Raw genomic sequence first — 115,343 nt, 5'->3', positions numbered from 1 at the left:
CGAGATCCACGTCAGCATCTGAAGGAGCACCGTGTCCGGGCATTCCAAGTGGGCAACGACCAAGCACAAGAAGGCCGTCATCGACAGCCGTCGCGCCAAGTCGTTCGCCAAGCTCATCAAGAACATCGAGGTCGCGGCCAAGCAGGGTGGGGCCGACATGTCGGGCAACCCGACGCTGGTCGATGCCGTGCAGAAGGCCAAGAAGACCTCGGTCCCCAACGACAACATCGATCGTGCCGTCAAGCGTGGTGCAGGTCTCAGCGGTGAGAGCGTCGACTACCAGACGATCATGTACGAGGGCTACGGCCCGAACGGAGTCGCTCTGCTGATCGAGTGCCTCACCGACAACAAGAACCGAGCTGCCGCCAACGTGCGCACGGTGATGTCGCGCAACGGTGGCACCATGGCCGACCCCGGCAGTGTCGCCTACAACTTCAGCCGCAAGGGCGTCATCGCCGTCATGAAGACCGACGACCTCACCGAGGACGACGTCCTCGCGGCCGTCCTCGACGCCGGTGCCGAAGAAGTCACCGGCCGTGGTGAGGGCTTCGAGATCGTCACCGAGGCGTCCGACCTCGTCCCGGCACGCTCGGCCCTGCAAGACGCCGGCATCGATTACGACTCGGCCGACATCGAGTTCGTCCCGGGGGTCAAGATCGAGGTCGACCTCGAGACGGCTCGCAAGGTGTTCCGGCTCATCGACGCGCTCGACGACGACGACGACGTCCAGAACGTCTACGCGAACCACGACGTCCCCGCCGACGTGCAGGCCGCACTCGACGACGAGGACTAGGTCGTCGGGGTGACGCTCCGGGTGCTCGGCATCGATCCCGGGCTCACCCGCTGCGGGGTGGGTGTCGTCGAGGTCGACGCCCACCGTCGGGCGACCCTCGTGGACGTGCAGGTCATCCGCACCGCTCCTGACCTCGCCCTCGAACAGCGTCTCCTCGTCCTCGGTCGCGGCCTCGAGGCGCTCATCGACGAACACCGGCCGGACGCCATGGCGATCGAGCGGGTCTTCGCCCAGCAGAACGTCCGCAGCGTCATGGGGGTGGCTCAGGTGAGTGGTCTCGCCCTGCGTGCGGCGGCCGAGCGCGAGATCCCCGTCACGCTGCACACGCCGTCCGAGGTCAAGGCGGCCGTGACCGGCTACGGAGCGGCCGACAAGAAACAGGTCGGCACGATGGTCGCCCGGTTGCTGGGCCTCTCGGAGGCACCGAGGCCGGCGGACGCCGCGGACGCTCTGGCCCTGGCCATCTGCCATGCCTGGCGAGGGGCGCCCGTCGCGGCCCGCGCCTCCTCGGGTTCGCTCACGCCGGCCCAGCTAGCGTGGCGCGACGCCGAGAAGTCGGTGCGCACTCCTAGGCTGGGGGCATGATCTCGAGCGTCCGCGGTACCGTCCTGTCCGCGTCCGGAACGACGATCGTGGTCGAGGTCGGCGGTGTGGGCCTCCGGGTGTCGGTCACCCCACAGCTCGCGTTGACGGTCCGGGTGGGCGAGCAGGCGCTCGTGCACACGGCGTTGATCGTCCGAGAAGACGACCTCTCGCTCTTCGGGTTCGCCGACCGTGAAGAACTCGAGGTGTTCGATCTTCTCCGCAGCGTGACGGGCGTCGGACCGAAATCGGCCCAGGGCGTGCTCTCGACGCTCACTCCACACCAGGTCGCGACCGCAGTGGCCGACGACGACGACGCGGCGTTCCGCCGCGTGTCGGGCATCGGGCCCAAGACGGCGAAGCTGATCGTCCTGTCGTTGGCCGGAAAACTCGACGTGGCACCCAGCGCGCCGACGGTCACGGCCGCGTCCACGACCGCCGCCGACGTGCTCGTCGCGCTGGTCGGACTCGGATGGTCCGAGCGCGAGGCCCAAGCCGCGATCGACGCCGTCGCGATCGAGCGGGGTGACGCCGTCGCGGTGGCCGTGCCGCAGCTGCTCCGCGCGGCGCTCGGTCACCTGGGGCCGCAGAAGTCCGCCGGGGCCCGCGCGTGAGCGACGACGACCTGACCCGTCCGACCCTCGAGTCCGAGGCCGAGTTGGCCTTCGAGGGGGCGCTGCGGCCCACCTCGCTCGGTGAGTTCGTCGGGCAGACCAAGGTCCGGGGCCAGCTCGAGCTGCTGCTCAAGGCCGCGACGATGCAGGGCCGCACCCCCGACCACATCCTCCTCGCGGGCCCGCCCGGGCTCGGCAAGACGACTCTCGCCATGATCGTGGCCCACGAGGGGGCCAGGCCGCTACGCATGTCGTCTGGCCCGGCGATCCAGCACGCGGGTGACCTCGCTGCCGTCCTCTCCGCGCTCGTACCGGGCGAGGTCCTCTTCATCGACGAGATCCACCGCATGGCACGGCCGGCCGAAGAGATGCTGTACCTCGCGATGGAGGACTACCGCATCGACATCATGGTGGGCAAGGGCGCGGGCGCGACCAGCATCCCCCTCGAGTTGTCGCCCTTCACCCTCGTGGGCGCCACCACCCGCAGCGGCCTGCTCCCCAACCCCCTGCGCGACCGATTCGGATTCACGGCACACCTCGAGTTCTACGACGAGGCCGAACTGACCGAGGTCCTCCGCCGGGCCGCATCGCTTCTCGGCATCGTCATCGACGGCGCCGCCCTGGCCGAGATCGCCGGTCGCTGCCGGGGCACGCCCCGCATCGCGAACCGTCTCCTGAGGCGGGTGCGCGACTACGCACTCGTCCACGGGCGCGACGCCGACCTGGCGACCGTACGTGAGGCGCTCGACCTCTACGACGTCGATTCGCTGGGGCTCGACCGGCTCGACCGCGAGGTGGTCCAGACCGTGCTCACCCGTTTCGGCGGCGGACCCGTCGGTCTCAACACACTGGCGGTCTCGGTGGGCGAAGAAGCTGACACCATCGAGTCCGTCGTGGAGCCGTTCCTGGTCCGCGTCGGCCTGCTCACCCGCACGCCCCGGGGGCGCATCGCGACACCCGAGGCCTGGCGACACTTCGGTCTGGTGCACGCTTCAGGGGCGCTGTTCGGCGATGACCTATAATTCCTGCAGGTCCGAGGCCGTCGTTCGCTGAAGCGAGTCCCGCTCGGCCCACACCCCCGATAGCGAAAGGGAGTTCCGCATGGATCCCGCAACCCTCATCATGGTCCTCCTCCTGGTGGTCCTCGTCGTCTTCATGTTCCGCAACAAGAAGAAGCGCGACCGTCAGCAGGCCGAACTGCAGAACAAGCTGGTGCCCGGCGTCGAGGTCATGTTGTCGTTCGGCGTCTACGGAACCGTCGTCTCCATCGACGACGAGAACAACGTGGCGGAGGTCGAGGTCTCACCCGGCACGGTCCTCAAGGTGCACCGTCAGACCCTCGGTCGCGTCGTCGAACCGGTCATCGACGAGACGGTCGCCGACGACGCCGACTCGCTGACCGACACCACCGTCGAGCACGACCGTGTCATCGACGACGCACCCGGGTTCGGTGAGCGCGCCACGTCCGCACCGGTCGACTCGACCGTCGCCAAGGACTCCGACAACAAGGCCTGACCTGACGACCGCCCCGACCGCCCAGAGCGGTCGGGCCCGATCCACGGCGCGCGCTCCGGGTGAGCGCGCGCTCCCATGAGAAAGCAGAGTTCCTCCGTGGCACGCTCGACGCCGGTGAAGAAAGCAATACGATCCCTGACCTGGTTGTTGGTCATCATCGCCGGCCTCACGGCCCTGAACGGCACGGCCACGTTCCTCAACGACTCGGGTCGTGACGGCTGGTGGAACGGCGCCAGCTGGGTACCCGAACTCGCCCTCGACCTTCAGGGCGGGACGCAGATCACCCTCGCGGCTCAGCTCCAGAGCGGTGAGTCCGTGTCGTCGCAGCAGCTCGACCAGGCCGTCACGATCATCCGGCAGCGCATCGACTCGGCCGGCGTCTCGGAATCCGAGATCACCAAGCAGGGCACGCAGAACATCGTCGTCTCCATCCCGGGGCGGCCCGACAACGCGACCCTCGAGCGCATCGAGGCGTCAGCCAAGCTGACTTTCCGCCCGGTGCTCTACACCGAGGCCGTGTCGAACGCGGCTGTCGGAGGAGAAGGCGACGACGCCACGGCCAGCCCGAGCGCCACGCCCTACACTCCCAACCCCGACCTCGAGAGCACGCCCACGGCCTCGCCGACGAATGCATCCGACCTGGCCTGGATCACCCCCCAGCTGGCCGACCTTTACCAGAACTACGACTGCGCAGCCGAGAACGACCTCGCCACGGCTCGTGACGACGAGCCGCTCGTGACCTGCTCCACCGACGGTACGGCCAAGTACATCCTCGGTCCGGTCGAGGTGCAGGGCTCCGACATCAGCGACGCCACGAACGGCCTCGCGGCCGACTCGCAGGGCAACTCGACGAACACCTGGGCCGTCAACCTGGAATTCGACGGCCAGGGCACCGACCGGTTCGCCGAGGTCACCTCGCGCCTCGTCTCGTTGCAGGCCCCGCAGAACCAGTTCGCCGTGACCCTCGACAACCAGGTCATCACGGCGCCGTCCGCCAACGCCGCCATCACCGACGGCCGGGCCCAGATCACGGGCCAGTTCACGCAGGACTCCTCGAAGACCCTCGCCGACCAGCTCAAGTTCGGCGCGCTCCCCTTGAGCTTCTCCGTCCAGAGCAACGAGACGATCACTGCGACGCTGGGCCAGACCCAGTTGGTGAGCGGTCTGATCGCCGGGCTCATCGGTCTGATCCTCGTCGTGATCTACTCGCTCATCCAGTACCGGGCTCTGGCGTTCGTCACGGTCCTGTCGCTCGTCATCGCCGCCGTGCTCACCTACCTCGTCATCGCCATCCTGTCGTGGCGCGAGGGGTACCGCCTCTCGCTCGCGGGGGTGACGGGTCTGATCGTGGCCATCGGCATCACGGCTGACTCGTTCATCGTGTACTTCGAACGCATCCGGGACGAACTCCGCGACGGCCGCATCCTCGAGAGCGCCGTCGAATCGGGATGGAAACGCGCCATCCGCACCATCGTCGCCTCCGACACCGTCAACTTCCTCGCGGCCATCACGCTGTTCATCCTCGCGGTGGGAAACGTCAAGGGTTTCGCGCTCACCCTGGGTATCACCACGGTGATCGACCTCATCGTCGTCTCGCTGTTCACACATCCGATGCTGCAATTGATCGCTCGGACACGGTTCTTCGGCGAGGGGCACTCGTTCAGCGGGCTCGATCCGCGTGCCCTCGGCGCCGTCTATCGGGGACGTGCGCAGTTCCGCACCCCGGCCGTCGCCGACCGCAAGGGAGCCGGTGGCCGCGAGGCCGTCAAGCGTCAGACCATCGCCGAGCGCAAAGCCGCCGAGAAGAACACCGAGCGCGTCGACACGTCGACCGCCGGTGAAGGGAAGAAGGACTCCTGATGGCCAGTTTCTCGAAATTCGGCAACGACCTCTACACGGGTGCCCGGTCGTACGACATCGTCGGTCACCGCCGCCGCTGGTACTGGATCGCGGCCCTCGTCATCCTCATCTCGGTCACCGTCCCGTTCCTGCGCGGGGGATTCCACTTCGGTATCGAGTTCACCGGTGGCTCGGAGTTCCAGGTCGCGCAGCCCGCCGAACTCGACCAGGACATCGCCTCGGCGACCGTCGACGAGGTGGTACCGGGGTCGAACCCCCGGGTCACCCAGGTGGGTACCGACACGATCCGCGTGCAGACCTCGCAGCTCGAGGCCGCCCAGACGAACGACGTGGCAGCAGCCTTGGCCACGGCGTACGACGTCCCGGACGACCGTGTCACCTCGTCCTTCATCGGTGCCTCGTGGGGCGCCGACATCACGAGCCAGGCCATCAAGGGGCTCGTGATCTTCCTGATCCTCGCCGCGATCGGCATGACGCTGTACTTCCGCACCTGGAAGATGTCCCTGGCGGCGATGGCCGCCCTGCTGCACGACCTCGTGCTGACCGCGGGCATCTACGGCATCGTCGGCTTCGAGGTCACCCCGGCCGCGGTCATCGGCTTCCTGACGATCCTGGGCTACTCGCTCTACGACACGGTGGTGGTGTTCGACAAAATCCGTGAGAACACGGCCGACGACGGCGAGGGTTCGCGACGCACCTTCGGGCAGTCCGTGAACCTGGCGGTCAACCAGACGCTCGTGAGGTCGATCAACACGTCCGTGGTGGCGCTGCTCCCCGTCGCGGCCATCCTCTTCATCGGCGCGTTCGTCCTGGGAGCCGGCACGCTCCGAGACATCTCGCTGGCACTCTTCATCGGCATCCTGGTCGGCACCTATTCGACGATCTTCATCGCTTCGCCGCTGTACGCCACCCTCCGACTCCGTGAGCCCGACATCGCGAAACGCGACGCCCGGAAGCTCGAGGCGCAGAAGACCGAGCCGCTCACCGTCGACGAGACCGTGGGCGCATGATCGGGGGCGCCCCTCGACCCGAGGTGACCGCGGGCGAGGCCGCCGAGGCCCTCGCGGCCGGCACGTTCGTCCTCGACGTCCGTGAGCGCCACGAATGGGACGAGGCGCACGCACCCGGTGCGACGCTCGTCCCGCTCTCCGAGCTGAACGACCGGCTCGACGAAGTGCCCACCGACCGACCCGTCCTCGTCGTCTGTCATTCCGGCATGCGCTCGGCCCGGGCCACGGACGCCCTCCGCGGCATCGGTGTCGACGCACGGAACGTCGTCGGCGGGATGCTCGCCTGGCGCGACGCCGATGGTCCGGTCGTGTCGGGCGGCGACGCCGCTCGGCCGTCTGCCGACTGATCGCCGACGGGTACCCTTGAGCACACGGAGTCCCCGTCCGACCGCGATGGTCGCCGGGGACACTCCGACCCGAGAGAACGAGGTGCTGCCGTGACCGAGATCACCACACGGAACAACTCCGCACCGTCCGAGACACCCGGCGGTCAGAACACGGCTTCGTTGCGGACGCTCTTACCTCGGCTCTTCTCACGCAGCCAACCGGCGGGCGCCGTCGACCGGTTGATCAAGACCGTCCGCATGCACCACCCGAAGGCCGACATCGTCATCATCGAGCGTGCCTACTCGGTGGCGGAGAAAGCCCACACGGGCCAGCTCCGCAAGAGCGGCGAGCCCTACATCACGCACCCGGTCGCCGTGGCGCAGATCCTCGCCGACCTTGGCATCGGTTCGAAGACCATCGCGGCCGCTCTCCTGCACGACACCGTCGAAGACACCGAGTACACGTTGGCCATGCTGCAGCGGGACTTCGGTGACGAGATCGCCATGCTCGTCGACGGAGTCACGAAGCTCGACAAGCTGAAGTACGGCGACAGCGCGCAGGCCGAGACCGTCCGCAAGATGGTCGTCGCCATGTCGAAGGACATCCGGGTGCTCGTCATCAAGTTGGCGGACCGACTGCACAACGCCCGTACCTGGGGCTTCGTCGAGTCGGCGTCGGCGACCCGCAAGGCCACCGAGACCCTCGAGATCTACGCGCCCCTCGCCCATCGCCTCGGAATCCAGACGATCAAGTGGGAGCTCGAGGACCTCTCGTTCGCCGTGCTCCACCCCAAGCTCTACGTCGAGATCGACAACTTGGTCAAACAGCGAACGCCGCAGCGCGAGCAATTCGTCCAGAACGTCATCAACGCCGTCAAGTCCGACCTGAAGTCGACGAAGATCCGCGGCGACGTCATGGGCCGCCCCAAGCAGTACTACTCCATCTACCAGAAGATGATCGTCCGCGGGCGAGAGTTCGACGAGATCTACGATCTCGTCGGCATCCGAATCCTGGTCAACTCGTTGCGCGACTGCTATGCCGTGCTCGGGTCGATCCACGCGCGGTGGAACCCCATCCCGGGCCGCTTCAAGGACTACATCGCCACGCCCAAGTTCAACCTGTACCAGTCCCTGCACACGACCGTCATCGGGCCCAAGGGACGACCCGTCGAGATCCAGATCCGAACTCACGAGATGCACCAGCGTGCCGAGTTCGGCGTGGCCGCCCATTGGAAATACAAGCAGCGCATGAACGGCGGGCGCGACGACCAAGGCGGTGCCAAGACCGAGACCGACATGGCCTGGCTCGCGCACATCTCGGACTGGCAGGCCGAGACCGCCGACCCCAGCGAGTTCCTCGACAGCCTCCGTTTCGAGATCGGCGCCAAGGAGGTCTACGTCTTCACCCCCCAGGGCAAGGTCATCGGCCTGCCGTCGGGCGCGACTCCGGTCGACTTCGCCTACGCCGTGCACACGGAGGTCGGTCACCGAACGATGGGTGCCAAGGTCAACGGGCGGCTCGTGCCTCTCGAGAGCGTCCTGTCGAGTGGGGACGTCATCGAGGTCTTCACCTCGAAGAACCCCGATTCGGGCCCGAGCCAGGACTGGCTCGCCTTCGTCAAGAGCCCTCGCGCCCGGAACAAGATCCGTCAGTGGTTCACGAAAGAGCGCCGCGACGAGGCCATGGAACAGGGCAAGGACGCCATCGCCCGAGCCATGCGCAAGCAGAATCTGCCCCTGCAGAAGTTGATGACGCAGGACAGCATCGCCGAGGTCGCCGCGACGATGCGGTACGACGACGTGTCGAGCCTCTACGCCGCCGTCGGCGAAGGACACATCTCGACCCAATCGGTCATCGAGAAGATCTTGGCCGCGGTCCACACGCAGACCGAGGTCGACGAGGGCGAGTTCGAGTTCCCCAGCCAGGGACGCGCTCGGCCGCTGCGCAACAGTGACTCGGGCGTGCTCGTCCGCGGAGCGCCCGACATCCTCGTGAAGCTCGCCAAGTGCTGCACCCCGGTGCCTGGTGACCAGATCGTCGGATTCGTCACCCGGGGCCAGGGTGTCAGCGTGCATCAAGCCAACTGCCACAACGTGCAAGGGCTCTTGAAAGAGCCCGAGCGGATGATCGAGGTGGACTGGGCTCCGTCCTCCAAGAGCGTCTTCATGGTGCAGATCCAGATCGAGGCACTCGACCGCAGTGGACTGCTGTCCGACGTCACCCGTGTGCTCTCGGAGCATCACGTGAACATCCTCTCGGCGACGGTGTCGACCTCGACCGAGCGGCTGGCACTCAGCCGTTTCGTCTTCGAGATGGGTGACACCACACATCTCGACCGCGTCCTGAACGCAGTCCGGCGCATCGACGCGGTGTACGACGTCTACCGTGTCAGCGCCGGCTGACCCGGCATCACCGCCCGATGGGCCTCGCGTGCGTCCGTGTCCCGGCCTTCGTCACTGACGAGTTCCGAACCGTCAGGTGCGCATGCCCGGGCGAGGCGGTCGAGCGTTCGGTCGCGATGGGGGAGCCGACCGCGTCGATCGAGAACGGCGACCGCCTCGGTGGTCGTGACGCGTTGGTGTGACGCGACGTCCCGGGCGGCCGTCGCGTCCTGAGGCGCCCAATCCTCGCGTCGGGCGAGATCGACCAGGGTGCGTGCCGGCGTCGTGACGGCGGCCCCGCCTACCGAGACGATCTCGTCGTGGTCGATGACGACCTGTCGGACCACGGATCCACGACCTCGATGCTTCACCCTGGCCGGCGACACGACCAGTCCGGAGTGGGGGAGTGGTGCGGGCCCTCGTGCACCCCACACCCACGCCGCCGTCCGTTCGGCGGCCACGACTCCTGCGCCGAGGGCGAGACCCGCCGCGACCGCTCGACCGACGTGGTCGTCGATCTCGGCGACGCTTCGCCACGCGTCGCCGCATGCGTAGACCTGACCGTCCAGGGCGGCCGCCCGCAGTTCGGCCTCGGGAAGGTCGTCGGGGGTCAGAACCGTCGGGAGTCGTTCGGGCACGTTCCCAGCCTGGCCGACCGAGGGGCCGACGACGAACCGCCCGACACTCCCTGTGGAGAATCGGACGGTTCGTGATGTCGGTGAGCCGGTGGCCCGGGACGGTCAACCCAGGGCGTCGAGCCAGACCTTCCGAGCGTCGAGGGCTTCTTGCGCCTCTTTGACCCGACGTGCGTCGCCACTCGCCTCGGCCGTCGCGAGCTCGTCCTCGAGCTTGCTGATGGCGTCGTGCAGCTGGCTGGCGAGTCCCTGCGACCGCGCCTGACGTTCGGGGTTGTTCTTCTCCCAGAACTGCTCGTCGAGTTCACGAACGTGCGACTCGACCTTGCGGAGACGGTCTTCGACGACCCGGACCTGCTCACGAGGGACACGTCCGATCTCGTCCCAGCGCAGCTGGACCGAGGTCAGGGCCTCACGTGCGGGCACCCGGTCGGTGACGGTCAGTATCTTCTCGGCCTCGGTGAGGAGCTCGAGCTTGCGTTCGAGATTGCCCTCGTATTCGGCGGCATCCTGGGCCACGACCTCGGACTTGGCGGCGTACAAGACGTCACCGGCCCGCTTGAACTTCGCCCAGAGGGCGTCGTCATACTTCTTGCCGGCGCGTCCGGCGCGCTTCCAGTCCTCGAGCAGTCCCCGGTAGGCGGGGATGCCGTCGACACCCTTCGGTGCGAGGGCCTCGGCCGACTCGACGAGGGACTGCTTGCGCTGACGGGCGTCACGGTGCGTGGCGTCGAGCTCGGCGTAGAAGGCCTTGCGGTGTTGGTCGATCGTCGTGCGCGCGGCACGGAAGCGCTTCCAGAGGTCGTTGCCCTCGCCCTTGGGGATGCGCGGACCGTCCTGCTGGTGTTTCTGCCAGCGGGCAAAGATGTCATCGATGGTGGCCGTCACCTGCTTCCACTGCACGCGGGCCGGATCCTGAGCCGCGAGCGACTCGGCTTCGACGACGAGGGCGGTGCGGTAGGCGACGGCCTCGGTCAGGGCCTTCTGCGCCTCGGCGCTCTGCTGTTGCGTGAGCTCGTCCACCGTGGAGTCGAGAGCCGACACGCGAGCACGCAGCGCCCCGAGGTCGCCGACCGCGCTCGGTTCGACGAGCTGCTCGCGGAGGTGCGTGACGGTCTTGACGACGTCGCCGGCCGAAGCACCGCGCTTGATGCGCTGCTCGAGCAACGTCACCTGCCCGGCGAGTTCGATGAACTTGCGCTCGTAGTACGCGAGAGCCTCGGCAGGCGTCGCATCGGGGTAATGCCCCACGGCGCGCTCATCATCGGCCTCGCGGACGTAGACCGTGCCGTCGTCGTCGACGCGGCCCCAGGGTGCCTGATCGTCAGTAGCCACTTTTATCCCTTGCTGAAAGTGCTCGTCGCGGAACCAGGACGGGCCACCGCGATGGGTGCCCAGCCTATTGCACGGCGGGCCCGGACGGACTACTCGATGGTGGCGCCCGTGATCGTGGTCGCCACCACGGGGGCGCCGTCGGTCTCGCTCGAGCCGGGTGTCAGGCCCGCGTCGGTGATCTCGGCCTCGAGCTGGTCGAGTCCACTCGTGACGTGGCCGACGACCGTGTACCCGCCGGTCGAGCCGTCCAGGGTGGTGTCGCCGTACGTGATGAAGAACTGCGTCGACTGCGAGTACGGGTCGGTGCTGCGAGCCATGGCGATCGTGCCGGTCGGGTAGACGCCGTCGGCGGGGACGTTCTCGAGCGGCCCGAAGGTGAAGCCGGCGTCGCCCGTGCCGTCTCCGTTGGCGGAACCGCACTGGATGAACTTCGCCGTCTCGGCATCGCTCATCCGGTGGCAGGTCGTGCCCGTGTAGAAGCCCTTCTGCACGAGGTCGATGACGACACTCGCCGCCTGCGGCGCCTTGGCGCCGTCCAGTTCGATCCCGAGGTCGACACCGTCGTTCAGCGTCAGCTGACCGGTCCAGGCTCGTCCCTCGGCGATCGAGTCGCTGGGGACGTCACCGACGTTCTCGCCTGCGGCGGGCGTCGAGGAGGCGCTGGGCACGTCCGAGGGAGCGGCCGAGGGGGCACCGGGCCCGCTCGTCGACCAGTAGACCTGGGCCACGGCTGCGAGGCCGACCACGACCACGACTGCGGTCACGGCCAGGACGTTGTCGCGGCGGCGACGGGCGACCTGCGTGGCGTGCACCTGCTGTCGAGCGGTGTACCTGCGGAGCCGGTCTCGGTTCTCACGGTCCGGGTTCTTGCTCGGTGCCACGGGTCCTCCAGCTCGGTGATGTCCAGCCTGCACTGTATCGGAGGGCCGGTCTAGCATGGGTCATCATGAGCCCGCTCCCGCAGAGCTCGACCCCTCTCGCGGTCCGCATGCGCCCCACCACCCTCGACGAGGTCGCCGGCCAGCGGCACCTCCTCCGGCCCGGCTCGCCGCTCGTCACGTTGGCGGCCGAGACCGGCGCCGACCAAGGGGCCGTCTCGGTGATCCTCTGGGGCCCTCCGGGCACGGGAAAGACCACCCTCGCCCAGGCCATCGCCCGGAGCTCGGGCCGGCAGTTCATCGAACTGTCCGCTGTCACCGCGGGCGTCAAGGACGTCCGACAGGTCATGGAGAAGGCCCTGTCGAACCGCGACCTCTACGGCACGACGACGGTGCTCTTCCTCGACGAGATCCACCGCTTCACCAAGGCGCAGCAGGACGCCCTGCTGCCGGGCGTCGAGAACGGCTGGGTCATCCTCATCGCCGCCACGACCGAGAACCCCTCGTTCTCGGTCATCACGCCGTTGCTGTCCCGCTCGCTCCTGCTGACGCTCGAACAGCTCAGCGACGACGACCTGGCCCAGCTGGTTCAGCGAGCGGTCGTCGACCCCCGTGGTCTCGACGAGTCGGTCCGGCTCGACGACGAGGCCTTGGCCACCATCGTCCGGTTGGCCTCGGGCGACGCACGTCGTGCGCTCACGGCACTCGAGGCGTCCGCCCACTCGGCGTGGGCCACGAAGCTCGAGGCGGACGCGGTGCCGACCGCCTCGGCGGCCGACGCGTCCGACGCCGACTTCGACCCCGACGCCGAGTACGGCGAGAGCGATCCCGACGACGACCGCCCCACGATCACGTCCGAGATCGTCGCCCAGTCGGTCGACCGGGCCCTGCTCCGGTACGACCGCAACGGCGACGAACACTACGACGTCATCAGCGCCTTCATCAAGTCGATCCGGGGGTCCGACGTCGACGCCGCGCTCCACTACCTCGCCCGCATGATCGAGGCGGGCGAGGATCCCCGCTTCATCTGCCGTCGCATCATCGTGTCGGCCGGCGAGGACATCGGCATGGCCGATCCGAACGCGCTGACCGTCGCGGTCTCGGCCGCGACCGCCGTGCAGATGATCGGCATGCCCGAGGGGCGAATTCCCATGGCCGAGGCCGTCGTCTACCTGGCGACCGCACCGAAGTCGAACCGGTCCTACTCGGCTCTCGACGCCGCCATCGCCGACGTCCGGGCAGGCAAGGCCGGTCGCGTGCCCAAGCACCTCCGAGACGCCCACTATCCCGGGGCCAGACGCCTCGGCCACGGGAAGGGCTATCGCTACGCCCATGACTCCGAGTTCGCAGTGGTCGAGCAGCAGTACCTTCCCGACGAGCTCGTCGGCCACGAGTACTACGCACCCACCGCCAACGGCAACGAGCGGGACGTCACGGCCCGCCTCGAGAAGCTGCGCCGCATCATCCGAGGGCACTGACGACCCGCTCGTGCTCCTGCTCGCTTCGGCGCCCGGCCTCCTGTATGCTCGCGTGGTTGCCTGTTCTCGGGCGTCGACGCGCGGCTGCTGACGACGACCCGATCAAGGTGCGACGACCTGTAGCCGGTCGCCACCGCGGCACTCACCCCTCTTGTTACGCCGCCCGGCGCTCGCGCGCTGGGGCGGTCCCTGACGAACCACCGACAAGAAAAAAGGAACAAGTGTCCACGAAGTCACGTACCCGTAGCAAGACCCGTCTCTCGCGTGCCCTCGGCATCGCGTTGACCCCGAAGGCCGCTCGTTACCTCGAGAAGCGTCCCTACGCTCCTGGCGAGCACGGCCGCACCAAGCGCAAGACCGACAGCGACTACGCCGTCCGTCTTCGTGAGAAGCAGCGCCTGCGTGCCCAGTACGGCATCCGCGAGGCCCAGCTCAAGATCGTCTTCAACGAGGCCCGCAAGGCCTCGGGCCTGACCGGTGAGAACCTGGTCGAGCTCCTCGAGACCCGTCTCGACGCCCTCGTCCTGCGTGCCGGCTTCGCCCGCACGACGGCCCAGGCCCGTCAGATGGTCGTGCACCGTCACATCCTCGTCGACGGCAAGCTCGTCGACCGCCCCTCGTTCCGCGTCAAGCCGGGTCAAATGATCCACGTCAAAGAGCGCAGCGAGAAGACCGAGCCCTTCCAGGTCGCCGCGGCCGGCGGTCACGTCGACCTGCTGCCCAAGGTGCCCGGCTACCTCGAGGTCGAGATCGACAAGCTGCAGGCCCGCCTCGTGCGCCGCCCGAAGCGCGTCGAGGTCCCGGTGACCTGCGAGGTCCAGCTCGTCGTCGAGTACTACGCCGCGCGCTAGAACTCGTCACCCCGTCAGGAGCGGGCCACGGTCGTGGCCCGCTCCTTTCGCGTTCCCGGGGCCGGGTAAGCTGATGTGTCGTCGCGCTCGCACGTCGCGGCACCAGCCCCAAGAGGAGTCCCCGTGAAGAGCCTGTTCCTGCTCGCCGTCGGTGTCGTCGGCGGCTTCGCCGTCGCCCACCAGTTCAACAAGACACCCCGGGGTCAGCAGTTCTTCGGCGGCCTCGACGGCAACGTGAAGTCGTTCCGCGCCGCCGTGGTCGACGGCTACAAGGCCCGCGAGGCCGAACTGCGCACCGACCGCGACGAGTCCTGAGCGCCCGCCCGCGCCTCCTCGTCCTGACACACGACCAACCCACCCTCGGGAGAACCATGCAGACCGCCGAAATCCGCCGCCGTTGGCTCGACTACTTCGGCGATCGGGGCCACACCGTCGTCCCGTCCGCGTCCCTGGTCAGCGACGACCCGAGCCTCCTCTTCACGGTCGCGGGCATGGTCCCGTTCATCCCCTACCTCACCGGGCTCGTCCCGACGCCGTACCCGCGAGCCACGAGCGTCCAGAAGTGCATCCGCACCAACGACATCGAAGAGGTCGGCAAGACGCCGCGACACGGCACGTTCTTCCAGATGAACGGGAACTTCTCCTTCGGTGACTACTTCAAAGAAGAAGCGATCGGCTACGCCTGGGAGCTCCTCACCTCGAGCGAGGCCGACGGCGGCCTGGCGTTCTCGCCCGACGACCTGTGGGTGACCGTCTACGAAGAGGACGACGAGGCCATCGCCCTCTGGAAGAAGGTGGCCGGACTGCCCGACGAGCGCATCCAGCGCCTCGGCAAGGACTCCAACTACTGGCACACGGGCCAGCCGGGGCCGGCCGGGCCGTGCTCCGAGATCTTCTTCGACCGCGGCCCCGCCTACGGTGCCGACGGGGGTCCGGCGACGGACGACGACCGGTACGTCGAGATCTGGAACCTCGTGTTCATGCAGTACCAGATCGAGAACGTGCGCTCGAAGGTCGATTTCGACATCGTGCGCGAACTGCCGAACAAGAACATCGACACCGGCATGGGCCTCGAGCGCGTGGCCTTCCTGAAACAGGGCGTCGACAACATGTACGAGATCGACCAGGTGCGCCCGGTCCTCGACAAGGCCGCCGAGCTGTCCGGGCGGCGCTACGGCGCGGTCCACGACGACGACGTCCGCATGCGGGTCATCGCCGACCACGTCCGCAGCTCGCTCATGCTGATGTCCGACGGGGTCCGCCCGTCGAACGAGGGCCGCGGCTACATCCTCCGCCGCCTCCTACGACGCACGGTCCGCTCGATGCGCCTGCTCGGCGTCGACGGCCCTACCTTCCCCGCGCTCTTCCCCGAGTCTCGCGATGCGATGAAGGCCGCCTACCCCGAGGTCGAGACCGACTACGAGCGCATCTCGCGCCTGGCCTACGCCGAGGAGGAGACCTTCCTGCGCACCCTGGCCGCCGGCACGAACATCCTCGACATAGCCGTCGACGACACCAAGCAGCGCGCCTCGGCGGGCACGACCCCGCAGCTGCAGGGCGACACGGCGTTCCTCCTGCACGACACCTTCGGGTTCCCCATCGACCTCACGCTCGAGATCGCCGAAGAGAGCGGCCTGACGGTCGACCGTGAGGCGTTCGATCGGCTGATGTCCGAGCAGCGTGCCCGCGCGAAGGCCGACGCCAAGTCGCGCAAGGTGGCCTTGGCCGATCTGAGCGTCTACAGCGCGTTCCGCGCCCAGGGCGAGACGGTCTTCACCGGCTACGACGAGCTCGACACCGAGACCCGCGTGCTGGGCCTGATCGTCGACGGGGCCGACGTCGACCGGGCCGTGGCAGGCGACATCGCCGAGGTGATCCTCGCCGAGACCTCTCTGTACGCCGAGTCCGGCGGCCAGGAGGCCGACTCGGGCCGCATCGTCGGCGCGGGCTTCGACCTCGAGGTCCTCGACGTGCAGAAGCCGGTCAAAGGTCTGATCAGCCACCGCGTCCAGGTCGCCTCCGGCGAGGTGGGAGTCGGCGACGCCGCGACCAGCGTGGTCGACCCCGCATACCGCCGGGGCGCTACGCAGGCACACTCCGCGACGCACCTGATCCACGCCGCCCTCCGAGAGGTGCTCGGCCCGGAGGCGCACCAGGCCGGGTCCTACAACAAGGCCGGCTACATGCGGCTCGACTTCAACTGGAACCAGGCGCTGAGCGCCCAGACACGCTCCGAGATCGAAGAGATCGCCAACAACGCGATCCGCGACGACCTGCAGGTCGTCACCCGCGAGATGCCCCTTGACGACGCCCGCGCCCTGGGTGCGATGGCGCTGTTCGGTGAGAAGTACGGCGAGACCGTCCGCATGGTCGACATCGGTGGTCCGTGGTCGCGCGAACTCTGCGCGGGCACCCACGTCTCGACCAGCTCGCAGGTCGGCCTCATCAACCTCGTCAGCGAGACCTCGGTGGGGTCGACCAACCGCCGCGTCGAGTCGCTCGTCGGCATGGACGCGTTCCGCGACTTCGCTGCCGAGCGTGCCCTCGTGTCCCAACTGACCTCGTCACTCAAGACCCCGCGTGATCAGCTGGCCGACCGCATCGGTGATCTCGTCACGAGCCTGCGCACGGCAGAGAAGAAGATCGCCGAGTTCGAGTCCGCCCGCCTCGCCACGCGAGTCCCGGCGTTGGCCGAGACGGCGACCTCCGTCGGGGCCCTCACGGTCGTCGCCGAATCGGTCGGGTCGCTCGGTTCGACCGACGACCTGCGGTCACTCGCCCTGTCGGTGCGCGAACGCCTCGGTGCGTCCAGCACGTCGGTCGTCGCCTTGGCAGCCGACGTCGCGGGCAAGCCCGCCGTGATCGTGGCCACCACCGACGGTGCCCGCCAAGCCGGCGTCAAGGCCGGGCGTCTCGCCAAGGGCGCCGCCTCGGTTCTCGGCGGCGGCGGCGGCGGCAAGGACGACCTCGCTCAGGGCGGTGGGTCCGACGTCTCGGCGATCCCCACGGCACTGGCCGGCATCGTCGCCGAGCTCGGGGCCTGAGCATCGCGATGCGTCGCGGCGTACGGATCGGCATCGACGTGGGCAAGGCCCGGGTCGGCGTCGCCCGCACCGATCCCGACGGCCTGATCGCCACTCCGGTCGAGACGCTGGCGCGTTCCGCCGACGGCGTGGCCGACATCGGCGCGGTCCGCGACCTGGTCGCCGAGCTCGACGCGCTCGAGGTGATCGTCGGTCTGCCCATCGCCCTCTCCGGTCGCGACACGGCGTCGACGCAGGACGCACGGGACTTCGCCGCGGCGATCGCGCAAGCCGTGACGGTGCCCGTCCGTCTCGTCGACGAACGCCTCTCGACGGTCAGCGCCCAGGGTGCCCTCCGAGCCTCCGGTCGCAAGGGCAGGAGTCAACGGTCCGTGATCGACCAAGTAGCCGCTGTTATCATCGTCCAGCACGCGCTCGACCTCGAACGCTCGAGCGGTCAGCCGCCCGGGCGGACGGTTGACGCGACCCGAGAGACGGGCGGCGACGTCGCCGCACCCGCCACCGACGAAAGACAGTGATTCGTGGCCGACGAACCCGACTGGGACGACATCTTCAGGTCCCAACCCCAGAACGACCGCCCTGGCGACACGGCCGGAGGTCGCCGAGGCGACTCGGGCGACGGTGAGTCGGGTCGCGGTGACGGGACGCCGCTCCGGCGGAGCACGCATCGAGAGGCTCCTGCGCTCTCCCGGCGCGAGCAGCGCGAGCGCGAGAGACAGGCCGATCCCGTCGTCGTCACGCCATCCGACGATGAGGACGAGCGCTCCCGGCGACGCGCGACTCGGGAACCACGCGAACGTCGGTCCAAGAAAGGCCCGATCGTCCTCGCGACGATCCTCGTGCTCGTCCTCGCCGGAGGCACCGCCGGCGTCGCCGCCGCCTGGGGGCAGGTGCAACCCCTGATCGCCAAGTTCACGGGTGATGACGAACCGGCCGACTACGCCGGCAGCGGCAACGGCACGCCCGTCGAGTTCGCCATCGTCTCCGGCCAGGTCGGCTCCGACATCGCCCAGAACCTCGCCGACGCCGGAGTCACACAGAGCTACGAGTCGGCCTACTCGGTCCTGTTGTCCAACCCGTCGATGACCTTCCAGCCGGGCACGTATACCCTGCAGCAGCAGATGAGTGCCCAGTCGGCCCTCGACGCGCTGCAGGACAGCGCCAACCGCATCACCAACAAGGTCGTCATCCCCGAGGGAACCGCAGCGGCGGACGTCTACGAACTGCTCGCCACCGCGACGTCGATCCCGATCGCCGACGTCCAGGCCGCCGCCGCGGACCACACGTCGTTCGGTCTGCCCGCCGAAGCGACGAGCCTCGAGGGATGGCTCTTCCCGGCGACGTACGAGCTCGACCCGGGCAAGACGGCGCACGACTACCTGCAAGACATGGTCACCACCATGACCGAGCACCTGCAGTCCGCGGGTGCGCAGCCCGCCGACTACCAGAAGACCATCGTCTTCGCGTCGCTCATCCAGAAAGAAGCCGGTCTCGCAGACGATTACCCCAAGGTCGCTCGGGTCTTCCAGAACCGTCTCGACCAGGGCATGCTGCTGCAATCGGATGCCACGGTCGCCTACGGGACGGGCAACACCCACCGGGTCACGACGACCGACGAAGAGCGCGGCGACGCGAACAACGCCTACAACACCTACGTCCACGAGGGTCTCCCGGTGGGGCCGATCTCCAACCCGGGCGACCTCGCCCTCAACGCGGCCCTCAAACCGGCCGACGGCACGTGGCTGTACTTCGTCACGGTGAACCTCGACACCGGCGAGACGGCTTTCTCGACCACGTTCGCCGAACACCAGGCCGCGGTGAAGCAATGGCAGGCCTGGATGCGCGAGCACCCCGAATACCAATAGAGCGGTCGGTCCGGGGGACCACCGCGCAGGGCCTTTCAGAGGGGTCGGCCGGCCGTCACACGGTCGGTCGACCCCTCTGCCTGTGGGAGGATCGACACCATGCTTCGTTGGTTGACCGCTGGAGAATCTCACGGGCCCGAGCTCGTCGCCGTCCTCGAGGGATTGCCGGCCGGCGTGCCGGTGTCGCTCGACGCGATCCGCACCGACCTCGCCCGCCGCAAACTGGGCTACGGCCGGGGTTCGCGCATGAAGTTCGAGCAGGACGAGCTGAACATCTCGGGTGGCGTGCGTCACGGCCTCACGATGGGCAGCCCCGTCGCCTTGCGCATCGGCAACACCGAGTGGCCGAAATGGGTCGAGGTCATGAACCCCGAGCCGGTCGAGGTGAGCGACGCCTCACGGGGCCGAAGCGCCCCGCTCACCCGGCCACGGCCCGGCCATGCCGACCTCGTCGGAATGCAGAAGTACGACGTGGACGAGGCCCGTCCGATCCTCGAGCGTGCCAGTGCTCGCGAGACGGCGGCACGAGTGGCACTCGGAGCCGTCGCGCGGTCCTTCCTCGCCGAGCTCGGCATCGAGCTCGTCAGCCACACCCTGGCCATCGGCCCCGTGCGCGTCCCCGAGGGCACCCCCGTGCCGGTCCCGTCCGACGTCGATCGTCTCGACGACGATCCCTTGCGCTGCTTCGACGAGAAGACGAGTCGACTCATGGTCGACGAGGTCGAGTCCGCCAAGAAAGACGGCGACACCCTCGGCGGCGTGGTCGAAGTGCTCGCCTACGGCGTGCCGCCCGGGCTCGGCTCGCACGTGCACTGGGACCGCCGTCTCGACTCGCAGCTGGCCGCGGCGTTGATGGGCATCCAGGCGATCAAGGGCGTCGAGGTCGGAGACGGTTTCGAGACCACCCGCAGACGTGGCTCCGTCGCCCATGACGAACTGCACCGTTCCGGCGGGGTCATCTCGCGTGACACCGACCGCGCCGGGGGTACCGAAGGGGGCATGAGCACGGGCACCGTGCTTCGCGTCCGCGCCGGCATGAAACCCATCGCCACCGTGCCCCGGGCCCTCGCCACCATCGACGTCGCGACCGGAGAAGAGAGCAAGGCGCACCACCAACGATCCGACGTCTGCGCGGTCCCGGCCGCCGGTGTCGTCGCGGAGTCGATGGTCGCCCTCGTCCTCGCCAACTCGGTGCTCGAGAAGTTCGGGGGCGACTCGCTGCGCGAGACCGCCCGCAACCTCCGCGGCTACCTCGACGCCATCCCCGAGAACCTGCGGACTCAGCCGGCGTCCGGCACCGAGTGACGACCGCGCGACCCATCGTCCTGATCGGGCCGATGGGAGCAGGCAAGACGAGCATCGGCAAGAAGCTCTCGCGACGACTCGACGTCCCGTTCGTCGACAGCGACCGCCTCGTCGTCCGGCGACACGGGCCGATCGCCGATCTGTTCGAGAACCACGGTGAAGCGCACTTCCGCCACGTCGAGCACGACGCGGTGGTCGAGGCCTTGGCCGTCAACGGGGTGGTGTCGCTGGGCGGGGGAGCCGTCCTCGACCACCGCACCCGCGCCTCCTTGACCGGGCTCCCGGTCATCCTGCTGACCGTCTCGGCCGAAGCCGTCGAATCGAGGCTGGCCGGCAGCGCCCGCCCCCTGCTGCAGCGCGGTGGCATCGAGTCCTGGCGCACCATCGCGGCCGAGCGCGATCCCGTCTACCGGGCGCTCGCGTCCGTCGTGTTCGACACGTCCCACCGGCCCGTCTCGACAGTCGTCGACGACATCGAGACCTGGCTCGACTCCGAGAGAGGCACCGCATGACCGACGAGACCGACACCACGACCATCCACGTCGGGGGAAACGCCCCCTACGACGTCCTCGTCGGCCGGGGCCTCACCAGTCGCCTGCCGGGCGTGCTGCACCCGCAGACCAAGAAGGTGCTCATCGTCCACTCGCCCACCCTGGGCCGCAAGGCCGGCGCGGTGCGTGACGCCCTGGTCGATGCGGGCTACGAGGCCCTGATCGCCGAGGTGCCCGACGCCGAGGACGCCAAGCGCATCGAGGTCGCCGCTTTCTGCTGGCAGGTGCTCGGACAGGCCGACTTCACTCGCACGGACGCCGTCATCGGCCTCGGCGGCGGGGCCATCACCGACCTCGCCGGCTTCGTCGCGGGCACCTGGCTCCGGGGCGTCCCCCTGGTCCAGATGCCGACGAGCGTGCTGGGGCTCGTCGACGCGAGCGTCGGCGGCAAGACCGGTGTGAACACGGCCGAGGGCAAGAACCTGGTCGGTGTCTTCCACCCGCCCGTCGCGGTCTTGGCCGACCTCGACCACCTCGACACCCTGTCCAAGAACGAGATCCTCGCCGGGTTCGCCGAGGTCGTCAAGGTCGGCTTCATCGCCGAGCCAGAGATCCTCGACATCGTCGAGGCCGACGTCGACCGGGCGACCGACCCGGCGACACCCGAGTTCCGACGGGTCGTCGAACTGGCGATCGGCCTCAAGGCCCGCGTCGTCGGCGAGGACCTCACCGAACAAGGACTGCGCGAGATCCTCAACTACGGTCACACGCTCGGCCACGCCGTCGAGCACGCCGAGCGCTACCAGTGGCGCCACGGGGCAGCGGTCTCGGTGGGCATGGTGTTCGCCGCCGAACTGGCGCGCCTGACCGGCCGGTTGTCCGACGAGGCGGTGGACCGTCATCGTCGAATCCTCGAATCGCTGACCCTGCCCGTGTCGTACCCCCTCGGCCGCTGGAACACCCTGCTGGCGACGATGCAGCGTGACAAGAAGGCTCGGGCGGGCCTCCTCCGGTTCATCGTGCTCGACGAGATCGGACGGCCGACCGTGCTGCAGGGCCCGGACCAGAGCCTGCTCTTCGCGGCCTACCAAGAGATCGGCTCCTAGCCCTTCGGGCCCTCAGGGCGTCCGCTACACTCGACGATGGCCGATTCCGGCCGATCTCCCACCACCTCGAACGGATCATCCGCGCATGGCGACTACCAACGACATCAAGAACGGTGCCGTCCTCAACCTCGACGGCCAACTCTGGAACGTCATCGAGTTCCAGCACGTCAAGCCGGGCAAGGGTGGCGCGTTCGTCCGCACGAAGATGAAGAACGTGATGTCGGGCAAGGTCGTCGACAAGACGTTCAACGCCGGCACCAAGATCGACTTCGCCAACGTCGACCGTCGTGAGTACACCTACCTCTACGCCGAGGCCGACGGCTACGTCTTCATGGACACCAGCGACTACGACCAGATCAACGTGCCCGCCACGATCGTCGGCGACGCGAAGAACTTCATGCTCGAGAACCAGAACGTGCAGATGGCCCTGCACGACGGCGACCCGCTCTACATCGAGCTGCCGGCGTCGGTGATCCTCGAGGTCACGTACACCGAGCCGGGCCTGCAGGGCGACCGCTCGACCGGCGGCACGAAGCCCGCCACCGTCGAGACCGGCTACGAGATCCAGGTCCCGCTGTTCCTCGAGACCGGCACCAAGGTCAAGGTCGACACGCGCGACGGCGGCTACCTCGGCCGCGTCAACGACTAGTCGGTGAGCGCACGCACCAAGGCGCGCAAGCGCGCCCTCGACGTCCTGTACGTCGCCGACATCCGTCAGATCACGATGACCGACGCCCTCGTCGCCGAGACCCAGCGTGCCCTCGACCAGCCCGAACGCGGCTCGAGCTGGGGATACGCCCGCGACATCGTGCAGGGGGTCATCGACCACCGCGACGAGATCGACGAACTGATCGAGACGTACTCGCAGGGTTGGACCCTCGCCCGCATGCCCACCCTCGATCGCGGCATCATCCGCATCGGCATCTGGGAGCTCCGCCACAACGACGAGATCCCCGACGCCGTGGCCATCAGCGAGGCCGTCGAGCTGGCGCAGACCCTCAGCACCGACGACTCGGCCTCGTTCGTCAACGGCCTGCTCGGCCGCATCGCGACCGCCGGCTGATCGTCGCGGGTCGACTCATCGGTCACGTCACGACGCGATAGGCTCGAACCACCCACACCGACATCCTTTAAGTTCCGTCCCGAGAGGCGGGGAAGGAGGTCCGATTGAGCACCCGTACCGTGCTGAGTCAGGCTGACATCGCGCGTGCCCTCACGCGCATATCGCACGAGATCCTCGAGTCCAACAAGGGTGCCGACGGCCTCGTCGTCCTGGGCATCCCGACGCGGGGCGTCGTCCTCGCCGAGCGCCTGGCCGCTTCCCTGTCGTCCATCGCGGGCGGTCCCGTACCCGTCGGTTCGGTCGACGTGACCATGTACCGCGACGACCTCCGCCGTCAGCCCACCCGGTCGCCCCGTCCCACCTCCGTCCCGTCCGGCGGCATCGACGGCAAGACCGTCGTCCTGGTCGACGACGTCCTCTACTCGGGCCGGACCATCCGCGCAGCGCTCGACGCGCTCAGTTCGCTCGGACGCCCCCGGGCCGTCCGCCTCGCCGTGCTCGTCGACCGGGGCCACCGCGAGTTGCCCATCCGCGCCGACTTCGTGGGCAAGAACCTGCCCACCTCGGCCGTCGAGCGCATCTTCGTCCGACTGCACGGCGTCGACGACGACGAGCTCGTCGCGATCGACGACGGGGCGGTCGAAGGAGGCGCGCGCGGCCATGCGGCCCCCGTCACCATCCCGGGGGCGGACCGATGAGGCACCTGCTCAGCACGGCCGACCTCTCGCGAGACGACGCGATCCGCGTGCTCGACGTGGCCGAGGACATGGCCGACGTCGCCACCCGCGAGGTGCGCAAGCTCCCGACGCTGCGCGGCATCACGGTCGTCAACCTCTTCTACGAGGACAGCACGCGCACCCGGATCTCGTTCGAGGCCGCGGCCAAACGCCTCAGCGCCGACGTCATCAACTTCGCGGCCAAGGGGTCGAGCGTCTCGAAGGGGGAGTCCCTCAAAGACACGGCCCAGACGCTCGCCGCCATGGGGGCCGACGGCATCGTGATCCGTCACCCGTCGAGCGGTGCCCCTCGCGTGCTCGCCGACAGCGGCTGGGTGGACGCCGGCATCGTCAACGCCGGCGACGGGACCCACGAGCACCCCACGCAGGCGTTGCTCGACGCGTTCACGATCCGCCGCCGCGTCCACGGGGCAGCGAGCCGAGGACGCGACCTCGACGGGGTCGAGGTGATGATCGTGGGCGACATCCTGCATTCGCGGGTCGCCCGCTCCAACGCGTGGCTGCTCAGGACGCTCGGTGCCCACGTGACGGTGGTCGCGCCTCCCACGCTCGTCCCGGTCGACGTCAGCCGGTTCGGGGTAGCCGTCCGCTACGACCTCGATCTCGCCCTCGCCGAGGTGCGTCCCGACGTCGTCATGATGCTGCGCATCCAGCAGGAGCGCATGAACGACGCGTTCTTCCCGAATCCGCGAGAGTACGCCCGGTCGTGGGGTCTGGGCGCCTCGCGTTTCCGGTCGCTGCCGCAGTCGACCATCGTCATGCACCCCGGCCCGATGAACCGTGGGCTCGAGATCAGCGACGAGGCGGCCGACTCGCCGCGGTCGACGGTCCGCGAGCAGGTCACGAACGGCGTGGCCGTCCGCATGGCCGTGCTCTACCTCACCCTCGCCGGCGACCGAGAGGACGCATCGTGACCATCACCCATCTCATCCGAGGCGCCGAGACCGCCGACGGCAGCAGGACGGACGTCCTCGTCCGCGACGGAGTCGTCGTCGAGCTCGGCACCGGCCTGACCGCCGCGGGCGCGACGGTCACCGACGCGGACGGGCTGCTGCTGCTGCCCGGGCTCGTCGACCTGCACACGCACCTGCGCGAGCCCGGGGGCGAGGGCAGCGAGACCGTCCTGACGGGCTCGCGCGCCGCGGCCGCCGGGGGCTACACCGCCGTCAACGCCATGGCCAACTCCTCGCCCGTGGCCGACACCGCGGGGGTCGTCGAACAGGTGCAGGCGCTGGGGGAGCGCGCCGGCTTCGTGACCGTCCGCCCGATCGGTGCCGTCAGCCGAGGCCTGGAGGGCACCCACCTCTCCGAGATCGGCGCCATGGCCCACTCGAGGGCCGCCGTCCGGGTCTTCTCCGACGACGGATCCTGCGTCGCCGACCCGCTGCTGATGCGCCGGGCCCTCGAGTACATCAAAGGATTCGGGGGAGTCCTCGCCCAGCACGCGCAAGAGCCCCGGCTGACCGAAGGCGCACAGATGAACGAGGGCGCGCTCTCGGCCGAGCTCGGCCTGGGCGGCTGGCCGGCGGTCGCCGAAGAGGCGATCATCGCCCGTGACGTGCTGCTCGCCGACCACGTCGGCGCCCGACTGCACGTGTGCCACGTGTCGACGGCGGGCAGCGTCGAGGTGATCCGCTGGGCCAAGTCGCGCGGCATCGAGGTCACGGCCGAGGTGACGCCGCACCACCTCCTGTTGACCGAAGACCTGGTCTCGGGCTACGACTCGCGCTACAAGGTGAATCCCCCACTCCGTCGCTCCGAAGACGTCGAGGCGTTGCGTGCCGCCCTGGCCGACGGCACGATCGACGTCGTCGCCACGGACCACGCCCCGCACACCTCCGAGGCGAAATGCTGCGAGTGGGACGCCGCCGCGAACGGCATGGTCGGTCTCGAATCGGCCCTGTCGGTCGTGCACCACACCATGGTCGACACGGGGCTGATCGGCTGGGCCGACGTGGCCCGCGTGATGTCGATCACCCCGGCCGCCATCGGCCAGGTGGCCGGGCACGGGCGTCCCCTCGCCCTAGGCGAGCCCGCCGAGCTCACGCTCTACGATCGAGGGGTGACCCGCACGTTCTCGACCGAGCACCTCGCGGGGAAGAGCCGCAACTCGCCCTACCTCGGACGCGTCCTGCCCGGTCAGGTGCGGGCGACCTTCCACCACGGCTACGCGACCGTGGTCGACGGCCACGTCGTCGACAGCGAGGTCGTCGCCCATGCCGCCCGGCTCGTCGACACCGCCGCCGCCGCCCTCGCGGCCGCCGAGGGGACGACCGCCCGATGAGCCAGTGGATCATCGCCGCGCTCATCCTCGTCGGCGTCGGACTGTTGATCGGGTCGATGGCCCGGTCCTGGCGGGCCCGCGGTCGCCGTCAGTCCGACATCCCGGCCCCCGACCGTGCGCCGGACGACCTGTCCGAGCCGATCGTGGCGGTCGACGCGTTCTACGTGGCGACGTCACGAGGCGGCGACCCGCTCGACCGCGTCGTGGTCCACGGCCTCGGGTTCCGCGCCCGGGCGATCGTGTCCGTCCACGCCGAGGGCGTGCGCCTCGAGATCGCAGGCGAACCGGCCCTGCTGATCCGCGCCTCCTCGTTGCGTGGCGTCGACCGCGCGACCTGGACCATCGACCGCGTCGTCGAGCGAGACGGCCTCGTCCTCGTCGGCTGGCGCCTCGGCGACGTCGACCTCGACACCTACCTGCGCATCACCGACGACCCGGCACCCGTCGTCGCCGCGATCCGCCCCCTCGTCCCCACGGCCCCCGGGGCCGGCACCACCAAGGAGAAGACCATTGACTGACGCCTCCACCACCGACAGGGCCGTGCTGGTCCTCGCCGACGGCACCCGGTACTCGGGTCGCGCCTACGGCGCCGTCGGACGCACACTCGGCGAGGTCGTCTTCGCGACCGGCATGACCGGCTACCAGGAGACCCTGACCGACCCCTCGTACGCCGGGCAGATCGTCGTCATGACCGCGCCGCACATCGGCAACACGGGCGTGAACGACACCGATCCCGAGTCGCGCCGCATCTGGGTCGCCGGCTACGTCGTGCGTGATGCCAGCCGCGTGGTCTCGAACCACCGGGCACAGGGCAGCCTCGACGTCCAGCTGGTCGCCGACGGCATCGTCGGCATCCGCGGAATCGACACCCGCGCCGTCACGCGCCGTCTACGCGAGGTCGGCTCGATGAAGGGTGGGGTATTCAGCGGGCCGGACGCCGGGCTCGACCCCGACGAGCAGCTCGCCCTCGTGACCGCCGGGGCCGACATGCGCGGCCTCAACCTCTCGAGCCAGGTGTCCACGGTCGAGCCATACGTGCTGCAAGCCGAGGGCGACCGCATCGGCTCCGTCGCCGTGCTCGACCTGGGTGTCAAGACCTCGACCCTGCGGTACCTCGCGCAGCGCGGCTTCGAGGTGCACGTGCTGCCGCAGTCGACGACCCTCGACGAGCTCCGCGCCCTCGCCCCCGACGCGCTCTTCTACTCGAACGGTCCGGGCGACCCGGCGGCCAGCGACTCGCAGGTCGAACTGCTGCAGGGCGCCCTGCGCGACGGTCTGCCGTACTTCGGCATCTGCTTCGGCAACCAGCTGTTCGGTCGGGCACTGGGCTTCGGCACGTACAAGCTGCCCTTCGGCCACCGCGGCATCAACCAGCCGGTGCTCGACAAGACCACGAACAAGGTCGAGATCACCAGCCAGAACCACGGCTTCGCGGTCGACGCGCCCATCGACGGCGTGCTCGACTCACCGGCCGGGTTCGGCCGGGTGGAGGTCAGCCACTACAGCCTGAACGACCAGGTCGTCGAGGGCCTCCGCGCACTCGACATCCCGGCGTTCTCCGTGCAGTACCACCCCGAGGCCGCCGCGGGCCCGCACGACAGCAACCACCTCTTCGACCGCTTCCGCGAGGCGGTCGTCGCCCGCACGAACGGCCAGGCCGTCGACTTCGGCTCCGACATCGAAAGCAGCAACTGATGCCCAAGCGTGACGACATCAACTCCGTCCTCGTGATCGGCTCCGGGCCGATCGTCATCGGCCAGGCGGCCGAGTTCGACTACTCGGGCACCCAGGCCTGCCGCGTGCTGCGCGAAGAGGGCGTCCGGGTCATCCTCGTGAACCCGAACCCGGCCACCATCATGACCGACCCCGACTTCGCCGACGCCACGTACATCGAGCCCATCACCTCCGAGGTGCTCGAGGCGATCATCGTCAAGGAGCGTCCCGACGCGATCCTGCCCACCCTCGGCGGGCAGACGGCCCTCAACGCCGCCATCGCCCTCGATGAGGAAGGCATCCTCGCCAAGCACGGCGTCGAACTGATCGGCGCCAAGGTCGAGGCCATCCAGAAGGGCGAGGACCGCCAGCTCTTCAAGAAGCTCGTGCTCGAGTCCGGTGCCGACGTCGCCAAGTCCTACATCGCCACGACGGTCGACCAAGCCGTCGAGTACGCCGAGGATCTCGGGTACCCCTTGGTCATCCGCCCCTCGTTCACCATGGGCGGGCTCGGGTCGGGCTTCGCGTATACCCGAGACGAACTCGTCCGCATGGTCACCGACGGCCTGCACCAGAGCCCCACCACCGAGGTCCTGCTCGAAGAGAGCATCCTCGGTTGGAAGGAGTACGAGCTCGAGATGATGCGCGACACGGCCGACAACACGGTCGTGGTCTGCTCGATCGAGAACGTCGACCCGGTCGGCGTCCATACCGGCGACTCCATCACCGTCGCGCCCGCGCTCACCCTGACCGACCGCGAGTACCAGAACCTGCGCGACATCAGCATCGACATCATCCGTCGCGTCGGTGTCGACACCGGAGGCTGCAACATCCAGTTCGCAGTGGACCCGGCGGACGGCCGCGTCATCGTCATCGAGATGAACCCCCGCGTGTCGCGCTCCAGCGCACTCGCGTCCAAGGCGACCGGCTTCCCGATCGCCAAGATCGCGGCGAAGCTGGCCCTCGGGTACCGTCTCGACGAGATCCCCAACGACATCACGAAGGTGACCCCCGCCTCCTTCGAACCGACGCTCGACTACGTCGTCGTCAAGGTGCCCCGGTTCGCGTTCGAGAAGTTCCCGGCGGCGGACACGACGCTCACCACGACGATGAAGAGCGTCGGAGAGGCGATGGCCCTCGGCCGCAACTTCACCCAGGCGCTGCAGAAGTCGCTCCGGTCGCTCGAGAAGCGCGGGTCGAGCTTCCACTGGCAGGGCGAACCCGGAGACCAGGAGGCGCTGCTCGCGTTGTCGGCGACGCCCACCGACGGTCGCATCGTCACCGTCCAGCAGGCCCTGCGGGCCGGCGCCACCGCCGAGCAGGTCTTCGACGCCACGAAGATCGATCCTTGGTTCGTCGACCAGATCGTGCTGATCAACGAGGTCGCCGAGCAGGTCGCCTCGGCCGCCGAGCTCGACGCCGAAACCCTCGTGCTGGCGAAGGACCACGGGTTCAGCGACGACCAGATCGGCCAGTTGCGCGGCCTCTCCGAGCAGCAGGTGCGCGATCATCGCCACGCGCTCGACGTGCGCCCCGTCTTCAAGACCGTCGACACCTGCGCGGGGGAGTTCCCCGCCCTGACGCCTTACCACTACTCGAGCTACGACACCGAGACCGAGGTCGTGGCCAGCGGCCGCCGCAAGGTGATCATCCTCGGCTCGGGGCCGAACCGCATCGGTCAGGGCGTCGAGTTCGACTACTCGTGCGTGCACGCCAGCTTCGCCCTGAGCGACGCAGGGTTCGAGACGATCATGATCAACTGCAACCCCGAGACCGTCTCGACCGACTACGACACGAGCGATCGGCTGTACTTCGAGCCGCTCACCCTCGAGGACGTCCTCGAGGTCATCCACGCCGAGAGCGCCAGTGGTGAACTCGTCGGCGTCGTCGTGCAGCTCGGCGGCCAGACGGCTCTCGGCCTGTCGAAGGGGCTCGAGGCCGCCGGTGTGCCGATCCTCGGCACGACACCCGACGCGATCGACTCTGCCGAAGAACGAGGCCTGTTCCAAGGCATCCTCGACGCGGCCGGCCTTCTCGCACCGCGCAACGGTACGGCGACCGACTACGACAGCGCGGTCGCGGTCGCCGAAGAGATCGGCTACCCGGTACTGGTCCGACCGTCGTACGTCCTCGGCGGGCGCGGTATGGAGATCGTCTACGACAGCCCCTCGCTCGCCGACTACTTCGAACGGGTCGCGGATCAGGCCATCATCGGCCCCGATGCGCCCTTGCTGGTGGACCGCTTCTTGGACGACGCCGTCGAGATCGACGTCGACGCGCTCTACGACGGGACCGAGCTGTACGTCGGAGGCATCATGGAGCACATCGAGGAGGCCGGCATCCACTCCGGCGACTCGAGTTGCACCCTGCCGCCCGTCACGCTCGGGAAGGGTGAGATCGATCGTGTCCGCGACGCGACCCTCGCCATCGCGAAGGGCATCGGCGTGTCCGGTCTGCTCAACGTGCAGTTCGCGATCGCAGCAGGCGTCCTGTACGTCATCGAGGCGAACCCCCGGGCGAGCCGCACGGTGCCGTTCGTGTCGAAGGCGCTCGGTATCCCGCTGGCCAAGGCCGCCTCGCTGATCATGGTCGGTCACAGCGTGCGCGATCTGGTCGAGAGCGGCCTGCTGCCCCGGCAGGACGGCTCGGACGTCCCCCTCGACTCGCCGATCTCGGTGAAGGAGGCCGTGCTGCCCTTCAAACGGTTCCGTACGAAAGAGGGCCAGGTCGTCGACAGCGTCCTCAGCCCCGAGATGCGCTCGACCGGTGAGGTCATGGGCATCGACCGCGACTTCCCCCGAGCCTTCGCGAAGAGCCAGACGGCCGCCTACGGCGGACTCCCGACCTCGGGGACCGTCTTCGTCAGCGTCGCCGACCGCGACAAGCGGGCGATCGTGTTGCCGGTGCTGCGGCTCCAGCAACTCGGATTCCGCATCCTGGCGACAGAGGGGACGGCCACCGTCCTCGTGCGCAACGGCATCCACGCCGACACCGTCGACAAGTTCAGCGCCGGGGGCCACTCGGTCGTCGACCTGATCAACGCCGACGAGGTCGACATCGTGATCAACACCCCGAGCGGGTCGAGCGCTCGGGCCGACGGCTACGAGATCCGCGCGGCGACGGTCGCCGCTGACAAGGCGCTCTTCACGACGATCGCCCAGCTCGGCGCGGCGGTCGCCTCGATCGAGGCCGTGCAGAGCGACCTCGAAGTGACGAGCCTGCAGGACTACGGTCTCGCCCGGGCGGCCCGACGGTGACCTCGTCGTTCGGGGACCGGCTCGCTGCGGCGTTCGCCGCGACCGGACCCCTCTGCGTCGGCATCGATCCCCATCCCCACCTCCTCGACCTGTGGGGCCTCCCGGTCGACGCCTCGGGTGTGCGCGAGTTCGGCCTGCGCGTCGTCGACGGCCTGGTCGGCTCGGCGACGATCGTCAAACCGCAGGTCGCGTTCTTCGAGCGCTGGGGCTCGGCGGGATTCGCGGCCCTCGAGGACGTCCTCGAGGCCGGACGCGAGCGGGGCCTGCTACAGATCGGCGACGCGAAACGGGGCGACATCGGCTCAACGATGGACGGCTACGGCGACGCCTGGTTCGACGGTTCGTCGCCGTTGCGGGTCGACGCCCTGACCGTCTCTCCCTATCTCGGCTTCGACTCCATGGGCGGCCTGGTGACACGGGCACGGGCCGTCGGCGCCGGCGTCTTCGTGCTCGCCGCGACGTCCAACGCCGAGGCGCTGGCGACCCAGACGGCCGTGCGGACCGACGTCCACGGCGCGGAGGGCACCGTCGCGAGCGGTATCGTCGATGACGTGCTCCATGACAACCAGACGGCGGGCGACGCCTCGTTCGGCAGCGTCGGCCTCGTGCTCGGCGCGACCGTCGACCTCGACGACTACGGCATCGACGCCGCGCGGCTCACGACGACACCGGTACTCGCCCCGGGGTTCGGCCACCAGGGCGCGACGTACACCGACCTGCCCCGACTCTTCGGCCCCGCCGCCGGAGCGGTGCTGGTCTCTGCCTCCCGTGCCCTCCTCTCGGCGGGTCCGGCAGGCTTCGCCGACGCGGTCCGTCGTGATGCCGACGAGGTGCGTTCGTGCCTCGTCTGACCCCGCCTCCCGTCGACCGAGCCGCGGCGGCCCGAGCCGCCGTGGCGGCGCGACGTGGTCGCGCCGCCGTCAAGAACGCCGTCGCTGCGCGGACCCGCAGTGCACTCGACGTCGCCGAGGCCGCATGGGCCGGCGAACCCACGAGCCCCGAGGGGTCACTGAGGGTTCGCGAACTGCTCACGAGCATCCCGGGTATCGGGCCGACCCGCGTGGCACGGATCATGACCGAGCTCGGCATCGCCGAGTCCAAGCGGGTCGGCGGGCTCGGCGTCAGGCAACGTCGCCTCCTCGGCGACTGGCTGGCCGCGCGCGAGGCCAAGGGGCGGCTCCGATCCCGACTCGTCGTCCTGGCGGGCCCCACGGCCGTGGGCAAGGGCACCGTCTCGACCTACATCCGCGAGAACTACCCCGACGTGCACCTCAGCGTGTCGGCGACGACCCGTGCCCCACGGCCCGGCGAGGTCGACGGGGTCCACTACTACTTCGTGGACGACGCGGAGTTCGACCGGATGATCCGCGACCGCGAACTGCTCGAGTACGCCACGGTGCACAACTCGTACCGCTACGGCACGCCCCGCCCCCCGTTGGACGCCGCATTGAACGAGGGCCGCAGCGTGCTGCTCGAGATCGACCTGCAGGGAGCCCGACTCGTCCGGGCCGCGATGCCCGAGGCCGTACTGGTCTTCCTGCTGCCCCCGACCTGGGACGAACTGGTCCGTCGGCTCATCGGTCGGGGCACCGAGGACGCCACCGAACAGCAGCGGCGACTCGAGACCGCGAAGGTCGAACTGGCCGCCCAGGACGAGTTCGACGCGCGTGTCGTGAACCACGACGTGGCCGAAGCGGCCCGTGAGGTCGTAGAATTGATGACTGCGCCCGAACCGGGTCGCACCCGCGCGTGACCCGCGCCCCGATCTTGGTGCCCACGCTCGTCCCGAGCGGTGTAGGCACCGACCCCCATCGACACGAGGAGCAACCAATGGCCGACAAGAACCAGGGCATCATCGATCCCCCCATCGACGAGCTGCTGTCGAAGGTCGAGTCGAAGTACGCGCTCGTCATCTTCGCCTCCAAGCGCGCCCGCCAGATCAACGACTACTACGCCGACCTGCACGAGGGCAGCCTGTTCGACAACGTGGGCCCCCTCGTCGACAGCTCGATCGACGACAAGCCCCTCTCGGTCGCCATGCACGAGATCAACGAGGACAAGCTCGAGGTGAAGCCGCTCGCGACTCCTGCCGAGTAGCGAGGCGACACGACCAGCCCCTCTGACGGTGGTCGGTCATATCATCTGACGAGGCCCCCGGGAGTCCATCCCGCGGGGCCTCATCGCGTCCGCACCCCCGAACGACACCCAGAGGAACACCGTGACCCTGACCGACACGACGAGCGACACCGCCACGACGCCACCGACCTCCCTGCGATTGTTCACGTCCGAGTCGGTCACCGAGGGCCACCCCGACAAGATCTGCGACCAGATCTCGGACGGCATCCTCGACGCGCTGCTCGCCGTCGACCCCGCCAGTCGCGTCGCGGTCGAGACGATGGTCACGACGGGTCTCGTCCACGTCGCGGGCGAGGTCACCACCAAGGGCTACGTCGACATCCCCACGATCGTGCGCGACCTCATCGTCGGTATCGGGTACGACTCGTCGGCGGTGAGCTTCGACGGCCGCACGTGCGGTGTCGAGGTGTCGATCGGGTCGCAGTCTCCCGACATCGCCCAGGGCGTCGACACGGCACTCGAGGCGCGCGGAGGCGACGACGACCTGCTGAACCGACAGGGCGCGGGCGACCAGGGCATCATGTTCGGCTATGCCACCAACGAGACTCCCCAGTACATGCCGCTCCCCGTCTGGCTCGCGCACCGCCTGGCCGAGCGCCTGGCGGCCGTGCGCAAGTCGGGCACCCTCGACTACCTGCGACCCGACGGCAAGACGCAGGTGACGGTCGGCTACGACGGAGTCGTGCCCAAAACGGTCGACACCGTCGTCCTGTCCACGCAGCACTCGCCCGCCGTCTCGAGCGAGCAGCTCGAGTCCGACGTCATCGAGCACGTCATCCGACCCATCCTCGACGAGGCGGGCCTGTCGTCCACCCACACCCGGTTCATCATCAACCCGACGGGCCGATTCGAGATCGGTGGGCCCCAGGGTGACGCCGGTCTGACCGGCCGAAAGATCATCGTCGACACCTACGGCGGCGCGAGCCGTCACGGTGGGGGCGCGTTCTCGGGCAAGGACCCCTCGAAGGTCGACCGCTCCGCCGCGTACGCCATGCGCTGGGTGGCCAAGAACGCCGTCGCCGCCGGGCTCGCCGACCGACTCGAACTCCAGGTCGCCTACGCCATCGGGCGGGCCGCGCCCGTCGGCCTCTACGTCGAGACCTTCGGCACGGGGCACGTCGGCGACGACGCCATCACAGCCGCCATCGAAACGGTGTTCGACCTCCGCCCGGCGGCCATCATCCGCGACCTCGACCTCCTCCGACCGATCTACTCGGCGACGTCGACCTACGGCCACTTCGGTCGTGATCTGCCCGACTTCACCTGGGAGGCGCTCGACCGCGTCGACGCCCTCCGGGCCGCCGCCGGGCTCTGACCGTGCCGGCGGTCGCCGACACGCCCGTCGGGGGCGGCCCGCGCGTCGTCCGGGTGATGGTCGAGTCACCCCTGCCGCAGCTGGACCGGTTGTTCGACTACGCGGTGCCCGAGCGACTGCGCGAGCAGATCACACCCGGAATCCGCGTCAGGGTGCCCCTCCGTTCGGCCGGGCGCATCGCCGACGGGTTCGTCGTCGAGACGGCCTCGTCGTCCGAGCACGGCGGCGACCTGAGCGAGATCGACGACGTCGTGTCGACCGTGTCCGTCCTGGCGCCCGAGGTGTGGAGACTCGCCCGGGCCCTGGCCGACCGGGCCGGCGGGTCGGCCAGCGACGTCGTCCGATTGGCCGTGCCTCCGCGCCAGGTCCGGGTCGAGAAGGCACACCTGGCGGGCGCCGAGAACGCGTCCCCTCGGCACCCGGAGGTCGTCGACCCGTCCACGTCACCGACGGACGTCGACCCGAGCGTCGAGGACCACGGGCCCGTGCCGGTCGTCGTGGGCTACCGGTCCACCGACCTCGCCGGGCTCGTGGCGGCTCGGGGTCGGGCGGCGGTCGATGCCGTCCCACTGCTCGTCGAGCTGCCGGACGGATCGTGGGTCGGGCACTGGGCACTGACAGCCGCACAGCTCGCCGCCGTCTCGCTGGCGGCCGGTGACAACGCCGTCGTCGCCGTCCCCGACTACCGCGACGAAGAACACGTGCTCCAGGCCCTCGCGGCCGTCCTCCCGCCCGACCGCGTCGTGCGGCTCGACTCCCGGCAGTCCAACGCCGACCGCTATCGGGCGCTGCTCCGCGCCCGGGGCGACGAGCCCGTGGTCGTCGTCGGCAACCGGTCCGTCCTCCTCGCGCCGTCGACACGCCTCGGCGTCATCGTGGTGTTCGACGACGGCGACCCGTCTTTCAGCGAACCCCTCGCGCCCTACGTGCACGCCCGCGACACCGCGCTGCTCCGGCAGACCCAGCAAGAGAGCGCGCTCGTCTTCCTCGGGCACTCCCGCAGCACCGACGTGCAGCGCCTCGTCGAGATCGGCTTCCTCGCCGAGGTCCGTCCCGATCCCCGCTACCAGCCCAGAGTCGTGCCCACCGTCCGGCAGGCCGCCTCCGACGGCTTCGCCGCTCAGGCCCGCATCCCGTCCTCGGCCTACGCCGAGGCCCGGGCGGCCGTCGAGCACGGGCCGGTGCTGATCCAGGTCGCCTCGCCGGGCTACTCGCCCCGGTTGGCATGCGTCGACTGTGGCGACACGGCGCGGTGCCTCCGCTGCAACGGACCGCTCCAGCAGCGCGAGCGAGGCGCGACCCCGTCGTGCGCCTGGTGCGGCGCCCTCGCCGTCTCGTGGCACTGCCGCACCTGCGAAGGCACCCGCATGCGTGCCGTCGGCACGGGCGCGTCGCGGACGGCCGACGAGCTCGGCAAGGCGTTCCCCGGCGTCCGGATCATCGTGTCGGACGGTGCCCGGGCTCTGACCCACGTCGACGATGCCCCGGCGATCGTCGTCGCGACTCGCGGTGCGGAGCCGGTCGCGCCCGGTGGCTACCGGGCGGTCCTGCTGCTCGACGGCGAACGCATGCTCGCCAGAGAGAGCCTCCGCGTCGCCGAGGACTGCCTGCGCTGGTGGGCGAACGCCACGGCACTCGCGGCACGGCGCGCGCCGGTCGTCCTGGTGGGCGTGGGCGGGGCGATCGCTTCCGCCCTCGCCACGTGGGAGCTCGCCCGCTTCGTCTCCGCCGAGCTCGCCGACCGTCGCGTCCTGCGCTTCCCGCCGGCCGTCCGCGTGGCCACCGTGACCGGCGCGGTCGAGACCGTCGCGCGCGCACTCGACGACCTCCCCGACGAGGTCCGCACCGAGACCCTCGGCCCGGTCGACGTCGATCCGGCGGGGGTGAGGGCCATCGTCCGTTTCGACTACGCGCGCGGTCATGACGTGGCCCTCGCCCTGCGCTCGCAGGTCATCCGAGCGGCGACCGACCGTCGCAAGGCCCTCGGTCAGAAGCGGGCACGGGCCGTCCCTACACTCAGAGTGCGGTTCGACGACGTCGAGCCGTTCGCCGACTGAACCACCAGGAACCCCATGCGCCTCGTCTTCGCCGGCAGCCCAGCAGCTGCCGTCCCCTCGCTCACCGCCCTGGCCGACGGCCCGCACGAGGTCGTCGCCGTGCTGACCCGCGACGACACCCCCCAGGGGCGGAAGCGCGTCCTCACCCCCACACCGGTCGCGGTCGAGGCCGACCGCCTCGGCCTCCGCGTCGTCAAGGCCCGGCGCATCACGCCCGAGGTCACGGCCGAGCTCTCGACGCTCGAGGCCGACCTCGGCGTCGTCGTCGCCTACGGGGCCCTGTTGCGTGAGCCCCTGCTCGGGGCGCCCCGGCTCGGCTGGATCAACCTGCACTTCTCCCTGCTTCCCGCCTGGCGTGGTGCGGCACCCGTTCAGCGATCGCTCATGGCGGGCGACGCCGTGACGGGCGCGGCGGTGTTCCAGCTCGTCCCCGAGCTCGACGCCGGTGACGTCTACGGCACCCTCGAGCGTCCCCTCGACGGCACCGAGACCGCCGGGTCACTCCTCGCCGAGCTGGCGCAGACCGGGTCCGCCCTACTGGTCGACGTCGTCGCCCGCCTCGCCGACGGCACGGCCGTGCCGAGACCCCAGACCGGCGAGGTCACGCTCGCCCCCAAGCTGACCCTCGCCGACGGGGTTCTCGACGCCTCCCGATCGGCGGCCGAGCTGATCAGCCGTTTCCGCGGCGTGACGCCCGAACCCGGTGCCCGCGTCGACCTCGACGGCGTCGGCCTCAAGATCACGGAGGCGCGGGTGACGTCGGGGGACGAGGCGCCTCTCGAGGCCGGTCGCCTCGAGTCCCGCGGCCGCCGTCTGCTGTTGGGCACGGCTTCCTCGCCGGTCGAGCTCGTCCGGGTGCAACCGGCCGGCAAGAAGGAGATGCCTGCAGCCGACTGGTGGCGAGGGCTGCCCGCCGGCGTGGACCGTCGCGTGACCGTACCCACCTCTGCCGCCCCGGCCGACACCGCCGCAGACCCCGCCATCGACACGAAGAGCACCTCATGAGCCGAGTCCAACCCGCCCGCCAGGTCGCCCTCGACGTCCTCCGGGCCGTCGAGCACGACGACGCGTACGCGAACCTGCTGCTCCCGCAACGCATCGTCCGGGCCCGCCTCGGGGCCCAGGACGCAGGGCTCGCGACCGAACTGACCTACGGCACCCTGCGCCTCCGGGGGTACTACGACCGCGTCATCTCGCTGGCCGCCCGCCGGGGGACCGACGCGATCGACCCCGCGCTCCTCGACGTCCTGCGACTCGGCGCGCACCAATTGCTCTCCACGCGGGTGGCGGTCCATGCCGCCGTCGACGAGAGCGTCGAGCTCGCGCGTCAGGTGGGCAGCCGCTCGGGCACGGGTTTCGTGAACGGCGTGCTCCGCACCATCTCGAGGTCGACGCCCGACGAGTGGCGCGATCGCGTCCTGGCCGGCACGACCGGCGACGACGACCGTCTGGCGGCCGAATGGTCGCACCCCGCCTGGGTGGTGCGGGCGTTCCGCCGCTCGTTGGCCGCCGAGGGCCGAGAGGACGAGCTCGTCGATCTGCTGTCGGCCGACAACGATGCCCCCAAGGTCAGCCTCGTAGCCCTTCCCGGGCTCGCCGAGGTCTCCGAGCTCGGGGCCCCGAGCGGGCGCCTCTCGCCCCTCGCCGCGACCAGCGGCGGGGGTGATCCGGCCCAGCAGACGGCCGTCCGTGAGGGTCGCGCCCGCGTTCAGGACGAGGGGTCGCAGCTCGCGGCGCTGCTGCTCAGCCGTCACCGGCCCGCCCAGGCCGGAGAACGCTGGCTCGACATGTGCGCGGGCCCGGGCGGGAAGGCCGCCCTGCTGGGTGCCGAAGCCGCCCGGGTCGGTGCCCACCTCGTCGCCAACGAACTCGTCCCGGCCCGAGCGGGCCTCGTCCGGCAGGCCCTCGAGGCCGTTCCCGGCGACGTCGAGGTGCTCGAAGGGGATGCCACCAGGTTCGGGGCGGAGCAGCCCGAAGGCTTCGACCGCATCCTCCTCGACGCGCCCTGCACCGGTCTCGGCGCGCTGCGACGGCGGCCGGAGGCCCGGTGGCGCAAGCAGCCGGCCGACGTCGGACAGCTGACGGCCCTGCAGTCACGCCTGTTCGCCAGCGCGTTGGACGCGTTGGCGCCCGGGGGAGTCCTCGCCTACGTGACCTGCTCGCCCCACACGGCCGAGACCCGTGGCATCGTCGAGACGGGGCTCCGAGGCCGTGGTGACGACTTCGTCCTGCTCGACGCCACGGCCGGCGTCGACGGCATCGCCGGTCGGCCCGTCGACCTCGCGTCGGCGCCGTTCGTCCAGCTCTGGCCCCACCGCCACGGGACGGACGCCATGTTCGTCGCCCTGATCGAGAAACGCGCCGGACGGTAGGCTCGTCCCGTGTCGATCCGCATCAGCCCCAGCATCCTCTCGGCCGACTTCGCCAACCTCGAACGTGACCTTCAGCGCATCGCCGACGCCGACCTCGTGCACGTCGACGTCATGGACGGCCACTTCGTGCCCAACCTCACGCTCGGCCTGCCCGTCGTGCAGCGTCTCGGCGAGGTCAGCCCGGTGCCGCTCGACCTGCACCTCATGATCGACGACGCCGATCGTTGGGCGCCCCGCTACGCCGAGACGGGTGCCTTCTCGGTGACCTTCTCGGCCGAGGCCGCGGCCGACCCCGTCTCGACGGCGCGCGCCATCCGCAGCAACGGTGCCCGCGCCTCCGTCGCCGTCAAGCCCGGCACCGACCTCGAGCCCTACCTGCAGACCCTCGACGCGTACGACATGATCCTCGTCATGACCGTCGAGCCGGGGTTCGGCGGGCAGTCCTTCATGCCCGAGACGATGGCGAAGCTGGCCCGAGCCCGTGACGCCGTGCGCGCCTCCGGACTCGACGTCTGGCTCGAGGTCGACGGCGGCATCACGACCGAGACCATCGTCACCGCCGTCGAGAACGGTGCCGACACCGTCGTCGCCGGGTCCGCCGTGTACAGCGGGTCGCCCGTCGACAACATCGCTGCACTCCGGGCGGCCGCCGCGACGGTAGCCTTGACGTCGTGAAATCCTTCGACGACCTGTACCTCGAGCTCAGCGACAAGGCCCGCGACCGGCCCGACGGGTCGGGCACCGTGGCCGAGCTCGACGCCGGCATGCACCAGATCGGCAAGAAGATCGTCGAAGAGGCCGCCGAGGTCTGGATGGCCGCCGAGTACGAGGGCGACGTCGCGACCGCCGAAGAGATCTCCCAGCTCATTTACCACGTGCAGGTCATGATGATCGCCAAGGGCATCACCCCGGCCGACGTCTACCGACATCTCTGAGTCGGCCTCCGTCACTCCCGTTCGTCACGCCGCCCACGCGGCGCCCCAGCAGACAGAGAAACCCATGCTCCGCGTCGCAGTGCCCAACAAGGGCTCGCTCAGCGAGACCGCCTCCGCCATGCTCGCCGAAGCCGGCTACACCGGTCGTCGAGACCCCAAGACCCTCCACGTCGAAGACCCTCGCAACGGCGTCGAGTTCTTCTACCTCCGCCCGCGCGACATCGCCACGTACGTCGGATCGGGCGCCCTCGACGTCGGTATCACGGGCCGAGACCTGCTGCTCGACTCGCACTCGCCGGCCCATGAGGTCGCGCCCCTCGACTTCGGCGGTTCGACCTTCCGCTTCGCGGGCCCTCCCGGTCGCTTCGCCGATCTGCGACAGCTGCAGGGCACCCGGGTCGCGACGAGCTACGCGGGGCTCGTCGGCTCGTTCCTCGAGAGCCACGGAGTGACCGCGACCCTCGTACCCCTCGACGGTGCCGTCGAGAGCGCCGTCCAACTGGGTGTCGCCGACGCCGTCGCCGACGTCGTGTCGACGGGCGCCACCCTGCGCGCCGCCGGGCTCGAGATCTTCGGGCCGGTCATCCTCGAGTCCACCGCCGTCCTCATCTCCTCCGACGCCGAGGTCGACGGTCTCGCCGTCCTCCACCGGCGCCTGCAGGGCGTCCTCGTCGCCCGTCAGTACGTCCTGATGGACTACGACGTCCCCGTCGACAGGCTCGACGCCGCCACGGCCGTCGCCGGCGGTATGGAATCACCCACCGTGTCGCCGCTGCACGATCGCGACTGGGCCGCGGTCCGGGTCATGGTCCCGCGGGCCGACACGAACCAGGTGATGGACGCCCTCTACGACCTCGGCGCCCGGGCCATCCTGGTCAGCCCGATCCACGCCGCGAGGCTGTAGCCGTGCCCGCCGACGACGCGACCGCCGTCGCCCCGTCCCTCGCCGTCCGGGTCATCCCGTGCCTCGACGTGGCCGCCGGTCGCGTGGTGAAGGGCGTCAACTTCCTCGACCTGCGTGACGCGGGCGACCCGGTCGAACTGGCCCGCACCTACTACGAGCAAGGTGCGGACGAGATCACCTTCCTCGACGTGACGGCCACGGTCGACGAACGGTCGACCACCTACGACGTCGTCCGAGCCACGGCCGAGCAGGTCTTCATCCCGCTGACCGTCGGCGGCGGTGTGCGCAGCACCGACGACGTCGCTCGCCTGCAGGCGGCCGGGGCCGACAAGATCGGCGTCAACAGCGCGGCCATCGCCCGACCCGACCTCATCGGCGAGATCGCCGACCGCTTCGGAGCCCAGGCGGTCGTTCTCTCGCTCGACGTCAAGCGGTCGACCGTGACCGCGTCGGGCTTCGTCGTCACGACCCACGGCGGCCGCACCGAGACGACCCTGGACGCCCTCGACTGGGCTCGTGAGGCCGTCGAACGCGGGGCGGGCGAACTGCTCGTCAACTCGATCGACGCCGACGGCACCAAACAGGGCTTCGACCTCGAACTCGTCCGCGCCATGCGTGAGCTCAGTCGTGTCCCGGTCGTCGCGTCCGGAGGCGCGGGTCGGCTCGAGCACTTCGCCCCCGCCATCGAAGCGGGCGCCGACGCCGTGCTCGCGGCGTCGGTCTTCCACAACGGCGAACTCACCGTCGGCCAGGTCAAGGACGAGCTGGCGCGGTCAGGAGCCGTCGTCCGCTGAGGTGGCCGGTCACCCTCCACCGAGAACGCAGACCACCACCCGACACCGCACCGCACCGCACCGCACCGCACCGAGGAGCACATCATGACCGACCAGCTGACGCGCGAGACGGTCGAGCCCGTCGTCTCCCGTGCCCGGTTCGACGCGTCGGGCCTGCTGCCCGCCATCATCCAGCAAGAGGGCACGAAGGACGTGCTCATGATGGGCTGGATGGACGCCGAGGCGCTCCGTCGCACGCTCACCGAGGGACGCGTCACGTTCTGGTCCCGCTCCCGGCAGGAGTACTGGCGGAAGGGCGACTCGTCCGGTCACGCGCAGTTCGTCCGCGCCGCCGCCCTCGACTGCGACGACGACGTGCTACTGGTCACGGTCGAGCAGATCGGCGCGGCCTGCCACACGGGTTCCCACTCGTGTTTCGAGGTCGACCCGCTCGAACCGGCCACCGCCTCCTCGTCCGGGTCTTCCGGTTCCGACGGCCCGACCGGAGGTCCCCGTGCCTGACGCTCCTGTCCGCACCTCCACGACCCGGGCCCAGTTCGACGAGCGGCTGGCCGGCCACCGCGTCGTGCCCGTCGTCCGCGACCTGTTCGCCGACGGCGAGACCCCGGTCGGCGTGTACCGCAAGCTCGCCGACGGCAGGCCCGGCAGCTTCCTCCTCGAATCGGCGGCTCAGGGCGGCATCTGGTCACGGTGGTCGTTCGTCGGCGTCTCGTCCTTCGGCGTGCTCACGACGGACGGCGGCGAGGCCCGTTGGATCGACTACGGCATCGACCGCGGGCGGGCCCTGGGCGACGCCACGGGTCGCCCTCTCGAGGTGCTCTCCGCCCTGCACCACCGATGGGCCACCCCGCGCATCGACGGGATGCCGCCCCTCACCGGCGGGCTCGTCGGTTTCATCGGCTGGGAGGCCGTCCGCGAGCTCGAGCACCTGCCCGACGTACCACCGGCCGAGTTCACCGTGCCCTCGCAGGCCCTCAGCTTCGTCTCCGAACTCGTGGCCCTCGACCACCGGACCGGTGCCGTCCTGCTCGTCGCGACCGCGCTGAACGACGGCACCGACGCGCCCGACGATCTCTGGTCCGACGCACAGTCCCGCCTCGACGACCTGCAGTCCCGGCTCGCCGCCCCGAGCGAGGCGTTCCTGTCCGACGTCGACCTGACGATCGAGGCGACGCCCACCCGACGCTCCAGCGACGCCGAGTACGCGCACGCGATCGATCGGTCGAAACAGTTCATCCACGACGGCGACGTCTTCCAGGTCGTGATCTCCCAGCGTTTCGACCACGAGGTCACGGCCGAACCCCTCGACGTCTACCGGGTGCTGCGGACGCTCAACCCGAGTCCCTACATGTATCTCGTGACACTGGACGACGTCCAGGGTCGGCCCTACACGATCGTCGGCTCCTCACCCGAAGCGTTGGTCAAGGTCGACGGACGCCGTGCCTACACGCATCCCATCGCGGGTTCGAAGCCTCGAGGCGCCTCGCCCGACGAGGACCAGCGCTACGCCGACGAGCTCGCGGCGGACGAGAAAGAGCGCGCGGAGCACCTCATGCTGGTCGACCTGGCCCGCAACGACCTGCTCAAGGTGTGCACGCCCGGCACCGTCGAGGTCACCGAGTTCATGCAGGTCGAACGGTTCAGCCACATCATGCACCTCGTGTCGAGCGTCGAGGGCGACCTCGCCCCCGGCAGGGACGCCATCGACGCCTTCCGGGCCACGTTCCCGGCCGGCACGCTGTCGGGTGCCCCCAAGCCCCGGGCCCTCGAGATCATCGACGAGCTCGAACCGGCCCAGCGCGGCGTCTACGGGGGAGTGGTCGGCTACTTCGACTTCGCCGGTTCGGCCGACGTCGCGATCGCGATCCGCACGGTCCTGTTGCAGGACGGCGTGGCCCGTGTCCAGGCAGGCGCAGGACTCGTCGCCGACAGCGACCCCGTCGCCGAGAACCAGGAGGCGCGCAACAAGGCCGCGGCCCCCTTGCGCGCCGTCGCGGTCGCCAACGCCATGACACGGCTTCGCTGATGACGGCTCGACGCCTGAAGCTCACGACGATCCTGTCAGGCATCGTGTTCGCAGGCCTGGCCCTGCTGTCCTGGACCCAGGACTGGTTCCACGTCGTCGTGGCGTCGCCCCAGGGCGGTGACCTGCCGCTCGACGTCGCCGGCGACGTCGCAGGAGCACCCTTGTCCGCCCTGTCGCTGGCCAGCCTCGCGCTCTTCGGCGCACTCACGATCGCCGGTCGCGTGTTCCGGGTGGTCCTGGGGGCGCTGCAGGTGGCGCTCGGAGCCAGCGTGGTCGTGACGACGGCGACGGCCCTGGCCGACCCCGTACGCGCGTCGGGCAGCGCCGTGACCACGGCCACGGGCGTCGACGGCACCGACTCGATCCGCGGCATCGTCTCGTCGGTCGAGCCGACGGCCTGGCCCTGGCTCGGGCTCGCCGCCGGCGTGCTCGCCGCGCTGCTCGGGATCACCACCGTGCTCCTCTCGGGTGCCTGGCCGCAGGCCACACGCAAGTACTCCGCGACGCGCCTCGTCGTGGCGGACCCGACTGCCGACCCGGCCGCCGCCTGGGACGCCCTCTCGGGCGGGGAGGACCCGACCGACGCCCCCTCGCGCCGCGACGAGGGCGGGTCGGGCCCCACCGAGCAGGACCGCACCGGGTAGACTCGGCCCTCGAACCGACCAGATCCAAGGAGCACTGTGAGCACGAACACGACGAGCACCCCCTCCGGTGGCGACGCGCCCCTGAAGAACGCCCCGGCGAAGGTCGACTCCGGCTCGAAGGGCCACGACACCGAGACGGCCGACGACCTGGGCCACGGCAACTCGCCCGCGGCCTGGACGGCTGTCGTCATCATGCTGGTCGGCTTCGCCATCGGCACCCTGGCCTTCTTCCTCGACGTGCCCTGGATCGTCTGGGCGTCCGCGGGCCTCGTGGTCGTCGGACTCGTCGTAGGTCTCGTGCTCAAGAAGGCCGGCTACGGCGTCGGCGGTCACCGCTACGTGCCGAAGGCCCACAACTAGGTGCTCGACGACCTGTACGCGGGTGCCGTGGCCGACGCCGCGGCACGCCGCGAGTCCCTTCCGTTCGCCGCCGTCGAGGCGGCGGCGCTTTCTCGTGAGCCCGCCCTCGACGCTCGGGCCGCCCTCGCTCCGGCCGACCGGGTCAAGGTCATCGCCGAGGTGAAGCGCGCGAGTCCGTCACGGGGTCATCTCTCGACCATCGCCGACCCGGCGTCGTTGGCCCGCTCCTACGCGACCGGTGGCGCCAGCGCGATCAGCGTCCTCACCGAGGGGCGCAAGTTCAAGGGCTCCCTCGCCGACCTCGAGGCGGTGCGCGCTGCCGTCGACGTGCCCGTCCTCCGCAAGGACTTCATCGCGGACGCCTATCAGGTCTTCGAAGCCCGGGCGGCCGGCGCAGACCTCGTCCTCCTGATCGTGGCAGGCCTCGAGCAGCCTCGCCTCGTCGAGCTGCACGACCTCGCACGACAGCTCGGCATGACGGCCCTGATCGAGGCGCACTCGGCCGACGAGGTGTCCCGAGGGCTCGACGCAGGTGCGACGGTCCTCGGCGTCAACGCACGCGACCTGACGACCTTCGAACTCGACCGGGACCTGTTCGGCCGACTGTCCGACTCGATCCCGGCGGGCGTCACCCGTGTCGCCGAGTCGGCCGTCTCGTCTCCTGACGACGTCGCGCACTACCGTCGCTCGGGTGCCGACGTCGTGCTCGTGGGCGAAGCCCTCGTGACGCACGGCGACCCCGCCGACGCCATCACCCGCTTCCTGGAGGTCTGAACCATGGCACTACGCGACGAGACGGGCCCGTATTTCGGCTCGTTCGGTGGGCGCTTCGTGCCCGAATCCCTCGTGGCCGCTCTCGACGAGCTGGACGCGGCCTACAAGGCCGCCGCCGTCGATCCCGAGTTCGCCGCAGAGTTGACGGCTCTGCACGCCACCTACACGGGGCGGCCCTCGATCATCACCGAGGTACCGCGATTCGCTCGGCACGCCGGTGGCGCCCGGATCATCCTGAAGCGCGAAGACCTCAACCACACGGGGTCTCACAAGATCAACAACGTGCTCGGGCAGGCCCTGTTGGCTCGGAAGCTCGGCAAGACCCGCCTGATCGCCGAGACCGGCGCCGGTCAGCACGGCGTCGCCACGGCCACCGCTGCAGCCCTCTTCGGCATGGAGTGCGTCGTCTACATGGGCCAGGTCGACACCGAGCGCCAGGCGCTCAACGTCGCACGGATGCGCCTGCTCGGGGCCGAGGTCGTCTCGGTCACGACGGGCTCCCGCACACTGAAGGACGCGATCAACGACGCCATGCGCGATTGGGTCGCCAGCGTCGACACCACGCACTACGTGTTGGGCACCGTCGCCGGGCCGCACCCGTTCCCGGCCATGGTTCGCGACTTCCACAAGATCATCGGTGAAGAAGCTCGCCGACAGGTCCTGGACCTGACCGGTGCACTACCGGATGCCGTCACCGCCTGTGTCGGCGGGGGGTCGAACGCGATGGGCATCTTCCACGCTTTCCTCGACGACCCCTCCGTCCGCTTGTTCGGCTTCGAGGCCGGCGGCGACGGCGTCGAGACTGGCCGTCACGCGGCCTCCATCACGCTCGGCCGCATCGGCAACCTCCAAGGAACCAAGTCCTACCTCATGCAAGACGAGGACGGTCAGACCCTCGAGAGCCACTCGATCTCGGCCGGCCTGGACTACCCGAGCGTCGGCCCCGAGCACGCCTGGCTGTCCGAGTCCGGGCGGGCCGAGTACCAGCCGATCACCGACGACGAGGCGATGCAGGCTTTCCGTCTCCTGTCGCAGACCGAGGGCATCATGCCGGCGATCGAGTCCGCCCACGCCCTCGCGGGCACCATCAAGCTCGGCCTCGAGCACCCCGACTGGACGATTTTGGTCTCGCTCAGCGGCCGTGGCGACAAGGACGTCGCGACCGCCAGCCGGTACTTCGGCGTCCTCGACGAGAAGGCGCAGCAGCTGTGAGCGCGGCGAGTCCCGGTGGCGTGAGCAAGGTGGGTGGGGCCATCCGCGCCCGCCGCGACGCCGGGAGCGGCGCCGTGGTGGGATACCTGCCCGTCGGGTTCCCCGACCTCGACACGAGCATCGAGGCGGCGGTGGCGATGGCGGAGAACGGCATCGACGTCATCGAGCTCGGCATCCCGTATTCCGACCCGGTCATGGACGGCCCGGTGATCCAGGCCGCCACGCAACGATCGCTCGCCGAGGGGTTCCGTGTCCGCGACGTCTTCACGGCGATCCGCGAGATCACGGCCCGTGTGGACGCACCCGTCATTCCCATGACCTATTGGAACCCCGTGGAGCAGTACGGTGTGCAGCGTTTCGCCGACGACCTCGCGGCCGCGGGCGGAGCCGGCCTCATCACGCCCGACCTGATCCCCGACGAAGCCGGCGCATGGATGGCCGCCGCCGAGGCCGCCGACCTCGACCGGGTCTTCCTCGCGGCTCCGTCGTCGAGCGATTCGCGCCTCCGACAGGCCGTCGCCAGCAGTCGAGGATTCGTCTACACCGTCTCGACGATGGGCATCACGGGTGCCCGTTCCGACGTCGACTCGGCCGCGAGCACACTGGTGGCGCGATTGCGTGGAGTCGGCGTGGAGAACGCGTGCGTCGGGCTCGGCATCTCGACGGCCCGACAGGTCCGCGAGGTGCTCGAGTACGCCGACGGGGCCATCATCGGTTCGGCCTTCGTGCGTGCCCTCGCCGACGGAGGGGTCGATCGCCTCGCCGAGGTGTCCGCCGATCTCTCGTCCGGCGCGGCGCCGTCCGCCTCCTGACCCCCTCCGGTCCGACGCCCTCGCGCTAGAGTCGTCACCCGTCGGGTGACCGACGCCCCGAACCTCTCCGAAAGGCATCCCGCCCGTGTTCGTTCCCCTGAGCATCCCGAGCCCGTCGGCCGCCTGGCAGTACCTCGACGTCACCGCCTGGTTGAACTCGACCTTCGGGGCCTCGCTGCCCGGCTCACTGCGCATCCACGCCTATGCCATCTGCATCCTCGTCGGCATCATCGCCGCCGTCATCCTCACGAACCACCGCCTGAACCGTCAGGGGGCGGAGAAGGGCATCGTCATCGACGTGGCCATCTGGGCCGTCGTCTTCGGAATCGCCGGAGGCCGGTTCTTCCACGTGGTGACGCACCCGGGCGACTACTTCGCGGGGCAGGAGTGGTGGCGAGCCTTCGCCGTCTGGGAAGGCGGGCTGGCAATCTACGGCGCACTGCTCTTCGGTGCCGTCGGCGTCTGGCTCGGCTGCCGCTTCACCGGCCTGCGGTTCACGGTGTTCGCCGACGCCCTCGCCCCGGGCCTGCTCGTCGCGCAGGCCTTCGGACGCCTCGGCAACTGGTTCAACCACGAACTCTTCGGCATGCCCACCGACCTGCCCTGGGGCCTCGAGATCGAGTCGACGAACGCCGCCTTCCCCACCGGCCTGCCCGAGGGCACGCTCTTCCACCCGACATTCCTCTACGAGATCGTCTGGATGCTGGCCGGGGTCGCGATCTTGTTGCTCCTCGAGAAGAAGATCCCGATGCAGTGGGGCAGGTCGCTGGCCTTCTACCTTGTCTGGTACGGCATCGGGCGCGCTTGGTTCGAGTCCATCCGCACCGACCCCAGCCTGCTGTTCTTCGGCATCCGCACGAACGTCTGGATGAGCGTCTTCGCCGTCGTCCTCGGCATCGTGATCTTCGTCGTCGCTTCGCGTCGTCACACCGGCACCGTCCCCGGGCCCTACGTGCCCGGTCGCGCACCGAGCGAGCGAGCGTCTGTTGTAGACTCCGATGACACGTACACGGAGAACGACGAACCCGAGTTGGTCACCGTTGGCGCATCGGACGACAAGACCGATCGCTCACCGCGTCCCTAGGTCGTCCACTCCACGACGACCGCAGGCCCGGCGCCCCATCGATGTGGCGCCCGATCCTCTCCACCCCATCCCGGTGCGAATGATCCGCCCGCGACACGGTTCTGTGCACGCACCTGCGCCTCGTAAGATCGAGCGCAGTCGGCGCTTCCCACCGGCGTGTACGCTCACGGTCGCCACGAGCCGACCTCTCCCGCCGAGTCGGGGCCATCCACAGACCCCGGCCCCGTCAGGCACCTCGGGTCGACGTCGTCCCGCCCCCTGTCGGATCTCTTCGTGAGGACGGATTCCATGGCTCTCACGCCAGCACACCAGCAGTTCAGCACGGTTCCCGAGGCCAACGGCCTCTACGACCCGCGCAACGAGAAGGACGCCTGTGGCCTCGCCATGGTGGCGACCCTCCGCGGAACGCCTGGCCACGACATCGTGGACACCGCCCTCCGGGCCCTCCGTAACCTCGAGCACCGAGGTGCCGTCGGATCCGACGCCGGGACGGGTGACGGCGCGGGCATCCTCTGCCAGGTGCCCGACGAGTTCCTCCGCCACGAAGTCGACTTCGATCTGCCACCGGCAGGCCAGTACGCGGTGGGCATCGCCTACCTGCCCCTCGACGAACAGGAGCGCTCCGAGCTCAAGACGGGCATCGAGCGCATCGCCGATCTCGAGCACCTCGACGTTCTCGGCTGGCGTGAGGTCCCCGTGCGACCCGAAGAACTGGGCACGCTCGCGCGCAACGCCATGCCCGCCTTCGAGCAGCTCTTCGTCGCCAGCAGACACCACGACGCCGACGGGGTCCCGCTCGCCGGTGTCGCGCTGGACCGCCAGGCCTTCCGGTTGCGTAAGCGTGCAGAGCGCAAGCTCTCGGCCTATTTCACGTCGCTGGGCAGCAGGACCATGGTCTACAAGGGCATGGTCACGACGTTGCAGCTGGAGCCGTTCTACCCCGACCTGAGTGACGAACGCTTCGCGTCGAAGCTCGCCATCGTGCACTCGAGGTACTCGACGAACACGTTCCCGTCGTGGCCGCTGGCACAGCCCTTCCGCATGATCGCGCACAACGGCGAGATCAACACCGTCCGGGGCAACCGCAACTGGATGCGCGCCCGCCAGTCCCAGCTCGAGAACGAGCTGATCGGCGACCTCAAGCCCATCCTCCCGATCGTCAGCCCAGGGGCGAGTGACTCGGCGTCCTTCGACGAAGTCGTCGAGTTGCTCAGCCTGACCGGCCGGTCCCTGCCGCACGCGGTCATGATGATGGTGCCTGAGGCCTGGGAGAACCAGGTCGACATCGACCCCACCCTGCGCGACTTCTACGAGTACCACTCCATGCTCATGGAGGCGTGGGACGGCCCGGCGGCCATCACGTTCACCGACGGGACGCACGTCGGTGCCACCCTCGATCGGAACGGCCTTCGCCCTGGTCGCTACCTCGTCACCGACGACGGCCTCGTGGTCCTCGCGAGCGAGATCGGCGTCATCGACGTCGACCCTGCCAAGGTGGTCCGCAAGGGTCGCCTCCGCCCCGGCAAGATGTTCCTGGTCGACACCGAGGCCGGGCGCATCATCGAGGACGACGAGATCAAGCGCGACCTCGCCACGGCCGCGCCCTACGGCGACTGGCTCGCCGAGGGGCGCATCCACCTCTCCGAGCTGCCCGAGCGGGAGCACATCGTGCACACCCCCGCCTCGGTCACCCGTCGTCAGCGCACCTTCGGCTACACCGAGGAAGAGGTCCGCATCCTGCTGACCCCGATGGCGAAGACGGGCGCGGAGCCCTTGGGAGCCATGGGGAGCGACACGCCGATCGCCGTCCTGTCCGAGCGGCCGCGCCTCCTGTTCGACTACTTCACCCAACAATTCGCGCAGGTGACGAACCCACCGCTCGACTCCATCCGCGAGTCGGTCGTCACGTCGCTCAAGCTGGGTCTCGGGCCTGAGCGGAACCTGCTCGCCGCGACACCCGAGCACGCTCGGCAGGTGATCCTCGACTTCCCGGTCATCGACAACGACGAGCTCGCCAAGATCCAGCACATCGACCCGAGTCCCGGGTCCCGGGTGACGTCGACCATCCGTGGTCTCTACCGTGCCGACAAGGGCCCGCGGGCTCTCGAGAAGCGCATCGCCGCGATGTGCAACGAGGTCGACGACGCCATCGAGGCGGGCGCCGAGTTCATCGTCCTCTCCGACCGTGACTCGAACGCCGACTTCGCACCCGTGCCATCGCTGCTCATGATCGCCGCGGTGCACCACCACCTCATCCGTACCGAGAATCGCATGAAGGTCGGCCTGATCGTCGAGGCCGGCGACGTGCGCGAGGTCCATCACGTGGCCACCCTGATCGGCTACGGCGCTTCCGCGGTCAACCCCTACCTCGCGATGGAGACCTGCGAGAACCTGGTGCGTGCCGGCATGATCACCGGGCTCACGCCCGAGGACGCCGTGCACAACCTCATCAAGGCACTCGGCAAGGGCGTGCTCAAGATCATGTCCAAGATGGGTATCTCGACGGTGTCGAGCTACGCCGCGGCCCAGGCGTTCGAGGCCGTGGGCCTCAGCCAGGAGTTCGTCGACACCTACTTCACCGGCACGTCGTCGGTGCTCGGTGGTGTCGGGATCGACGTCGTCGCGGCCGAGAACATGCAGCGTCACACGAGCGCGTACCCCAGCGACGGATCCGTCATCGCCCATGAGCGGCTGGCCACGGGCGGCGAGTACCAGTGGCGACGCGAGGGCCCCCGTCACCTCTTCAACCCCGACACCGTGTTCCGGCTCCAACACGCCACGCGCACCCGTCGGTACGACATCTTCCGCGAGTACACCAAGCTCGTCGACGACCAGGCCGAGCAGCTGATGACGCTCCGCGGGCTGTTCCGGCTCAAGCACGGGGTCCGGCCCGCCGTCCCCCTCGACGAGGTCGAGCCCATCGAGTCGATCGTGAAGCGGTTCTCGACGGGGGCGATGAGCTACGGCTCGATCTCGCAAGAGGCCCACGAGACCCTCGCCATCGCGATGAACCGCCTCGGTGGGAAGTCCAACACCGGCGAAGGCGGAGAAGACGTCGACCGGCTGCTCGACCCCGAGCGCCGCAGCGCCGTGAAGCAGGTGGCCTCCGGCCGCTTCGGTGTGACGAGCATGTACCTCACCCACGCCACCGACATCCAGCTCAAGATGGCCCAGGGAGCCAAGCCCGGCGAGGGCGGACAACTGCCTCCGACGAAGGTCTACCCCTGGGTGGCGCGCACTCGTCACGCGACCGCGGGCGTGGGTCTCATCTCACCGCCCCCGCACCACGACATCTACTCGATCGAGGACCTGAAACAGCTCATCTTCGACGTGAAGCGCGCCAACCCCAAGGCCCGTGTGCACGTCAAGCTCGTGAGCCAGTCCGGCATCGGGGCGGTGGCCGCCGGGGTCACCAAGGCCCTGGCCGACGTCGTGCTGGTCTCCGGCCATGACGGCGGCACGGGTGCCAGCCCCCTCAACTCCCTGAAGCACGCAGGTACGCCCTGGGAGATCGGCCTCGCCGAGACCCAGCAGACGCTGATGCTGAACGGCATGCGCGACCGGGTCGTCGTCCAGGTCGATGGTCAGATGAAGACCGGTCGTGACGTCCTCATCGCCGCGTTGCTCGGTGGCGAGGAGTTCGGTTTCGCGACGGCGCCGCTGATCGTCGAGGGATGCATCATGATGCGGGTCTGCCACCTCGACACCTGCCCGGTCGGCGTCGCTACGCAGAACCCCGAACTCCGTGCCCGCTTCTCGGGCAAGCCCGAGTTCGTCGTCAACTTCTTCGAGTTCCTGGCGCAGGAAGTACGCGAGTACCTCGCGGCCCTGGGATTCCGCAGTCTCGACGAGGCCATCGGCCGGACCGACGTCCTCGACGTCGACCGCGCCGTCGACCACTGGAAGGCCTCGGGCCTCGATCTGGCCCCGGTGCTCGTCGGACCGACCTTCGCCGACGACGAGCCCCGCCGCAATCACACCGCCCAGGACCACGGCCTCGACCAGCACTTCGACGTCCAACTGATCGAGCGCAGCGCCGATGTGCTCGAGAACGGCGGTCACGTCGAGATCACTCTGCCGATCCGCAACACGGAGCGCGCGGTGGGCACCATGCTCGGTCATGAGGTCACCCTTCGGCACGGCGAGCACGGCCTGCCCGACGGCAGCATCGAGGTGAACCTCAGCGGTTCGGCCGGGCAGTCGCTCGGCGCTTTTCTGCCGGCCGGCATCACCCTGCGACTCGAAGGAGACAGCAACGACTACGTGGGGAAGGGCCTCTCGGGCGGCAACGTCGTCGTGCGCCCGCCGCGTGGCAGTGCCTTCGCGGCCGAGGAGAACGTCATCGCAGGCAACGTCATCGGCTACGGCGCCACCCAGGGCAGCATGTTCCTGCGCGGAATCGTGGGGGAGCGGTTCCTGGTCCGCAACTCGGGGGCCAGCGCGGTCGCCGAGGGCGTCGGCGACCACGCGCTCGAGTACATGACGGGCGGCCTCGCCGTCATCCTGGGCGACACCGGCCGGAATCTCGGTGCGGGCATGTCGGGCGGGACGGCCTACGTGCACCGTCTGAAACCCGAACGGGTGAACGCCGAGGCCCTCGCCTCGGGTGAGCTCGAGCTCCACCCGCTCGGCAGCGCCGACGTCGAGATCCTGACCGACCTGCTCCGGCGTCACCTGGCCGAGACCGGGTCACCCGTGGCGCAACGCATGCTCGACGACCTGGACGCCACGGTGACGGAGTTCGTCAAGGTGCTGCCCCGCGACTACGCCGCCGTCCTCGCCACCCGGCAGACGGCCGTCGACGAGGGTCTCGACCCCGATGGCGACGAAGCATGGAAGAGAATCCTGGAGGTGACCGGTGGCTGACCCCAAAGGCTTCCTGAAGACGCAGTCGCGCGAGCTGCCCAAGCGTCGACCCGTGTCTGTGCGGCTCATGGACTGGAAAGAGGTCTACGAGCAACAGGAGAGCGGAGCGCTGCGCCGCCAGGCCGGCCGCTGCATGGACTGCGGCGTGCCGTTCTGCCATCAGGGCTGCCCGCTCGGCAACCTGATCCCCGAGTGGAACGACCTGATGTGGCGCGGTGAGGGCCGTCAGGCCATCGAGCGCTTGCACGCGACCAACAACTTCCCCGAGTTCACGGGTCGTCTCTGCCCCGCGCCGTGTGAGTCCTCCTGCGTGCTCGGCATCAACCAGCCGCCGGTGACCATCAAGCAGGTCGAGGTCTCGATCATCGACCAGGCGTTCGCCAACGGCTGGGTCACCCCGCACCCGCCCGAGCGCCTGACCGGCAAGACCGTCGCGGTGGTCGGTTCGGGCCCCGCCGGGCTCGCGGCCGCCCAGCAGCTCACCCGTGCGGGCCACACCGTCGCCGTGTACGAGCGCGAGGACCGCATCGGCGGCCTCCTGCGCTACGGCATCCCCGACTTCAAGATGGAGAAGAAGCAGCTCGAGCAACGCATCGCCCAGATGCAGGCCGAGGGTACGCGCTTCCGTGCCCGGGTCGAGATCGGTCGCGACATCGCGTGGGACGACCTGCGGGCCCGCTACGACGCCGTCGTCGTCGCGACGGGTGCCACGGTGCCCCGCGACCTGCCGATCCCTGGACGCGACCTGTCCGGCATCCACTTCGCCATGGACTACCTCGTCCAGCAGAACAAGGTGGGAGCAGGCGACACGGTCGCCGACCAGATCACGGCCGAGGGCAAGCACGTCGTCGTCCTGGGTGGCGGCGACACGGGTGCGGACTGCATCGGCACCGCGCACCGTCAAGGCGCCCTCTCGGTGACCAACCTCGCCATCGGCCAGCAGCCGCCCGAAGAACGCCCTGAAGCGCAGCCGTGGCCGATGTTCCCCACCCTGTTCGAGGTGTCGAGCGCGCATGAAGAAGGCGGCGAGCGGGTCTACCTGGCCTCGACGGTCGAGTTCCTGACGAACGAGGTCGGCGAGGTGCGGGCCATCCGCGTCGCCGAGACCGAGTACGTCGACGGTCGGCGAGTCCCCAAGGCGGGAACCGAGCGCGAGGTTCCCGCCGACCTCGTCCTCCTCGCCCTCGGTTTCACCGGGCCCGAGCGAGTCACCATCGAAGATCAGCTGCGGCTCACCTTCGACGGCCACGGCTCACTCGAGCGCGGTGCCACGTACGAGACCGGCGAGCCCGGAGTCTTCGTGACCGGCGACGCCGGTCGCGGGCAGTCGCTCATCGTGTGGGCGATCGCCGAGGGGCGGGCGACGGCCTCGGCCGTCGACGCCTACCTCGAGGGCGAGACCGTTCTGCCCTTCCCGGTGAAGCCCACCGATCGGTCCATCTCGGTCTGATCAGGCCCCTCGACGGGAATAGGGTGGGAGGCGGGTCTGCAGTCGTCCCACCCCCATTACCCCCACACGAACGGAACACATGAGACGCGCAAAGATCGTCGCCACCCTCGGGCCGGCGACGTCGAGCTACGACGACATCCGGGCGATCATCGACGCCGGCGTCGACGTGGCCCGCATGAACCTCAGCCACGGCAGCTACGACGTCCACGAGGGCGTCTACGCCAACGTCCGTCAGGCCTCCGCCGACTCGGGACGCGCCGTCGCGGTCCTCGTCGACCTGCAGGGTCCCAAGATCCGCCTCGGCAAGTTCGCCGACGGTCCGCACGACCTCGAGGTCGGCGACGTCTTCAAGATCACCACGGACGAGATCCTGGGCTCGAAAGACATCTGCGGCACGACCTTCAAGGGCCTGCCCGACGACGTCAAGGCGGGCGACCCCCTGCTCATCGACGACGGTCGCGTGAAGTTGCGTGTCCTCGAGACCGACGGGACGGTCGTCACGACCGAGGTCGTCGTCGCCGGCACGGTCTCGAACAACAAGGGCATCAACCTCCCCGGCGTCGCGGTGAACGTCCCCGCCCTCTCCGACAAAGACGAAGCCGACCTGCGCTGGGGCCTCCAGCTCGGTGCAGACCTCATCGCCCTCTCGTTCGTGCGCGACGCGGACGACGTCGTGCGCGTGCACGAGATCATGGCCGAAGAGGGTCGCAAGGTCCCCGTGTACGCCAAGATCGAGAAACCCCAGGCCGTCGACAACCTCGAGGCCATCATCGACGCGTTCGACGGCATCATGGTCGCCCGCGGCGACCTGGGCGTCGAGCTGCCCCTCGAGGCCGTGCCCATCGTTCAGAAGCACGCAGTCGAGCTCTCGCGTCGCATGGCCAAGCCCGTCATCGTCGCCACGCAGATGCTCGAGTCGATGATCTCGAGCCCGATCCCCACTCGCGCCGAGACGTCCGACGTTGCCAACGCCGTCCTGGACGGTACCGACGCGGTCATGCTCTCGGGCGAGACGAGCGTCGGTGAGTACCCCGTCATCACGGTGCAGACCATGGCGCGCATCGTCGCTTCAACCGAAGAGCACGGTCTCGAGCGCATCCCCCCGCTCGGCACCCGCCCCCGTACTCAGGGTGGCGCCATCACGCTCGCCGCGGCCGACGTCGCCGAATTCGTGCAGGCGAAGTTCCTCTGCGTCTTCACGGAGTCGGGTGATTCGGTGCGTCGCATGTCGCGCCTCCGCCACTCGATCCCCATCCTCGCATTCACGCCCAACGAGGCGATCCGACGGCGCATGGCCATCAGCTGGGGCGTGCAGTCCTACCTGGTCGAGACGGTCACGCACACCGACGCCATGTTCGCCCAGGTCGACGACATCCTGCTCGGGAACGACCTCGCCGAGTCGGGTGACAAGGTGATCGTGATCGCCGGGTCCCCTCCCGGCATCGCGGGCTCGACGAACGACCTGCGGGTGCACCGCGTGGGTGACGCCCACGGCGAGGCCGCCCCGGCCTACGCGTCGCAGCCCTGACACACCGCGACATCCTGGCGAAGCCGGGGCGATCCCATCGGATCGTCCCGGCTTCGTCGTGTGGGCGAGGCGTACGCTCACCACATGTCCGTGGACGCTCGACACCCCTCGTGCTTCGAGTTCGAGGCGCGCTTGTACGTCGTGCCGTCCTGGAGCGGCCACGGCGTTGCCGAGACCCGGCGCAGCCTCGGGCCCGAGATCCGGGACACCAGCCGCGGAGGCGCGGGTGCAGGCCGGTGGGCGACCCTCGGCGCTCTCGTGGGCGGCTCGTTCCTCGGGGGAGTCGCCGCGACCGTGTGGCGGGTCGACGGCCTCTGGGCCCTGCTGCTGATCTTCGTCCTGGGTGCCGCGGTCGGAGCCGTGCTCGCCGTCGGTACCCGGACGATCTTCCGTGAGGGAGAGGCCGGCCAGGCACCGACGGTCGACGCCCCGGGTCCGTCTGATCGGCGCTTGCCGGCCGTCGAGGTCCCGTGGGACGTGGCTCGCGCCGCTCCCGAGGACTCCACGGGGGACGAACTCGTCCTCTGGGCGACCTTGACCAGCCGTTACCGCGAGGCGAGAGAAGCACTCGTCGTCGGTGGTGGAGAGGACGATCGGTTCACCGACCCCCGCGAGGCCGGTGCACGGATCGCCGAGTGGGAGACCGCCTACCGGACGGCGAGTCGCGACTACGAACCCGTGGCGCGCCTCCTCGGCTTTCCCCTCCCGTGAGGTCGCGGCCCGTCGCCCCCGTCCGGGGACGGAGAAAGCCCCGACCCGCATGAGCGGATCGGGGCTTTCGGTTCAGTGACGGGCGAGCCCGCCGACTGACGGCGTCACGAGGACGCCACCGAGTCAGATGACGCGGATGTTCTCGGCCTGGAGGCCCTTGTTGCCCTGAGCCGTGTCGAACTCGACCTTCTGGTTCTCTTCCAGGTTGCGGTAGCCGTCGCCGGCGATCGCGGAGAAGTGCGCGAAGACGTCAGTGGTTCCGTCGTCGGGGGTGATGAAGCCGAAGCCCTTTTCGGAGTTGAACCACTTAACGGTGCCTGTTGCCATTTTTCTATTTCCTTCAATCAGAGTTGTCGATCTCGATTTCGAGATCGCTCGTCGCGGTGCCTTTTTGTCCGCTCCCTCTGAGAACGACGCCACCGTCGGAACCCCTCTCGGTGAGAGGAGGCCTTCGGCACGTCGCGAGATACAAATGCGTAACACAACAACCAGTGACCCAAGCGTAGTGCACGGATGCTCGCGGGCGCATCCCCTGAGCAGAACTCGTGTCGGCGTGTCGACCCGTCGGCAGATGTGTTCGGTGAGCGGACGAGGGAACGAGATCCACATCTCGTCGGCCTGGTCGGCGACGGGGCTGGTGCCGGATGTGGGACTCGAACCCACACGCCCTCACGGACAGAGCATTTTGAGTGCTCCGCGTCTGCCATTCCGCCAATCCGGCGCACAACAACCACGTCGACAATACCGTAGGCTTCACGTCGTGAGTGACCAGGAAGCAACCCCAGCAGCACCCCGTCGCGTCGTCGTGGCCGAAGATGAGTCCCTCATCCGCCTCGACATCGTCGAGATCCTCCGCGACAACGGTTTCGAGGTGGTGGGTGAGGCCGGAGACGGCGAGACCGCCGTAGCCCTCGCCACCGAGCTGCGCCCCGACCTCGTCATCATGGACGTCAAGATGCCCCAGTTGGACGGCATCTCCGCCGCCGAGCGGCTCTCGAAGGCACACATCGCGCCGGTCGTCCTGCTGACCGCATTCAGCCAGAAGGAACTCGTCGAACGAGCCAGCGAAGCCGGCGCCCTCGCCTACGTCGTGAAGCCCTTCACACCGAACGACCTGCTGCCCGCGATCGAGATCGCCCTTTCGCGATACGCGCAGATCATCACCCTCGAGGCCGAGGTCGCCGACCTGGTCGAGCGGTTCGAGACCCGCAAGCTCGTCGATCGGGCCAAGGGCCTCCTCAACGAGAAGATGGGACTCACCGAGCCCGAGGCTTTCCGCTGGATCCAGAAGGCGTCCATGGATCGTCGCCTCACGATGCACGACGTGGCTCAGGCGATCATCGAACAGCTCAGCGCCAAGAAGTAGTCGTCCGCGACGAGAGAAGGCCCGCCCCGACGACCGGGACGGGCCTTCTCCCGTCAGGGGGCTAGTCGCGGGCGTCCGTGAGGAAGTTCGTGATGCGGACCGTCGACAGCAGGCGGCCGCGGTCGTCGGTCATGACGACCTGATGCGTGGTGAGGGTCGAGCCGAGATGCAGGGCCGTGCAGGTGCCCGTCACCCAACCGGTCGCCGCCGACCGACTGTGGCTCGCGTTCAGTTCGATGCCCATCGCGAGGCGTCCGGCTCCGGCGTGCACGTTCGCCGCGACGGACCCGAGCGTCTCGGCCAGGACGACGTGCGCGCCGCCGTGCAGGATGCCCACCGGCTGCGTGTTGCCCGCCACCGGCATCCGGCCCACGGCTCTCTCGGCGCTCATCTCGTCGATGACGATGCCCATCTTCTCGGCCAGCGCGCCGACACCCCGACGGCGGAACAACTCGACGGCGGCATCGCTCAGGGACGCGTCCGACGAGACGGTCCTCTCGGCGTCGTTCGGGACGGCGGACGGACTGCTCATGGTTCTCCGGGTGATCGGACCGGGGCACCCGGCGACGGTGTCGGAGGTGCCCGCTAGGCTGACGTGGTGACGGACGACACGAAGCCTACCCTCCTGGTCATCGACGGCCATTCCCTTGCTTTCCGGGCCTTCTACGCCCTTCCGGTCGACAGTTTCGTGAACCGCGAAGGCCAGCACACGAACGCCATCCACGGCTTCATCTCGATGCTGCTCAGCCTGCTCAAGGCCGAGAAACCGACGCATCTGGCCGTCGCGTTCGACATCTCGCGCTTCTCCTTCCGCACCCGTGAGTACCCCGAGTACAAGGGCACACGGTCCGAGACCCCGCCCGAGTTCGTCGGTCAGATCCCGCTATTGCAAGAGGCGCTGCACGCCATGGGCATCACGACCATCACGAAAGAGGATTTCGAGGCCGACGACATCCTGGCGACCCTCGCTTCCCGCGGTCGCGACGACGGTTACCGGGTACTGGTGGTCTCCGGCGACCGCGACGCCATCCAGATGGTCAACGACGACGTCACCCTCCTGTACCCCTCGGCCCGCGGTGTCAGCGAGCTCACCCGGTACGACCGCGACAAGGTCTTCGAGCGCTACGGCATCGAGCCCCATCAGTACCCCGAGGTCGCCGCCCTGGTCGGTGAGACGAGCGACAACCTCATCGGCATCGACAAGGTGGGGGAGAAGACCGCCGTCAAGTGGATCAACCTCTACGGCGGGCTCGACGAGATCATCGCGCGGGCCGACGAGATCAAGGGCGTCGTCGGGCAGAAGCTGCGTGAGCAGAAAGACAACGCCGTCCGCAACCGCCGGCTGAATCGGCTCGTCACCGACGTCGAACTGCCGGTGGGGCCCGGCGACCTCCAGCGCCGGGGCATCGACGAGGCCGCCGTCCGAGAGCTGTTCGACAAGCTACAGTTCCGCACCCTGCTCGAACGCGTCCTGGCCCTGTCCGAAACGACCGACCCGTCGGCCGCGAACGCGGGCGAGACAGCGGTGGCGGCGTCGCCCGAGGGCCTCCCCGTCGTCCGGACCCTCATCGACGAAGAACTCGCCTTCTGGCTCAAGAAGCACGCATCCGATCCCCAGAAGCCCGTCGGCCTGACCGTCGAGTACGGCACGGACGGCATCGTCGGACTCGGCATCTCGTCCCTCGACGAGTCGGCGTACGTGCCCTGGGCCGCGGGTCGCGGCGATTACGTGGCCCTCGAGGCGTGGCTCGACGACGCCACGCCCAAGGTGGTCCACGACGCGAAGCGGGCCTACAAGGCGCTCTCTCGTGGCGGCCTCAGGCTGACGGGAATCGTCGGCGACCCCCGGATCGCCGCCTGGCTGCTGCGTCCGGGCCGCACCTCGTTCTCACTCTCCGACCTCGTCTACGAGCAGATGGGCGAGACGTTGCCCGTCGGCGACCCCAACCAGCTCGTGTCCGCCGACGACGACGTCAACGTGGCCTCCGAGGCCTGGTACGTCCTCCGACTGTCCGAGTCGCTGGTGGACTCCCTCGACGACGGTTCCCGACGGGTGCTCACCGAGATCGAACTGCCGCTCGTCCCGGTGCTCGGTGACATGGAGCTCACCGGTGTCGCGGCCGACCGCGACACTCTCAAGGCGCTCTCGCTGCGACTGGGCGAACAGGCCGGCGAGCTGGCGTCGGCCTCCTTCGCCGAGATCGGTCGCGAGGTGAACCTCGGCTCACCCAAGCAACTCCAAGAGGTGCTGTTCGAGCAGCTCGAGATGCCCAAGACGCGGGCCACCAAGACGGGCTACTCGACCGACGCCGCCTCCCTGGCCGATCTGCAAGAGAAGCACCCGCACCCCTTCCTCGACCTGTTGTTGAAGCATCGTGACGCGACGAAGCTGCGCCAGATCATCGAGACCCTCGAGAAGTCGATCGCCGACGACGCCCGCATCCACACGACCTACGACCAGACGGGCACGACGACCGGACGCATCTCGTCCGTCGACCCCAACCTCCAGAACATCCCGGTCAAGGCCGCCGTGGGTCGCGAGATCCGCGCGGCGTTCGTGCACGGGCCCGACTACGAGACCCTCCTCACGGCCGACTACTCGCAGATCGAGATGCGCATCATGGCCCACCTCTCGGGTGACGAGGGGCTGATCCAGGCCTTCAACGAAGGAGAAGACCTGCACCGGTTCGTCGGCGCCCGCATCTTCGGGGTAGAACCCGCCGACGTCACCCCTGCCATGCGCACGAAGGTCAAGGCCATGTCCTACGGCCTGGCCTACGGACTCAGCGCCTTCGGCCTGTCGAAGCAGCTGCGGATCGAGACGGCCGAGGCGCGCCAGCTCATGACCGACTACTTCGCCCGGTTCGGTGCCGTCCGCGAGTATCTCCGCAACGTCGTCGAGCAGGCACGAGAAGACGGCTACACCGAGACCATCTACGGTCGGCGCCGCCCCTTCGCCGACCTCAAGTCCCCGAATCGCGTCCTGCGCGAGAACGCCGAGCGGGCCGCGTTGAACGCGCCGATCCAGGGCTCGGCGGCCGACATCATGAAGATTGCGATGCTCGGAGTCCGGTCAGAACTCGACGAGCGAGAGATGGGCTCGCGAGTGCTGCTGCAGGTGCACGACGAGCTCATCGTCGAGGTCGCACCGGGCGAGGTCGACGACGTACGAGAGATCGTCCGTCGGCGCATGAGCGGCGCGGCCGACCTCCGCGTGCCGCTCGACGTCAGCGTCGGACTCGGCGAGAGCTGGGACGCAGCCGCCCACTGAGCCGATGCCTCCGCATGACCGAGCGGCCGCACGCCCGGGCTCGGGCTCGAGTGACGAACGTGGCCGAATCAGACCATCCCACGGTCGGAAGCTCGACCCTTCTCGTCCCACGCGCCCCTGGTTCTCGGGGACCCGCATCATCGGGTCCGGATTCTCCGCCCGGTCGGGCCCCGCTCGGGCGCTAGATGCCCGTTCGGCGGGCATTCCGCTGCCCATCAGGCATCGAAACGTCCCCCGACTCGGGCACAAACGGACACGACACGCGGCACAGACTTGACCGAGCCACACAAACGGACTTATATAAGCGCAGATCAACAGCAGTTGAACTCCTTCCGCACTTCCGCACCACCGGTCAGCCCCGAGGCGACCGAGCAGTCCGACGACGAGGTCTCCCATGTACGCACCGGAGCGTCACCAGCAGATCCTCGACACGGCCCTGTCCCGGGGCCGGGTCGAGGTCGCCGGTCTCGCACGAGAGCTCTCCGTCGCGCCCGAGACCGTGCGCCGCGACCTGACGGCCCTCGAGCGCCGAGGAGTCCTGCGCCGCGTGCACGGGGGTGCCATCGCCGTCGAGCGGCTCGGCATCGAGCCTCCCGTGGTCGACCGCGAGGGCACGGCCGCCTCCGAGAAGGAGCGCATCGCCCGGGCAGCGCTCGACGAACTGCCCGACGGCGGCTCGATCATCGTCGACGCCGGCACCTCGACCATCCGCCTCGCCGAACTGCTCCCCCTCGACCGCGAGCTGACCGTGGTGACGCACTCCCTCGCCGTCGCCACCATCCTGATCAGCCGTCCGAACGTCACACTGCACCTGCTCGGGGGTCTCATTCGCACCCGCACGTACTCTGCCGTGGGGGACTGGACGCGAGCCCAGATCGCCGACGTCTTCGCCGACGTGGCGTTCATCGGCACGAACGGCGTGTCGGTCGAACGCGGCATCAGCACCCCTGATCTCGCGGAGGCGCGGGTCAAGCGCGCGCTCATCGGCGCCTCGCGACGCACGGTCGTCCTCGCCGACCACACCAAGTTCGGTCGCGAGGACTTCGCCAAGGTCGCGCCCCTCACAGACGTCGACACCGTCATCACCGACTCCGGCGTGGACGCCGAACTGGCCGACGACGTCGAACAGGCCGGACCGCGGGTCGTGATCGCATGACGCGACTCCGCTCGGCCACCCTCGTACCACCCCGACGCACCACAGCACCTCGCACCACCTCCCTCACCCCCCACTCCTCTCGTCGCTGAGAGAACAAGGAGAACTCGACACCATGTCCGAATTCACGCCCACCGTCACCGGTACGGGAGCCCGAGCGCGCGTCCAGCGCTTCGGCGGCTTCCTGGCCGGCATGATCATGCCGAACATCGGCGCCTTCATCGCCTGGGGCCTCATCACGGCCCTCTTCATCCAGACCGGCTGGACGCCGGTGCCGCAGCTCGGCGGCTTCGGCGAGATGTCCGACGGCACCCCGTGGCCCGGCCTCGTCGGCCCGATCATCACCTACCTGCTGCCGATCCTGATCGCCTACACCGGTGGTCGCATGGTGCACGGCCAGCGCGGTGCCGTCATCGGTGCCGTGGCCGTCATGGGCGTCATCGTCGCCACCGACGTGCCGCAGTTCCTCGGCGCGATGATCGTCGGCCCCCTCTCCGCCTGGGTCCTGAAGCAGTTCGACCGTCTGGTCGACGGACGCATCAAGTCCGGCTTCGAGATGCTCGTCAACAACTTCTCGCTCGGCATCATCGGTGGGGCCATGGCGGTCCTGTCGTTCTTCGGGCTGGCCCCCGTCACCACCGCCATCACGAACGTCTTCGGCGGCGCCGTCGGCTTCCTCGTCGACCGCGGTCTGCTTCCCCTCGCCTCGATCATCATCGAGCCGGCCAAGGTGCTCTTCCTCAACAACGCTATCAACCAGGGCATCCTGACCCCGCTCGGCGGCACCCAGGTGCAGGAGACCGGCAAGTCGATCCTCTTCATGCTCGAGTCGAACCCCGGCCCCGGCCTCGGCATCCTGCTCGCGTTCCTGTTCTTCGGTCCGCGCGCGATCCGCCCCTCGGCTCCCGCCGCGATCATCGTGCACTTCTTCGGTGGCATCCACGAGATCTACTTCCCGTACGTGCTCATGAAGCCGATCCTGCTCGTCGCCGCAATCCTCGGTGGCGCGACCGGCATCGCGACCTTCGCGCTGTTCAACGTCGGCCTCGTCGGCCCCGCCTCGCCCGGCAGCATCATCGCCTACACGCTCGTCGCAGCCCGTGGGGACCTTCTCCCGATCTACCTGGGTATCCTGCTGTCGGCGGCCGTCTCGTTCGTCGTCTCGTCCCTCCTGATGGGCTTCGGTCGCAAGGAGAACCGCGAGGCCCGTGCCGAGGACTCCGCCGCGCAGGAGCAGGCTCTCGCCGACGCCCAGGCCGCCACCGCGTCCAACAAGGCCACCAGCAAGGGCACTGCGGCACCCACCGCCTAGCCCACTGCACCACCAGGCAGCACCACCACCACACAAGGAGAAGGTCATGGCAACCCTCGACGGTTCCAGCATCAAGAAACTCATCGTCGCGTGCGACGCGGGCATGGGCAGCAGCGTCATGCTGGCGTCCACGCTCAAGAAGCAGCTGAAGAAGAGCGGTGTCACCGTCGAGCACTCGCCCGTCGCGTCGATCCCGTCGGACGCCGACGTCGTCGTCACCCAGAACAACCTGGCCGAGCGCGCTCGCGGCGTCGTGCCGAACGTGCCCGTCGTGCCGTTCCAGTTGTTCATGGGAGACCCCAACGTCGCCAAGGTCGTCAAGGCGATCCAGGACGGCTCGACGGTCGAGGTCTGACGATGACCGACCAGCAGGCACCCGAGCTCTCGGCGCTCCTCGCCGAGTCGTCCATCCGACTCGACGAGATCGCCGCCTCGCGTGACGAGGCCATCCGCAAGACGGGCCAGGCGCTCATCGACGCGGGCGCGATCGACGAGACCTACGTCGACGCGATGTTCGAGCGTGAGAACTCGGTGTCCACCTATGTCGGCGAGGGTGTGGCGATTCCGCACGGCACCCTCGCCGGCAAGGACTCGGTCAAAGAGGATGCCCTCGTCGTGCTGCGGTTCCCGACCCCGGTCGACTGGGACGGCAACGAGGTCTCGGTGACGGTCGGCATCGCCGCCAAGGGCAACGGCCACATCGCCATCCTCAGCCAGCTCGCCAGCATCCTGATGGACCCCGACAAGGCCGCGGCGTTGCGCGGATCGACCACGACCGCCGAGGTCTACGAGTTGCTCGCGTCGACCGACGACGACGACTGACCCCCACCCCCTTCTGAGGAGAAGACATGCCAGAACGTTCCGTCACCATCGCCTCGAGCGTCGGGCTGCACGCCCGTCCCGCCTCGTTGTTCAGCCAGGCCGCCGGCAAGACCGGCGCCAAGGTCACGCTGACCTCCGCGGCCGGCAAGAGCGTCAACGCCGCCAGCATCCTCGGCGTGCTCTCGCTGGGCATCGGCCACGGTGAAGAGGTCGTCGTCGCGACCGAGGGCGACAACGCCGAAGCCGCTCTCGACGAGCTCGTCGCGCTCCTCGCGACCGACCTCGACAAGGACTAGACACCAGCCAGAGAACGGGGCGCCCGCCGACGAGAGTCGGTGGGCGCCCCGTTCGTCGTCGGGGCCCCGAGGAGGCGCGGTGCGGGACCCACCGCCCCGCGCCTCCTGCGTCACTAGGCTCGTCGGCATGACCGATCCCGCGACGACGCCGACCCCTCGCACACCGACCCCCGTCGACGGGGTCGCCGAGCGGTGGGTGGACACCCTCTGCGAGCTCGACCCCACCACCGCGACCTGGATCGGCCGTGAGGGCCGGACCGGTGAGTACGGCGACTACTCGCCCGACGGTCACGCCCGCCGCGTCGAGGCGGTCCGGGCCACGCTGGCCGAACTGCGGAGCACCACCCCCGTCGACGACGTCGACCGCGTCACCCGGGACGACCTGACGAGCGAGCTCGAACTCGACCTCGAGTACGCCGAGCAGAGACTCGAACTGCGCGACCTCAACGTCATCGCGTCGCCCGCGCAGGGCATCCGCGAGGTGTTCGACCTGATGCCGACCGGGTCGGAAGGCGACTGGGTCGACGTCGCGTCCCGCCTCGGCCGGGTACGGACCGCCGTCGACCAGTACGTGGAGACGTTGCGTTCCGGCATCGCCGGGGGAGTGACCCCCGCCCGGCGCCAGGTCGAGAAGGTGGCCGAACAATGCGCTCGCATCGGTGCCGACGACGGGTTCTTCGCCGAGTTCGTGGACGGTGCCCGGCTCGGCGACGGCAGCGAACCCGGCACGGCGCTGGCTCGCGACCTCACCTCGGGCGCTTCGTCGGCCGCTCAGGCCTACGTCGACCTGCGGCGGTTCCTGCTCGACGAGCTGCTCCCCGTAGCCAACGCCGTCGACGCCGTCGGGCGTGACGCGTACGCCCTGCACTCGCGGCGGTTCCTCGGAGCGACGGTCGACCTCGACGAGACCTACGAGTGGGGGATCGACGAGCTGGCCCGGATGACGAGCGAACAAGAGGCGGTCGCCCGGCAGATCGAACCCGGGGCGTCGGTCTCGCGGGCCATCGAGTTGCTCGATGCAGACCCCGCACGCCAACTCGACGGCACCGACGCGCTCCGCGCCTGGATGCAGGGGCTCAGCGACCGGGCCGTCGCCGAGCTGGGACGGGAGCAGTTCGACATCCCCGAGCCGGTTCGTCGGCTCGAGTGCCGCATCGCGCCGACGAAGGACGGCGGCATCTACTACACGAGCCCCAGTGACGACTTCTCGCGACCCGGCCGCATGTGGTGGTCGGTGCCCGAGGGCGTCACCCGCTTCGGCACCTGGCGTGAGACGACCACGGTCTTCCACGAGGGCGTCCCGGGCCACCATCTGCAACTCGGCCAGGCCGTCTACGACCGGGCCACGCTGAACACCTGGCGTCGACAGTTGGCGGGGACTTCGGGGCACGCCGAAGGGTGGGCGCTCTACGCGGAGCGGCTGATGGACGAGCTCGGCTGGCTCGGCGACCCGGGCGACCGGTTGGGCATGCTCGACGGTCAGCGCATGCGCGCGGCGCGCGTCGTGCTCGACATCGGCGTCCACCTCGGCAAGCCCTTCCCGGCCGGCGGGGGCACCTGGGACGCGACGAACGCCTTCACCTTCATGTCGGACAACGTCAACATGGACACCGGGTTCGTGCGCTTCGAGGTCGACAGGTACCTCGGCTGGCCGGGGCAGGCACCGTCGTACAAGGTCGGTCAGCGCATCTGGGAGGACCTCCGCGCCGAACGTGCCCGGCGGGACGGCGACGCGTTCGACGTGAAGGCCTTCCACCGGGACGCCCTGCGGTTGGGCGGGGTCGGGCTCGACACGCTCCGGCGGGCCCTCCTGGCGTGAGCAGTCCCGGCTCTCGACACGCCGTTGCCCGCACCTGCGGCACCGCGCTAAGATGATCGAGCGCTATCTGCGTCGATCTTTCCGCACGCCGCGTTCGACACATCCTCCCGAACACCGTTCGAGGGACGAGCACGGCCCGATTCATGCCCGTACTGGAGCACTAACTACATGACAACCGTAACGACCAAGGCACCCAAGCAGGTCGCCATCAACGACATCGGATCCGCTGATGACTTCCTGGCCGCGGTCGAGAAGACCCTGAAGTTCTTCAACGACGGCGACCTCATCGAAGGCACCGTCGTGAAGATCGACCGCGACGAGGTTCTCCTCGACGTCGGCTACAAGACCGAGGGTGTCATCCCCTCGCGTGAACTCTCGATCAAACACGACGTCGACCCCACCGAGGTCGTCGAGGTCGGCGACACGGTCGAAGCCCTCGTCCTCCAGAAGGAAGACAAAGAAGGCCGCCTGATCCTGTCCAAGAAGCGCGCTCAGTACGAGCGTGCCTGGGGCGACGTGGAGAAGATCAAGGACGCCGACGGCGTCGTCACCGGTACGGTCATCGAGGTCGTCAAGGGTGGCCTCATCGTCGACATCGGCCTCCGAGGCTTCCTCCCCGCCTCGCTCATCGAACTGCGCCGCGTCCGCGACCTCACGCCCTACCTGGGCCAAGAGATCGAGGCCAAGATCCTCGAGCTCGACAAGAACCGCAACAACGTGGTCCTGTCACGCCGTGCGCTGCTCGAGCAGACGCAGTCCGAGAGCCGCACCACATTCCTGAACAACCTCCACAAGGGCCAGGTCCGCAAGGGCGTCGTCTCCTCGATCGTCAACTTCGGTGCGTTCGTCGACCTCGGCGGCGTGGACGGTCTCGTGCACGTCAGCGAGCTCAGCTGGAAGCACATCGAGCACGCCAGCGAGGTCGTCGAGGTGGGCCAAGAGGTCACCGTCGAGATCCTCGAGGTCGACCTCGACCGTGAGCGCGTGTCGCTCTCGCTCAAGGCCACCCAGGAAGACCCGTGGCAGGTGTTCGCACGTACGCACGCGATCGGCCAGGTCGCTCCGGGCAAGGTCACGAAGCTCGTCCCCTTCGGTGCGTTCGTCCGCGTGGCCGACGGCATCGAGGGCCTCGTGCACATCTCCGAGCTGTCGGCGAAGCACGTCGAGTTGGCCGAGCAGGTCGTCGCCGTCGGCGACGAGGTGTTCGTCAAGGTCATCGACATCGACCTCGACCGCCGTCGCATCTCGCTGAGCCTCAAGCAGGCCAACGAGGGCGTCGACCCCGAGGGCACCGAGTTCGACCCGGCGCTCTACGGCATGCTCACCGAGTACGACGACCAGGGCAACTACAAGTACCCCGAGGGCTTCGACCCCGAGACGAACGAGTGGCGCGAGGGCTTCGACTCGCAGCGCGAGAAGTGGGAGCAGGACTACGCTGCGGCCCAGGCGCGCTGGGAAGCCCACAAGAAGCAGGTCGCTGCCTCGCTCGTCGAAGAGACGACGTTCGACGCTCCCACGGGTTCGTCGTTCTCGGCCGAGTCCGCTTCGGGTGCCGGCACCCTCGCCGACGACGAGTCGCTGGCGGCTCTGCGCGAGAAGCTGTCGAACAACAACTGAGTCCCACGGGTCTCGACCAGAAGGCGGTTCCTCCCCGGGGGAGCCGCCTTCCGGCGTTCCCGGCGTAGTCTCGACGTCGTGTTCGTCTGTGGATTGACCGGTGGCATCGCGGCCGGCAAGTCGGTCGTGGCCCGTCGACTAGCGGAACGAGGGGCCGCACACGTCGACGCCGACGCCCTCGCCCGCGAGGTGGTCGAGCCCGGGTCGGCAGGACTCGAGGCCGTGGTCGCCCGCTTCGGGTCCGTCGTGTTGCAACCCGACGGCTCCCTCGACCGGGCCGCTCTGGGGGCCGTCGTCTTCGCCGACCCTGCCGCCCGCCGCGATCTCGAGGGGATCACTCACCCGGCCGTGCACGCTCTCTCGGCCCGGCGCATGGCCGACGCCGTCGCTGACGACCCGGAACGCGTCGTGGTCTACGACGTACCGCTCCTCGTCGAAGCACGGGGCACCGACGGCTTCGACCTGGTGGTCGTCGTGCACGCCCCTCGCGAGGTGCGTCTGAGGCGACTCGTCGAACTGCGGGGGATGAGCGACGAGGAGGCGCGGCGCCGGGTGGACGCGCAAGCGGACGACCGGACGCGGCTCGCCGTCGCGGACGTCGTCGTCGACTCGTCCGGTTCACTCGAGCACACGATGGAGCAGGCCGACGACCTCTACGACCGGCTGCGTTCGCTGTCAGCGGCGAAGCGGGCAGCCTCCCCGGATACGAGTGTCGGTGGTCCCTCGTAAGCTGGAATCCATGGAACCGACCCGTAGCGTCCGCCCGTTCGAAGTCATCAGTGAGTTCGAACCCAGCGGCGACCAGCCGGCCGCCATCGCCGAGCTGGCGGGGCGCATCAACGCCGGTGAGACCGACGTCGTCCTGCTGGGCGCCACCGGAACAGGCAAGTCGGCGACCACGGCCTGGCTCGTCGAACAGGTGCAGCGCCCCACGCTCGTCCTGGCCCACAACAAGACGCTCGCGGCCCAGTTGGCGAACGAGTTCCGGTCACTCTTCCCGAACAACGCCGTCGAGTACTTCGTGTCGTACTACGACTACTACCAGCCCGAGGCCTACGTCCCGCAGACCGACACCTTCATCGAGAAGGACAGCTCCGTCAACGCCGAGGTCGAGCGCCTGCGGCACTCGACGACGAACTCCCTGCTGAGCCGCCGCGACGTCATCGTCGTCTCGACGGTCTCGTGCATCTACGGTCTAGGCACCCCCGAGGGCTACATGGAGGCCATGATCGCCCTCCAAGTCGGCATGCGGATCGACCGCGAGACGCTGATCCGCCGTTTCGTCTCGATGCAGTACCAGCGCAACGACATCGACTTCTCCCGCGGCAACTTCCGCGTACGGGGCGACACCATCGAGATCATCCCCATGTACGAAGAGCTCGCCATCCGCATCGAGATGTTCGGCGACGAGATCGAGGCCCTCTACGCCCTCCACCCGCTCACGGGCGACGTGGTCCGGACGATGGACGCCGTGTCGGTCTTCCCGGGGTCGCACTACGTCGCGGGCACCGACGTCATGCATCGAGCGATCGGCACCATCAAGGACGAACTCGCCACCCGCCTCGACGAGCTCGACAAGCAGGGCAAGCTCCTCGAGTCCCAGCGTCTGCGCATGCGCACGACCTTCGACCTCGAGATGATGGAACAGATCGGCTTCTGCAACGGCATCGAGAACTACTCGGCGCACATCGACGGTCGAGCGCCCGGCGAGGCGCCACACTGCCTGCTCGACTACTTCCCCGACGACCTGCTCGTGGTGATCGACGAATCGCACGTCACCGTGCCTCAGATCGGTGCCATGTACGAGGGCGACGCGTCACGCAAGCGCACCCTCGTCGACCACGGCTTCCGGCTGCCGAGTGCCCTCGACAACAGACCGCTGAAGTTCGAGGAGTTCCTCGACCGGGTCGGCCAGAAGGTCTACCTCTCGGCGACACCCGGCAAATACGAGTTGGGCATCACCGACAGCGTGGTCGAGCAGATCATCCGACCCACCGGGCTCATCGATCCCGAGATCGTGGTCAAGCCGTCCGCGGGTCAGATCGACGACCTGCTCGAAGAGATCCGCACACGGGTCGAGATCGACGAACGCGTCCTGGTCACCACCCTGACCAAGAAGATGGCCGAAGAACTCACCGACTTCCTCACCGAGGCCGGCGTGCGTGTACGGTACCTGCACTCCGACGTCGACACGCTTCGTCGGGTCGAACTGCTGACCGAACTGCGCCAGGGGGTCTACGACGTGCTCGTCGGCATCAACCTTCTCCGTGAGGGCCTCGACCTCCCCGAGGTGTCACTCGTCGCCATCCTCGACGCCGACAAAGAGGGCTTCCTCCGCTCGTCGACGTCGCTCATCCAGACCATCGGTCGTGCGGCCCGCAACGTGTCGGGCCAGGTGCACATGTACGCCGATGTCATGACCGACTCGATGAAACAGGCTCTCGAAGAGACCGACCGGCGTCGTGAGAAGCAGGTGGCCTACAACCTCGAGCGCGGAATCGACCCCCAGCCGCTGCGGAAGAAGATCGCCGACATCACCGAGGTCCTGGCCCGAGAGGGCGCCGACACCGCTCGTCTCCTCGCCGATCGGCAAGGCGGCAAGCGCGCCCCCACGCCGAACCTCCGCCGCGAAGGCAAGGCGGCCAGCGCGGCGAACGGTCTGGAAGCCATCATCGCCGACCTCAACGAGCAGATGCTGCAGGCCTCGGCCGAGCTCAAGTTCGAGTTGGCCGGCCGGCTCCGCGACGAGGTCGCCGATCTGAAGAAAGACCTGCGGCAGATGGAGGCGGCCGGTCATGCCCGGTGATCGTCGCCGTGTCGTCGTCACGGGTGCGACCGCGGGTCTCGGCTACTACTCGGCCGAGCGGCTCGTCGCGGCCGGTCATCAGGTCGTCCTCGCGGCCCGCGATGCCGAGAGAGCCGTCCGGGCCGCCGATCTCCTGCGCGTCCGCGTGCCGGGGGCGGACGTCGACACCGTCGCCCTCGACCTCGCCGACCTGGCGTCGGTCCGCACGGGTGCGTCCGCCATCTCCGCCGGGGGGCCGGTCGACGGCCTGCTGGCCAACGCCGGCGTCGTGGGTTCCCGTCGGCGTCAGACCACGACCGACGGATTCGAGCTCCAGTTCGGCACCAACCACCTCGGGCACTTCGCGCTGGTCTCGCATCTTCTTCCGGCACTCGAGTCGGCCGGGAGGGCGCGGGTCGTGCACCTCGGCAGCATCAGCCACCGGTGGGTGCGACTCGACCTCGACGATCCCATGATGGTCTCGAGCTACTCGGGGGCCGTGGCCTACGCACGATCCAAGCTCGCGGTGATGACCTTCGGGTTCGACCTCGACCGGCGCCTCCGGGCCGCCGGATCATCCGTCTCGAGCGTCGTCGCCCACCCCGGGTTCTCGTGGGAGTCGCTCAGCGACCCACGCCCGCCCGTGGTCGAGCCTCGCCGTCCTCCCGCCGTCCTCACCTCGATGATGCACACGTTCTCCCAGGGCAAAGAGGTCGGCGCAGAGCCCCTCGTCCACGCCCTCGCGGGCGAAGACGTCGTCGGCGGGGAATACTGGGGTCCGGCCGGATGGTTCCAGCTGACCGGCGCCCCGGCTCGCGTGCCCGCCAAACGTCACACCCGCGACGAGTCGGTCGCAGCCCGTCTGTGGCAGGTGTCGGCCGGCCTGACGGGCGTCCAGCCGGTCATCTCGTCCCCGGCCCCCTGAACCCGCGCCGCCGGCTGCATCCCCTGCGGGCCTGCCCGCCACGACGACGAGCGTCGTCCACATCGACAGAATGGTAAGAGTGTCCATCTCCCCTGTAGAAGGTTCCTCCACGCTGAGCGTCCGGGGTGCCCGAGTGCACAACCTGAACAACGTCGACCTCGAGATCCCACGTGACTCGTTGGTCGTCTTCACCGGTTTGTCCGGCTCCGGCAAGTCGTCCCTCGCGTTCGACACGATCTTCGCCGAGGGGCAAAGACGGTACGTCGAGTCGCTGTCCGCCTACGCGCGGCAGTTCCTGGGCCAGGTCGACCGGCCCGACGTGGACTTCATCGAAGGTCTCAGCCCCGCGGTCTCGATCGACCAGAAGTCCACGAACCGCAACCCGCGGTCGACGGTCGGCACGATCACCGAGATCTACGACTACATGCGCCTCCTCTGGGCACGCATCGGCGTGCCGCATTGCGCCGTCTGCGGCGAGAAGATCAGCAAGCAGAGCGTGCAACAGATCGCCGACCAGCTCATGACCCTCGAGACGGGCACCCGCTACCAGGTGCTGAGCCCCGTGGTCTCGCAGAAGAAGGGCGAGTTCGTCGACCTGTTCGCCGAGCTCGCGTCCACGGGGTACTCCCGGGCCATCGTCGACGGTGAGCAGATCCAGCTCAGTTCGCCGCCCAAGCTGAAGAAGCAGATCAAGCACGACATCTCGGTCGTGGTCGATCGCCTCGTCGCCTCCGATCAGGCACTGACGCGTCTGACCGATTCCCTCGAGACCGCCCTCCGCCTGACCGACGGCCTGGTCACGATCGACTTCGTCGACACCGACGAGGGCGCGGCCGGCAAATACCGGACGTTCTCCGAGAAGCTCTCGTGCCCGAACAACCACCCGGTCCAGCTCACCGAGATCGAGCCCCGGACGTTCTCGTTCAACGCGCCCTTTGGCGCCTGCCCCGAATGCTCCGGTCTCGGCACCAAGATGTCGGTCGACTCCGATCTGCTGCTCGGCGACCCGGAGCTCAGCCTCGCCGACGGTGTCATCCTCCCCTGGACCCAGTCCGGCAAGGGGCTCTACAACTACTTCCAGAAGCTCCTCGAGGGCCTGGCCGGCGATCTCGGCTTCAGCCTCAAGACCCCGTGGCACGACCTGCCCGAGAAGATCCAGCAGGCCGTCCTGCAGGGCAACGACTTCGAGGTCACGGTCAAGTGGCGTAACCGCTTCGGGCGTGAGATGACGTACTCGACCGGTTTCGAGGGCGTGATGCCCTACATCGAACGCAAGTACGCCGAGGCCGAGACCGACACGCAGCGCCAGCGCTACGCGTCCTACCTCCGCGAGATCCCGTGCGTCGTCTGCAAGGGCAAGCGACTGAAGCCCGAGGTCCTCGCGGTTCTGGTCGACGGGAACGATATCGCGACCGTGTCCGAGCTGAGCCTCGCCGACGCATTCGAGTTCATGAACGGCCTCACCCTCACGACCCGCGAGGCGCGCATCGCTGCCCAGGTCCTTCGTGAGATCCGTGTCCGGCTCGAGTTCCTGCTCGAGGTGGGTCTCACGTACCTCTCGCTGGCCCGCGCCGCCGGGTCGCTCTCGGGTGGCGAGGCCCAGCGCATCCGACTCGCGACCCAGATCGGCTCGGGCCTCACCGGGGTGCTCTACGTCCTCGACGAGCCGAGCATCGGCCTGCACCAGCGGGACAACCGCAGACTGATCGACACGCTGGTCAAACTGAAGAATCTCGGCAACACGCTGATCGTCGTCGAGCACGACGAGGACACCATCAAGACGGCCGACTGGGTCGTCGACATCGGTCCGGGTGCCGGCGTCAACGGCGGCACGGTCGTGCACTCGGGCAGCTACGAGGACCTCGTGGCGAACACCGACTCGTACACGGGCGACTACCTCGCCGGGCGGCGCTCCATCGAGACCCCGACCAGCCGTCGTCCCGTCGACAAGAAGCGCATGATCTCGGTGGTGGGCGCCAAGGCCAACAACCTGCGCGACGTCACCGTCGATTTCCCCCTGGGCACCTTCGTCGCCGTGACGGGCGTCAGTGGTTCCGGCAAGTCCTCACTCGTCAACGACATCCTGTACAAGGTCCTGGCGAACCAGCTCAACGGAGCCCGTCAGATCCCCGGCAAGCACACCCGTGTCACGGGGCTCGACGCCCTCGACAAGGTCGTCCACGTGGACCAGGCGCCCATCGGCCGCACCCCTCGCTCGAACCCCGCGACCTACACGGGCGTCTTCGACCGCATCCGCACCCTCTTCGCCGAGACGACCGATGCGAAGGCCCGCGGCTACCTGCCGGGGCGGTTCAGCTTCAACGTCAAGGGCGGCCGCTGCGAGAACTGCGCGGGTGACGGCACCATCAAGATCGAGATGAACTTCCTGCCCGACGTCTACGTGGCGTGCGAGGTCTGCGGCGGCGCGCGGTACAACCGCGACACCCTGGCGGTGCGGTACAAGGGCAAGAACATCTCGGAGGTCCTCGAGATGCCGATCAGCGAGGCCGCCGAGTTCTTCGCCCCCATCTCGGCCATCTCGCGGTTCATGTCGACCCTGGTCGACGTCGGCCTCGGCTACGTGCGACTCGGTCAGAGCGCCACCACGTTGAGTGGTGGCGAGGCCCAGCGCGTCAAGCTCGCGACCGAGCTGCAGAAGAGATCCAACGGGCGCAGCGTCTACGTGCTCGACGAGCCCACCACGGGTCTGCACTTCGAAGACGTCCGCAAGCTCCTGCTCGTGCTGAACGGCCTCGTCGAGAAGGGCAACACCGTGATCACGATCGAGCACAACCTCGACGTCATCAAGTCCGCCGATTGGCTGATCGACATGGGCCCCGAAGGAGGCGCGGGTGGCGGTACCGTCATCGCCACCGGCACGCCCGAGCACCTCGCCACCGTGCCCGAGAGTCACACCGGCGTCTTCTTGAAGGAGATCCTCGAGTCGGGACACACCGTGCCCCGAGTCCAGAAGAAGAAGCCCACGTCGACGCGCCGTCGGGAGGCCGTCGAAGCACGATGAGCAACACCGTCTCCTGGCGTCCGAAAGCGGGCGAGATCCCGACCGACCCCGGCGTCTACCGCTGGCGTGACGAGCGGGGGAGGGTCCTCTACGTCGGCAAGGCCAAGAACCTCCGGGCCCGGCTGAGCAACTACTTCGCGCCGCTGCCCTCTCTCCACGAACGCACCCGTCGGATGGTCCTGACCGCTCGATCGGTCGAGTGGACCGTCGTGGGCAGCGACATCGAGGCGCTCCAGCTCGAGTACACGTGGATCAAAGAGTTCGATCCGCCGTTCAACGTCAAGTTCCGTGACGACAAGACCTATCCGTTCATGGCCGTGACCCTGGCCGACGAGGCTCCGCGGGTCATGGTCACGCGCAACCCGCGCATCAAGGGGGCCAAGTACTTCGGGCCCTACCCGAAGATCTGGGCGGTCCACGACACCATCGACCTAATGATCAAGGTCTTCCCCATCCGCACCTGCTCCGACAGCAGCTACAAGAAGGCGATGCAGACGGGCAAGCCCTGCTTCCCCGGGCAGATCGGTCGTTGCGGGGGTCCCTGCTCCCACAAGGTGTCGATCGACGAGCACCGGGCCGTCGTCGACGAGTTCGTCAAGTTCATGGGCAGCTACGACAAGAAGGTGATCGCCGACCTGCAGCGGTCCATGAGGACGGCCGCCCTCGAGCAGCGTTTCGAGGACGCTGCGGCCTATCGGGACCAGGTACAAGCTCTCGAGGCGGTACTCGACAAGTCGGCGGTCGTCCTGCGCGACAACGTCGACCTCGACCTCTTCGCCCTCGCCGAGGACGAGCTGGCGGCCGCCGTACAGCTCTTCACGGTGAGGGGTGGCCGAATCCGCGGCTCCCGCGGATGGGTCGTCGACAAAGAGATCGACATCTCGACCGGCGACCTCGTCGAGCAGGTCCTGCAGGGCATCTACACCGCCGGCGCCGAACTGCCCCGTGAGATCGTCGTCACCGAGACACCGGACGACAACGACGCCCTCGAGAGCGTGTTGAGTTCCCTCCGCAGGCGCGGACGGGTGCAGATCCATACGGCACAGCGCGGTGAGAAGGCCAACCTGATGCAGACGGCGACCCTCAACGCGCAGCAATCACTCATGCTCTACAAGACCCGTCGCAGCGCCGATTTCGCCACCCGGTCGACGGCCCTGGCCGACATCCAGGAGGCCCTCGGCATGAGCGACGCACCCCTGCGCATGGAGTGCTACGACGTGTCCCACCTCTCGGGCACGAACATCGTCGCCTCGATGGTGGTGTTCGAAGACGGTCTGCCCCGCAAGGACCAGTACCGACGTTTCAACATCCCGCAGTCGACCGACGACACCGAGTCCATCTACCAGACCCTGAGCCGCCGTCTCTCACGGCTCGACGACGAACTCGCGCCCGTCGAAGAGGTGGGCGAGCAGCGCAAGCGCTTCGCGTACCGCCCCAACCTGTTGATCGTCGACGGCGGACAACCTCAGGTGGCGGCGGCCCGGCGGGCCCTCGAGGACGCCGGCGTCACCGACATCGCGCTGTGCGGCATCGCCAAACGGCTCGAAGAGATCTGGTTGCCCGACGACGACTTCCCGGTCATCCTGCCGCGCAACAGCGACGCACTGTTCCTCATCCAACGCATCCGCGACGAGGCGCACCGGTTCGCGATCACGCACCAAAGACAACGGCGCAAGCGGGACATCTCGACACAACTCGCCGAGATACCGGGGCTGGGGCCCTCTCGGGTCGCTGTCCTCTTGAAGCACTTCGGCTCGGTCAAGAGACTGAAGGACGCCGAGGCGGCCGACATCTCGGCGATCCGCGGCATCGGCCCGACGCTCGCCGCAGCGGTCGTCGAACGGCTCCGCGGGGCCGAGGACGTGACGGCCGACGACGGCGTGCCCCCCACGAGCCCCGCCTAGACTCGATGCACCGCCCGCCGACCCGGAGGACACCACCGACATGAGCGACGCCAGCGAACAGCAAGAGGTCCTGATCGTGACGGGCATGTCCGGCGCAGGACGGTCGACCGTCGGCAACGCCCTCGAAGACCTCGACTGGTACGTGGTGGACAACCTGCCTGCCCAGATGCTGCGCCCCCTGCTCGACCTCGCCGAACGCGCGGGGGACTCGCTCCCCAAGATCGCGGCCGTGGTCGACGTCCGAGGGGGACGTTTGTTTAGCGAGGCGCAGGAGGCCGTCCGCACCCTTCGGGCGAGCATGCCCAGCAAGGTGCGCGTGCTCTTCCTCGACGCGACCGACGCGGCGTTGGTCCGGCGTTTCGAGCAGGTCCGGCGGCCGCACCCGCTGCAGGGCGACGGCACGTTGCTCGACGGCATCCTCGCCGAGCGTGCGCGAATGGAAGAACTGCGCGAGACCAGCGATGTGATCATCGACACGTCCGAACTGAACATCCACCAGCTGGCCACGACGATCTCCGAGAAGTTCGCCGAGTCGGACCGCGCCGGCGTGCAGGTGACCGTCCTCAGCTTCGGGTTCAAGTACGGCCTGCCCACCGACGCCGACATGGTGGGCGACGCGCGATTCCTCCCCAACCCGTTCTGGGTGCCCGCGCTCCGGCAGCAGTCGGGGCTCGACGAGCCGGTCACGACGTACGTCATGCAGCAAGACGGGGCACGGGAGTTCGTCGACGCCTTCGCCGCCTCGCTCGTCCCCGTGCTGTCGGGCTATCAGCGTGAGAACAAGAGACACGCTACGATCGCCATTGGCTGCACCGGGGGCAAACATCGATCGGTCACCCTCGTGGGTGAACTGGCGGCGCGTCTGCGTGGACTCCCCGGCGTGGCCGTCAGCGTGAAACACCGCGACCTCGGCCGAGAATGACCCACCGAGGTCCTTCAGCACGCCCGTGAACCGACGACAAGTCGACCTGACGAAAAGGAACAACCGGAGTGGCCCAGACTGCCGACGTCAAAGAAGAACTCGCCCGCGTCGAGGTGAGCAGGACGACGATCCGGGCCGCCGAGCTCGCCACAGTCCTCCGCTTCGCCGGGGGACTGCACCTCATCTCCGGTCGGATCGCGGTCGAGGCCGAGCTCGACTCGGCCCTGATCGCCCGACGTGTCCGGAAAGACCTCGCCGAGCTGTACGGGGCTCGCAGCGACGTCGCCATGACGGCGCCTTCCGGCACCCGACGGACCCCCGGGTTCCTCGTGCGGGTGCACGAGGCCGGCGAGACGCTGGCCCGTCAGACCGGGCTCATGGATGCCCGTCGGCGACCGGTGCGTGGCCTGCCCAACCGGCTCACGACCGGCTCGCGTGACGACCTCGCCGCCATCTGGCGAGGCGCCTTCCTCGCCCAAGGTTCGCTGACCGATCCGGGCCGCTCCGCGTCCCTCGAGGTCGTCTGCCCGGGCAACGAGACCGCCATGGCGCTCGTCGGTGCGGCCGGCCGACTCGGCATCGCCGCCAAGGCCCGTGAGGTCCGAGGCGTGCATCGCGTCATCATCCGAGACGGCGAGGCGATCGGCACCATGCTCAAGGTCATGGGCGCCGAGCAGAGCGTCACCGACTGGGAAGAGATGCGCCAGCGACGTGAGGTGCGCGCGACGGCCAACCGTCTCGTCAACTTCGACGACGCCAACCTGCGGCGTTCGGCTCAAGCAGCCGTGGCCGCCTGCGCCCGGGTCGATCGAGCCATGGAGCTGCTCGGTGACGACATCCCCGACCACCTCAAGTACGCGGGCGAACTCCGCCTCGCCCATCGTGACGCCAGCCTGGACGAACTCGGCCACCACGCCGACCCCCCGATGACCAAGGACGCCGTCGCGGGGCGCATCCGGCGCCTCCTCGCCATGGCCGACAAGAAGGCCAGCGACCTGGGCCTGCCCGGTACGGACGCCAACCTGCCGAACGACCTCGACCTCGACTGAGGTCCGTCAGGGTGTCCCGTCACGTCACGGGACAACGATTTGCAGAGGGCTGCTGCTACTGTCGTAAACGGTGTCCGACCCGAGGTCATCGAGAGTTCGGGCGACGCCACGGGCCTGGTCGCCCACACCCTCCACGCGTCCCCACGACGCCTGATCATCAGGAGTTTCATTGACCGTCAAGATCGGCATCAACGGCTTCGGTCGCATCGGCCGTAACTACTTCCGCGCGGCGCTCGCCAAAGGCACCGACATCGAGATCGTCGCCGTCAACGACCTGACCGACAACGCCGCCCTCGCGCACCTCCTCAAGTTCGACTCGATCACCGGTCGCCTCGACGCCACCGTCGAGCTGGACGGTGACTCGATCGTCGTCGACGGCAAGCCGATCAAGGTGCTCGCCGAGCGCGACCCCGCCAACCTGCCCTGGGGCGAGTTGGGCGTCGACATCGTCGTCGAGTCGACCGGCTTCTTCACGAAGGCCGAGGACGCCCGCAAGCACATCACGGCCGGCGCGAAGAAGGTCCTCATCTCGGCTCCGGCCACCGGTGACGACGCCACCATCGTGCTGGGTGTGAACGAGGGCATCTACGACCCCGCCAACCACCACATCATCTCGAACGCGTCGTGCACGACCAATAGCCTCGCGCCCCTGATGAAGGTGTTCCTCGACAACTTCGGTGTCGAGCGCGGTCTGATGACGACCGTCCACGCCTACACGGCCGACCAGAACCTGCAGGACGGCCCGCACAAGGACCCCCGTCGTGCCCGGGCCGCGGCGCTCAACATCGTCCCGACGTCGACCGGTGCCGCGAAGGCCATCGGCCTCGTCATCCCCGAGCTCGCCGGCAAGCTCGACGGCTACGCCCTGCGCGTGCCCGTTCCCACCGGCTCGATCACGGACGTGACCCTCGAGACCAGCAGCCCGGTGACGGTCGAGCAGATCAACGCCGCCTACAAGGCTGCCGCCGAAGGTGAACTCAAGGGCATCCTGGCCTACTCCGAGGACCCCCTGGTGTCGACCGACATCACGACCGACCCGCACTCGTCGATCTACGACTCGGGCCTCACCAAAGTCATCGGCAACCTCGTCAAGATCACCTCGTGGTACGACAACGAGTGGGGCTACTCGAACCGACTCGTCGACCTGACGAAGTACGTGGCCGACCGCCTCTAGACCGATCTCGGCGCCTCGGCCCTCCAGGGCCGGGGCGCCGTCCTCCAACCTGAAACGAAGCCATGAGCCTGCGCACCCTCGATTCACTCGGCCCCCTGTCGGGCAAACGCGTCATCGTCCGATGCGACCTCAACGTCCCACTGAAAGACGGCGAGATCACCGACGACGGGCGCATCCGTGCCTCCCTCGAGACCCTCGACCTGCTGATCAACCAGGGGGCGAGGGTGGTCGTCATCGCCCACCTCGGTCGTCCCGACGGCGAGGCCAAAGCCGAGTACAGCCTGCGACCGGTCGCGCAGCGACTCAGCGAACTGCTCGGGAAGAGCGTCGCCTTCGCGGCGAGCACCGTCGGCGACGAGACCACCGCAGCGGTCGACGGCCTGGCCGACGGCCAAGTCGTGGTGCTCGAGAACCTGCGGTACAACGCCGCAGAGACCTCGAAAGACGAGTCGGAGCGCCAGGAGTTCGCTCGCCGTCTGGCCGAACTCGGTGACGTCTTCGTCTCCGACGGTTTCGGCGTCGTACACCGCAAGCAGGCGAGCGTCTACGAACTGCCTGCGCTCCTGCCGAGTGCGGCGGGAACGTTGATCTCACGCGAACTCGAGGTGCTCGACAAACTCACCGAGAATCCCGTGCGGCCCTACACGGTCGTCCTCGGCGGCTCGAAGGTCTCGGACAAACTCGGTGTCATCGAACATCTGCTGCCACGGGTCGACAACCTGCTCATCGGCGGCGGCATGCTGTTCACGTTCCTCGCCGCCCAGGGACTTCCGGTCGGCAAGAGCCTGCTCGAGAAGGACCAGCTCGACCGTGTCCGAGGGTACGTGGACGAAGCGGCGCGTCGAGGCGTCAACCTCGTGCTTCCCGTCGACGTCGTGGTCGCCTCGTCCTTCAGCGCAGACGCTGAGCACACCGTGGTGGCCTCGGACGGCATCGAGTCCTCCCCGTTGGGTTCGGACGCACTCGGGCTGGACATCGGCCCCGAGACGGCGGCCCGGTTCGCCGAGATCGTCCAGACGTCGTCCACGGTCTTCTGGAACGGACCCATGGGAGTCTTCGAATTCCCGGCCTTCGCGCACGGAACCAAGTCGGTCGCCGACGCTCTGACCCGTGTCTCGGGTCTTGGCGTCGTCGGTGGCGGCGACTCGGCAGCGGCCGTTCGGGCCCTGGGCTTCTCGGACGAGCAGTTCGGCCACATCTCCACCGGTGGTGGAGCCAGCCTCGAGTTCCTCGAGGGCAAACGACTCCCCGGACTGGAGGTCCTCGGATGGTGACCACACGCACCCCCCTCATCGCCGGCAACTGGAAGATGAACCTCGATCACCTGCAGGCGATCGCGTTCGTCCAGAAGCTCGCTTGGTCCCTCAAGGACGCCAAACACGACTTCACGTCCGTCGAGACCGCGGTGTTCCCGCCGTTCACCGACCTGCGTAGCGTGCAGACCTTGCTCGACGCCGACAAGCTCGAGCTGGCTCTCGGAGCCCAGGACCTGTCCGCCCACGACTCGGGTGCCTACACGGGCGAGGTCTCCGGTCAGTTCCTGGCCAAGCTCGACGTCCGTTACGTCCTGGTCGGGCACTCGGAGCGTCGGACGCTCCATGCCGAGGACGACGAGGTCGTGGCGACGAAGGTCGCCGCGGCCCACCGGACGGGTCTCGTTCCCGTCATCTGCGTCGGTGAAACCGCCGACGACCTCGAGCAGCACGGACCGAGCGCGGTTCCGGTGGCTCAGCTCCGGGCCGCTCTCGCCCAGGTGCCGGCGTCCGCCGAGATCGTCGTGGCCTACGAGCCCGTCTGGGCGATCGGCTCCGGTCAGGCCGCGACGGCCGAGCAGGCCGAGCAGGTCTGCGCAGCCCTGCGCGTGGCGCTCGTCGAGCTCGTCGGACCGGATGCCGCGGCCGCGACCCGCATCCTCTACGGTGGATCCGTCAAATCGACGAACATCGCCTCGTTCATGCGTGAGCCCAACGTCGACGGAGCCCTCGTCGGCGGAGCGAGCCTCGATGTCTCAGAGTTCGCCAGCATCGTCCGCTTCCAGGCGCACGTCGGCGTCTGAGTCGAGGGGCGTCTCTCGACGACGCCCCTCCGATTCGACCTCCCCGGGGGGCGACCTCTCGCGGCTATACTGGTCAGCGGTCTCACCGCATCGAAAGGTCCTACGTGGAAATTCTCCAGGTCATCCTGCAGGTGTTGCTCGGCATCACGAGCCTCCTGCTGACCCTCCTCATCCTGCTCCACCGCGGTCGCGGCGGCGGTCTGTCCGACATGTTCGGCGGTGGTGTCACGAGTAACCTCGGAGCCTCCGGCGTCGCCGAGCGCAACCTCAACCGCATCACCGTGTTCCTGGGTCTCGTGTGGATCACGTGCATCGTGGTCCTCGGCCTCATCACCAAGTTCGCGGCGGTCAGCTGATGGCCTCCGGCGGTAGTGCAATCCGTGGTTCACGCGTTGGCGCGGGTCCCATGGGCGAACAGGACCGTGGCTTCCATGCCGAGCGGATCACCATCTCGTACTGGGATGCCCTTGGCAACGAGGTCGTCCGTCACTTCGCGGCGAACGTGCCAGATGAAGAGATCCCCGAAACGGTCGACTCGCCCTCGAGCGGTCTTCCGGCAGGCCGCGACAAGGCCAATCCACCGACGGTCGCCAAACTCGAACCGTACAAGACGCACCTCGCGTACGTCAAAGAGCGACGGACCGAAGAAGAGGCCGAACAGCTCCTCGAAGAGGCCCTTCAGCAATTGAGGGTCCGCCGCGGCAAGGCCTGACGGGTCGGACGTGCCTCGTAGGCATCTCTCGACTTTGGGCAACGACGAAGGGCCCCGCAGCTATCCGCTGCGGGGCCCTTCGTCCTGCCGGGATACTCAGCCCGGACCCGCACTCAATACGTCGAGGCGATGAGATTCTCGGGGACCTCCGCCGCAGCATCCTGATCGACGAAGAAGACCGTTCGCTTGCGCCCCTTGACACCCGCCACCGGGACTTGGTCCGCGCCGGCGCCGGCCAGGGCGAGCCCCAGGGACGAGGCCTTCTCGGCCCCGGCGAGGATCATCCAGACGCGCTGCGAGTTGTTGATCACCGGGAGGCTCAGTGTCAGGCGCACCGGCGGCGACTTCGGGGAGTCGTCGATGGTGAGCACGGTGGGCTCCGATTGCCGGATCTGCGCCTTGTCGGGAAAGAGTGACGCGACGTGGCCGTCGGGACCCACGCCGAGCAACGTGATGTCGAACCTCGGCGCCGCGTCGTCGGCCTGAGCGTGCTCGAGCAGGTCCGCACGATAGGCCGCGGCAGCCGCCTCGACGTCGTCGAAGTCACCCACGGCACCGAATCGGTGAACGTTCTCGGGCAGCAGGCCGATGTGGTCGAGCAGGTCGATGCCGGCCTGGGTGTCGTTGCGATCGGCGTCACCCGACGGGACCCAGCGTTCGTCCGCCCACCAGATCGAGACCTTGGACCAGTCGACGCTGTCGCGGGCCGGCGACGCGTTGATGGCCGCCAGAACGAGGGTGCTGACCGACCCACCGCTCACGACGACCGACGCATAGTTCTGCTCTTCGAGCACGTCGATGATCTTGGTGATGAAGCGGGCGGCCACGGACGCACCCAAGGATTCTTTGTCGGGGTGGACCAGCACCCGGCGTTCGTTCGTCACGGTTCTCTTCTGCTCTAGTTGCTCTGGACGGGTTCGCTCAGTTGGCCGACCCCGTGTCTCACGACGTTCCCGAACAGGTCGTCGGGGTCGAGTCTACGGAGTTCCTCGGCCAGGCAGTCGCGCAGCGAGCGGCGTGGCAGCGCGAGATCATGCGTGGGCTGGCCGGGCTGGGTCAGTGTGGCGACGTCGTCGAGGGACCTCTCGAGAACGATGGACCCGGAGGCGCGGACCAGTTGGACCCCGTGGATGCCGCTCGAACCGGTGGCCCGTGTCGTCAACTCGCCGTCCACCGGCACCTGGAGCTGAAGACGCAGCCACGCGGCGAGCAGCAGGGTCGAAGGGGAGTCGGGCGCCCCTGAGACACCGACCTCGGTGACCGACTCGTAGGGCGGCTGATCGAGCACCGCGGCGAGCTGTGCCCGCCAGAGGGTGAGGCGGGTCCAGGCGAAGTCGGTGTCGCCGGGAGCGTAACTGCGCGCGAGGTCGATGATCGACTGACGCGGGTTGCGCTGACTCGCGGCATCCGTGATTCGCCGCTGGGCGATACGTCCCAGGGGAGACTCGGAGACGACGACGGGGGCGGTCTTGGGCCACCACGCGACGACAGGAGCATCCGGCAGAAGGAGACCGGTGACGAGCCCCTCCTCGTCACTCGCGGTCTCGCCATAGGCGCGAAGCAGGATGACCTCACTGGCGCCGGCATCTCCACCGACGCGGATCTGGGCGTCGAGTCGACCGACGACGTCGGCGTCGTCGTCGTCGGTCGACGTGGACACCACGATGACCCTCATGGGATGCTCGCGAGATGCGTCGTTCGCGGCCTCGATCGCTTCTTCCTCGTCGCCGAGCCGGGTGGAGATGATCAACGTGAGGACACGGCCCAACGCCACCGCGCCTCCTTCTTCCCTGATCTTGACGAGCGCCTTCTGGACGCGGCTGATGGTGCTGTCGGGCAGGTCGACGATCACGGACGCCTCCAGGTACGGCCGTCTCGGGCCATGAGTTCATCGGCCGAGGCGGGGCCCCACGTGCCGGGTCGGTACTGCTCGGGCTGGCCCTGCGTGGCCCAGAACTCCTCGATCGGGTCGAGGATCTTCCAGGACAGTTCGACCTCCTCGTGTCGGGGGAACAGCGGTGGGTCACCGAGGAGTACGTCGAGGATGAGACGCTCGTAGGCCTCGGGGCTCGCCTCGGTGAAGGCGTGGCCGTAGCCGAAGTCCATCGTGACGTCGCGGACCTGCGTGCCGATGCCGGGCACCTTCGACCCGAATCGCAGGGTCACTCCCTCGTCGGGCTGGACACGGATCACGAGCGCGTTCTGCCCCAGGGACGTCTGGGTGCCGAAGATGTTCTCGGGCACCTGCTTGAACACCACGGCTATTTCGGTCACCCGACGCCCGAGGCGTTTTCCCGCGCGGAGGTAGAACGGCACACCCGCCCACCGACGGGTCGCGATCTCGAGCTTGATCGCGGCGAAGGTCTCCGTCGTGCTCTGGGGGTTCATGCCCTCTTCGTCGAGGAAGCCGAGGACCTTCTCACCACCTTGCCACCCTCCGGCGTACTGGCCCCGGGCGGTGCCCGCGGCGAGGTCGGCAGGCAGGCGGACGGCCGACAGGATCTTCTCCTTCTCGGCCCGGAGGTCGCGAGCGGCGAACGTGACGGGTTCTTCCATGGCCGTGAGCGCGAGCAATTGGAGGAGGTGGTTCTGGATGACGTCGCGAGCGGCCCCGATCCCGTCGTAGTAACCAGCTCGCCCGCCGACGCCGATGTCCTCGGCCATGGTGATCTGGACGTGGTCCACGTAGTTGGAGTTCCAGAGGGGTTCGTACATCTGGTTGGCGAAGCGGAGCGTGAGCAGGTTCTGCACCGTCTCTTTGCCGAGGTAGTGATCGATGCGGAAGACGCTGTCGGGCTCGAACACGGTCTCGACGACGGCGTTGAGTTCGCGAGCCGACGTCAGGTCGCTGCCGAAGGGCTTCTCGATGACGACACGTCGCCACGCACCGTCCTTCTCTTCGGCGAGCCCCGAATTGCGCAGTTGTTCGGTGACCATGGGGAAGGCCTTGGGGGGGATGGAGAGGTAGAACGCGTGGTTGCCCATCGTGCCGCGCTCACGGTCAAGCTCTTCGATGGTGTCCTTGAGTCGAGCGAACGCGTCGGCGTCGTCGAAGACTCCCTGGACGAAACGGAATCCTTCTTTGAGCTGGCGCCAGACGTCTTCGTCGAACGCCGTGCGCGCGTGCTGCTTCACGGCCTCGTAGACGACCTGCTCGAAGTCCTGACCCTCGAACTCGCGCCGGGCGAACCCGACGAGTGCGAAGCCCGGCGGCAGCAGGCCACGGTTGGCGAGGTCGTAGACGGCGGGCATGAGCTTCTTGCGGGAGAGATCCCCCGTCACGCCGAAGATGATGAGGCCGCTGGGGCCGGCGATGCGATTGAGACGCCGGTCGGAGGGCAGCCTCAGTGGGTTGGACTCCGGGGTGATCGGCACCGGTGACATGGGCATCCGTTCTGTGGTTCGAGGGGGAGATCCGGGCGCGGGCGAGTGAGGACGGCGGGGATCACCGGGGCAAGACGAAAGGGCCGGCGCCCGTGAGGACGCCGGCCCTTTCGACTCAGCGGAGAGCGGCGGTGATGACCGGCAGCGCGGCGGCCACGTCGGTCACCGTCAGCGTGAGCACGGGACGCCCGTGTTCTGCCAGGACCTTCGCGTCGCCCGCGGCCTGGGCCTGGACGAGCTGCCCGAACGTGAACGGGCTGTCCGGGATCTCGAGGTCGGTCTCGGGCACCTGCGTGATCTGCAGGAACACGCCGTTGGCTGGGCCGCCCTTGTGGTACTGACCCGTCGAGTGCAGGAATCGCGGCCCCCACCCGAAGGTGACGGGACGCTGCGTGCGCGCGGCGAGCAGATCGCGGACCTCTTCGAGCTGCGGGTTCGCCACTCGATCCACGTAAGCCTGGATCGACAGGTATCCGTCGTCGCTCAGGTGCGAGAGCAGAGCGCCCACGGCCGACTCGAGGGTGTCGCCCGGTTCGATGCCTCCGACCTGACGGACCTCGACGCCCTCGGCCGTGAAGGCAGGGGGAGTGGGCTCGGGGCGGTCGTCGAGCAGCGCCCGAGTCGCGACCTTGGCCGACTCGACGTCGGGCTGGTCGAACGGGTTGATGTCGAGCAGGCGACCGGCCACCGCGACGGCGTACTCCCAGACCATGATCTGGCCACCGAGCGAACCCGAGATCTCGACCTCGCCGGGCGCGACCTCACGGGTCTCGTCAGCGTTCGCCACGAGGCGGACGACCTGCACGTCGTGCAGACCCGCCGTGATCTCGGGGGCGGAGGTACCGATCACGACGGGGAGCAGACCGCGACCCTGTTTGCCGGTCGATTCGGCGATGAGCTGTTCGGCCCAGTCCGGGAACCCGACGATGTGGGTGCCGTCGGCGACGATGGCGATCTTGTCGCGCAGCGGCGACGTACCCGCCAGGACGGCGCCCAGCACGAGGCCGGGGTTGTCCGCGCGGTCCTGTGCCAGCTCGACCGTGACGGCGTCGGCCTCGGCGAGCAGCTCGCGGATGTCGGCACCGGCCAGGCCGGACGGCACGAGGCCGAACGCCGAGAGGGCCGAGTAGCGCCCACCGATGTTGGGATCGGCGTTGAAGACTCGATAACCGGCCTCGCGAGCCTGCCCGTCGAGGGGCGAACCCGGGTCGGTGACCACGACGATGCGGTCGACGGGGTCGATGCCGGCGTCGGTGAACGCCTTCTCGAACGTCTTGCGCTGGCTGGCCGTCTCGACGGTCGAGCCCGACTTCGAGGACACGACGAGCACGGTGCGCTCGAGACGGTCGGCGAGGGCGGTGAGGACCTGACCGGGCTCCGTGGCGTCGAGCACGGTGAGTTCGACGCCGTAGGTGCGCGTGATGACCTCGGGCGCGAGCGACGATCCGCCCATGCCCGCGAGCACGACGTGGTCGACGCCCTTGGCGGCGAGTTCGTCACGCAGCGCGTCGATCTCGTCGAGCAGCGGGGTCGAGACCACGACGGCCTCGGTCCAGCCGAGTCGCTTGGCGGACTCGTCCTCGGCGTCAGGGCCCCACAGGGTGGGGTTCTGTGCCGTGATGCCCGAGGCGACGAGGTCGCTCACGAGCTGAGGGACGACCGTCTCGACCGCCTGCGCCGCGTCTCCGCTGGCAGCGATGGTGATCGTCACTTGGACTCCCCGGCGGGCTTCGCTGCCTCGAGTGCGGCCGTGACCGTGTCGAGCAGCTCGTTCCACGAGACGATGAACTTCTCGACGCCCTCTTTCTCGAGGGCCTCGGTGACGTCGTCGTACGAGACGCCCTGGGCCGCGATGGCGTCCATGACCTCGTTGGCCGAGGCGTAGGAGGCGCTGATCGTGTCGCCGCGGACGTCGCCGTGGTCGAAGGTCGCCTCGAGCGTCTTCTCGGGCATCGTATTGACGACGTCCTGGGCGACGAGCTCGACCACGTAGGTCGTGTCGAGGACGGCCGGGTCCTTGACACCGGTCGAGGCCCAGAGGGGGCGCTGCTTGTTCGCACCGGCGGCGATGAGGCCCTTGGCGCGCTCGGAGTCGAAAGCCTGCTGGTAGACCTCGTAGGCGAGCTGGGCGTTGGCGACGCCCGCCTTGCCCTTGAGAGCCTTGGCCTCGTCGGTACCGACCGCATCGAGGCGCTTGTCGATCTCGGTGTCGACGCGCGACACGAAGAACGAGGCGACGGAGTGGATCTCGGTGATGTCGATGCCGGCGGCCTTGGCCTGCTCGAGACCCGTGAGATACGCGTTGATGACGGCCCGGTAGCGCTCGAGGCTGAAGATCAAGGTGACGTTGACGCTGATGCCCTGGGCGATGACCGCGGTGATGGCCTCGAGGCCCTCGACGGTCGCGGGGATCTTGATGAGGGCGTTGGGGCGTCCGACCTTGGCGGCCAGCTTGACCGCCTGGTCGATCGTGCCCTGGGCGTCGTGGGCGAGACCAGGCTCGACCTCGATCGACACGCGACCGTCGAATCCGTCGGTCGTGTCGTAGACCTCACGGAAGATGTCGCAGGCACGGGTGACATCGTCCGTCGTGATCTCGAAGACGGCGTCGGTGACGCTGACCCCGGTCTTGGCGAGCAGGGCGACCTGGTCGTCGTAGGCCTCGCCCTTGGCGAGAGCCGACGCGAAGATCGTCGGGTTGGTCGTCACGCCGACGACGTTGCGCTCGGCGATCAGCTTCTGCAGGCCACCCGCGTTGATGCGCTCGCGCGAGAGGTCGTCGAGCCAGATGCTCACGCCGGCGGCGGAGAGCTGTGCGGTGTTCGAATCAGTCATGTTCTTCTTCTTCCTTTGTCGACGCTCAGAGAGCGGCGATCGAGTCCTTGGCGGCGGCGACGGCGGCTTCGGTCGTCATGCCGAACTGCTTGAACAGCGTCTTGTAGTCGGCCGAGGCACCGAAGTGCTCGATCGACACGCTGCGGCCGGCGTCACCGACGATGCCGCGCCACGGCATGGCCACACCGGCCTCGATCGAGACGCGGGCCTTGACGGCGGCCGGCAGGACGGCCTCTTTGTACTCGTCGGTCTGCTCGTCGAACCACTCGATGCTCGGAGCCGAGACGACGCGGGCGTTGATGCCCTCGCCGCGCAGGACCTCGCGGGCCTCGACGGCGATCTGCACCTCGGAACCGGTCGCGACGAAGATCACGTCGGGCGTGCCGCCCGGCGCCTCGGCCAGGACGTAGGCACCCTTCGCGACGTTCTTGGCCGACGCGAAGGTGTCCCCCTCGGCGTCACCGGTGCCGCGCTCGAAGACGGGCAGGTTCTGACGACTGAGCGCGATGCCCGCGGGGCCGTGGTGGCGCTCGAGGATGGTCGCCCAGGCCCAGGCCGTCTCGTTGGCGTCGGCCGGGCGGACCACGTCGAGGTCGGGGATGGCCCGGAGGGACGCGAGCTGCTCGATCGGCTGGTGGGTCGGACCGTCCTCGCCGAGGGCCACGGAGTCGTGGGTCCACACGTAGATTGCAGGAGACTTCATCAGCGCTGCGAGGCGGACCGCGGGGCGCATGTAGTCGCTGAAGATCAGGAACGTGCCACCGAACGGACGCGTGTTGCCGTGCAGCGTGATGCCGTTGAGGATGGCTCCCATCGCGTGCTCACGGATGCCGAAGTGCAGCACGCGACCGTAGGGGTCGCCGCTCCACTCGTCGGTCGACCACTCGGTCGGGACGAACGACTTCGAGCCCGTGATGGTCGTCAGGTTCGACTCGGCCAGGTCGGCCGAACCGCCCCAGAGTTCGGGAACGACGCCGGCGAGGGCGTTGATGACCTTTCCGGAGGCCGCGCGCGTCGAGACGTCCTTGCCGGCCTCGAAGACGGGCAGCGCCTCTTCGATGCCCTCGGGCAGCTCGTTGGCGAGGATGCGGTCGAGCATGACCTTCTTGTCGGGGTTGGCCGACGCCCAGGCGGCGAGCTTCTCGTCCCACTCGGCGTGCTGCGCCTGGCCGCGCTCGACGGCCTTGCGGGTGTGCTCGAGGACGGCGGGGTCGACGTCGAACGACTTCTCGGGGTCGAAGCCGAGGACCGACTTGAGACCGGCGACCTCGTCGGCACCCAGTGCCGAGCCGTGGATCTTGCCGGAGTTCTGCTTCTTGGGCGAGGGCCAGCCGATGATCGTCTTGAGGATGATCAGCGAAGGCTTGTCGGTGACGGCCTTGGCCTTCTCGATGGCGTCGTGCAGTTCGGCGACGTCCTCGACGTACTCGCCGGTCTTCTTCCAGTCGACGACCTGGACGTCCCAGTCGTACGACTCGAAGCGCTTGTGGACGTCCTCGGTGAAGGCGATGTTGGTGTCGTCCTCGATCGAGATCTGGTTCGAGTCGTAGATCGCGACCAGGTTGCCGAGCTTCTGGTGGCCGGCCAGCGAGGCGGCCTCGCTCGTGACGCCCTCTTGCATGTCGCCGTCACCGGCGATGACGTAGACGAAGTGGTCGAACGGGCTCGTGCCGGGGGCGGCCTCGGGGTCGAAGAGACCACGCTCGAAGCGGGCGGCGTAGGCGAAGCCCACCGAGCTCGCGAAGCCCTGGCCCAACGGGCCCGTCGTGATCTCGATGCCGTCGGTGTGGCCGTACTCGGGGTGGCCGGGAGTCTTGGAGCCCCAGGTGCGCAGCGCCTCGAGGTCGTCGAGCTCGAGACCGTAGCCACCCAGGTAGAACTGGATGTACTGCGTCAACGAGCTGTGCCCGACGGACAGGATGAACCGGTCACGACCGATCCAGGTGCTGTCGCTCGGGTCACGACGCATGACCTTCTGGAAGAGCAAGTAGGCGGCGGGCGCCAGGCTCATCGCGGTGCCGGGGTGGCCGTTGCCGACCTTCTCCACCGCGTCGGCCGCGAGGACGCGGACCGTGTCGACTGCTTTGTTGTCAATGGATTCCCATTGCAGATCTGCCACTGGAAGTTGACCCTTCTTGATGCGAACTGCGCGGGGTCGATTCGCTCCCGCGCTGACGTGCGCCTGCCGAGACGTCGTCGGCTGGGTCGCACACACGCTGGGGGCGGGGATCAGGACCGTTCGTCCGGATGATTCGGGACCGAGAGGGCGTGCGACTGGCAAGCTCCTGCAAGTATAGGGACGAACCCCCCGTGTCCGTCCGCATCCGGCGGAGGGTTCGCCGTCAGCGTCGACGTTCATCGCCTAGACTCCTTGGGCAAACCGTTCGTCTCGTTAGAGGACTCATGACCGCAGCCGTTGACATCCGCCCCGACACGTCACCCCGGGGCTTCCGTCGCAAGGCTCGGGCCTACGTCGCCCTCACGAAGCCCCGCGTGATGGAGCTCCTGCTCGTCACCACGGCCCCGACGATGTTCCTGGCCCAAGGCGGCATCCCCAACCTGTGGCTCGTCGCGGCGACGTTGATCGGTGGGGCCTTGAGCGCCGGGTCGGCCTCGGCTTTCAACTGCTACATCGACCGCGACATCGACCGCATCATGAAGCGCACCCAGGGGCGACCGCTCGTCACGGGCGACGTGAGCGACCGCGAGGCGCTCGTCTTCTCGTACGTCGTCGGCGTCGCGTCGATCGTCTGGCTCGCCCTCACGGTCAACCTGCTCTCGGCGGCTCTCTCGCTGGGCGCGATCCTGTTCTACGTCGTCGTGTACACGCTCTGGCTGAAGCGCCGCACCCCCCAGAACATCGTGTGGGGCGGCATCGCCGGGTGCATGCCCGTCCTGATCGGCTGGGCTGCCGTCACGAACGACCTCTCGTGGTCCGCCGTCATCTTGTTCATGGTGATCTTCCTCTGGACCCCACCGCACTACTGGCCGCTGTCGATGAAGTACCGCGACGACTACGCAGCGGCCGACGTGCCCATGCTCGCGGTCGTGCGTGGCCGCTCGATCGTCGGGCTGCAGGTCATCCTGTATGCCTGGGCGACGGTCGTGTGCTCCCTGATCCTGGTGCCCGTCGCCGGCATGGGCGCCCTCTACACGGTCGTCGCGCTGGCCAGCGGCGCCTGGTTCGTGTGGGAGTCGCACCGGCTCTACAGCCGGGCCATCCAGCACGTCGCCGAGGTCCGTCCGATGCGCGTGTTCCACAGTTCCATCACCTACCTCACGCTTCTCTTCGTCGCCGTCGGCGTCGACCCCCTTCTGCCCTTCTGATCCCGTGGTCCCTCGTACGTGGACCGTCCGTCCGGCCTGCCCGGACAACCTCGGTCCGCTGACCGAACTCAAGCTCGCGGTCCTCAGACCGGAGTTCGAGCGTCTCGGCATCTGGAACCCACCGCGGCACCGAGCACGGTTCGAGCGCGAGTTCGTCGCCACCGAGACGCGCGTCGTCGAAGACGACCGGCGCCTCCTCGGGTGCATCGCCCTGCACCCCGGAGACGACACGACGTGGCTGCGCCACTTCTACCTGGTCGAGGAGGCGCGAGGTCACGGCATCGGGACGACCCTCCTCGCCGAGGCGATCGCCTCGGTCGCCGCGGGGTCGATCACCCTCGACGTGCTCACGGGCAGCCGGGCGGTGTCCCTCTACGAACGGACGGGATTCGTCGTCGTCGACCAGGACGACGTCGACACCGTCATGCGACGCGGTCGGAGTGCCCCTCGCCGGGGAAGTCAGGCGCGGACGGCAGCCGCCTCGACGATCGGCTCGACCTCGTCCGGCGCCTGATCGTTGCGGAGCGACAGCACGACCGCGGTCGTGGCCGCCACGAGCAGGGCCGCCAGCACCATGTGGCTGCCGACGAGCAGGGGCGGCAGACCCGTGCGTGCCTGCGTGATCCCCACCGCGATCTGGACGAGCTCGATTCCGAGGAGAGTCAGGGGGAACCGGCGGGGGAGGCCGGCCCGGAAGGTCCACACGACGACGGCGAGGGTGAGGGCGAGGGTGGCATAGGCGGGCCAGCTGTGGACGTGGTCCATGATCGCCGGGTCCAGACCGTTGCGGGGCGTGGCCGCGTCGCCGGCGTGCGGGCCGGAGCCGGTCGTCAGGACGCCGACGACCACCGTGACGGCCACCACGGCCGACGCGACGTGCACGAGCCGCGCGTAGCCCCGTGGCGTCGCGGCATGGTGCCCTCGGGGCCCGCGGTACACCCGCCAGAGCAACGTCGTGGTCAGGGCGACGAGGACGATCGAGACGACGAAGTGGGCCCCGACGATATAGGGGTTCAGGCCGGTGAGGACGGTGATCCCCCCGAGCACGGCCTGGAAGGGAATGCTGAGCCCCTGGACCAGGGTGAGCCAGAAGAAGTCACGCCGGACCTTGCGCATCCGCAACACGAAGAGGAACGCCAGGATGACCACGAGGGTGAGCACGAAGGTCAGCAGACGGTTGCCGAACTCGATGACACCGTGGATGCCCATCTCGGGCGTGCTGACGAACGAGTCGGCGGTGCAGCGCGGCCAGGTGGGGCAGCCGAGGCCGGACCCGGTGAGCCTCACGGCGCCCCCTGTGCCGATCAGGAGCACCTGACAGACGAACGACGCCCAGGCGATGAACCGGACCCGGCGGTCGACGGTCGTGGGCAGCCACGACCAGGCTCGGGTCAGGACTCCGGTGGTGCCCACCTGTGCGTTGCTCACGACTTGCTGCCTTTCGTCACTTTCGGCGGTCGGCCCTGTAGAATCAACGGGTTCAGGAACACGACCCGGCAGGGTGTCGACGGAGACATCCGAAGGCCGTGAGATCCGCAGAAGCGGTGCACGGCCCTCAGCATCAGTCTAAGCAACGTCACCTGGCGACTCGATCACGTCGAGCGTCGTCCGACGCGGCGACGACAGCCGGTGTGTTCGACTCGCAAGGCGAGCAACCGGGCCGCTCCATCACCCGGGGAATGCCGTTCGGCCGACCCGTGTTCGGTCCGGCAGAGAAAGAGGTAGTCATGTCAGACGTGTTGATCGATCGACCCGAGCTCGCGAGCCTGGGGCAGTACGAGTTCGGCTGGTCCGACTCCGACACCGCGGGCGCCTCCGCGCGCCGAGGGGTGTCACCCGAGGTCGTCACCGACATCTCGAACCTGAAGAGCGAACCCGAGTGGATGCTCAAGAACAGGCTGAAGGGCCTGACGCTGTTCGAGCGCAAGCCCATGCCGACGTGGGGTGCCGACCTCTCGGGCATCGACTTCGACAACATCAAGTATTTCGTAAGGTCGACCGAGAAGCAGGCGACCACCTGGGACGAGCTGCCGGACGACATCAAGAACACCTACGAGAAGCTCGGCATCCCCGAGGCCGAACGCAACCGCCTCGTGGCGGGTGTCGCTGCTCAGTACGAGTCCGAGGTGGTCTATCACCAGATCCGCGAGGACCTCGAGCAGCAGGGTGTCATCTTCATGGACACCGACACCGCGCTGCGCGAGCACCCCGAGATCTTCCAGGAGTACTTCGGCACCGTCATCCCCGCCGGCGACAACAAGTTCGCCGCCTTGAACACGGCCGTCTGGTCGGGCGGCTCGTTCGTCTACGTGCCCAAGGGCGTCCACGTCGAGATCCCGCTGCAGGCGTACTTCCGCATCAACACCGAGAACATGGGCCAGTTCGAGCGGACGCTGATCATCGCCGACGAGGGCAGCTACGTGCACTACATCGAGGGCTGCACGGCCCCGATCTACAAGTCCGACTCGCTGCACTCGGCCGTGGTCGAGATCATCGTGAAGAAGAACGCCCGCGTGCGGTACACCACGATCCAGAACTGGTCGAACAACGTCTACAACCTGGTCACCAAGCGTGCGATCGCCCACGAGGGCGCGACCATGGAGTGGATCGACGGCAACATCGGCTCGAAGGTCACGATGAAGTACCCGTCCATCTACCTGGTCGGCGAGCACGCCAAGGGCGAGACCCTGTCCGTCGCCTTCGCGGGCCCCGGTCAACACCAGGACGCCGGCGCGAAGATGATCCACATGGCTCCGTACACCACGTCGTCGATCGTCTCCAAGTCGATCGCGCGAGGCGGTGGCCGAGCCGGTTACCGCGGCGAGGTGCGTGTCGACGAGGCCGCCCACCACGCGGCCAACACGGTCCGCTGCGACGCCCTGCTCGTCGACACGATCTCCCGCTCCGACACCTATCCCGCGATCGACATCCGCGTCGACGACGTCCAGCTGGGTCACGAAGCCACCGTGTCGCGAGTCAGCGAAGAGCAGCTCTTCTACCTCATGTCACGCGGCATGGCCGAGGACGAGGCGATGGCCATGATCGTTCGTGGCTTCATCGAGCCCATCGCCCGCGAGCTCCCGATGGAGTACGCGCTCGAACTCAACAAGCTCATCGAGATGAGCATGGAAGGATCAGTCGGCTAGATGTCCGCCGCAGCACCCACCACCACATCAGAGTCCACCCCTTCGCCGGGCGTCCAACACGGCGCCGGTGCCCACAGCGACGGCGGCTGGGGCCTCGTGCCCGTACAGACCCGTTCCGGGCGGTTCACCTCGATCGATCCCTCCGCCTTCCCCGACGTCACCGGTCGCGAGGTGGACTGGAAGCTGAGCCCCGTGTCGCGCCTCCGTCCGTTGATCGACGGTGACCTCGATGGTTCGCCCTATGCGTACCTCGCCCGGGAGACGCCGGGAGCGGCCGTCGAATGGGTCGACCGCACCGACTCGCGGGTCGGCACGGCGGGGACCCCCGAGGACAAGGCGGCCGCCAACGCCTGGTCGAGCGTCGAGAAGGTGCTCACCGTCACCCTCGACGGTGACGAGCCGTCGTCGATCACCATCGGGCGCTCGGGTCTCGATCGCGAGCCGCGTGCGGCCCACACCGTGATCCATGCCAAGGCCAACAGCCAGGCCATGGTCGTCCTCCGCAACACCGGTTCGGCGCACCTCGTCGAAAACGTCGAGATCGTCGTCGACGAGGGGGCGCACCTCACCGTCGTGACCCTGCAGGAGTGGGACGACGACGCCGTCCACCTCGCGAGCCACCATGCCCGCATCGGTCGCGACGCGCAGCTCAAGCACTTCGTGGTGAGCCTCGGTGGTTCGGTCGTCCGGGTCAACCCCTCGGCCCACCTGGCCGAGCAGGGTGCCGACGCCGAACTCTACGGCGTGTACTTCGCCGATGCCGGCCAGCACCTCGAACAACAGGTCTACGTCAACCACGACGCCCCCAAGACGCGCAGCCGCGTCAACTACAAGGGTGCGCTGCAAGGGGCGGGAGCACGCACGGTCTGGATCGGTGACGTGCTCATCGGGCGCTCCGCCCCGGGCACGGACAGCTACGAGCAGAACCGCAACCTCGTCTTGAGCGAGGGCACGCGCGCCGACTCGATCCCGAACCTCGAGATCGAGACCGGCGACATCGAGGGCGCGGGTCACGCGAGCGCGACCGGCCGCTTCGACGACGAGCACCTTTTCTACCTCCAGTCACGAGGCATCTCCGAGCACGAGGCGCGGCGACTGGTGGTGCTGGGCTTCCTCGTCGAGGTCATCCAGAAGATCGGTGACTCCGACCTCCAGGCTCGTCTGGTGGACGCCATCGAACTCGAGCTGGCCGCGGGCGAGGCGACGACCGACGAGACGGTCGCCTGATGGCGACGAAGGTCTGCGGCGTCGACGACGTCAGCCCCTCCCAGGCCCACCGTGTGGTCGTCGACGGTGTCGCGATCGCCGTCGTGAAAGACAGTGCGGGCACGATCCACGCGATCGGTGACACCTGCACCCACGGTGACATCTCGCTCTCCGAGGGTTTCGTCGAGGACGACACCCTCGAGTGCTGGGCTCACGGCTCCAAATTCGAGCTCACCACCGGCAAGCCGCTCACGCTGCCCGCCTACGAACCCGTACCGGTCTTCTCGGTCTCCGTCATCGACGGCGAGGTGTACGTCGACACCGCGTCGACCTCCACCGGCGCCGCACAGTAAAGGAACAGAACGTATGTCCACTCTCGAGATCCGCGACCTCAAGGTCAGCATCGACACCGACGCCGGCCCCAAGCCCATCCTCAAAGGCGTCGACCTCACCATCAACGAGGGCGAGATCCACGCCGTCATGGGCCCCAACGGCTCGGGCAAGTCCACCCTCGCCTACACGATCGCCGGTCACCCCCGCTACAACGTCGACGGGGGCTCCATCCTGCTCGACGGTCGTGAGGTGCTCGAGATGAGCGTCGACGAGCGCGCCAAGGCCGGGCTCTTCCTCGCCATGCAGTACCCCGTCGAGATCCCTGGGGTCACGGTCTCGAACTTCCTCCGCACCGCCAAGACCGCCCTCGACGGGGAAGCACCCGCCATCCGCGGATGGATCAAAGACCTGCGCGAGTCGATGACCGCTCTCAAGATGGACTCGGCCTTCGCCGAGCGCAACGTCAACGAGGGCTTCTCGGGTGGCGAGAAGAAGCGCCACGAGATCATGCAGCTCGAGTTGCTCAAGCCGAAGTTCGCCGTCCTCGACGAGACCGACTCCGGTCTCGACGTCGACGCGCTCAAGATCGTCTCCGAAGGCGTCAACCGCGCCAAGGCCAACACGGGTCTCGGTCTGCTGCTCATCACCCACTACACGCGCATCCTCCGCTACATCAAGCCTGACTTCGTGCACGTGTTCGTCGACGGCCACGTCGCCGACGAGGGTGGGCCGGAGCTGGCCGACCGTCTCGAGAACGAGGGTTACGACCGGTACGTGACGGCAGCTGCCGCCGAGGCCGCCGCCACCACGGCGGTCTGATCGTGGCCGTCGCACTCAGCCCCGAGAAATTCGACCAGACCATCGAGGCCCTGAAAGAGGTGGTCGACCCCGAGCTGGGCGTCAACATCGTCGACCTCGGGCTCATCTACGACCTGGCTATGGACGAAGAGCACGAGAACGCGCTCATCATCAGCATGACCCTCACGAGCGCGGGTTGCCCCTTGACCGACGTCATCGAGGGCGACACCGCCAACGCCCTCGACGGTGTCGTCGACGCGTTCCGCATCAACTGGGTGTGGATGCCGCCGTGGGGCCCCGACCGCATCACGGACGACGGACGCGACATGATGCGCGCCATCGGGTTCTCCATCTGAGCCCCGCCCGTCGGCACGACGACGAAGCCCCGCCCCTCCGAGAGGGGCGGGGCTTCGTCGTGTGTCGTCGACGATCACGCCGGGGAGCAGGAGGCGCTAGTCACCGATGCGCTTCAGCGCACGCCAGGCGAGGGGCAGGGCCGCCGCGGCGATCAGCCACTTGGCGATGCCGCCGACGACGAACGGGTAGAGACCCGCGGCGAGGACGCTCGGCAGGTCGTTCGGCAGACCCAGCGAACCGAGCACGACCGCCAGATAGGGAAGCCCCACGGCGAAGGGGATGAGGCTCGCCAGGAAGAAGGCGGCCGCCGAGCGCCACCATTTCTTGTCCCAGTCCCGCTCGGACAGCCAGCCGATGACGGCCGCCGCGACGACGAATCCGATCACGAAGCCGAAGCTCGGCTTGAGGACGCTGAGAGGGCCACCCGAGAACTCGGCGAAGATCGGCAAGCCGGCGACGCCCAGCACCAGGTACGTCGCCAAGGAGAGCGCACCGCGACGGGCGCCGAGGGAGGCGCCAACGAGCATCACGCCGAGCGTCTGCCCCGTGACGGGCACGGGCCAGAGCGGCACCTGCACCTGCGCGAGGGCCGAGACCACGGCCACACCCCCGAGCACGAGAGCCACGTCGGTGGCGGCGCCCCGCGCCACCAGACGGTCGGCGAGGACCGGCCGTGAGGTCGATGCGGCAGTGTTCGTCATGGAGACTCCTAGAATGGGTAGGTTGATCGGCCGAGCGGCTGGTCGGCAGCGCAGTGCTGCGACCCTCTCCACACGACGTCCCCATCCTATGGGCGGCCCCCTTCCGGGCCCCGTTGTGGACTCCTCACCAATCGATTGGACATCTGCTGTGCTCTCCGTGCACGATCTCGAGATCCGCGTCGGCGCGCGCCTCCTCATGGCCGACGTCTCGTTCCGGGTCGACCGGGGCGACAAGATCGGCCTCGTCGGCCGCAACGGCGCCGGCAAGACGACGATGACCAAGACACTGGCCGGCGAGACCCTGCCGACGGGCGGCAAGATCGAGCGCTCCGGTGAGATCGGCTACCTGCCGCAGGATCCGCGTAGCGGAAACCCCGAAGACCTGGCCCGGACGCGCATCCTCGACGCCCGTGGTCTCGGCCAGCTGCTGCTCGGCATCCAGGAGGCCACCCTCGCCATGGGCGACCCCGACCCCGACGTCGCCGCTCGTGCCATGAAGCGTTACGGCGATCTCGACGACCAGTTCAACGCCCTCGGCGGGTACGCGGCCGAGGCCGAGGCCGCCTCCATCGCGAGCAACCTCAGCCTGCCCGACCGCATCCTCGACCAACCCCTGTCCACCCTCTCGGGCGGGCAGCGGCGGCGCATCGAGCTGGCCCGCATCCTGTTCTCGGCAGCCGACACGATGATCCTGGACGAGCCGACGAACCACCTCGACGCCGACTCGGTCGTCTGGCTGCGCGAGTACCTCAAGACGTACCAGGGCGGGGTCATCGTCATCAGCCACGACATCGAACTGGTCGAGGAAGTCGTCAACCGCGTCTTCTACCTCGATGCCAACCGGCAGTCCATCGACGTCTACAACATGGGCTGGCGCAACTACCAGAGGCAACGGGCCGCTGACGAGGAGCGCCGCAAGAAGGAACGCTCGAACGCGGAGAAGCAGGCCTCGGCCCTGCAGAAGCAGGCCGCCCGCTTCGGCGCCAAGGCCTCGAAGGCCGCCGCGGCGCACCAGATGGTGGCGCGAGCCGAGAAGTTGCTCTCGGGCCTCGACGAGGTGCGCGCGGTCGACCGTGTCGCGAAACTGCGGTTCCCGACGCCGGTCGCATGCGGCAAGACGCCGCTGATGGCCTCGAACCTCTCCAAGAGCTACGGCTCGCTCGAGATCTTCACCGCGGTGGACCTCGCCATCGACCGCGGCTCGAAGGTCGTTATTTTGGGCCTGAACGGCGCGGGCAAGACGACCTTGCTGCGCATCCTCGCGGGGGTCGACGCCCCCGACACGGGACAGCTCGAGCCGGGTCACGGCCTCCGGGTCGGCTACTACGCGCAGGAGCACGAGACGATCGACGTCAAGCGCAGCGTGCTCGAGAACATGGTGTCGTCCTCGCCGAACATCACCGAGATGGAGGCTCGTCGAGTCCTGGGCTCGTTCCTCTTCACCGGCGACGACTCGGCCAAACCGGCCGGCGTGCTGTCGGGTGGCGAGAAGACCCGACTGGCCCTGGCCATGATCGTCGTCTCCGGGGCGAACGTCCTGCTGCTCGACGAACCCACCAACAACCTCGACCCCGCGAGCCGCCTCGAGATCCTCGACGCCCTCAGCAACTACGAGGGCGCCGTCGTCCTCGTGAGCCACGACGAAGGAGCCGTCGAGGCACTGAACCCCGAGCGCGTGCTGATCATGCCCGAGGGCACCGAGGACCACTGGACGCCGGACTACTCCGAATTGATCAACCTGGCCTAGACGCGAGCGGCGCGCCGGCCCAGGTGCCCGTCAGCGGCGGGCGCCGTCGAGGATCTCGTCCTCGACGTCGTTGTCGTGCCGTGGTCGGGCCTCACGTCGACGCTGCCGTTCGGCCTCACGCTCGACGAGTTCGTCGTCGTCGGCGTTCTGGTTGCGGTACTCCTGTCGGAAGACGTAGAACAGGAAGCCGAAGGCTCCGACCGCGAACATCAGCCATTGGACGAAGTACGACAGGTTCAAGCCGGTATCGATCTCGGGCTTCGAGGACGGCACGGGTGCCGTAGCCGGCGCGGGGCTCTCGCTGACGACGAGGCCGTATGCGTTCGAGTAGATGGGCTGCCCCACCCTGGACTCGACCTCGCTGAGTTGGATGGTCGCGATCTGGTTGGTGCCGGGCACACCCGTACGGTCACCCAGGGCCGGTTCACCGGGTTTGAGTCGCGCGACGACCGTCACGTCGCCCGATGGAGGCGCGGGCACGACGTCGGGGGAGTCCTGGGCGTTGCCGGTCGGCACCCAGCCGCGGTCGACGACGAAGACGTCGCCCTGCGTCGTACGGAACGGCACGAGCACCTCGAAGCCGGGCTGGCCGTTGAGCGGGCGGTTGCGCACGAGCAACTCGTCGTCGGCGAGGTAACGCCCGGTCATCTCGACCGGCTGCCACTCTTGGGCGGACTCGTAGGACGACAGCTCCGGCAACGCCTGCTGCAGGGCAATCGGGTCGGCGTCGTAGGTCTGCTCGAGCTGGTGCACGACCGCGAGCTTCTCGTCGTGACGGGACCACTGCCAATGCGCGAGGAAGACGCAGATGATCGCGAAGACCACGGCGACGGCGAGGTAACCCAGCCACCGGCGCGAGAGGGCGAAGCGGATGTTCGTCACCGCACCTCCGTTCCGACCTGTTCGACGACCTCTGACACCCCCGTCACGACGACCGGGAAGTCACGTGCCTCGAGGAACTCGCGCAGGAAGTCCACGTGCTCGTCACACGCGGACCACACCTTCACCCGCTCGATGCCGTGGATCTTGGGGTTGCGCCAGTGCACATTATGCCGTGCCTCGGCTCGACACGAGGCACGAGAGCACTGCACGCCGACGGGATCGAGGCCGAGCATCAGGCGCTCCGACGATCGTGATCCGCCTCGCCGGGCGCGCCGTCGGATGATGCCGCCGGCCCCGAGGGTCCGGCGTCGCCGTCGACCACCGTCGGTCGGAACGGCGCCTGTGGCTCGCGGTACAACTCGATGCCGCCAGGGCTCTCGACCGCGTCGCCCGACTCGTGGCCGACGTTGGCGAACACCACGGCGATGTACGGGATGACGACCGCACCGATGACGGGCAGCAGCGTCCACCACCCCAGGGGGAAGACGAAGCAGAGGGCGATGCAGACCAGCCTGATGCCCATCGCCACCAGGTACTTGACCATGCGGGAGTGACGGTCGTCGGTGGGGGAGGGCGGGAGTGACGTGATCGTGTTCGAGGCCTTCACGGGGCACACCTCGGTGTCGGGAGGAGGGCGGACGCACCACGGACGGGTGCCGGATCGATCTCGGGGACGAGACGTCCGGGGGACCGTCTCGATCCTAAGACCGGTGTCCGACAGTAGGCTGGTCGGCGGCCTGCCGATCACAGGTTCGCCGATCCGCCGCCGCACCGAGCGGCGAGCGTCGAGATCGCTCACGAGGAGACCACCCATGACCACGCCCCGCACCGTTCTCGTCACCGGCGGCAACCGCGGCATCGGCTTCGCCATCGCCGAGGAGTTCGTCGCCCAGGGACACCGCGTCGCCGTCACGGCCCGCACCGGCCAGGGCCCCGAGGGCACGCTGACCGTCGTCGCCGACGTCACCGACGCCGCGTCGATCGACGCGGCTTTCACGACGATCGAAGCGCAGCTCGGGCCGGTCGAGGTCGTCGTCGCGAACGCCGGCATCACCAAGGACGGCCTGCTCATGCGCATGACGGAGGACGACTTCACCTCGGTCGTCGACACGAACCTCGGCGGCGCGTTCCGCGTCGTCAAGCGGGCCTCGAAAGGCATGCTCAAGGCTCGATTCGGCCGCATCGTCCTCGTCTCGAGCGTCGTCGGCCTCTACGGCGGCCCGGGCCAGGCGAACTACGCCGCCTCGAAGGCCGGCCTCGTCGGCTTCGCCCGGTCGCTCACCCGCGAGCTCGGGGCACGCGGCATCACCGCCAACGTGGTGGCCCCCGGCTTCGTCGAGACCGACATGACGGCCGTCCTGCCCGAGGCGCAGCAGGCCGAGTACAAGAAGAGCATCCCCGCCGGCCGGTACGGCACCGCGGCCGAGATCGCCAAGGCGATCGCTTGGCTCGCGGGCGACGACGCCGCTTACATCTCGGGTGCCGTGATCCCCGTCGACGGCGGTCTCGGCATGGGCCACTAGTCCTCGGCACCGCCCTCGGGCCCGACCACTGCAGGAGGCGCGGGTCGGCACCCGACGCAGGCCCGCCCGCCGAGGTGGCTCAGCCCCGCAGACCGAGCAGGGGCAGGAGCTGTGAGAGGTCGTTCGTCCCGACGACGACGTCCGCTCGCTCGCGGACCCGAGGCTTGGCGTTGAACGCCACCGACAAGGCGGCCGCGGCCATCATCTCGAGGTCGTTCGCCCCGTCGCCCACGGCGACCGTGTGCGCGACCGCGACCCGCGCCTCCTCGGCCCATTCTCGGAGCGCGACGGCCTTCGCATGCGCGTCGATCACGGGGCCGGAGACCCGCCCGGTCAGCCGGCCGTCGCGCAGTTCGAGGCGGTTCGCCCGGCGGAAGTCCAGGCCCAGGTCGTCGGCCAGCGGGTCCAGGGTCTCGTGGAACCCCCCTGACACGACGCCGACGAGGCCGCCCGCGGCATGGATGCCATCGACGAGCTCTCGGACGCCACGGGTCGGCGTGAGGCGCGAGCGCACGTCGGCGAACACCGACTGGGGCAACCCCTCGAGGGTCGCGACGCGCGCGGCGAGACTCGCGGCGAAATCGAGCTCGCCCGCCATGGCTCGGGAGGTGACGTCCTCGACCTGATCGCGCGAACCGGCGGCGTCGGCCAAGAGCTCGATCACCTCGTCCTCGATCAGGGTGGAGTCGACGTCGAGGACGATGAGGAAGCGCGGCACGCCGACAGCCTAGGGCCGTCGGCGCGCCGCGCCGGTCGTGTGTCTCGAGACGTCTACTGGTCGACCCGGACGCCCTTGCCGACCACCGTGATGCCCGAGGGGGTGACGGTGAAGCCGCGGGCCCGATCCGCCTCGGGATCGACGCCGACGGAGGCGCCGGCCGCGATGACGACGTCCTTGTCGAGGATCGCCCGATTGACGACGGCGTTCGGTCCGACGTGAGCCCGCTCGAACACGACCGAGTCGACCACGCGCGATCCACTGTCGAGGGTGCACCAGGGACCCAGGACGCTGCGTTCGACGTGCGCGCCCGAGAGCAACGATCCCAGAGAGACGATCGAGTCGATCGTCGTCCCGAGGTTGCCGTGCCCGTCCCGGACGAACTTCGCCGGGGGAGAGTTGAGCTGCTGGCTGAAGATCGGCCAGTCGGTGTTGTAGAGGTTGAAGATCGGCAGGGCCGAGATCAGGTCGCGGTGCGCGTCGTAGAACGAGTCGATGGTGCCGACGTCACGCCAGTAGTAGCGGTCGCGCTCGGTCGAGCCGGGCACCTCGTTGCGGTTCAGGTCGTAGACGGCGGCGTCGCCGCGGGAGACGAAGTCGGGGACGATGTCGCCACCCATGTCGTGCTTCGAGTCGGGCTTCTCACCGTCACGCAGCACGGCGTCGATGAGGACGTCCGCGTCGAACACGTAGTTGCCCATCGAGGCGAGGATCTCGTCGGGGGAGTCCGGCAGGCCCGTGGCGTCTGTCGGCTTCTCGAGGAACCGGCCGATCCGCGTCGGGTCGTCGGAGTCGACCTCGATGACGCCGAACTGGTCGGCGAGGGAGATGGGCTGACGGATCGCCGCGACGGTGACACCGGCGCCGGACGCGATGTGCGCCTCGATCATCTGCGAGAAATCCATGCGGTAGACGTGGTCGGCACCCACCACGACGACGATGTCGGGCTTCTCGTCACGCAACAGGTTGAGGCTCTGCAGGATCGCGTCGGCGCTGCCGGCGAACCAGCGCTTGCCGAGGCGCTGCTGAGCCGGGACGGACGCGACGTAGGCGCCGAGCAGACCCTCGATGCTCCAGGTCTGGGACACGTGGCGGTCGAGGCTGTGCGACTTGTACTGGGTGAGGACGACGATCTGTCGCAGACCCGAGTTGATCAGGTTGGACAGGGCGAAGTCGACGAGACGGTAGTTGCCACCGAACGGGACTGCGGGCTTAGCGCGATCGGCGGTCAGCGGCATCAGGCGTTTGCCCTCGCCGCCAGCCAGGACGATGCCGAAGATCTTCTTTGATGCCATGGGGCCAGAATGGCACGATTCACGGTCGCACGACTACGGTGAACCACGTGCGAGTCGATGTCATCAGCAAGGAATACCCGCCCAACGTCTACGGGGGCGCCGGTGTCCACGTCGTCGAGCTCGTCAAGGCCCTGCGTCGGGGCGTCGAGGTGCAGGTGCGGGCCTTCGGCGACGTCGACCCCGAACCCGACACGACGGGCTACCCCGACCTGCCCCAGCTCGACCAGGCGAACGCGACCCTGCGCACCCTCGGAGTCGACGTCACCATGGCTCAGGACGTCGCCGGAGCCGACGTCGTCCACAGCCACACCTGGTATGCGAACGCGGCCGGCCAGCTGGCCCAGATGCTGCACGGCGTCCCTCACGTCCTGACGGCCCACAGCCTGGAGCCCCTCCGCCCCTGGAAGGCCGAGCAGCTCGGCGGCGGCTACCGCGTCTCGAGCTGGATCGAGCGTCAGGCCTACGAGACCGCCGACCGCGTCATCGCCGTGAGCGACGGCATGCGGCGCGACATCCTCCGCTCGTACCCGACGATCGACGAGTCCAAGGTCGAGGTCGTCTACAACGGCATCGACCTCGAGGGCTGGCGGCGCGTCGACGACGCCGAGACGGTCCGGGGCCTGGGCATCGACCCCGACCGCCCCTCCGTCGTCTTCGTCGGCCGCATCACTCGCCAGAAGGGACTGCCGTACCTGCTGCGCGCGGCGAAGCTGCTGCCCGCCGACGTGCAGCTCGTACTCTGCGCCGGTGCCCCTGACACCCCCGAGATCATGGCCGAGGTCACCGGTCTCGTTCGCGAGCTGCAAGAAGAACGCACCGGGGTCGTCTGGATCGACACCGTACTACCCCGCCACCAGCTCAGCGCGGTGCTGAGCCAGGCCACGACCTTCGTCTGCCCGTCGGTCTACGAACCCCTCGGCATCGTGAACCTCGAGGCGATGGCTTGCGGCGTGCCCGTCGTGGGGTCGGACACGGGCGGCATCCCCGAGGTCGTCGCCGACGGTCTCACCGGTCGCATCGTGCCCCTCGAGCAGGTGCAGGACGGCACCGGCACCCCGGTCGACCCCGACCGCTTCGTCGCCGACCTGGCGGCGACGCTCATCGAGGTCGTCTCCGACCCGGCGCTCGCCCGCCTGATGGGCCGGGCCGGTCGCATGCGGGCGGAAGAAGAGTTCTCGTGGGCACGGATCGCCGAGCAGACGCTGCGGGTCTACCAGAGCCTGCTCAACTAGGCTGGGTCGCATGCCTACCGTCCTGCAGCTCACCGATGTCTCGATCGTCCGAGGCGGCACAGCCGTCGTCGACAAGCTGACCTGGACGGTCGACTCCGATGAGCGCTGGGTCGTGCTCGGCCCCAACGGCGCCGGCAAGACGAGCCTGCTGCAGGTGGCCGCGGCGCAGAGCCACCCGTCCTCGGGCGAGGCCAGCATCCTGGGCTCCGACCTCGGTTCGGTCGACCTCTTCGACCTGCGACCCCGCATCGGCTTCGCGTCGACGGCCATCGCCCGACGCATCCCCGCCAAGGAGAAAGTCGTCGACGTCGTCCTGACGGCCGCCTACTCGGTCACGGGCCGCTGGAACGAAGAGTACGAGGGCGTCGACGTGCGTCGGGCTCACCGTGTGCTCGACGAATGGAAGCTCGACCATTTGTCCGACCGAACCTTCGGCGAGCTGAGCGACGGCGAGCAGAAGCGCGTCCAGATCGCCCGCTCGGTCATGACCGACCCCGAGCTGTTGCTGCTCGACGAGCCGGCCGCCAGCCTCGACCTCGGCGCCCGCGAAGAACTGCTGCAGATGCTGTCGGGCTACGCCTCGTCCGAGGGTGCTCCGGCCATCGTCATGGTGACCCACCACGTCGAAGAGATCCCCCGGGGGTTCACGCACGCCCTGCTGCTCGACCACGGGTCCGTCGTCGCGGCAGGCCCTCTGGACGAGGTCATCACGGCCGAGACCCTCGGCGCCACCTTCGGGGTCGATCTGTGGGTCGAGTCCGACGGCGGCCGGTACTCGGCTCGCGCAGCAGGCTGACCCGCGCCTCCTACGATCCGGGCCGTCGGTCTGGTATCGTTGACAGCTGGCCCGCAGCGATGCTGCGCGTGCCTCCTGAACTCACCATCATCACTCGTTCGCTAGACCTAGGACAATCATGAAGACCGACATCCACCCCGAGTACAAGCAGATCGTCTTCCGGGACCTCGCATCGGGCGCCACGTTCCTCACGCGCTCCACGACGACCAGCGACAAGACCATCGAGCTCGACGGTGAGACCTACCCGGTCATCGACGTCGAGATCTCGTCCGAGTCGCACCCGTTCTACACGGGCAAGCAGCGCATCCTCGACTCGGCCGGACGCGTCGAGAAGTTCAACTCGCGCTACAAGAACTTCGGCAAGTAGGCAGCAGCCACTCGCCACGCTCAGGCGGTCCACTTCGGTGGGCCGCCTTCGTCGTGTTCCCGGACGACCCGAATCCGTCGGGACTCGACCGGGCGTTCCCGGAGAACCCAGGAGGCGCGGAGCGCGAACCCGCCTAGGCGAACGGCAGCGGGCGGTGCGGCCAGTCGCCGTGCGCCGTGAACGTCGGGTCTTTCGCACGGCGCATGTACTGCTGGAAGCTCTCGGCCTGGGTCGAACACCAGCCGACCTGCAGGTCGTGCAGCTCGGTCACGGGCACGTCGAGTCGATCGGGGTAGCGCTTCGCCATCGCCTGGGCCACCCGGCCCGCAGCGATCGCGTCGGCCCCGGCGTCGTGCGCGTCGTCGAGTGACACGCCGTAGACGGCCGCGGCGGCCTCGAGGGTGCGCTTGCCCTTGCGGTAGGTGTCGACGGCCTTGTCGATGACGAGGGGGTCGACGACGCAGCCGATCTCGCCCACCTCGCCCAGCGGCTCGACGCCGTGGCGCCGCGCCTCACGGTCGAGCAGGGTGAGGTCGTAGGGCGCGTTGTAGACGACCAGCGGGACGCCTCGGGCGAAGACGGCCCGGATCGCGGCGACGATCTCGGCCACGACCTCGGCGGCCGGACGCCCCTCGGCGCGAGCCCGCTCGGTCGAGATACCGTGCACGGCGCTTGCCTGCTCGGGGATCTCGACACCCGGGTCGGCCAACCACTCGCCGTGGGCGACGGTGGCCCCGGTGGCGTCGATCAGACCGACGTGTGCGGTGACGATGCGAGCCGTCTCGACATCGATGCCCGTCGTCTCGAGGTCGAAGACGCCGAGGGCCTGCCACCAGGCGACCGGCGGTTCGCCCACGGCCCCGAGGTCGGAAGCGGCGTCGGTCGTCTCGGTGTCAGTCACGCTGCGAGTTTATGAGGCCCCACCGACAGCGGGCGCCGCCGCCGTGGGCACGTCGCCGACGTGCAGCCAGAAGAACGCCTGCGTCCCGAGGGTCAATGTGACCTTGCCCTCGTCGTCGAACGAGGGGAACTGCGCTCCGCCGAACAGGTCGAAGAGCGTGCGCCCGGCGAACTGCGGGGCCACGACGTCGACGGACGTCGGGTTGTGACCGAACGAGAAGACGCAGAGGATGTCCTCTGCCGAGTCGCCGAACTGCGTGCCGGCTCCTTCGTACGAGCGGACGAACGACAGCACCGACTCTTGATTGGTCTCGAGCACCTCGAGGGTGCCGAGGCCGAACGTCGGGTGCGCCTTGCGGACGTGGATGACGTTCCGCACCCAGTGGAGCAACGACCGCGACTGCGCCAATTGGCTCTCGACGTTCACCAGGTTGTAGTTGTAGACCAGCGACTGGACGACCGGGAGGAACAGCTTGCCCGGGTCTGCGGTCGAGAACCCGGCGTTGCGGTCCGGCGTCCACTGCATGGGTGTGCGTGACGAGTCGCGGTCGGGCAACCAGATGTTGTCGCCCATGCCGATCTCGTCGCCGTAGTACAGGAACGGGCTGCCCGGAAGGGAGAAGAGCAGGGCGTGCACCAGTTCGAGCTCGGCCCGCGAGTTGTCGAGCAGGGGAGCGAGGCGGCGCCGGATGCCGATGTTGGACCGCATGCGCGGGTCGTAGGCGTACCAGCCGTACATCGCCTGGCGGTACTCCTCGCTGACCATCTCGAGGGTGAGCTCGTCGTGGTTGCGCAGGAAGACGGCCCATGCGGCACCCGGCGGGACCTCGGTCGTCTCGGAGAGGATGCGCTTCAACTCGTCGGCGCTCTGGGCGCGCAGCGAGTAGAAGATGCGGGGCATGACGGGGAAGTCGAAGGCCATGTGGCACTCGGGCTCGTCCTCGGTGCCGAAGAACGCCGCCGTCTCGGCGGGCCACTGGTTCGCCTCGGCGATGAGGACCCGCCCGGGGAACTCCTCGTCGACCATCGCGCGCAGACGCTTGATGAAGTCGTGCGTCGCCGGTTCGCCCTCGCCGTTGCCCTCTTCGGTCTCGAACAGGTAGGGGATCGCGTCGAGTCGCAGACCGTCGACGCCCATCGCCAGCCAATGGCGGACGACGTCGAAGACGGCCTCTTGCACCGCAGGGTTCTCGAAGTTGAGGTCGGGCTGGTGCGAGAAGAAGCGGTGGAAGAAGAACTGGCGGCGCACCGGGTCGAAGGTCCAGTTGGACTCTTCGGTGTCGACGAAGATGACGCGGATGTTCGAGTACTCGTCGTCGGTGTCGCGCCAGACGTAGAAATCGCCGTAGGGCCCCTCGGGGTCCTCGCGGCTCTGCTGGAACCATTCGTGCTGATCGCTCGTGTGGTTCAGCACCATGTCGATCACGATGCGCATGTTGCGCTCGTGCGACTTGGTCACCAGGTCGCGGAACTCGTCGAGCGTGCCGAACTCGGGCAGGATCGACTTGTAGTCCTGGATGTCGTAACCACCGTCGCGCAGCGGCGACTGGAAGAACGGCGGCAGCCACAGGGCGTCGACGCCGAGCCACTGCAGGTAGTCGAGGCGGGTGAGCAGACCCTGCAGGTCACCCGCACCGTCGCCGTTGCTGTCGACGAACGACCGCACCATCACCTCGTAGAACACCGCACGGCGGTGCCAGTTGGGGTCGAGGGTCAGTCCGGGCTGCTGGATCGGGGCAGTGAAGCTCACGCGCCCACCCTACGGGCGTGGACGCCGGGACGCGCACTCCGATGAGCGCGTCGCTCGTAGACTCGGGCGGGTGATCGTCCGACCCCCCCGCGTGAAGTCGCCGTACCGTGCCCGCCTCGACGTCCGAGCGGTGCGCGACGACGTCGTCGAGGTCGGAGGCAGCCTGACCCGGTACTGGACCTACGAACCGCCGGAGGGCCAGGAGGCGCGGGTCACCATCGTCGCGGTGCACGGCTTCCGGGGAGACCACCACGGCCTCGAACCGGTCGTGGCGCACCTCGACCACGCGCGTGTGGTCATGCCCGACCTGCCGGGCTTCGGCGAGTCGACCCCGCTGGACGGCGAGCACAGCGTCGCGGCGTACGCGCACTGGCTCACGGCGTTCGTGGCGACCCTCTCGCTCGGCGACGACGTCGTGGTGCTGGGGCACTCGTTCGGCTCGATCGTCACGTCGGCCGCGGTGGCCGACGGACTCCGCGCCTCCCGGTTGATCCTGGTCAACCCGATCGCCGCTCCCGCCCTGCAGGGTCCGCGCGGCGTGGTCACGCGCCTGGCCGTCTTCTACTACTGGGCGGGCGCGGCCCTGCCCGAACGCGCCGGCCAGCAGGTGCTGCGGAACGCGGCCGTGACGAGGTTCACCAGCCTCGCGATGGTCAAGACCCACGACCGAGCCCTGCGCCGCTGGATCCACGACCAGCACGACAGCTTCTTCTCGCGTTTCTCCGACCGGAGGGTCGTGCTCGACGCCTTCCGCGCCTCCGTGTCGAGTGACGTGAGCACGTACGCCGCCCGCGTCACGGTGCCCACCCTCTTGATCGCCGCCGACCGCGACGACATCACCGCCCTGCCCGCCCAGCACCGGCTGCAGACGCTGTTCCCCGATGCCACGCTCGACGTGATCGAGGGGGTCGGGCACCTGATCCACTACGAGAAACCGCGTCAGGCCGCCGCAGCGATCGAGGCGTTCGTCCGATGAGGATCGTCGTCGACTGCCGCTACGTCCGCGTCGGACGCCACGACGGCATCAGCCGGTTCAGCGCCGGCGTCGTGACGGCCCTCGCCGAACGCCACGAGGTGACGATGCTCGTCAGCGACCGGCGCCAGCTCGACAAACTGCCCGACCAGCCGCACCTGCTCGTCGGCTCGCCCACGAGCGTCCTCGAGCCGTTCGTGGCCCGGCAGGTCAACCGGCTGCGGCCCGACGTCGTCTGGTCGCCCATGCAGACCATGGGCTCGGCCGGGCGTCGGTACCCGCTCGTGCTGACGCTGCACGACCTGATCTACTACACGAACCGCACGCCACCGCCGGAGTTCGCGCTGCCCATCCAGCTGCTCTGGCGGCTCTACCACCTGGCCTGGTGGCCGCAGCGGGTACTGCTGGACCGCGCCGACGCGGTCGTCACGGTGAGCCGCACGACGCGGGACGAGATGCGTCGCCACCGCCTCACCCGGCGTCCCGTGACGGTGGTCTACAACGCGGCCGATCCGGTCGGCGCGGTCGAGCCGCGCACCGCACCCGAGCGGCGCGACCTCGTCTACATGGGGTCGTTCATGCCGTACAAGAACGTGACCGCCCTGGCCAGGGCACTGCCGTTGCTCGACGGGTACCGACTGCACCTGATGAGCCGGGTGTCCGAGGCCGAGCGCGCCTCCTTGACGGCCCTGGCACCCGCCGGGTCGCTGGTCTTCCACGACGGGGCGAGCGACGACGAGTACCGCGAGGCACTGCTCGGTGCGACCGCCGTCGTGACGGCCTCGCGCGCCGAGGGGTTCGGCATCCCCCTGGTCGAGGGCATGGCGCTCGGGACGCCCGCCGTCGTCAGCGACATCCCGATCTTCCGCGAGATCGGCGGCGACGCGGCTCTGTACTTCGACCCGTCGTCACCTGCCTCGATCGCGGCGGCCGTGCGGCGACTCGAGGGTGAGTGGGAGGCGCGCTCGGCCGCGTCGATCGAGCAGGCGGCCCGGTTCAGCTGGCGTGACTCCGCCGACGTGCTGTTGCGCCTGTTGGCGGATGTCGCCGCGGTGGGCCGCCACGCACGACGCACCGCCGGGCGCTGACCCGCGGGTCAGTCCTCGTCCGCGGCGTCGCGCTCGAGGGCGTTCTGGTACTCGAAGGCGTACGTGCCGGGGCGCTCGGACTCGACCTCGATCGGGTCGTCGAACTCGCGCAGGGTCAGGGCGTCGCCCGCGAACTCGAACGAGTGGATCGATCCGTTGCGGATGGGCACGCCGAGATGCGCGTCGGTGTCGGGGGTTACGTGGTTCACGATCGCCCGGATGACGGCACCGTGCGTCGCCACGACCACGGACGCGCCGGCGCCGTGCCGGGTGGCGATCGCGGAGAGGGCGGGCAGCACCCGGGCGACGAGGGCCCCGCGGCTCTCGCGACCGGGCACCGGGGTGCCGTGCGGGAACCGTGCCTCGACCTGTTCGCCGGTCAGGCCTTCGGCGTCGCCGTACCGACGCTCGGCGACCTCGGGCGCGAGCTCGGGCGCAGCGAGGCCGAGCCGAGCGGCGATGATCGCCCCGGTCTCGGCCGCCCGCGAGAGGGGGCTCGCGACGACGGCGTCGAAGCGGCGCCGCGCGAGCAGGTCACCGGTCTCACGGGCCTGCGACCGACCGAGGTCGTTCAGGGGGATGTCAGTCGAGCCCTGGATGCGTCGGGCGCGGTTCCAGTCGGTCTCGCCGTGGCGGACCAGGTACAAGAGCGTCATCGTTCCTCCGGTTGGGCGGAGACCGGGACGCTACGCGCCCAGGTGCTCGGCCAGGGCCGCCAGGGTCTCCGACGTGCCGGCATCCAGCTTAACCGTGGCTCGGGAGTCGCCCTTGGTGACGCCCCGGTTCAGGACGACCACGGGCAGCTTGCGGCGCGTGGCCTGGTCGAGCAGGCGGATGCCGCTGTTGACGACCAACGACGAACCCGCGACGAGCAGTGCCTCGGCCCCGACGACCATCGATCGCGCCTCGGCGAAGCGCTCGGTGGGGACGAACTGGCCGAAGAAGACCACGTCGGGCTTGAGCAGCCCGCCACAGACCGTGCAGGTCGGGACGACGAAGGCGTCGATGTCGTGCACCTCGACGTCGCCGTCGGGGGCGAGCCGCACCTGGTCGGGCTCGTCGATCCACGGGTTCTCGGCGGCGAGACGGGCCGCCACCATGTCGCGGGCGAAGGCCTGCCCGCAGGTGAGGCAGACCACACGGTCGACGGTGCCGTGCAGGTCGACCACCCGGCGCGATCCGGCGCGCACGTGCAGGTTGTCGACGTTCTGGGTGATGACGCCGTTCGTCACACCGGCGGCCTCGAGCCGGGCCAGCGCCCGGTGCCCCTCGTTGGGCCCGGCGGCACGGAAGGACTTCCAGCCGAGGTGGCTGCCGGCCCAGTAGCGCTTGCGGTAGCTCTCGCTCGAGAGGAACTGCTGGAACGTCATCGGGTTGCGGGGCGGAGCGCCTTCGCCTCGGTAGTCGGGGATGCCGGAGTCGGTACTGACACCGGCCCCGGTGAGCACCGCCACGCGGCGCCCGCGGAGCGCCTCGACCGCGGCCTCGAGGGCCTGCTCGTCGGTGGGTGCCGTGGGGGCGTTCGACACGGGTGGGGCTCCTTCGGGTGCGGTGACGCTAGCCTAAACGCGTCCCCCTCCGATTCGATTCCAGCGGTCGTCCGTCCGCCGGGGCCGTCCCCCGTGGAGCACCGTGCACGTCACTCGCATCACCGACCTCGACCACGAGGCCCTCGCCGACTACAACCGGCTGACCGACGTCGCCCTGCGGCGCGTGTCCGAGCCCGAGGGCGGCCTCTACATCGCCGAGTCGACCAAGGTCATCGAGCGGGCGCTCCGGGCGGGCCACGTGCCCCGCTCGGTGCTCATGACCGACCGCTGGCTGCCCGACATCGAGCCCCTCGTGGCCGAGCACGAGGGCGAGATCTTCGTCGGCGACGCGGGCCTGCTCGAGACCCTCACCGGCTACCACCTGCACCGCGGGGCCCTCGCCGCGATGCACCGGCCCGAGCTGCCCTCCGTCGAGTCGGTGCTCGAAGGCGCCCGGCGCGTCGTGGTGCTCGAGGACATCGTCGACCACACGAACGTGGGCGCGATCTTCCGGGCCGTCGCGGGCTTGGGGGCCGACGCCGTGCTGATCACCCCCCGCTGCGCCGACCCGCTGTACCGCCGCAGCGTGCGCGTCAGCATGGGCACCGTCCTGCAGGTGCCGTGGACGCGTCTGCCCGACTGGCCGGCCGGCGCCGCCCTGCTGCGCGAGGCGGGGTTCCACGTGGCCGCCCTGGCACTGAGCGACGACGCCGTGACCCTCGATGCCTACGCCTCCGCGCCTCCCGACCGGGTCGCCCTGCTGCTCGGAACCGAGGGTGACGGGCTCAGCCGTGCCGCCCTGCAGGCCGCCGACACGGTGGTCACGATCCCGATGCTGCACGGCGTCGACAGCCTCAACGTGGCCGCCGCCTCGGCCGTGGCCCTCTGGGCCCTGCGCGTGCCGACGGGCGGGACGGGAGCGACCGGGTGACCGGCGTCGACCGGCGTCTACGTCCGGGCGTGGTCCGGAGGCGCGTGGGTGTGATCGCGCTGCTCGCGTTGGTCGTCGCGGTCGGCGGGTACGTCCCCCTCGCGCTGCTCAGTCCGCTCGCGCCGGCCGCGGCCGACGTCGCCGCGTACACCGCACCGGCCGAGGCGAGTCCCGACCTCGCCTTCCCCGCCTACGGTGCGACGGCGGTCGAGGCGA

107 protein-coding genes and 1 tRNA gene (1 of these 108 running past the window's edge) are annotated in these 115,343 nt (G+C 68.8%); 86 read left to right on the top strand and 22 right to left on the bottom strand.

Going from position 1 to position 115,343, the window contains the following annotated elements:
* Window positions 1-31: 31 nt before the first annotated feature.
* From EDF50_RS02455 to EDF50_RS02415, 9 genes are all read left to right on the top strand, one after another.
* Complete coding sequence (locus EDF50_RS02455; RefSeq protein ID WP_123517854.1) at window positions 32-793, top strand: YebC/PmpR family DNA-binding transcriptional regulator; 762 nt, start codon at window positions 32-34, stop codon at window positions 791-793.
* Between the two features lie 9 nt (window positions 794-802).
* The gene (gene ruvC / locus EDF50_RS02450) at window positions 803-1,378 is read left to right on the top strand and encodes a crossover junction endodeoxyribonuclease RuvC (protein WP_123517852.1); all 576 of its coding nucleotides are present in this window, start codon (window positions 803-805) and stop codon (window positions 1,376-1,378) included.
* The gene (gene ruvA / locus EDF50_RS02445) at window positions 1,375-1,989 is read left to right on the top strand and encodes a Holliday junction branch migration protein RuvA (protein WP_123517850.1); all 615 of its coding nucleotides are present in this window, start codon (window positions 1,375-1,377) and stop codon (window positions 1,987-1,989) included. The genes ruvC and ruvA overlap by 4 nt, the downstream gene beginning before the upstream one ends.
* Complete coding sequence (gene ruvB, locus EDF50_RS02440) at window positions 1,986-3,011, top strand: Holliday junction branch migration DNA helicase RuvB (protein ID WP_123517848.1); 1,026 nt, start codon at window positions 1,986-1,988, stop codon at window positions 3,009-3,011. The genes ruvA and ruvB overlap by 4 nt, the downstream gene beginning before the upstream one ends.
* A 79-nt stretch (window positions 3,012-3,090) precedes the next feature.
* Window positions 3,091-3,504 carry a preprotein translocase subunit YajC gene (gene yajC, locus EDF50_RS02435; protein WP_123517847.1) on the top strand — a complete coding sequence of 138 codons (414 nt, stop codon included), beginning with the start codon at window positions 3,091-3,093 and terminating at the stop codon, window positions 3,502-3,504.
* Window positions 3,505-3,600: 96 nt separating this feature from the next.
* Window positions 3,601-5,364, top strand: coding sequence for a protein translocase subunit SecD (gene secD / locus EDF50_RS02430; protein WP_123517845.1), 1,764 nt, complete (start codon window positions 3,601-3,603; stop codon window positions 5,362-5,364).
* Window positions 5,364-6,374, top strand: coding sequence for a protein translocase subunit SecF (secF, locus tag EDF50_RS02425; RefSeq protein WP_123517844.1), 1,011 nt, complete (start codon window positions 5,364-5,366; stop codon window positions 6,372-6,374). The genes secD and secF overlap by 1 nt, the downstream gene beginning before the upstream one ends.
* A complete protein-coding gene (locus EDF50_RS02420) occupies window positions 6,371-6,721 on the top strand; it encodes a rhodanese-like domain-containing protein (protein ID WP_123517842.1) in 351 nt (116 codons plus the stop codon). The genes secF and EDF50_RS02420 overlap by 4 nt, the downstream gene beginning before the upstream one ends.
* Before the next feature lie 237 nt (window positions 6,722-6,958).
* A complete protein-coding gene (locus EDF50_RS02415) occupies window positions 6,959-9,103 on the top strand; it encodes a bifunctional (p)ppGpp synthetase/guanosine-3',5'-bis(diphosphate) 3'-pyrophosphohydrolase (RefSeq protein ID WP_233570318.1) in 2,145 nt (714 codons plus the stop codon).
* A gap of 719 nt (window positions 9,104-9,822) precedes the next feature.
* On the opposite strand, the gene EDF50_RS02405 is transcribed toward EDF50_RS02415, so the two are convergent.
* Both EDF50_RS02405 and EDF50_RS02400 read right to left on the bottom strand, forming a co-directional pair.
* Window positions 9,823-11,052, bottom strand: a complete 1,230-nt coding sequence (locus EDF50_RS02405; protein WP_123517839.1) for a DUF349 domain-containing protein — start codon at window positions 11,050-11,052, stop codon at window positions 9,823-9,825.
* 89 nt (window positions 11,053-11,141) lie between these two features.
* Window positions 11,142-11,933, bottom strand: coding sequence for a peptidylprolyl isomerase (locus EDF50_RS02400; RefSeq protein ID WP_123517838.1), 792 nt, complete (start codon window positions 11,931-11,933; stop codon window positions 11,142-11,144).
* Between the two features lie 65 nt (window positions 11,934-11,998).
* On the opposite strand from EDF50_RS02400, the gene EDF50_RS02395 reads away from it, so the two are divergent.
* The 40 genes from EDF50_RS02395 to EDF50_RS02205 all read left to right on the top strand — a co-directional run bounded on the left by EDF50_RS02395 (window position 11,999) and on the right by EDF50_RS02205 (window position 57,104).
* Window positions 11,999-13,408, top strand: coding sequence for a replication-associated recombination protein A (locus EDF50_RS02395; RefSeq protein ID WP_123517836.1), 1,410 nt, complete (start codon window positions 11,999-12,001; stop codon window positions 13,406-13,408).
* 221 nt (window positions 13,409-13,629) lie between these two features.
* Window positions 13,630-14,259, top strand: coding sequence for a 30S ribosomal protein S4 (gene rpsD, locus EDF50_RS02390; RefSeq protein ID WP_043592736.1), 630 nt, complete (start codon window positions 13,630-13,632; stop codon window positions 14,257-14,259).
* Between the two features lie 123 nt (window positions 14,260-14,382).
* The gene (locus EDF50_RS02385; protein WP_054146050.1) at window positions 14,383-14,574 is read left to right on the top strand and encodes a hypothetical protein; all 192 of its coding nucleotides are present in this window, start codon (window positions 14,383-14,385) and stop codon (window positions 14,572-14,574) included.
* A 56-nt stretch (window positions 14,575-14,630) separates the two neighbouring features.
* Window positions 14,631-17,303 carry an alanine--tRNA ligase gene (alaS, locus tag EDF50_RS02380; RefSeq protein WP_123517834.1) on the top strand — a complete coding sequence of 891 codons (2,673 nt, stop codon included), beginning with the start codon at window positions 14,631-14,633 and terminating at the stop codon, window positions 17,301-17,303.
* An 8-nt stretch (window positions 17,304-17,311) separates the two neighbouring features.
* Window positions 17,312-17,821 (top strand): Holliday junction resolvase RuvX, encoded by a 510-nt coding sequence (gene ruvX, locus EDF50_RS02375; protein ID WP_123517833.1) that lies wholly within the window; start codon window positions 17,312-17,314, stop codon window positions 17,819-17,821.
* 3 nt (window positions 17,822-17,824) lie between these two features.
* Window positions 17,825-19,168, top strand: coding sequence for an endolytic transglycosylase MltG (mltG, locus tag EDF50_RS02370; protein ID WP_123517831.1), 1,344 nt, complete (start codon window positions 17,825-17,827; stop codon window positions 19,166-19,168).
* Window positions 19,169-19,267: 99 nt separating this feature from the next.
* On the top strand, window positions 19,268-20,473 hold the full coding sequence (aroC, locus tag EDF50_RS02365; protein ID WP_123517829.1) for a chorismate synthase: 1,206 nt from the start codon (window positions 19,268-19,270) through the stop codon (window positions 20,471-20,473).
* Between the two features lie 32 nt (window positions 20,474-20,505).
* Window positions 20,506-20,985: a shikimate kinase gene (locus tag EDF50_RS02360; protein ID WP_123518395.1), complete on the top strand. Its 480-nt coding sequence runs from the start codon at window positions 20,506-20,508 to the stop codon at window positions 20,983-20,985.
* Window positions 20,982-22,070 carry a 3-dehydroquinate synthase gene (gene aroB, locus EDF50_RS02355; protein WP_123517827.1) on the top strand — a complete coding sequence of 363 codons (1,089 nt, stop codon included), beginning with the start codon at window positions 20,982-20,984 and terminating at the stop codon, window positions 22,068-22,070. The genes EDF50_RS02360 and aroB overlap by 4 nt, the downstream gene beginning before the upstream one ends.
* Window positions 22,071-22,155: 85 nt before the next feature.
* The gene (gene efp / locus EDF50_RS02350) at window positions 22,156-22,719 is read left to right on the top strand and encodes an elongation factor P (RefSeq protein WP_043592746.1); all 564 of its coding nucleotides are present in this window, start codon (window positions 22,156-22,158) and stop codon (window positions 22,717-22,719) included.
* A gap of 3 nt (window positions 22,720-22,722) precedes the next feature.
* Window positions 22,723-23,133 carry a transcription antitermination factor NusB gene (gene nusB / locus EDF50_RS02345; protein ID WP_123517826.1) on the top strand — a complete coding sequence of 137 codons (411 nt, stop codon included), beginning with the start codon at window positions 22,723-22,725 and terminating at the stop codon, window positions 23,131-23,133.
* Between the two features lie 104 nt (window positions 23,134-23,237).
* Window positions 23,238-23,831 carry a bifunctional pyr operon transcriptional regulator/uracil phosphoribosyltransferase PyrR gene (gene pyrR / locus EDF50_RS02340; RefSeq protein ID WP_123517824.1) on the top strand — a complete coding sequence of 198 codons (594 nt, stop codon included), beginning with the start codon at window positions 23,238-23,240 and terminating at the stop codon, window positions 23,829-23,831.
* The gene (locus EDF50_RS16905; RefSeq protein WP_233570269.1) at window positions 23,828-24,784 is read left to right on the top strand and encodes an aspartate carbamoyltransferase catalytic subunit; all 957 of its coding nucleotides are present in this window, start codon (window positions 23,828-23,830) and stop codon (window positions 24,782-24,784) included. The genes pyrR and EDF50_RS16905 overlap by 4 nt, the downstream gene beginning before the upstream one ends.
* Window positions 24,781-26,154 carry a dihydroorotase gene (locus EDF50_RS16900; protein WP_370453953.1) on the top strand — a complete coding sequence of 458 codons (1,374 nt, stop codon included), beginning with the start codon at window positions 24,781-24,783 and terminating at the stop codon, window positions 26,152-26,154. Before EDF50_RS16905 ends, EDF50_RS16900 begins: the two co-directional genes overlap by 4 nt.
* Complete coding sequence (locus EDF50_RS02330) at window positions 26,151-26,672, top strand: hypothetical protein (protein WP_123517822.1); 522 nt, start codon at window positions 26,151-26,153, stop codon at window positions 26,670-26,672. Before EDF50_RS16900 ends, EDF50_RS02330 begins: the two co-directional genes overlap by 4 nt.
* Window positions 26,665-27,849, top strand: a complete 1,185-nt coding sequence (carA, locus tag EDF50_RS02325) for a glutamine-hydrolyzing carbamoyl-phosphate synthase small subunit (RefSeq protein WP_123517821.1) — start codon at window positions 26,665-26,667, stop codon at window positions 27,847-27,849. The genes EDF50_RS02330 and carA overlap by 8 nt, the downstream gene beginning before the upstream one ends.
* Window positions 27,849-31,124, top strand: a complete 3,276-nt coding sequence (carB, locus tag EDF50_RS02320; protein WP_123517819.1) for a carbamoyl-phosphate synthase large subunit — start codon at window positions 27,849-27,851, stop codon at window positions 31,122-31,124. Before carA ends, carB begins: the two co-directional genes overlap by 1 nt.
* Complete coding sequence (gene pyrF / locus EDF50_RS02315; RefSeq protein WP_123517818.1) at window positions 31,121-31,975, top strand: orotidine-5'-phosphate decarboxylase; 855 nt, start codon at window positions 31,121-31,123, stop codon at window positions 31,973-31,975. The genes carB and pyrF overlap by 4 nt, the downstream gene beginning before the upstream one ends.
* Window positions 31,963-32,877, top strand: a complete 915-nt coding sequence (gene gmk / locus EDF50_RS02310; RefSeq protein WP_123517816.1) for a guanylate kinase — start codon at window positions 31,963-31,965, stop codon at window positions 32,875-32,877. Before pyrF ends, gmk begins: the two co-directional genes overlap by 13 nt.
* Window positions 32,878-32,954: 77 nt before the next feature.
* Window positions 32,955-33,221, top strand: coding sequence for a DNA-directed RNA polymerase subunit omega (rpoZ, locus tag EDF50_RS02305; RefSeq protein WP_123517814.1), 267 nt, complete (start codon window positions 32,955-32,957; stop codon window positions 33,219-33,221).
* Between the two features lie 127 nt (window positions 33,222-33,348).
* On the top strand, window positions 33,349-34,575 hold the full coding sequence (gene metK, locus EDF50_RS02300) for a methionine adenosyltransferase (protein ID WP_370453964.1): 1,227 nt from the start codon (window positions 33,349-33,351) through the stop codon (window positions 34,573-34,575).
* 2 nt (window positions 34,576-34,577) lie between these two features.
* Window positions 34,578-36,632 carry a primosomal protein N' gene (locus EDF50_RS02295; RefSeq protein WP_233570268.1) on the top strand — a complete coding sequence of 685 codons (2,055 nt, stop codon included), beginning with the start codon at window positions 34,578-34,580 and terminating at the stop codon, window positions 36,630-36,632.
* Between the two features lie 15 nt (window positions 36,633-36,647).
* Window positions 36,648-37,637 (top strand): methionyl-tRNA formyltransferase, encoded by a 990-nt coding sequence (gene fmt, locus EDF50_RS02290; RefSeq protein WP_123517813.1) that lies wholly within the window; start codon window positions 36,648-36,650, stop codon window positions 37,635-37,637.
* The gene (locus tag EDF50_RS02285; protein WP_123517811.1) at window positions 37,634-39,004 is read left to right on the top strand and encodes an RsmB/NOP family class I SAM-dependent RNA methyltransferase; all 1,371 of its coding nucleotides are present in this window, start codon (window positions 37,634-37,636) and stop codon (window positions 39,002-39,004) included. The genes fmt and EDF50_RS02285 overlap by 4 nt, the downstream gene beginning before the upstream one ends.
* Before the next feature lie 9 nt (window positions 39,005-39,013).
* Window positions 39,014-39,679 (top strand): ribulose-phosphate 3-epimerase, encoded by a 666-nt coding sequence (rpe, locus tag EDF50_RS02280; protein WP_123517810.1) that lies wholly within the window; start codon window positions 39,014-39,016, stop codon window positions 39,677-39,679.
* Window positions 39,676-39,939 (top strand): phosphoribosyl-ATP diphosphatase, encoded by a 264-nt coding sequence (locus EDF50_RS02275; RefSeq protein ID WP_123517808.1) that lies wholly within the window; start codon window positions 39,676-39,678, stop codon window positions 39,937-39,939. The genes rpe and EDF50_RS02275 overlap by 4 nt, the downstream gene beginning before the upstream one ends.
* Before the next feature lie 64 nt (window positions 39,940-40,003).
* Entirely contained in the window at window positions 40,004-40,843 is an 840-nt protein-coding gene (gene hisG, locus EDF50_RS02270; RefSeq protein ID WP_123517806.1) for an ATP phosphoribosyltransferase, read from the top strand.
* Between the two features lie 2 nt (window positions 40,844-40,845).
* The gene (gene hisF / locus EDF50_RS02265) at window positions 40,846-41,637 is read left to right on the top strand and encodes an imidazole glycerol phosphate synthase subunit HisF (RefSeq protein ID WP_123517805.1); all 792 of its coding nucleotides are present in this window, start codon (window positions 40,846-40,848) and stop codon (window positions 41,635-41,637) included.
* An 84-nt stretch (window positions 41,638-41,721) separates the two neighbouring features.
* Window positions 41,722-42,138 carry a phosphoribosyl-AMP cyclohydrolase gene (gene hisI, locus EDF50_RS02260; protein ID WP_123517804.1) on the top strand — a complete coding sequence of 139 codons (417 nt, stop codon included), beginning with the start codon at window positions 41,722-41,724 and terminating at the stop codon, window positions 42,136-42,138.
* The gene (locus tag EDF50_RS02255) at window positions 42,131-43,663 is read left to right on the top strand and encodes an anthranilate synthase component I (protein ID WP_123517802.1); all 1,533 of its coding nucleotides are present in this window, start codon (window positions 42,131-42,133) and stop codon (window positions 43,661-43,663) included. The genes hisI and EDF50_RS02255 overlap by 8 nt, the downstream gene beginning before the upstream one ends.
* Window positions 43,663-44,307 (top strand): Trp biosynthesis-associated membrane protein, encoded by a 645-nt coding sequence (locus EDF50_RS02250; RefSeq protein ID WP_123517800.1) that lies wholly within the window; start codon window positions 43,663-43,665, stop codon window positions 44,305-44,307. The genes EDF50_RS02255 and EDF50_RS02250 overlap by 1 nt, the downstream gene beginning before the upstream one ends.
* Window positions 44,308-44,454: 147 nt before the next feature.
* Window positions 44,455-44,667, top strand: a complete 213-nt coding sequence (locus tag EDF50_RS02245; protein WP_199738605.1) for a DUF6704 family protein — start codon at window positions 44,455-44,457, stop codon at window positions 44,665-44,667.
* A complete protein-coding gene (trpC, locus tag EDF50_RS02240; protein WP_123517799.1) occupies window positions 44,668-45,441 on the top strand; it encodes an indole-3-glycerol phosphate synthase TrpC in 774 nt (257 codons plus the stop codon).
* Between the two features lie 3 nt (window positions 45,442-45,444).
* Window positions 45,445-46,653 carry a tryptophan synthase subunit beta gene (gene trpB, locus EDF50_RS02235; RefSeq protein WP_123517797.1) on the top strand — a complete coding sequence of 403 codons (1,209 nt, stop codon included), beginning with the start codon at window positions 45,445-45,447 and terminating at the stop codon, window positions 46,651-46,653.
* A 20-nt stretch (window positions 46,654-46,673) separates the two neighbouring features.
* Window positions 46,674-47,465 carry a tryptophan synthase subunit alpha gene (trpA, locus tag EDF50_RS02230; RefSeq protein ID WP_123518390.1) on the top strand — a complete coding sequence of 264 codons (792 nt, stop codon included), beginning with the start codon at window positions 46,674-46,676 and terminating at the stop codon, window positions 47,463-47,465.
* 85 nt (window positions 47,466-47,550) lie between these two features.
* Window positions 47,551-48,549 (top strand): prolipoprotein diacylglyceryl transferase, encoded by a 999-nt coding sequence (gene lgt / locus EDF50_RS02225; RefSeq protein ID WP_233570267.1) that lies wholly within the window; start codon window positions 47,551-47,553, stop codon window positions 48,547-48,549.
* 288 nt (window positions 48,550-48,837) lie between these two features.
* Window positions 48,838-53,415 (top strand): glutamate synthase large subunit, encoded by a 4,578-nt coding sequence (gene gltB / locus EDF50_RS02220; protein ID WP_123517795.1) that lies wholly within the window; start codon window positions 48,838-48,840, stop codon window positions 53,413-53,415.
* Window positions 53,408-54,865, top strand: coding sequence for a glutamate synthase subunit beta (locus tag EDF50_RS02215; protein WP_123517793.1), 1,458 nt, complete (start codon window positions 53,408-53,410; stop codon window positions 54,863-54,865). Before gltB ends, EDF50_RS02215 begins: the two co-directional genes overlap by 8 nt.
* 79 nt (window positions 54,866-54,944) lie before the next feature.
* Window positions 54,945-56,393, top strand: coding sequence for a pyruvate kinase (gene pyk / locus EDF50_RS02210; RefSeq protein WP_123517791.1), 1,449 nt, complete (start codon window positions 54,945-54,947; stop codon window positions 56,391-56,393).
* A gap of 84 nt (window positions 56,394-56,477) precedes the next feature.
* Window positions 56,478-57,104, top strand: coding sequence for a hypothetical protein (locus EDF50_RS02205; RefSeq protein ID WP_148076740.1), 627 nt, complete (start codon window positions 56,478-56,480; stop codon window positions 57,102-57,104).
* A gap of 123 nt (window positions 57,105-57,227) precedes the next feature.
* On the opposite strand, the gene EDF50_RS02200 is transcribed toward EDF50_RS02205, so the two are convergent.
* Window positions 57,228-57,431: a cold-shock protein gene (locus tag EDF50_RS02200; protein WP_043592793.1), complete on the bottom strand. Its 204-nt coding sequence runs from the start codon at window positions 57,429-57,431 to the stop codon at window positions 57,228-57,230.
* A 308-nt stretch (window positions 57,432-57,739) separates the two neighbouring features.
* Window positions 57,740-57,825, bottom strand: a tRNA-Leu gene (locus EDF50_RS02195).
* A 39-nt stretch (window positions 57,826-57,864) separates the two neighbouring features.
* On the opposite strand from EDF50_RS02195, the gene EDF50_RS16540 reads away from it, so the two are divergent.
* Window positions 57,865-58,470 (top strand): ANTAR domain-containing response regulator, encoded by a 606-nt coding sequence (locus EDF50_RS16540; protein ID WP_043592796.1) that lies wholly within the window; start codon window positions 57,865-57,867, stop codon window positions 58,468-58,470.
* A gap of 61 nt (window positions 58,471-58,531) precedes the next feature.
* Here EDF50_RS16540 and EDF50_RS02185 read toward each other — a convergent pair whose 3' ends face one another.
* Window positions 58,532-58,882 carry a PaaI family thioesterase gene (locus tag EDF50_RS02185; protein ID WP_233570316.1) on the bottom strand — a complete coding sequence of 117 codons (351 nt, stop codon included), beginning with the start codon at window positions 58,880-58,882 and terminating at the stop codon, window positions 58,532-58,534.
* A gap of 186 nt (window positions 58,883-59,068) precedes the next feature.
* Here EDF50_RS02185 and polA point away from each other — a divergent pair, with 186 nt between their 5' ends.
* From polA to EDF50_RS02085, 20 genes are all read left to right on the top strand, one after another.
* On the top strand, window positions 59,069-61,741 hold the full coding sequence (gene polA / locus EDF50_RS02180) for a DNA polymerase I (protein WP_123517785.1): 2,673 nt from the start codon (window positions 59,069-59,071) through the stop codon (window positions 61,739-61,741).
* A 394-nt stretch (window positions 61,742-62,135) separates the two neighbouring features.
* Window positions 62,136-62,897, top strand: coding sequence for a DeoR/GlpR family DNA-binding transcription regulator (locus EDF50_RS02175; RefSeq protein ID WP_123517783.1), 762 nt, complete (start codon window positions 62,136-62,138; stop codon window positions 62,895-62,897).
* A 112-nt stretch (window positions 62,898-63,009) separates the two neighbouring features.
* On the top strand, window positions 63,010-64,206 hold the full coding sequence (locus EDF50_RS16895; RefSeq protein WP_123517782.1) for a PTS mannitol transporter subunit IICB: 1,197 nt from the start codon (window positions 63,010-63,012) through the stop codon (window positions 64,204-64,206).
* Between the two features lie 46 nt (window positions 64,207-64,252).
* Window positions 64,253-64,561, top strand: coding sequence for a PTS lactose transporter subunit IIB (locus EDF50_RS16890; RefSeq protein ID WP_054146078.1), 309 nt, complete (start codon window positions 64,253-64,255; stop codon window positions 64,559-64,561).
* Between the two features lie 2 nt (window positions 64,562-64,563).
* A complete protein-coding gene (locus tag EDF50_RS16885) occupies window positions 64,564-65,028 on the top strand; it encodes a PTS sugar transporter subunit IIA (RefSeq protein ID WP_123517780.1) in 465 nt (154 codons plus the stop codon).
* Between the two features lie 26 nt (window positions 65,029-65,054).
* On the top strand, window positions 65,055-65,324 hold the full coding sequence (locus EDF50_RS02155) for an HPr family phosphocarrier protein (protein WP_123517779.1): 270 nt from the start codon (window positions 65,055-65,057) through the stop codon (window positions 65,322-65,324).
* A 127-nt stretch (window positions 65,325-65,451) separates the two neighbouring features.
* Entirely contained in the window at window positions 65,452-67,143 is a 1,692-nt protein-coding gene (locus tag EDF50_RS02150) for a DUF885 domain-containing protein (RefSeq protein ID WP_123517778.1), read from the top strand.
* Between the two features lie 168 nt (window positions 67,144-67,311).
* Window positions 67,312-68,760: a 30S ribosomal protein S1 gene (gene rpsA / locus EDF50_RS02145; RefSeq protein WP_043592805.1), complete on the top strand. Its 1,449-nt coding sequence runs from the start codon at window positions 67,312-67,314 to the stop codon at window positions 68,758-68,760.
* A 78-nt stretch (window positions 68,761-68,838) separates the two neighbouring features.
* Window positions 68,839-69,489: a dephospho-CoA kinase gene (gene coaE / locus EDF50_RS02140; RefSeq protein ID WP_123517776.1), complete on the top strand. Its 651-nt coding sequence runs from the start codon at window positions 68,839-68,841 to the stop codon at window positions 69,487-69,489.
* 10 nt (window positions 69,490-69,499) lie between these two features.
* Window positions 69,500-71,566 carry an excinuclease ABC subunit UvrB gene (uvrB, locus tag EDF50_RS02135; RefSeq protein WP_123517774.1) on the top strand — a complete coding sequence of 689 codons (2,067 nt, stop codon included), beginning with the start codon at window positions 69,500-69,502 and terminating at the stop codon, window positions 71,564-71,566.
* Window positions 71,556-72,470: an SDR family NAD(P)-dependent oxidoreductase gene (locus tag EDF50_RS02130; RefSeq protein WP_123517773.1), complete on the top strand. Its 915-nt coding sequence runs from the start codon at window positions 71,556-71,558 to the stop codon at window positions 72,468-72,470. The genes uvrB and EDF50_RS02130 overlap by 11 nt, the downstream gene beginning before the upstream one ends.
* A 70-nt stretch (window positions 72,471-72,540) precedes the next feature.
* Window positions 72,541-75,492 carry an excinuclease ABC subunit UvrA gene (gene uvrA / locus EDF50_RS02125; RefSeq protein ID WP_123517771.1) on the top strand — a complete coding sequence of 984 codons (2,952 nt, stop codon included), beginning with the start codon at window positions 72,541-72,543 and terminating at the stop codon, window positions 75,490-75,492.
* Entirely contained in the window at window positions 75,489-77,396 is a 1,908-nt protein-coding gene (gene uvrC / locus EDF50_RS02120; protein WP_123517770.1) for an excinuclease ABC subunit UvrC, read from the top strand. The genes uvrA and uvrC overlap by 4 nt, the downstream gene beginning before the upstream one ends.
* Before the next feature lie 40 nt (window positions 77,397-77,436).
* Window positions 77,437-78,318 (top strand): RNase adapter RapZ, encoded by an 882-nt coding sequence (gene rapZ, locus EDF50_RS02115; RefSeq protein WP_123517768.1) that lies wholly within the window; start codon window positions 77,437-77,439, stop codon window positions 78,316-78,318.
* Between the two features lie 68 nt (window positions 78,319-78,386).
* Window positions 78,387-79,367 carry a DNA-binding protein WhiA gene (whiA, locus tag EDF50_RS02110; RefSeq protein WP_123517766.1) on the top strand — a complete coding sequence of 327 codons (981 nt, stop codon included), beginning with the start codon at window positions 78,387-78,389 and terminating at the stop codon, window positions 79,365-79,367.
* A gap of 169 nt (window positions 79,368-79,536) precedes the next feature.
* Window positions 79,537-80,541: a type I glyceraldehyde-3-phosphate dehydrogenase gene (gene gap / locus EDF50_RS02105; RefSeq protein WP_123517765.1), complete on the top strand. Its 1,005-nt coding sequence runs from the start codon at window positions 79,537-79,539 to the stop codon at window positions 80,539-80,541.
* A 62-nt stretch (window positions 80,542-80,603) separates the two neighbouring features.
* Window positions 80,604-81,815 carry a phosphoglycerate kinase gene (pgk, locus tag EDF50_RS02100; RefSeq protein ID WP_123517763.1) on the top strand — a complete coding sequence of 404 codons (1,212 nt, stop codon included), beginning with the start codon at window positions 80,604-80,606 and terminating at the stop codon, window positions 81,813-81,815.
* Window positions 81,809-82,597 carry a triose-phosphate isomerase gene (gene tpiA, locus EDF50_RS02095; protein WP_123517761.1) on the top strand — a complete coding sequence of 263 codons (789 nt, stop codon included), beginning with the start codon at window positions 81,809-81,811 and terminating at the stop codon, window positions 82,595-82,597. The genes pgk and tpiA overlap by 7 nt, the downstream gene beginning before the upstream one ends.
* A 104-nt stretch (window positions 82,598-82,701) precedes the next feature.
* Entirely contained in the window at window positions 82,702-82,953 is a 252-nt protein-coding gene (gene secG, locus EDF50_RS02090) for a preprotein translocase subunit SecG (RefSeq protein ID WP_043595012.1), read from the top strand.
* Window positions 82,953-83,309 carry an RNA polymerase-binding protein RbpA gene (locus EDF50_RS02085; RefSeq protein WP_043595011.1) on the top strand — a complete coding sequence of 119 codons (357 nt, stop codon included), beginning with the start codon at window positions 82,953-82,955 and terminating at the stop codon, window positions 83,307-83,309. Before secG ends, EDF50_RS02085 begins: the two co-directional genes overlap by 1 nt.
* Window positions 83,310-83,422: 113 nt before the next feature.
* Here the strand turns inward: EDF50_RS02085 and pgl are convergent, their stop codons facing one another.
* The 6 genes from pgl to tkt form a co-directional block, all read right to left on the bottom strand.
* Window positions 83,423-84,193, bottom strand: a complete 771-nt coding sequence (pgl, locus tag EDF50_RS02080; protein WP_123517759.1) for a 6-phosphogluconolactonase — start codon at window positions 84,191-84,193, stop codon at window positions 83,423-83,425.
* 14 nt (window positions 84,194-84,207) lie between these two features.
* Window positions 84,208-85,161, bottom strand: a complete 954-nt coding sequence (locus EDF50_RS02075) for a glucose-6-phosphate dehydrogenase assembly protein OpcA (protein ID WP_123517758.1) — start codon at window positions 85,159-85,161, stop codon at window positions 84,208-84,210.
* A complete protein-coding gene (zwf, locus tag EDF50_RS02070; protein ID WP_123517756.1) occupies window positions 85,158-86,693 on the bottom strand; it encodes a glucose-6-phosphate dehydrogenase in 1,536 nt (511 codons plus the stop codon). Before zwf ends, EDF50_RS02075 begins: the two co-directional genes overlap by 4 nt.
* Before the next feature lie 115 nt (window positions 86,694-86,808).
* Window positions 86,809-88,404 (bottom strand): glucose-6-phosphate isomerase, encoded by a 1,596-nt coding sequence (locus EDF50_RS02065; protein ID WP_123517754.1) that lies wholly within the window; start codon window positions 88,402-88,404, stop codon window positions 86,809-86,811.
* Window positions 88,401-89,528, bottom strand: a complete 1,128-nt coding sequence (gene tal, locus EDF50_RS02060; protein WP_123517752.1) for a transaldolase — start codon at window positions 89,526-89,528, stop codon at window positions 88,401-88,403. Before tal ends, EDF50_RS02065 begins: the two co-directional genes overlap by 4 nt.
* Before the next feature lie 25 nt (window positions 89,529-89,553).
* A complete protein-coding gene (gene tkt / locus EDF50_RS02055) occupies window positions 89,554-91,647 on the bottom strand; it encodes a transketolase (RefSeq protein WP_123517751.1) in 2,094 nt (697 codons plus the stop codon).
* A gap of 284 nt (window positions 91,648-91,931) precedes the next feature.
* Here tkt and EDF50_RS02050 point away from each other — a divergent pair, with 284 nt between their 5' ends.
* The gene (locus EDF50_RS02050; protein ID WP_123517749.1) at window positions 91,932-92,855 is read left to right on the top strand and encodes a heme o synthase; all 924 of its coding nucleotides are present in this window, start codon (window positions 91,932-91,934) and stop codon (window positions 92,853-92,855) included.
* Between the two features lie 4 nt (window positions 92,856-92,859).
* The gene (locus EDF50_RS02045) at window positions 92,860-93,369 is read left to right on the top strand and encodes a GNAT family N-acetyltransferase (RefSeq protein ID WP_123517747.1); all 510 of its coding nucleotides are present in this window, start codon (window positions 92,860-92,862) and stop codon (window positions 93,367-93,369) included.
* Here the strand turns inward: EDF50_RS02045 and EDF50_RS02040 are convergent.
* Entirely contained in the window at window positions 93,315-94,283 is a 969-nt protein-coding gene (locus tag EDF50_RS02040; protein WP_233570266.1) for a heme A synthase, read from the bottom strand. The two genes, EDF50_RS02045 and EDF50_RS02040, sit on opposite strands and share 55 nt — an antisense overlap.
* A gap of 299 nt (window positions 94,284-94,582) precedes the next feature.
* On the opposite strand from EDF50_RS02040, the gene sufB reads away from it, so the two are divergent.
* From sufB to EDF50_RS02015, 5 genes are read left to right on the top strand one after another with little or no spacing between them, the layout of a single operon-like run.
* Entirely contained in the window at window positions 94,583-96,001 is a 1,419-nt protein-coding gene (gene sufB, locus EDF50_RS02035; RefSeq protein WP_123518387.1) for a Fe-S cluster assembly protein SufB, read from the top strand.
* A complete protein-coding gene (sufD, locus tag EDF50_RS02030) occupies window positions 96,002-97,228 on the top strand; it encodes a Fe-S cluster assembly protein SufD (RefSeq protein WP_123517746.1) in 1,227 nt (408 codons plus the stop codon).
* Window positions 97,225-97,560: a non-heme iron oxygenase ferredoxin subunit gene (locus tag EDF50_RS02025; protein WP_370453963.1), complete on the top strand. Its 336-nt coding sequence runs from the start codon at window positions 97,225-97,227 to the stop codon at window positions 97,558-97,560. The genes sufD and EDF50_RS02025 overlap by 4 nt, the downstream gene beginning before the upstream one ends.
* A gap of 13 nt (window positions 97,561-97,573) precedes the next feature.
* Window positions 97,574-98,359 (top strand): Fe-S cluster assembly ATPase SufC, encoded by a 786-nt coding sequence (gene sufC / locus EDF50_RS02020; protein ID WP_123517742.1) that lies wholly within the window; start codon window positions 97,574-97,576, stop codon window positions 98,357-98,359.
* Between the two features lie 2 nt (window positions 98,360-98,361).
* Window positions 98,362-98,694 (top strand): metal-sulfur cluster assembly factor, encoded by a 333-nt coding sequence (locus EDF50_RS02015; protein ID WP_043594998.1) that lies wholly within the window; start codon window positions 98,362-98,364, stop codon window positions 98,692-98,694.
* A 96-nt stretch (window positions 98,695-98,790) separates the two neighbouring features.
* Here the strand turns inward: EDF50_RS02015 and EDF50_RS02010 are convergent, their stop codons facing one another.
* Entirely contained in the window at window positions 98,791-99,396 is a 606-nt protein-coding gene (locus tag EDF50_RS02010) for a biotin transporter BioY (RefSeq protein ID WP_123517740.1), read from the bottom strand.
* A gap of 148 nt (window positions 99,397-99,544) precedes the next feature.
* Here EDF50_RS02010 and EDF50_RS02005 point away from each other — a divergent pair, with 148 nt between their 5' ends.
* Window positions 99,545-101,143 carry an ABC-F family ATP-binding cassette domain-containing protein gene (locus EDF50_RS02005; protein WP_123517738.1) on the top strand — a complete coding sequence of 533 codons (1,599 nt, stop codon included), beginning with the start codon at window positions 99,545-99,547 and terminating at the stop codon, window positions 101,141-101,143.
* Window positions 101,144-101,173: 30 nt separating this feature from the next.
* Here the strand turns inward: EDF50_RS02005 and EDF50_RS02000 are convergent, their stop codons facing one another.
* The 3 genes from EDF50_RS02000 to EDF50_RS16880 form a co-directional block, all read right to left on the bottom strand.
* Window positions 101,174-102,025: an SURF1 family protein gene (locus EDF50_RS02000; RefSeq protein ID WP_123517736.1), complete on the bottom strand. Its 852-nt coding sequence runs from the start codon at window positions 102,023-102,025 to the stop codon at window positions 101,174-101,176.
* Window positions 102,022-102,189, bottom strand: a complete 168-nt coding sequence (locus tag EDF50_RS01995) for a hypothetical protein (protein WP_370453952.1) — start codon at window positions 102,187-102,189, stop codon at window positions 102,022-102,024. The genes EDF50_RS02000 and EDF50_RS01995 overlap by 4 nt, the downstream gene beginning before the upstream one ends.
* A gap of 68 nt (window positions 102,190-102,257) precedes the next feature.
* Window positions 102,258-102,632 (bottom strand): DUF3099 domain-containing protein, encoded by a 375-nt coding sequence (locus EDF50_RS16880; RefSeq protein WP_233570265.1) that lies wholly within the window; start codon window positions 102,630-102,632, stop codon window positions 102,258-102,260.
* Between the two features lie 205 nt (window positions 102,633-102,837).
* Between EDF50_RS16880 and fabG the strand changes: the two genes are divergently transcribed.
* Window positions 102,838-103,548 carry a 3-oxoacyl-ACP reductase FabG gene (gene fabG, locus EDF50_RS01985; RefSeq protein WP_123517731.1) on the top strand — a complete coding sequence of 237 codons (711 nt, stop codon included), beginning with the start codon at window positions 102,838-102,840 and terminating at the stop codon, window positions 103,546-103,548.
* 79 nt (window positions 103,549-103,627) lie between these two features.
* On the opposite strand, the gene serB is transcribed toward fabG, so the two are convergent.
* Together serB and EDF50_RS01975 are read right to left on the bottom strand one after the other, a co-directional pair.
* A complete protein-coding gene (serB, locus tag EDF50_RS01980) occupies window positions 103,628-104,266 on the bottom strand; it encodes a phosphoserine phosphatase SerB (RefSeq protein ID WP_123517730.1) in 639 nt (212 codons plus the stop codon).
* Window positions 104,267-104,319: 53 nt separating this feature from the next.
* Window positions 104,320-105,561: a glucose-1-phosphate adenylyltransferase gene (locus EDF50_RS01975; protein ID WP_123517728.1), complete on the bottom strand. Its 1,242-nt coding sequence runs from the start codon at window positions 105,559-105,561 to the stop codon at window positions 104,320-104,322.
* Window positions 105,562-105,608: 47 nt separating this feature from the next.
* Here EDF50_RS01975 and glgA point away from each other — a divergent pair, with 47 nt between their 5' ends.
* From glgA to EDF50_RS01960, 3 genes are all read left to right on the top strand, one after another.
* Window positions 105,609-106,793, top strand: a complete 1,185-nt coding sequence (gene glgA, locus EDF50_RS01970; protein ID WP_123518386.1) for a glycogen synthase — start codon at window positions 105,609-105,611, stop codon at window positions 106,791-106,793.
* A gap of 10 nt (window positions 106,794-106,803) precedes the next feature.
* A complete protein-coding gene (locus EDF50_RS01965; RefSeq protein WP_123517726.1) occupies window positions 106,804-107,589 on the top strand; it encodes an ABC transporter ATP-binding protein in 786 nt (261 codons plus the stop codon).
* 118 nt (window positions 107,590-107,707) lie between these two features.
* Complete coding sequence (locus tag EDF50_RS01960) at window positions 107,708-107,956, top strand: type B 50S ribosomal protein L31 (protein ID WP_043594989.1); 249 nt, start codon at window positions 107,708-107,710, stop codon at window positions 107,954-107,956.
* 133 nt (window positions 107,957-108,089) lie between these two features.
* Here EDF50_RS01960 and EDF50_RS01955 read toward each other — a convergent pair whose 3' ends face one another.
* Window positions 108,090-108,812 (bottom strand): 3'-5' exonuclease, encoded by a 723-nt coding sequence (locus EDF50_RS01955; RefSeq protein WP_199738603.1) that lies wholly within the window; start codon window positions 108,810-108,812, stop codon window positions 108,090-108,092.
* Window positions 108,813-108,866: 54 nt separating this feature from the next.
* Complete coding sequence (treS, locus tag EDF50_RS01950; RefSeq protein ID WP_123517723.1) at window positions 108,867-110,606, bottom strand: maltose alpha-D-glucosyltransferase; 1,740 nt, start codon at window positions 110,604-110,606, stop codon at window positions 108,867-108,869.
* A 70-nt stretch (window positions 110,607-110,676) separates the two neighbouring features.
* On the opposite strand from treS, the gene EDF50_RS01945 reads away from it, so the two are divergent.
* Window positions 110,677-111,582 (top strand): alpha/beta fold hydrolase, encoded by a 906-nt coding sequence (locus tag EDF50_RS01945; protein WP_370453951.1) that lies wholly within the window; start codon window positions 110,677-110,679, stop codon window positions 111,580-111,582.
* A complete protein-coding gene (locus EDF50_RS01940; protein ID WP_123517721.1) occupies window positions 111,579-112,667 on the top strand; it encodes a glycosyltransferase family 1 protein in 1,089 nt (362 codons plus the stop codon). The genes EDF50_RS01945 and EDF50_RS01940 overlap by 4 nt, the downstream gene beginning before the upstream one ends.
* A gap of 8 nt (window positions 112,668-112,675) precedes the next feature.
* Here EDF50_RS01940 and EDF50_RS01935 read toward each other — a convergent pair whose 3' ends face one another.
* Together EDF50_RS01935 and EDF50_RS01930 are read right to left on the bottom strand one after the other, a co-directional pair.
* Entirely contained in the window at window positions 112,676-113,323 is a 648-nt protein-coding gene (locus tag EDF50_RS01935) for a histidine phosphatase family protein (RefSeq protein ID WP_123517720.1), read from the bottom strand.
* A gap of 30 nt (window positions 113,324-113,353) precedes the next feature.
* Window positions 113,354-114,196, bottom strand: a complete 843-nt coding sequence (locus EDF50_RS01930) for an NAD-dependent protein deacetylase (RefSeq protein WP_123517718.1) — start codon at window positions 114,194-114,196, stop codon at window positions 113,354-113,356.
* A 103-nt stretch (window positions 114,197-114,299) separates the two neighbouring features.
* On the opposite strand from EDF50_RS01930, the gene EDF50_RS01925 reads away from it, so the two are divergent.
* Both EDF50_RS01925 and EDF50_RS01920 read left to right on the top strand, forming a co-directional pair.
* Window positions 114,300-115,127, top strand: coding sequence for an RNA methyltransferase (locus tag EDF50_RS01925; RefSeq protein WP_123517716.1), 828 nt, complete (start codon window positions 114,300-114,302; stop codon window positions 115,125-115,127).
* Between the two features lie 50 nt (window positions 115,128-115,177).
* Window positions 115,178-115,343: the beginning of a D-alanyl-D-alanine carboxypeptidase family protein gene (locus tag EDF50_RS01920; RefSeq protein ID WP_148076739.1), read on the top strand. 1,013 nt of this gene lie beyond the right edge of the window; only the first 166 of its 1,179 coding nucleotides appear in the window; its start codon is at window positions 115,178-115,180; its stop codon lies off the right edge, out of view.

Origin of the sequence: Frigoribacterium sp. PhB24, assembly GCF_003755185.1 — a bacterium.
In the GTDB taxonomy this organism is placed as follows: domain Bacteria; phylum Actinomycetota; class Actinomycetes; order Actinomycetales; family Microbacteriaceae; genus Frigoribacterium.
Note: the sequence above shows the minus strand (reverse complement) of the source record. Positions and strands in the feature narration are given on the sequence as shown.

Coding starts and splice junctions, on each gene's coding strand:
- ruvA (WP_123517850.1), top strand. CDS start 1,375: ATGATCTCGAGCGTCCGCGGTACCGTCCTGTCCGCGTCCGGAACGACG.
- yajC (WP_123517847.1), top strand. CDS start 3,091: ATGGATCCCGCAACCCTCATCATGGTCCTCCTCCTGGTGGTCCTCGTC.
- secF (WP_123517844.1), top strand. CDS start 5,364: ATGGCCAGTTTCTCGAAATTCGGCAACGACCTCTACACGGGTGCCCGG.
- EDF50_RS02420 (WP_123517842.1), top strand. CDS start 6,371: ATGATCGGGGGCGCCCCTCGACCCGAGGTGACCGCGGGCGAGGCCGCC.
- EDF50_RS02415 (WP_233570318.1), top strand. CDS start 6,959: ATGCACCACCCGAAGGCCGACATCGTCATCATCGAGCGTGCCTACTCG.
- EDF50_RS02395 (WP_123517836.1), top strand. CDS start 11,999: ATGAGCCCGCTCCCGCAGAGCTCGACCCCTCTCGCGGTCCGCATGCGC.
- alaS (WP_123517834.1), top strand. CDS start 14,631: ATGCAGACCGCCGAAATCCGCCGCCGTTGGCTCGACTACTTCGGCGAT.
- ruvX (WP_123517833.1), top strand. CDS start 17,312: ATGCGTCGCGGCGTACGGATCGGCATCGACGTGGGCAAGGCCCGGGTC.
- aroC (WP_123517829.1), top strand. CDS start 19,268: ATGCTTCGTTGGTTGACCGCTGGAGAATCTCACGGGCCCGAGCTCGTC.
- EDF50_RS02360 (WP_123518395.1), top strand. CDS start 20,506: ATGGGAGCAGGCAAGACGAGCATCGGCAAGAAGCTCTCGCGACGACTC.
- aroB (WP_123517827.1), top strand. CDS start 20,982: ATGACCGACGAGACCGACACCACGACCATCCACGTCGGGGGAAACGCC.
- efp (WP_043592746.1), top strand. CDS start 22,156: ATGGCGACTACCAACGACATCAAGAACGGTGCCGTCCTCAACCTCGAC.
- EDF50_RS16905 (WP_233570269.1), top strand. CDS start 23,828: ATGAGGCACCTGCTCAGCACGGCCGACCTCTCGCGAGACGACGCGATC.
- EDF50_RS02330 (WP_123517822.1), top strand. CDS start 26,151: ATGAGCCAGTGGATCATCGCCGCGCTCATCCTCGTCGGCGTCGGACTG.
- carB (WP_123517819.1), top strand. CDS start 27,849: ATGCCCAAGCGTGACGACATCAACTCCGTCCTCGTGATCGGCTCCGGG.
- rpoZ (WP_123517814.1), top strand. CDS start 32,955: ATGGCCGACAAGAACCAGGGCATCATCGATCCCCCCATCGACGAGCTG.
- fmt (WP_123517813.1), top strand. CDS start 36,648: ATGCGCCTCGTCTTCGCCGGCAGCCCAGCAGCTGCCGTCCCCTCGCTC.
- EDF50_RS02285 (WP_123517811.1), top strand. CDS start 37,634: ATGAGCCGAGTCCAACCCGCCCGCCAGGTCGCCCTCGACGTCCTCCGG.
- hisG (WP_123517806.1), top strand. CDS start 40,004: ATGCTCCGCGTCGCAGTGCCCAACAAGGGCTCGCTCAGCGAGACCGCC.
- hisI (WP_123517804.1), top strand. CDS start 41,722: ATGACCGACCAGCTGACGCGCGAGACGGTCGAGCCCGTCGTCTCCCGT.
- EDF50_RS02250 (WP_123517800.1), top strand. CDS start 43,663: ATGACGGCTCGACGCCTGAAGCTCACGACGATCCTGTCAGGCATCGTG.
- trpB (WP_123517797.1), top strand. CDS start 45,445: ATGGCACTACGCGACGAGACGGGCCCGTATTTCGGCTCGTTCGGTGGG.
- gltB (WP_123517795.1), top strand. CDS start 48,838: ATGGCTCTCACGCCAGCACACCAGCAGTTCAGCACGGTTCCCGAGGCC.
- pyk (WP_123517791.1), top strand. CDS start 54,945: ATGAGACGCGCAAAGATCGTCGCCACCCTCGGGCCGGCGACGTCGAGC.
- EDF50_RS02205 (WP_148076740.1), top strand. CDS start 56,478: ATGTCCGTGGACGCTCGACACCCCTCGTGCTTCGAGTTCGAGGCGCGC.
- EDF50_RS02200 (WP_043592793.1), bottom strand. CDS start 57,431: ATGGCAACAGGCACCGTTAAGTGGTTCAACTCCGAAAAGGGCTTCGGC.
- EDF50_RS02185 (WP_233570316.1), bottom strand. CDS start 58,882: ATGGGCATCGTCATCGACGAGATGAGCGCCGAGAGAGCCGTGGGCCGG.
- EDF50_RS02175 (WP_123517783.1), top strand. CDS start 62,136: ATGTACGCACCGGAGCGTCACCAGCAGATCCTCGACACGGCCCTGTCC.
- EDF50_RS16895 (WP_123517782.1), top strand. CDS start 63,010: ATGTCCGAATTCACGCCCACCGTCACCGGTACGGGAGCCCGAGCGCGC.
- EDF50_RS16890 (WP_054146078.1), top strand. CDS start 64,253: ATGGCAACCCTCGACGGTTCCAGCATCAAGAAACTCATCGTCGCGTGC.
- EDF50_RS16885 (WP_123517780.1), top strand. CDS start 64,564: ATGACCGACCAGCAGGCACCCGAGCTCTCGGCGCTCCTCGCCGAGTCG.
- EDF50_RS02155 (WP_123517779.1), top strand. CDS start 65,055: ATGCCAGAACGTTCCGTCACCATCGCCTCGAGCGTCGGGCTGCACGCC.
- EDF50_RS02150 (WP_123517778.1), top strand. CDS start 65,452: ATGACCGATCCCGCGACGACGCCGACCCCTCGCACACCGACCCCCGTC.
- rpsA (WP_043592805.1), top strand. CDS start 67,312: ATGACAACCGTAACGACCAAGGCACCCAAGCAGGTCGCCATCAACGAC.
- uvrB (WP_123517774.1), top strand. CDS start 69,500: ATGGAACCGACCCGTAGCGTCCGCCCGTTCGAAGTCATCAGTGAGTTC.
- EDF50_RS02130 (WP_123517773.1), top strand. CDS start 71,556: ATGCCCGGTGATCGTCGCCGTGTCGTCGTCACGGGTGCGACCGCGGGT.
- uvrA (WP_123517771.1), top strand. CDS start 72,541: ATGGTAAGAGTGTCCATCTCCCCTGTAGAAGGTTCCTCCACGCTGAGC.
- uvrC (WP_123517770.1), top strand. CDS start 75,489: ATGAGCAACACCGTCTCCTGGCGTCCGAAAGCGGGCGAGATCCCGACC.
- rapZ (WP_123517768.1), top strand. CDS start 77,437: ATGAGCGACGCCAGCGAACAGCAAGAGGTCCTGATCGTGACGGGCATG.
- pgk (WP_123517763.1), top strand. CDS start 80,604: ATGAGCCTGCGCACCCTCGATTCACTCGGCCCCCTGTCGGGCAAACGC.
- tpiA (WP_123517761.1), top strand. CDS start 81,809: ATGGTGACCACACGCACCCCCCTCATCGCCGGCAACTGGAAGATGAAC.
- EDF50_RS02085 (WP_043595011.1), top strand. CDS start 82,953: ATGGCCTCCGGCGGTAGTGCAATCCGTGGTTCACGCGTTGGCGCGGGT.
- zwf (WP_123517756.1), bottom strand. CDS start 86,693: ATGTCACCGGTGCCGATCACCCCGGAGTCCAACCCACTGAGGCTGCCC.
- tal (WP_123517752.1), bottom strand. CDS start 89,528: ATGACTGATTCGAACACCGCACAGCTCTCCGCCGCCGGCGTGAGCATC.
- EDF50_RS02050 (WP_123517749.1), top strand. CDS start 91,932: ATGACCGCAGCCGTTGACATCCGCCCCGACACGTCACCCCGGGGCTTC.
- sufB (WP_123518387.1), top strand. CDS start 94,583: ATGTCAGACGTGTTGATCGATCGACCCGAGCTCGCGAGCCTGGGGCAG.
- sufD (WP_123517746.1), top strand. CDS start 96,002: ATGTCCGCCGCAGCACCCACCACCACATCAGAGTCCACCCCTTCGCCG.
- sufC (WP_123517742.1), top strand. CDS start 97,574: ATGTCCACTCTCGAGATCCGCGACCTCAAGGTCAGCATCGACACCGAC.
- EDF50_RS02010 (WP_123517740.1), bottom strand. CDS start 99,396: ATGACGAACACTGCCGCATCGACCTCACGGCCGGTCCTCGCCGACCGT.
- fabG (WP_123517731.1), top strand. CDS start 102,838: ATGACCACGCCCCGCACCGTTCTCGTCACCGGCGGCAACCGCGGCATC.
- EDF50_RS01975 (WP_123517728.1), bottom strand. CDS start 105,561: ATGGCATCAAAGAAGATCTTCGGCATCGTCCTGGCTGGCGGCGAGGGC.
- EDF50_RS01965 (WP_123517726.1), top strand. CDS start 106,804: ATGCCTACCGTCCTGCAGCTCACCGATGTCTCGATCGTCCGAGGCGGC.
- EDF50_RS01960 (WP_043594989.1), top strand. CDS start 107,708: ATGAAGACCGACATCCACCCCGAGTACAAGCAGATCGTCTTCCGGGAC.
- EDF50_RS01940 (WP_123517721.1), top strand. CDS start 111,579: ATGAGGATCGTCGTCGACTGCCGCTACGTCCGCGTCGGACGCCACGAC.
- EDF50_RS01935 (WP_123517720.1), bottom strand. CDS start 113,323: ATGACGCTCTTGTACCTGGTCCGCCACGGCGAGACCGACTGGAACCGC.